The following is a 113,955-nucleotide window of genomic DNA, read 5'->3' on the forward strand; positions in this document are numbered from 1 at the left end:
CCCCCCCCCCGCCGGCCTGACGACCTCCCCCCTTCCCGATCCCCCCCTGAAGGCCAAACTCCCCCCTCCCCCTCGCGATCCCTTCACCCGGATCCCGCCCATTCCCAATCCTGTTGACAACGGCCCGTCAATTCGGGGACGTCCTCCGTCCGCCTTCGATCGCACCGCCCCCGATCGCCCCCGACTGCTCGTTGGCAATCCGACCGACCTCCAGGATCGAGAGCTACACCCTCAGCCGGGAAGCCGGATCGTTGACTTGATGGCAACGGGCGAGCGATGTTTACTAGAAGGTTGCGAACGTTGTTCGTGGACGCGGAGTCGGAGTCCCCGGACGATACCGACCATGAAGTCCGAGGAATGGGCGACTTTGATCCAAGAGGCCAGCGCCCAGGTGCCGATTGTTGTCAAAGCGCTGACGTACCGACGGTCCTGGGATTCCGCATGTCGCCCGGTGCAACTCAGTTGCGATGATGGGCACGATTATGTCGTGAAGGGGTCCCAGGTCGGTCGATCGGCCTTCAACGATCAGGTGGTCGGTCGAATTGCCCGGGCTCTCGGTGCCCCTGTCGCCGACGTCGGCCTGGTGGAGGTCGTACCGGAGCTGATCCAGATCAATCGCGACATGATGCACATGGCACCGGGGCTGGCCCACGGGAGCAAGTTCATCCCCGACTGTACCGAATGCCTCTGGTTCCAGTACGTCGACTTGCCGGAGAACCGCTCGCGGTTCGCGTTGCTCTCGGTCCTGTACGGGTGGATGGTCAGCGCGGAGAAGCAGTTCTTCTACGCGACGAATCCCCCAAACGTGGTGTACTCGTTCGATCATGACGCGTTCTTCCCAGGAGGACCCGCTTGGTCGGCCGAAAGCCTCGCCTCGGCCTTGGCCTCGTATCCCGACGTGGACGACGTGATCGTGACTCAGTGCGGGTTGAGGCGTAAGGAGCTCTGTGGCGCGGTGGGCTTCTTGCAGCGGATCACGCCCCAGATCATCGCGTCCGCCATTGGAGCGGTGCCAACAGGCTGGGGATCGGTAAGCGATGACGAGCGGGTCTCCCTGGCACAGTACCTCTGGGAGCGCTGTCAGACCATGCGGTCTTGACGGCGACACGATCATGGCCGCCTTCTACACCGTCATCCAGTTCGTCCCCGACCCGGTCGCGGACGAGCGCGTCAACGCCGGCGTCATCGTCTTCGACGGCGAGAGGGTCCGCGCACGCTTCATCGAGAACTGGGGGCGGTTGCAGCGCTTCGGCAACAAGGACGTCGGCTTCCTGAGGAACTTCGCCCGTGAGTTCCTCGACCGTTGCCAGGACAGCGTTCCTGAGGGTCGCGTCACCGAGCAGACCATCCGGGACATGGCCTCGACGTGGAGTAGCTTGATTCAACTGACGCCCCCTCGGGGATCGCTGCTCGACCTCGATGCCCTGCTCAGGGACGCAGAGGATCGATTCCTGGCGAACGACCGGCGCACGGGGACGCGGCCCTTCACGAAGCACCACATGAAGAAGTTCGCCATTGAGGCCGCGCGACTGGCGTTCGTCCAGAGAGGCGGTCCCGAGGCGCGGCGCCTCGTTAGGCGTGATTTCGCGATCACCGGGGAGGTCGAGGAGCACCCCTTCTCTCTCGCCATCGCCAACGGCAGGCCCTTCGTCGCTGCTGAGGTCTTTTCCTTCGTCGGTGCCGACGTCAAGAGCCAGGAGAAGGACGTGAGGGCAACCGCCTGGGCTTTCGACGACGTCCGCAAGCGCCACCGAGACATGGCGCTCGCCGCCCTGGTCCTACGCGGCGAGGAGCCGACTCCTGCATTCGAGGACGCCCAGAAGGTCTTTGGCAGTCTGGACGTTGAGGTTGTCTTGAAGGATTCCGTCGATGAGTGGGCGGACAGGGTCGCCGGCCGCGTTCTCAAAGAGGTCTGATACGGGCAGTCGCCTTCTCACTTCGAGAACATCCCCATCTGGTCGGCCGGGGGCGATGACTTCTTCTATCGAGGGGCCCTCTTGCCCCGCCCTCCGGCGGCGGCACCGCCCATGCGCTCCTGCTCAGCGCGCCAGCGGTTGAGTTCGAGCAGGCGGGCGAGAACTTCGTCGCGGACGTCGTCGGGCCAGCGGGAGCGCCAGGGCTTCCTGCGGCGCCGGCGGCCGGTCGGTTCCTCGTCCTCCTCGGAGTCGAGCAGGAGCTCGTAGGCGGCCGACGCGGCGAGGTCGTGCCAGCCGATGGCTTCGAGGACGGCTGTGTCCATTTTGGAATGCAGCTCGCGGAGCTTGAGGACCTCGGGCGAGTGTTCCTCGGGGCCGTGGAATCGGTTGTAGGGCCTGGTCATGCCCTGTTCTTGTGGATCATCAACTCGGCACGGAAGTCGTCGTCTGTCTGGCCGTCGGCTTCGAGCGTCGGGCTCGTCTCGCCGTGTGACGGGAAGGGGAAGGTCTCGAAGCAGTCGGAGGGGGGGTAACGCATTTCGTCCTTCATCCACGTCGCAAAGAAGCGTGACGTGCGCCCGAGCAAGACTCCCTGTTCTCTGTTCTCGTGCACCTGACCAACATATTCTTTTGTTCAATTATGAGAGATTGCCGTCGCGGTCAGCGGACTGCGACACTCCCCGAAACGAGGACGTCGCCTGGGGGGGCGTGCCGGATCGGGCCGTCGAGGTCGGCAGACCGACCGGGCCGAGGGCCTGATGGAGAAGGTCGAGCACTGCTTCGAGGCCGGCGTCGGCCTCGTCTGGGTCGTCGACCCGAGGAGGCGGATCGGGCTCGTCTTCGAGGGGTTCGACCGCCCGGCCGCCGACCCGTCCTGTTCTCGACAGCGCGCCCGCCCCTGCTCGGGGCGATTATAATGTGCGGGCCCGATCGCCGGGGCCGGGGGGACCGGGGCCGGGCGATCGGCGAGACCGACCGATCCCCGAGTCCGGAGCCCGCCATGATCCCCGCGCCGCTGGTGTTGCCCCTGACGCTCGCGATCCTCTCCCCGGCCGACGACGGCCCCGATCCCGCCCTCGGCGACACCCTGCGCATCAACCAGCTCCAGGTCATCGGCACCCACAATTCGTACCACCTCGCCCCCCTGCCGGCCGTCAGGGCGCTGATCGACGCCGCCAGCCCGGGGAGGGCCGAGGGGCTCGACTACTCCCACCCGCCTCTGGCCGAGCAGTTCGGCCGGTTGCGGATCCGGCAAATCGAGCTCGACGTCTTCGCCGACCCCGACGGCGGCCTCTTCGCCAGGCCGATGGCCAGGCACTCCCTCATCGCCCTCGGCAAGGATCCCGGCCCCGACCCGAACGCGGGAGGAGTGCTCGACGCCCCCGGCCCGAAGGTGCTGCACGTCCCGGACATCGACTACCGCACCACCGCCCCCACCCTGGCCGACGCCCTCCGCCAGGTCCGGGACTGGTCCGAGGCCCACCCCGATCACGTCCCCATCCTCATCCTCGTCGAGCTGAAGGACGGCCCCATCCCCGGCCTCACCCCGCCGAGGCCGATCGACGACGACGCGATCGAGGCCGTCGAGCAGGTCATCCGCTCCGCCTTCGATTCTGATCACCTGATCACCCCCGACTCCGTCCGGGGCGACGCCGAAACGCTCCGAGACGCGATCCGATCCCGAGGCTGGCCCCTCCTGGCCGACTCCCGGGGCAAGATCCTGCTGGCCCTGGACAACACCGACGCGATCCGAAACCGCTACCTCGACGGCCACCCCTCCCTCTCCGGCCGCCTCATGCTCGCCGACGCCGGCTCGGCCGACCACCCGGCCGCCTCCTGGTTCAAACGGAACGACCCGATCGGGCAGTTCGACGAGATCCGGGAGCTCGTCCGTCTCGGCTTCCTCGTCCGCACCCGGGCCGACGCCGACACCCGGCAGGCCCGGTCGGGGGACACCTCCCGTCGGGATCGGGCCCTCGCCAGCGGCGCCCAGTATGTCAGCACCGACTACCCCGAGCCCGACCCCCGCTTCAGCGACTACCGAGTCGCCCTCCCCGGTGGGGCCGAGGCCCGCGTCAACCCCGTCTCCGGCCCGGTCGCCGTCGGCGACGACCGCCCCCGATGACCGCCCGAGCCGCCCCCCCCCCCCCCCCCCCCCCCCGAGAACTCGCCATGCCCCCCGCCTCCCGGACCGAGTCGACCGTCCCCCTGCGGATCGCCGTGCTCGGCAACGGCACCAAGCCGGAGGTCGTCGCCGAGGCCAGCCGGCTCGCGACGGCGATCGGAAGGCGGCCTGGCCTGGTGCTCACCGGCGTCGACCTCGGCGACGACTCCGACCTCACCTCCCTAGAGGCCGACGTCGCCCTCGTGCTCGGCGGCGACGGCACCGTCCTGCACACCGCCCGGCGCATGGGAGACTGCCCCATCCCCGTGCTCGGGGTCAACCTCGGCCGCCTCGGCTTCCTGGCCGACCTCGCCCCCGCCGATTTCCTCGGCCGCCTGGACGACCTCTGCACCCGCCGCTTCACAATCGACAACCTCATGACGCTCGATTGCACCATCCGGAGCCCCGACGGCCGGTCGACCACCTACCGAGGGCTCAACGACGTGGTGCTCCGGGCGGCTCCGCCGTTCCACCTGATCGAGCTGGGGCTTCGGATCGACGGCGAGAGCGTGATCAATTACCGGGGGGATGGCCTGATCCTGGCCACTCCGGTCGGCTCGACCGGCCACAGCCTCTCGGCCGGCGGCCCGATCCTGCCGCCGGACGCCCAGATGTTCGTCGTCACCCCGATCTGCGCTCACACGCTGACCCAGCGTCCCTTGATCGACGCGGCGCACAAGTGGTACGAGGTCATCCCCCGCCAGTCCGAGCGGCAGGCCATCACGGCCGTCGTCGACGGCCAGATCCAGCAGCCGATCACCCCCGGCGACCGCGTGGCCGTCCGCCGCGGCGAGTCTCCGTTTCCCATGGTCCGCCTGCCCGGCCACTCCTTCTACCGGACCCTCCGCAACAAGCTCGGCTGGGGGGCCGACCCGGCGCTGGACCGCCGCTCCGGCGCCGGCCCGGGGTGAGGAGGGCGGGCCATGCCGGAAAACGCCCAACGCCAGGGGACGGGATTTGCGTACCGGTTGATGGCCAGCGGGGCCGAGGCCGAACGGCCCGACGCCCCGACGACCGCCCGGAGGCCCGGTGCCCGGCACCGCCCGGGGGCCCCGGCGGTCTCCCCGCGTCCGACCCGGACGCGACTGGACCTGCCCAGGAGTCGCACCACGATGTCTGACCTGCTCAAGCGCCTCGGCCTGCTGACCAGCCTCGCCGCCTGCCTCGCCCTCGCCGGCGTCGGCTGCGGCGGCGAGCCCGACGACATCAACGACGGTACCGGCGAGAGCCTCGAGCTCCCCGAGTCCTCCCCCGACGCGCTCCCCCCGACCGACCTGGAGCCCGAGGGCGGCATGATGATGGAAGGCCCCGAGGCCACCGAGCCGGCCCCCGAGCCCGAGCCCGCCCCGGTCGAGCCCGCCCCCGAGCCCGAGCCCGCCCCCGAGCCCGAGCCCGCCCCCGAGGAGCCCGCCCCCGAGGAGCCCGCCCCGGTCGAGCCCGAGCCCGCCGAGCCCGGCACCGAGCAGCAGCCCTGACCCTTCAGGACGGCTCCCGACCAGGTCCAAGCCCCCGCGCCCTCGAACCCGGCCCATCGGCCCGGTTCGGGGATCCGGGGGCTCGGATCCGACACCCTCCCCCCCGGCCGACCGCCGGGGGCCCGTCACAACCAATCCAGGCCCCGAGCCCCGAACCCCGAGCCCCGAGCCCCGAGCCCCGAGCCCCGAGCCGAATGGTCCACTCCGAGTCGTTCACGATCCCGACCCGAGGCCGGGGGACGGTCGAGCTCACCGACCGGGTCCAGCAGGCCGTCGCCTCGTCCGGCGTCGGCGTCGGCCTGTGCTCGGTGTTCGTCCACCACACAAGCGCCTCGCTGATCATCTGCGAGAACGCCGATCCGAGCGTCCGCTCCGACCTGGAGCGCTACTTCGCCCGCCTCGTCCCCGACGGCGACCCCCTCTTCCGGCACACGCTCGAAGGCCCCGACGACATGCCGGCCCACGTCCGATCGATTCTCACCCAGGCGTCGCTCTCGGTCCCCGTCTCCGGCGGCCGCTGCGACCTCGGCACCTGGCAGGGCCTCTTCCTCTGGGAGCACCGCGCCGACGGTCACCGCCGACGCATCACCGTCACCGTCGTCGGCGACGCCCCCTGAGCCGTCCTCCCCAACGCAAGGCACCCGGGGCGGCGAGCCGACCCGGATGCCTTGCGGATCCCGGCGCGGCGCCTTGAATCAACATCAAGGCGCATCCTCATCGATCAAGAGCCTTGTGCGCCGACGGGATCCGCCTTCGCCTCGGCGGCCTCGCAGCAGTCGCCGCACCCATCACCACAGCAGTCGCCGCACCCGTCACCACAGCAGTCGCCGCACCCATTACCAAAGCAGCCGCCGCACCCATCACCACAGCAGTCGCCGCACCCGTCACCACAGCAGTCGCCGCACCCATTACCACAGCAGCCGCCGCACCCGTCACCACAGCAGTCGCCGCACCCGTCACCACAGCAGTCGCCGCACCCGTCACCACAGCAGGTGGCGCACTCGTCACCGCAGCAGGTGGCACACTCGGCGCCGCGGCAAGCGCCGTTACCGATTGCCTTCGACGACGACGCCTTCACCGTCGAGCAGGAGGCACAGGCCGAGGCGACGGTGGTCGAGACGGCAATGGTCGGCGAGGCGCTGCCGGAGGCGACCCGGAGGACGACCACCTTCGCCTCCGAGCAGCAGGCCGGAGCGGCCGGGGCCGCGGCGACCTTGACTCCCGAGGAGCAGGGCGACTCGGCCGCGATTGTCGGGGCCGCCGTCGCCTCGGCGCCCCCCTCGGCGGCCGGGGCCGCGTCGGCGGCGCCGCACACCCCGGCCGAGGGGGCCGAGACGGTCTCGACCCGGGCCTCGGCGGCGCAGCACGCCTTCTCGACAGCCTCGGCCGTCTTCTCCTCCGAGCGGCAGGCGGCCCCGCCGCCCGGGTCCGAGGGGGCAGCGAAGGCGAGGGCACAGGCGCACAGCCAGGCGGCTGGCGCAACGGCGAACATCAGGCGATTCATCGCTCGATCCTCCGAACAGAACACTGGATCTCAGGGACACGCGATTCCGGTCACGGCGGGCATCGCGCGGTCGTCAACCGCGGACGGGGAGCGGGCCGACCCGGCGGCCCGGCGGGCACGAGGCCCGGACTCAAGCCGGCGCCGGCTTGAGTCCGGGTACGCCCCGCGAGCGGTCCGTCGGCGAGGGCTCACCGCAACCCCGTCGATCCGATCGTCAGCCGTCCTCGAGCTTCGGGATCCCTCGTCGTGAGGACGCGGACGGCGATCGGAAGCCCGGGGATCCGGGCCGACCTGTCAGGCGACAGCCGGGGGGATCGCCGCTAATTCCGGAGTCGCACGGTCTGGAGATACAGCGGGAGCTTCGAAGGGGCCGGCCGATCGCGGCCGGCAAGGACCAGCAAGGCGGCTCGGACCGACGGGGAACGGCCCAGCCCGATCAGTTCGGCAACGCGGGCCTTGGCCTTGGCCCGGGTCTCCCCGAGCCGGAGCGAGCGATCGGCGACCGCCTGCGACTCCCCGGGGGCGCAACAGCAGGACACGATCCTCGATCGGCAGGAGGAGTGCGGCCCCATGCCGTCCGGTGTCGGCTCCTTAGGCCGATCCGAGAGGACCGGCCGAGGAGACTCGTCCTGGCAGCAGCGACGAGGGGATCGCGGGGAACTCGCAGAGGATCCGGCGAGGCCGCTGGAGGACTCCGCCTCCCGCATCGCGCAGCCTTCGGCGCCAGGGCCGACAGGGGCGCACATCCCGAGCAGCACGCCCAGGACGACCCCCACCCGGCATCGGCGTCGCTTCGCCATCACACTGAGTCCGGAAATGCCTGATGCCTCCGGCGTCCGCTTCCATCAGGATCATAGATGAGCCCGGATCGGGCGTCAATCACGATCGGCCCCGGAGGCGGACGACTTCATCCCGGTCTTACGACGGAGGAGCGCCGGAGGTTCGCGAAGATCGATCGGGAGGGGAAATTGGGTCGGGAGCGGGAGGCCGGACGCTCGCCTCCGATGGGGAGAGGGCAGGACGGCCGGGGTGGATCCGCCCCAGGAACGCATCGAGGATCGCGTCGACCTCCTCGTCCCCGGCGATCAGGCTGCGGAGCGCCTGGGAGAGGGCCCGCTCCCGGTCCGGCCACAAGGGATCGGCCGGCCGGAGGACGGCCGAGGCGAGGGCGATCGAGGAGGCGCGGCGGAGCCCGTCGGGCAGCCCGTCGAAGGCGTCTTGCCGCACGGGGATCCAGTGAAGCCAGCCGGCCAGCTCCCGCTGCGTGCGGGCCTCGACCAGCAGGGAGGCGAGCCGGCGGGCCAGCTCGGGGTTCGGGGCCTCGACGGGAATCGCCAGCACGTCTCCCCCGAGCACGTGGAACCGCTGCCAGCCCGGGTAGACGGCCGGCAGGCGCCTCCGATCGCCGGGCTCCCGGGCCCAGGGGCGATCGCCCGAGGTCCAGTTGCAGGCGAGGTCCACCTCCTCGCAGTCGAGCAGGTCGCGGACCCGGTCGAACCCGGCGTCGATCGACTCGGGGTGCAGCAGCGGCTTCAGCGATCGGAGGGCGTGGAACGGCCCGGCGAGCGCGGCCCGGTTCCAGGCCCTCGGGTCGGTGCCGATCACCTCGCAGAGCGTGGTGGCCGCCGGCTTCCCCGCTCCGGCCTGCAGAACAACGCGGGGGGCCCGGTACTCCAGGCGGAGCCGGCGCGCGACCTCGACCAGCTCCTCCAGGTCGGCCGGCGGACTGCGGCGCAGCGCTCCCCGGAACGGCCGGTCGTCGAAGTAGCCCAGCCGCACGCCGACCCGAAGCGGAGCGAACCGGGCCGGGCCGCCGCCGGGGGCGGTCAAGCGGTGGAGGGGGGGGAGCAGGGTCGGCGGGGGGGCCCACTCGGGCCCGAGATCCTGCACCAGCCCGGCGGCGTCCATCGCGCCGACAAGGTCGTTGTCGCAGGCGATCAGGTCCCACTGCACCCGGCCTCGCCCGACCATCCGAGAAAGCCGCTCGAACTGCTGCCCCGAGTCGATCGGCCGCAGGACAATGCGCGCCCCCAGCCTCGGCTCCAGCGACCGGATCAGGTCGTTGAAGGCGATCAGCTCGTCGTCGGCCAGGTCGACGGCCAGCACCACCCGATCGCTCGGCCCCCGGCGGTCGAGCAGCAACTGGAGGCAGACCAGGAACAGCAGGCCCGCCAGCGCCGGCCAGAGCACGTCGCCGACACGGTGGCCAATCTCCCGGACGCGATCCGGCCCCAGGCGCACGAACAGCATCAGCCCCGAGGCCATCGCCAGCGCCAGCACCAGCGCCGCGGCCGACCAGCCCGACACCCCGCGCGCCGCCGCCACGCTCGTCGCCACCAGGAAGAACGCCGCCGACGCCGTCGGCCAGCCGAACCGGCCAACATAACGCCGGGCCGCGTCCGGGTCGACCCGCCGCCAGACCAGCACCAGCAGGCTGACCACCCCCGTCCCGATCAACCCCGAGGCGACGTCGAACATCATCGATGAGAAAACGTCAAACATGCCTTTGATTCTCGGGGATCTCTCCCTCCGGGTCAAGTTCCGGCCGCCCCGGCGCGGCGGGCGATCGTCTCGCCGTGGCCGGCAAGGCGGGCGGACGGGCGGTCGTCGATCGGCTCCAGGCCGCAGTGACCCATCAGGCGATGCAGACCCGATTTTAAGAAGAGATGCAGATGCCTGGCCTCCCGCCACATCGCGTCCCGGGCCCCCAGCGCCCGGGCCCAGGCCCCCTCCCGGTTCGGGGTCGACACCCAGACGAGGCCGCCGGGCTCCAGCAGCCGGGAGACGACGAGCAGGCCAAGCCTCGGATCGGGCAGGTGCTCGAGCAGGCCTCCCAGCAGCACCACGTCGAAGCGGCGGGCGCCGAAGGGAAACGAGAGCAGGTCGCCGAGAAGAAACTCGGCGCCGAAGGAGCGGATGCTCGGCTCGAAGGCCGGGTTGACCTCCAGCGCCGAGACCTCGAAGCCCAGTTCCACCGCGGCGCCGGCCATCACTCCGGGGCCGGCCCCCGCGTCGAGCAGCCGGGGACCAGGGCGATGCTCCCGAAGCCGGAGAACGACCTCCGAGGCGAGCCGAAGCGTCTCGAAGCCCCACGAGGCCAAAAGCGGCGGCGGCGGCTCGGCCAGGGCGGCGGCGATCGCCCCGGCCGAGGGCCTCGGGTCGGCCATCGCGTGCCCGCAGCCCAGGCAGCGGACCCAGCGGCGCACCGGGTCAATCGCCAGCGGCGCGGCCTCGCTCGCCAGGCAGTTGACCACGCGCATCGGCTCTCGGTCGCGCCCGCCGCACACCGGGCAGACAGCGGCGGGCTCGACGCCGTAAAAGCGGGCGGTCACGGCCAGGCGGTGCGGCGCCCCGGCGGGGGCGATCCGGGAGGCCAGGCACGGGTCGGCGACCACAGCCAGCCGGTGCAGCCGCATCGCCTCCTCGAAGTCCCCAAGGGCGTCGGCGATCGTCCCCAGGCGATAGGCCATCAACCCGGGGAGATATCCCTCGTCGAGCAATCGCCGATAGGTCGCCTCCGCCTCGGCGATGGCCCCCGAGGCCAGCGCCCGGTCGGCTCCCGCCAGCGCTTCGACGGCGCCGGGAGGATCCGGCACGATCGGAGCCGGGCCCGACTCGGCGGCCATGCGCGCCCTCCCCCTCCCGGATCGGCTCGGACTGAATCGGCCCGGATCGGCTGAAGGCCGGCGAGCCCTGGGACGTCTGCTGGGACGATAGCAGGGAATCGGCGCAAGGGCCACCGTGGAAGCCCGGCCCGGGCCACCCGCGGGCGGATGCTTGTGCCGAACCGAAGGATCGGCGTAGGCTGGAACTTCCGGCCCGATTCGGCGATCGGGCTGCCCTTGACCCACCGTCGGGAGGCCGCACGATGAAGGCGATCGTCCTGCGCGAGATCGGCTCGCTCGATCACTTCCGCCTGGAGGACGTGCCGGATCCGGACGCCGGACCGGGTGAAGTCGTGGTGAGACTGAGGGCCGCGGCGCTGAACCATCGGGATCTCTGGATTTCCAGGAACAAGTACCCCGGCGTGCGGCTGCCCGCCATCCTCGGCTCCGACGGCGCCGGCCAGGTGGCGGCGCTGGGCGAGGGGGTCGAGGGGCTGAGGGTGGGCCAGGACGTGGTCATCAACCCGTCGCTCGACTGGGGGCCGGACGAACGCGCCCAGGGGGAGCGCTTCCGCATCCTCGGCATGCCCGACCAGGGGACGTTCGCCGAGCTGATCGCCGTGCCGGCGGCCAACGTCCTGCCCAAGCCGGTCGGCATGAACTTCGAGGAGGCCGCCGCCCTGCCGCTGGCCGGTCTGACGGCCTACCGCGCCGTCGTCACCAAGGCGAGGATCCAGCCAGGCGAGGTCGTGCTCGTCACTGGCATCGGCGCCGGCACGGCGACGCTCGCCCTGCAACTGGCCCGGGCGCTGGGGGCCCGCGTCTTCGTCACCTCGGGAGACGATTCCAAGCTCCAGCGCGCCCGGGCCCTCGGCGCCGAGGGGGGCGTGAACTACAAGGACCCCGACTGGCCGAAGACGCTCCGAGACCTGGCCGGCCCGCCCGACGCGGTGATCGACAGCGCCGGCGGCGAGAGCTTCGCCCGGGCCGTCGACCTGCTCCGGCCCGGCGGCCGGCTCGTCACCTTCGGCGCCACCACCGGCCCGGTGCCGTCGTTCGACCTGTTTAAGCTCTTCTGGAAGCAGTTGCAACTGCTCGGCACCACGATGGGCACCTCGGCGGAGTTCGCCGCGCTGCTGGAACTGGTCGAAGACCGCGGCATCCGCCCCGTCGTCGACCGCACCTTCCCGATGGCCGAGGTCGTCTCGGCCCTGCGGCGGATGGAAGAGGCCGGCCAGTTCGGCAAGATCGTCCTGAAGATCGACTGACCCCCCTCCGCCCGAGGCTCCCGGTCGATCGCAGCCCCCACCCCCATGACGGACGCCCCTCTGCCCCGCCCGACGCCGAATCGCCCCGACGTCTCGAACGCGACCGCTCGGCCAAGAGCGCGGTCGCACACCGTTGACCGTTGATGCCCGCCGAGACGGCGACGGCTGGGCCTACGCTCCAGCCCTCCCGCCGCCGTCGGCGATCACGCCTCGGCCCCGGTCGCCCGCTTCATCTTCCGGAGCCCCTCTCGGGCGACGGCCAGCGGGTCTCGACTCCAGTAGTCTCGGTTGAACAGCTCGAGCGAGAAGGTGCCGTCGAAGCCGATGGCATCGAGGATCGTCATCAGCTCTCCCAGGGGGGCGACCCCATCGCCGGGGAAGACGCGATCGGCGTCGGTGATCGTCTCGCGAGGGGGGTCGGCCGGGTAGTCGTTGAGGTGGAAGACCTGGATGGAGGCGCCGTTGAGGTGGCGGAGGCCGGCCAGGCGGTTGCCTCCCTTATACAGGTGGTAGACGTCGGGCAGGATGCAGGCGTCGGCCCGGCCGCTCTCGACGGCGACATACGCCACCTCTCCCAGCCGATTGAACGTCTGGGAGAAGCCCCAGACCTCCAGTTGCGGGGTGACGCCAAACTCGGCGCCGAGTTCCAGCAGCCGGGCGTAGCGCTCGGCCAGCGTGGCCAGGTCGCCGTACTTGCGGTCGGTCAGGCCGACGGGAGGAGCGGCCAGGCGGGTGCCTCCCAGCTCGGCAAGCATGCTCATAGTCCGCTTCGCCTCCTCCAGCCCGGCGGCGCGCTCGTCGTCGTCATCGACGGCCCAGCGGGCGAAGCCGATGGCGCTGGGCACGGCCAGGCCGGCGTCCCGGATCCGGGAGGCGAGGTCGCGGAGCGAACCGCCCTGCTCGACATAGCGGTCGATGTCCCGGATCCAGGGCTCGATCGCGTCGTACCCGGCCTCGGCCGCGATCCGGATCTGATCGACCACACCGACCTGGGAGTCCGCTCCCCGAATCGTGCTCGTGTTCAGGCAGTACCTCGGGGGAGACGGCGGCCTCGCCGGCCGGACCGGCCGGGCCGCCGCCGGGGACGGCGCGAGGGCCGAGCCGGCCAGCACGGCCGAGGCCCCTCGGATCAGGTCGCGTCGGGAGACGGCCCGGGGCGCCTTCGGCCCCGCCTCGTCACGTCCAATCATCGGGATTGGCCCTTTCTGCGCAGCAACCGAAGGAAGTCGCCGGGGGCCGCCGACGGCGTGCCCGCCGGAGCCCCCCGGAATCGAGAAGCGATCGACCCCGAGGCGATCGGCCCGATCGGGCCTCCCCGGCCGACGCTCTTGCCGGCCGGCCGCTCAGGAGAACGTCCCTCCCGGCTCGGTGACGAGCACCTCGGTCGAGAGGCCCAGGTCCTTCACGTGCGACCGGAACCGCTCCGGAGTGCCGGTCAGCGGCGGGAAGGTGCCGTAGTGGCACGGGATCGCCGCCTTCACGCCCAGCAGGCGGCAGGCGACCGCGGCGGCCTTCGGGTCCATCGTGAAGCGGTCGCCGATGGGGAGAATCGCGGCGTCCGGCTCGTACAGCTCTCGGATCAGCGCCATGTCGCCGAACAAGGAGGTGTCGCCGGCGAGATACAGCGTGAAGCCGGTTGAGAAGGTCACCACATAGCCGGCCGGCTCGCCGAGGGAGACGATCGAGCCGTCGGACTCGGTCCACGACGAGGAGTGCCTCGCGTCGGTCATCGTCAGCGAGACGGCCGGCGAGTTCAGGTGAACCGTTCCTCCTTTGTTCATGCCCATGAGCTTGTCGCCGTCGATCCCCTTGATGCCCAGCCAGCTCGTCAGGTCGTAAATGCCGACGATCGGCCCCGAACACCTCGACGCCGCCGAGAAAACGTCGGCCAGGTGATCGGCGTGGCCGTGGGTGATGGCGATCGCGTCGCAGCTCACATCGTGGAACGACTTCGGGCACTTCGGGTTGTTCGCCAGGAACGGGTCGACCAGCAGCGTCGGCCCCTCGGGGGAAGCGATCAGGAACGTCGAGTGGCCCAGCCAGGTGATGCGGACGCCCTTGAAGTCCATCGGTCGATGCTCCTCACGCTCAACAGCCCGGCGCCGGCGGCCGATCGGGCCCCGCCGGCCCTCCCCGGCCAGTGTCCCGCACCGCCGGCCGACCGTCTACCCCGAGGCCCCGCCATCTTCCCCCGATCGCCACCGGCCGAAGGACAATCGGGAGCCGACCCGCGTTTTTCCCGCCAGCAGATAGACGCCATGTTAAAGTCAGGTTATCCATACTTTGGCGGCAGCTCTCCGACCAATCCCCAGCCAACGGAACCTTGCGTCCATGAACGAGACGAGCCTCTTCCAGGTGGCCCGGTCGCGACGGCGACGGCCAGGCGCCCGATCCGCTTCCCGGGCCCGGCCGGCGGTTCTGGCGCTGGAGCCGAGACACGTGCTGGCGATCTTCGTCCCCTCGGCCTCCGACGGCCCGCTGCACGAGGCGCCGGTGATCCGCAGTGTCGACGGCGTGCTCCGCGCCGACGTGACGATCCTCCGCGCCGGCGAGCCGGGCTCGGGGCAGCCGGTCCTCTCGGGAGGCATGCCGATCTATTCCAAGCCGGTCCCGCCCGACTACGCCCCCCCCGCGGCGCTGAACTTCGCGGCCGGCTACCAGTTCACCACCGCCGACGGCACCGTGCTGCCCGCCCAGTTCCCCGGCCCGACCCTGCGGATGGAGCCTGGAGACACGCTCGACCTGACCCTGCGCAACGACCTCGACGGCGCCTCCGACGACCCGCCGCCCTACCCCGTCGCCTACACGACCAACTACCACACGCACGGCTTCCTCGTCAGCCCGCTCGGCAACGGTGACAACGTCTACCGCGCCATGCTGCCCGACGGCACCTTCCAGACCCGGATCGAGCTGCCCGAGACCCAGCAGCACGGCATCAACTGGTACCACACCCACCAGCACGGCTCGACCGCCGACCAGGTCTACGGCGGCCTCGCCGGCCTGATCCAGGTGGGCGACCCGCTCGACCCCTTCCCCCAGTACCGGGGCCAGTTCGACGAGCGCCTCTTCGCCCTCACCCTGGGCAACGTCACCGTCGACCCCGCCACCGGCGACCGCACCCCCGACGATGTCAATTACATCAACAACGGCTCGCCCCCCTACCCCCAAAACTGGCAGAAGCGGGTCAACGGCCAGTTCAACCCGACCTTCACCCTCCGCCCCGGAGAGACGGAGGTCTGGACCTTCGCCTCGATCGGCCGCACCGGCTTCTACAACCTCGGCGTCGTCGACGCCAACGGCGAAAACCCCTGGCAGGGGACGGTCATCGCCCACGACGGCAACAGCCGAGACCTCGTCCCCCGCGCCGTGACCCTCTCGCCTCCGGAGCCGTACCTCGTCGAGGGCCTCACCTTCGTGGCCCCCGGCGCCCGGCTGACGATGGCCGTGACGGCCCCGACCGAACCGGGCACGTACTACATCGTCGACAACATGGCGCCGAACATCCAGCCGCTCGACCAGTTCTTCGCCCTGGCGACGATCGTGGTCGCGGGAGAACCGGTCGACGAGCCGCCGCCGGTCTTCGAGCCGGTCGGCACAATCCCGGAGGTCTACTCGGCCGAGCCGGACCAGCGCCGCGAGTTCGTCTTTCACTCCGGAGGCGGCAACTTCACCATCAACGGCTTCGCCTTCCCCGACTCGCCGATCGTCACCATCCAGGCCGGCCAGGTCGAGGAGTGGACCCTCAAGAACACCTCCAACGTCGACCACCCGTTCCACATCCACCAGAACGACTTCGCCGTCATCTCCATCAACGGCCAGCCGGTCGACACCGCGACCGACTCCGAGGGGACCTACCCCTACGTCTCGCTGCGAGACACGATCACCATCCCCGCCCAGGGGGAGGTGGTCATCCGCTGGCGGGTGCAGCCGCATTTTGGCAAGTATGTCTTTCACTGCCATATCCTGACGCATGAAGACGCCGGCATGATGATGGGCGTGCTCGCCGTCTTCGGCCCGGCGCAGCGCCGGATCGCCATTGGGGCCGGGCTTGGCCAAGGGGGAGGCGTGCTCGTGCAGGACGGCGACGGCAACCCCATCGGCCGAGTCGATCCCCTGCCGCCATCGTGGCGGGGGGGCGTGGCGACGGCCGTGGGCGACCTGAACGGCGACCTCGTCGACGACATCGTGGCCGCTCCCGCTCGCCGGGGGTCGGCCGGCTTCGTCACCCTCTACGACGGGACGACCCTGGAGCGGATCGGACGCTTCCGGCCCTTCCCCGAGAGCCCCCTGGCCGGCGTGAGCCTGGCCGTCGGCGACATCGACCACGACGGCCTCCCCGAGATCATCGCCGGCCGCGTCGCGCCGGGCCGCAGCCTGGTCCGCATCTTCCGACCCGACGGCTCTCTCGTCCGCGAGCTGGCCGGCGTCCTGCCCGGCTTCTTCCCCGACGGCGTGACCGTGGCCAGCACCGACTACAACGGCGACAACTACGACGACCTCGCCGTCGGCGCCGGCCGGTTCCGGGAGCCGCTGGTGGTCGGGCTCGACGGCTTCACGATCGGCGTGGCGCACGGCATGCCGCCGCAGGAGCTCTTCTCCTTCACCGCCCCCGGCGGTCGCTGGGCCGGCGTGCAGGTCTCCGGCGGCTACCTCGACCCGACCACCCGCCCCGGCCTGCTCTCGAACCTGATCACCACGCCGCTGGTCGGCCCCCAGGCCGGCGTCGTCTCGGTCTGGAACGTCGAGCCGAGCCTGACCATGGTCCACGGCTCGCCGAACGCGCACTCGGTGGTGCCCCTCGGCGGGCACGACCCGTCGGAGGTTTCCCCTCCCGAGCTGCTCACGCAGTTCGCCCCCCTGCGGCGCCGGATCCTCGGCGGCCTGCTGCTCCAGTTCAACCGCCTCGGCCAGGACGGCAGCGCCGTCGTCGTCTCCTGGCGAGACGCCCACCGGCCCGTCTACACGACGATCGACGACGAGGGCACTCCCGTGCCCATCTCCCCGTCCTGACCTGACGGCGGCCTCGGCCCCTCCCCTCCCGAGCGTGCCTCGGGCCGGGGAGGAGGCCGGTCAGCAGTCCCCGGCCCAGCGCTCCATCCGCTCCCGGATCCGGCGCTGCTCTTCCGTCTCCGGGGGCTCCGGCCTCGGGGATGAGGAGGACGAGGACGACGACGAACGGCCCGGACGACGCCGGGGCTCGTCGGCCAGGTCGTAGGCGCCGGCGCGCTCGACGAAGGTCGGCATCTTGCAGTCCGGGCAGGTCATCGTCGAGCCCAGCAGGGCTTCGTCAACCTTCAGGCTGGCGCCGCACTCAGCGCATTCAATGTCAATGATCGCCATGATGCGTCCCCCGGGAGTCGGGCGCCCGGGGCCGTCCCCCGCCTCTCGGAGGACCGTCAACGAGCGGGGCCGCGACCGACCCTCAGCGACGATGGTCGGCCGCCGCCCTGGAGTCAAGCATTTCGGGAGATCGCGTCCCCACTCAAAGGATCGCCCCGACTGGCGGTCAGCGTCGGGCTCGGCGCCGCCGAGGGACCGACGCCGGTGCTCCTTGGGCCAATCCGCCAGATCGCCGGCGGCGTGACTCCACCGCCCCGACACCGTTGCGATCCGGCAACATCGCGGTCGCGGGTGGACGATCCTGGCGGCCCGAGCGGCAAGATCCCGCGGCCCGAGCCCCCGCCTCCGACCGCCGGGAGCCAGGCCGTCGCCCCCCCTTCGAGGCCCGAGGCCATGCGATCGATCGCCGTGCTCCTCGGTCTGCTTTCGCTCTCCGGCCTCGCCTTCGCGTGGCCGGCGCTGGCCGGCTCGGCCGCTCCCGACCCGTTCCTCGCCAGCCGGGGGGCGCTCTGGGGGCTGATCGCCTCGGCGATGTTCGCCATCGGCTGGCGGCTGCCCCGGGACGAGCTGGCCCAGGTCTCCCGACGCTGGCCGACGGTCCTCGGCGGCACGGCGGTGCAGTACGCGGCGATGCCGACGCTCGGCTACCTGGCCGCCCGGCTCGCCGGCCTGGGGCCCGACGCCACCGTCGGCCTGATCCTGGTCGGCTGCGTGCCGGGGGCGATGGCGTCGAACGTGCTCACGCTGATGGCCCGGGGGAACGTCAGCTACTCGGTCAGCCTGACCACGGCGGCCACCGTGGCCTCTCCGCTGGTCGTGCCGCTGGCGCTGAGGCTGGCCCTGGGGGGCGTCTCGGTCCACTTCCCGGCGGTCGAGTCGATGCGGCAACTGGCCCTCTTCGTCGTGCTGCCGGTCGGGCTCGGGCACCTGCTGAGCCGTTCCCTGCCGTCGTGGGACCGCGCCGCCGGGCCGATCGCCTCGGCGGCGGCGAACCTGGTGATCCTCTGGGTGATCGCCGTGGTCGTGGCCGCCAACCGAGACCGCCTGGCTCGGCTCGACCCCCGGCTGCTCGCCGCCTTGCTCGCGGTCAACGCCGGCGGCTACCTCGCCGGGAGCCTCGGCGGCCTCGCCCTGCGGCTCGACACCGCGATGCGACGGGCGCTGACCCTGGAAGTCGGCATGCAGAACGCCGGCCTGGGGACCACCATCGCCCTCTCCCTCTTCCCCGACCGCCCCGCCGTGGCCATCCCCTGCGCCCTGTACACCTTCGGCTGCATGCTCACCGGCACCGCCCTCGCCTGCTGGTGGGGCCGACCCGATTCCGGACCGCCGACCCCTCCCCCTCCGTGAGAGCCCCCTCGCCGCGCTCCCCCTCGCCGAATTCCTCCAACGTCCAGGTGTTCTCTCCGCCCCGGCCCGGTATGATCGCCGCGGGCCGGATCGGGATGCCGGCCCGCCTCATCCCATCCCCCAAGATCCCATCGCCCGACAGTCGTCGACACCAAAAGGAGACGCGCATGATCGTCCCGCTGATCGCCCCCGGGCTGCTCGCCCTGCTGATTTCCCCCTCCCCCTCCCCGGCCGCCCCCCAGGACGAGCGGGCCGCATACCTCGGCACCTACTCCTACATCAAGGGCATGCGCGGCGGCCAGCAGGTGCCCGAGGAAGACCTCAAGGGCCGGAAGGTCGAGCTCGAAGACGGCGAACTCTCGCTGATCGGCCCCGACGGCACCGAGGAGTTCGAGATCAAGGTCACCCTCGACAGCGAGCCGGACGACCAGGGCGTCGTCAAGTTCACCATGGAGATCACCGAGTCCTCCCTGTTCGCCGAGGCCGTCGGCGCCAAGGCCAAGGGCCTGGGCAAGTACGAGGACGGCACCATCACCCTCATCTACGACTTCGCCGAGAACGCCTCCCACCCCGACGACTTCGAGCCCGAAGGCCCCACCCAGCACCTCTTCGTCATCAAGAAGGTCCCCGACAGCGACACGAATGATGACGACGACAATGACGACGACGACCCGCGGTCCTGACGGCCGGACCCCGAACACCCGGAAGCCGGCGGTGCCGTCGACCGCACCGCCGGCTCCTCCCTCGCCCCCGAGGTCGGCCGCCCTCTCCTCCCCCTGCCCGCTCGATCGGATCCCGGAGTTCCCCGATCACCGGCCGCTGGCCCGAGCGAGCGATCCGGCCGCTCCCCCTCCAGGAGGCCCCCCGAGCGGCTCCACCTCCCGGGCCTCCGGGACCTCCGATCGCGACCGCCGATCCCCCCTGGTTCGTCCCTGCCAAACCGAGTCACCGTCCCCCGCCCCGCCCCCGATGATCCTGGTTGAGGACCGGCGCCGTTTCTCTCCCCAGCTTCGGGATCAGTGACTCCATGACGCCACCCTTCACCGCACGCTCCCAATCACGATCCCCGTCTTCCGACCCCGGAGATGCTCCGCCGCCGCGCAACTCGGCCGCGCACCGAAACGAACCCATTTTTCCAGCAAAAGCTCTTGTTGCGCAAGAGCTTACGCGAATCGCTCTTCGCGCACCGAGCGGCGCACCGAGCGGCGCACCGGCCGGTCATCGTCCCGACGCGGCCGGGTCGGCGAGGATCGGCAGGACCCGGGTCTGGAGCCCTCCGGTGACGTGGACCTGCCCCCCGGCGTCGACGAAGACGTCGACCTCGGAGCGGATGCCGAACTCGGACAGGTAGATGCCCGGCTCGATCGAGAAGCAGGTGCGGGGGAGGACCAGCCTCGTCTCGTGGGTTTCCAGGTTGTCCATGTGGGCGCCGTTGCCGTGCACCTCCTCGCCGATGCTATGCCCGGTCCGATGGATGAAGGCGTGGCCGTAGCCGGCCTCCTCGATCACCTGGCGGCAGGCGTCGTCGACCTCGAAGCCCCGCAGCGGGGAGCCCGAGGCGAACGCCTCCCGGACCCGGGCGATGGCGGCGTCCCGGGCTCGGGCGACGACGCGGAAGACCGACTCGAACCGATCCGGGACCTCGGTGCCGACGAAGCCCACCCGGGTCAGGTCGCTGTAGACGGCCCCGGGGCGGTCCATCTTGGCCCAGAGGTCGATGAGCACGAAGTCGCCGGCCCGGATCTCGGCGTCCGCTCCGGCCTTGGGCTCGTAGTGGGGGTCGCCGCTGTGCGGGCCGACGCCGACGATCGGAGGCGAGGAGGTGGTCAGGCCGTTCCGGGAGAAGTGGTCGAGGATGACCGCCTGCACCTCCGTCTCCCGGATCGAGCCGCCGCCGCTGGTGCGCTCGGCGATCAGGCCGAAGGCGATGGTGAAGGCCTCGGTCGTGTGCTCGGTGGCCTCCTGGTGCATCGCCCACTGCTCGTCGGTCCACGAGGCCTCGAACCGCTGGATCAGGTCCCCCGACGACTCGACCTCGACCCCCAGCGACCGGACGAACTCCACCACGCCGGCGTCGACCCGGGCGATGTACGGGTTGGCCAGGTTCGGGGCGTATTCCATCGCCACCCGCTTCGCCCCGCCGATCAGGGCGCGCACCCCCTCCTCCAGCTCCTGCCAGCGCAGGTAGACCGTCTTCTCCCCGGGCAGGTGGTCCAGCGCCCCCGGCTCGATCTTGTGCACGAGCTTCCTCGGCGGCCCCTCGCTCGGAATCGCGTAGAAGAACCTCCGAGACGTCACCGGCTTCCCCGCCAGGTCCAGCACCCGACGGGCCGGCAGGTTGCTGCCCCGGAAGTCGTAGAGAAGCCAGCCGTCGAGCCCGGTCTGGCGGAGGGCGTCCTGGATGGCGGGCAGATCGAACATGGCGGGCTCCTTCGGAATGCGAGTGGCCGAGGGCGGAGGACCGAGGGGGATCATCTCCGAGCGACGGGAGGCGGGGGGCGGGTCGCCCCCATTGGGAGCGGCCCCCGACGCGGGGGGCGACCCGAGCCTCGCCTCACCCGGCCCGGAATGATCCGCGATTCGTGGCTTCCGGTTCCGGGATCACGGTCGGCGATCAATCCGGAGCGCTCACGCCCCGATTCCCGGAGGCACCCGCTCCATCCAGTGCGTGGCCGACTGATACGCCGCGCCGACCCGAAGCAGCAGCGGCTCCTCCCAGGGGCGGCCGACCAGTTGCAGGCCGATCGGCAAGCCGGCCGCCGAGAACCCGCAGGGGACCGACAGCGCCGGCTGGCCGGAGAGGTTGAATGGCATCGTCTGGTCGAGATAGACGTACACCAGCGGCACCGGAGTTCCGTCCACCGCCAGTTCTCGGAGGCCGATCGGCGTGGCCGTCAGCGGGCTGGTCGGCGTGGCGAGCACGTCGAACGACCGCCAGAGGTCGCGGTACTGGGCCATCACGACGCGACGGGCGCGCTGGCCGTCGAGGTACTGGTCGCCGTTGAGGAACAGGCCGGAGAGGATCAGGTGGCGGATGTCGTCGCTCATGCCGTTGTCGAGGTCGCGGGCGGCGTCCTCGTGGGCGGAGGCGGCCTCGGCGAAGATGATCGCCCGGTGGGCGGCCCGAGCGAGATCGACCTTCGGAAAGTCGACCGGCACGACGGCCGCTCCCAGCCCGCGCAGGACCTCGATCGCGTCCCGGACCGACTCGGCCACCTCCGGCTCGGCCAGGTCGAAGAAGTGCCCCCCCGGCACGCCGACGCGGACGCCGGCCAGGTTCGTCCCCTCGGGCACGAGCGGCTCGGGCAGTTCCGGGGAGAGGGCGGTGGCGCGGTCCTTCGGGTCGGGCCCGGCCATGACGGAGAGCATCAGCGCGGCGTCCTCGACCGACCGCGCCATCGGCCCGACGGTGTCCATCGACCAGCTCAGCGGGATGCCGCCGTGCCGGCTGACCCGGCCGTACGTCACCTTCAGGCCGACCACGCCGCACAGCGCCGCCGGCTGCCGGATCGATCCCCCCGTGTCGCCGCCGACGGCCGCCAGCGCCATGCCCGTCGCCAGGGCGATGGCCCCTCCCCCCGTGCTGCCGCCGGGAATGCGGCCGGCGAGCCAGGGATTGACCGCGTCGCCGAAGTGCGGATTCTCGTTGGTGAACCCGTAGGCATACTCGTGCATCGACGCCTTGCCCACCAGCACGCAGCCCGCCCGGCGCAGGCGGGCGACGGCCTCGGCGTCGCTCTCGGGCACGAAGTCGATCATCGCCATCGAGCCGTTGGTCGTCCGGACCCCCTTGGTCCAGAAGCCGTCCTTGACCGCCAGCGGCACCCCGGCCAGCGGCAGCGACCGGCCTCGGGAAACCGCCCGGTCGACCGCCTCGGCGTCCCGGATCGCCTGCTCGCCGACAATGGTGATGAAGGCGTTGAGCCGGCCGTCGAGCGCCTCGATCCGCTTCAGCGCCGCGTGGGCCACGTCGACGGCCTTCAGCTCCCCGGCGTTCACCCGGCGGGCGACCTCCCGGGCGGTGGTCTGAGTCAGCTCGATCATCGCGGCCAGCCCTCCGGATCCAGGGCGAAGGCGGTTTCCGGCTCGACCCCGGACAGGTCGGCCTCGGCCATCGGCTCCAGCTCGGCGACCAGCCCGTTGACCCCCTGCCGGAGGGCCTCGAGCCGCTCGTCATCGAGCCCCAGCTTCAGGACCTCCCGCGCGAGCAGGCGGAACGCCTCGGGGCCGAAGGTCTCGGGGATCTCCTGCGGCTCGGGCATGATCGCTGCCTCCGATTCGACGCGACGCGCCGCCTCCCCGCGACGCCCGGCCGATTGTGCCCCGACGCCGCCCCCCGGCACAATAGGCCGGTCGACCCGACCCGACACCTCCGGACCCGGATCCCCGAGCCATGACCGACGCGCCCACCCCCTCGACCGCCCCCGCCCGCATCGGCATCGTCACCGTCTCCGACCGCGCCAGCCGGGGCGAGTACGAGGACCGAGGCGGCCCGGCCATCCACCAGTACTTCTCCGAGGTCCTCACGAGCCCCTGGGACGCCGTCCCTCGGCTCGTCCCCGACGATCGCGACCGGATCGCCGCCGCCCTGATCGAGCTGGCCGACGCCGAGGGCTGCTGCCTGATCGTCACCACCGGAGGCACCGGCCCCGCCCCCCGGGACGTGACCCCCGAGGCCACGCTCGACGTCGCCGAGAAGCCCATGCCCGGCTTCGGCGAGCTGATGCGCGCCGTCTCCTTGCGGAAGGTCCCCACCGCCATCCTCTCCCGACAGTCCGCCGTCATCCGAGGCCGGTCGCTCATCATCAACCTGCCGGGTCAGCCCCGGGCGATCGCCGAGTGCCTGGACGCCGTGATGCCCGCCGTCCCCTACTGCGTCGACCTCATCGGCGGCCCCCGCCTGGAGACGGACCCCGACCGCATCGCCGCCTTCCGGCCCAGGAAATGAGCGATTGGTCAAACCGCGGGCGACGTCAGCTCGCCCAGCACGACCCGGAGGTCGGCCTCGGTCGGGGCGTCGGTCAGCTCGACGAGGCCGAGGCGACGCGGCAGGACGAACCGGATGCGGCCGCCGCGGTTCTTCTTGTCGAGGGTCATGGCGTCGAGCAGGGCGTCGGGGTCGAGGCCGGGGGCGGAGGTGGGCAGGCCGAGCAGGCGGAGGAGGTTCGAGAGGCGGTCGGCCAGGCTGTCGTCGATCCAGCCGAGGCGCTCGGCCAGGCGGGCCTCGGCGACCATGCCGGCGGAGACGGCCTCGCCGTGCTGGAAGGGGCCGCCGTAGCCGGCCACGGCCTCGATGGCGTGGCCGATCGTGTGGCCGAAGTTGAGCACGGCGCGGAGGCCGGTCTGCTCACGCTCGTCCTGCGAGACGACCTCGGCCTTCAACTCGCAGCAGCGGGCGACCACGCGACGGACCACTCCCGGTTCGAGGGCGAGCATGGCGTCGGCGGTGCGCTCGACCTCGTCGAAGAAGGAGGCGTCGAGGATCACGCCGTACTTGACCACCTCGGCCATGCCGCAGCGCAGCTCTCGGGGAGGCAGGCTCTCGAGCGAGTCGGTGTCGATCCAGACGCCGACCGGCTGGTGGAAGGCGCCGACAATGTTCTTGGCCGCCGGGCGGTTCACGGCGACCTTGCCGCCGACGGAGCTATCCACCTGGGCCAGCAGGGTCGTCGGCGCCATCAGCAAGGGGACGCCCCGGGCGTAGGTCGCGGCGACGAAGCCGGCCAGGTCCCCCACCACGCCGCCCCCGACGGCGACGACGGCCGCATGGCGGTCGGCCTTCATCGCGATCAGCCGGTCGAGCAGCACGGCGGCCTGGTCGAGCGACTTGCTCCCCTCTCCCGGAGGGACGGCGGCCACCTCGGCGGCGATCCCCTGCCCGGCCAGGGCCTCGGCATGTCGGGAGGCGAGGGCGGCGACGTTGGCATCAGTCACCACCAGGGCGACCCGGCAACCCCGGCCGGCCCGGGAGGCGTCCAGGCTCGACCGGGCGAAGGGGCCGAAGCCGATCGGATCGCCGGAGACGATGCGGATGGCGTAGGACCGATCTCCCAGCGGCACCGGGACGGTGAGCCCGGGGCTGGTCGCCTGGTCGTCCTGGTCCGGCGGTCGGTCGGTCACGGCTCGGCCTCGATCCCCCTCGGCGGCGGTGAAACCGTCCCCCGGCCGCCCGGCCGCCGACCGGGCGACTGTAGCGGCCGACCCTCGGCCCGGTCAAGCGGGGCGAGGCCCGGCCCGGGTCCGATCGGCCATCGGAGCATCACTCCGGGTGCCCCCGGGCCGGCGCCTTCCCATCCGGATCCTCCGATCGACCAAGAGGGCCGGCGATCGGCAGGGGGATCGCTCCCCGACCGGAGGGGATCGGCCCGGGAGGCGCTGGGCTTGCGGCGGCCGATCGCGGGTCGGGGCCCCCAGGCCCGGACGCATCGGGCGTCGTTGCGGGCCGCCGGGCCGAACTGCTACACTGAACCTGCACGATTGCCGATGGCGACAGCGGCGGCTGACGGCCGAATTCCGCCCGGTTTCCCCCGCGAGTGGACCGCCATGTCCGATCCCTTCTCCTGGTCAATCAACCTGGGCCGGTGGGCGGGCGTGCCGATCCGCCTGCACTTCCTGCTGGTGGTCTTCGCGGCGGTGAAGCTGCTGGGGGCGACTCTCTTCGACGCCGACAGCTCGGTCGACCCGCTCGAGACGGCGTCGTGGCTCGGCCTGCTCGGCCTGGCGCTGGCGGCCCACGAGGTGGGGCACGCCGCGGCGGCTCGACGGCTCGGCCTGGATTCGGAGGAGGTCCGGCTCTGGCCCCTGGGCAACTTCGCCGGCCCGGCCCCGGTGTCCGTCGCCCGGGCTCGGGAGGCGATGACCGTCGCCCTGGCCGGCCCGCTGACGAGCCTGGCGATCGCGGCGCTCTTGTTCGGCGGCCTGCTGTTCGTCGACGCCCACCTGGTGCTCAACCCCTTCGGCCACGGCGGCACCGGCAGCGGCGCCCCGATGATCGACGGCGAGCCGGCCGTCGCGTTCTCCGCCATCTGGTGGATCGGCTGGTTCGGCTACCTCAACTGGGTCCTCTTCCTGGCCAACCTGATCCCGGCCCTGCCGCTGGACGGCGGCCGGGCGCTCCGCGCCTACCTCGCCGGCCCGTCGCTCACCTCGACCAAGGACGGCCTGATCGCCCCCTGGATGGCCCGCTCCTTCGCCGTGCTGCTGGCGATCACCGGGGTCATCCGCATCCTGTTCTTCAGCCCCAGCGCCGGCGGCTTCGAGCTGCTCTCGCTGGCCATCCTCATCGAGGTGATGGTCCGCCACGAAACCCGGATGCTCGAAGACGGCGGCTACTACGAGGACAACCTCTTCGGCTACGACTTCTCCGAAGGGTACACCAGCCTCGAAGGGTCCGGGCCGAAGGTCCGCCCCTACCGCGAGAACGCCCTGGCCCGCTGGCGACGCCGGCGCTCCGAGGCCCGCCGCCAGCGCCAGTCGGCCAAGGAGGCCGCCGAGGAACGCCGGATGGACGAGATCCTCGCCAAGATCCACGCCTCCGGCCGAGACTCCCTCTCCCCCGAGGAACAGCGCTTCCTCACCCGGGTCAGCACCAAGTACCGCAAGCGGACGAAAACCCGGGGCTGACCGACACCGTCCAACCGACAACAAATCACGATCAATAATTAGCGGACAATTGTTGATGGCAGCGCTGGGCGAGGACCCGCTGGTGCTCGACGCCGCGATGGGCACCCGGCTGATCGCCCGGGGGTTGGATCCGGCCTCGGACGACCCCTGCCTCTGGTGCCTCGACCGGCCCGAGGAGGTCGCCCGGGTCCACCGGCTCGACGCCCTGGCCGGGGCCGACGCCCTGACGACGAACACCTTCGGCGCCAACCGCTCCTGGCTCTCCCGCTTCGGCCGATCCGACGACGCGGCGGCCATCAACCGGGAGGCCGCCGCGATCGCCCGAGCGGCCGCCGGGCCGGACCGCCTGGTCCTCGGCTGTATCGGGCCGACGGCCGGGTCGCCGGAGGCCGAGCGTGACCAGGCCCGAGCCCTGGCGGCCGGCGGCGTCGACGCCCTGATCCTGGAGACCAACGCGACCTCCTCCCCGATCGGCCCGAGGCTGTCTCTGCTGTTCGCCGAGACGGGCCTGCCGCTGATCGTGACCTTCGCCCTGGTGGCCGACGACGCCCCCTTGCCTCCCCTCGGGGACGGCCTCGACGGGGTGCCGGTGCGGGCGATCGGCTGGAACTGCGTCCCGCCGTCGAGGGCGGTCGGGCTGCCCGGTCGGATCCGGGAGCCGGTCGGCCTGCCGCTGGTGCTGCAACCGTCGGGGCCCTGGGTCGGGGCCGGGCCGGAGATCGAGCCGGCTCCGGAGACGATCGGCCGGCTGCTCGCCCGGGGGGTCCGCCTCTTCGGCGGCTGCTGCGGCACGACCGATCGGGAGGTCGCCGCCCTTCGAGGGGCCCTCGGGCCCCGCCCTCCCCTCCGGCCTCCGGAGTGAGGCCCGGCCGGGCCGGGCACGGGGAGCGGGCATCGCCTGCTCGATCGCTTCCCCGAGGCCCGACCGCTTGGCGAGGGCCCTTCCCTCTGCCCCGAGCCTGGACTCCGCCTCCCCCCCTCGGGACAATGGACCCGTCCCGCGGCGGCCGTCCTCTCGTCCCGCCGCGCCCAAGGGGTCCGTCCGCCCGATCTCCCGCGAGCCGCCCCACCCGCCCGTCCGGGGGGTCGCGATGCCGATCGAGCCAGCCCAGGAGCCGACGATGTCGCATCCGAGCCGAGGATCACACCGCATCGTGACCGCCGCCGCCGCGGCGCTGGCGGCGTTCGGGATGCTGTCTCCGACCGTCCCGACCGCCCGAGCCCAGGTGGGGCCGGAGGAGTCCGCCGCCAGGGTCATCGTGGCTGACGGCCTGGAGGCCACCCTCTGGGCCGCCGAGCCGATGGTCGTCAACCCGACCACCATCGACATCGACTCCCGAGGGCGCGTCTGGGTGACCGAGGGGCTCAACTACCGCCCCACCCGCAACCCGAAGTTCGACCGGATCGACGGCGCCGATGCCATCAAGATCCTCGAAGATACCGACGGCGACGGCACCGCCGACACGGTCACCGTCTTCGCCGACTCGATCTTCCCCGTCCCGATGGGGATCGCCGTCGAGGAGCGGTACGACGAGGACGGGCGCTACGCCGGCTGCCGAGTTTATGTCGGCAACAGCCCAAACCTGCTCGTGCTGGAGGACACCGACGGCGACGACCGGGCCGACGCCCGATACCCGCTGCTGACCGGCTTCGGCGGCATCGACAGCGACCACGGCGTGCACGGCATGGTGCTCGGCCTCGACGGCAAGCTCTACTTCACCCACGGCGACGGCTGCTGCTCCGTCCAGCCCGACGGCGGTACCATCGTCCAGAACTTCGACGTGACCGACGCCTCCGGCCGCCGCGTCTCCACCGACCAGCTCGCCACCACCCTCCGCGTCAACCGAGACGGGACGCAGTTCGAGGTCATCGCCGACCGCCAGCGGAACAACTACGAGACGAGTCTGAACTCATTCGGGAACATATTCACCTCGGATAATGACGACGACGGCAACCGAGGCTCTCGCGTGATCTGGGTGATGGACGGCGGCTCCTACGGCTACCGCACTCCCGGCAGCCCCCGGCACTGGGGAGAGGACGTGCCCGGCAACGTGCCCAAGCTCGTCGGCACGGGCAACGGCAGCCCGTGCGGGATCATGGTGTATGAGGGATCGCTGCTGCCCGAAGGGTACTTCGGCGGCGTCTTCGAGGCCGACGCCGGCACCCGGCAGATCAACTTCTTCCCGATCACCCGCCACGGCGCCGCCTTCCGCACCGAGTACAAGGTGCTCATGTCGTCGGACGATCCCTGGTTCCGCCCCGTGGATATGGCCTCGGCTCCCGACGGCTCCCTCTTCGTCGCCGACTGGTACGACGCTGGCGTCGGCGGCCACGCCTTCAGCGACCAGACCACCGGCCGCATCTACCGGGTCGCCCCGAGGAGGGCGGAGGTCGGGCGGCCGGCGCCCGACTTCGGGACGATCGGCGGGCTGATCGAGGCGCTCAAGTCGCCGGTCGTCGCCACCCAGGACGCCGCCAGACGAGGACTGATCGCCCGGGGAGAGGCCGCCGTCGAGGCCCTGAACGCCCTGGACCGGGAGGGAGAGCCGATCCACCGGGCCCGAGCCCTCTGGGTACGGCACGCGATCCAGGGGGACGAGCCGGCGATCGCCGCCCTCTCGGACGCCGACCCTCGGCTCCGGGAGCAGGCCGTCCGCATCCTCGGCCGGGATGTCAGCCGGGAGGGGACCATCGAATTCCAGGGCGATGCCCGGCCGCGGCCCCCCTCGGCGCTGGGGCACCTGGACGCCCTGCTCTCCCGGGCGATCGACCCGGATCCCGGCGTCCGTCGCGAGCTGATCCTGGCACTCCGAGACCTCCCGACCGATCAGGTCGGCGACGCGCTGAGGGAACTGGCCTCCTCGTGGGACGGCCGAGACCGCTGGTACCTGGAGGCGCTGGGCCTGGCCCTCCGCGACCGGGAGCCGGACTACCTGGCTCAGCTCTTCGACGGCACCCTCTACGGCGACCTCGACCTGGACGCCGCCGGGGGCACCGCCGCCGCGGCGCTGCCGCCGTACTTCCCGGTCGACCGCAACGAGGCGTTTCTCGCGACCGGCGAGGAGCTGCCGCCGGCCAACGCGCTGAGCAAGACGCTCGGCCTGATGTGGGAGCTCCACGGGCCGGAGGTGCTGCCGCTGCTCTCCCGCATCCTGCCCCGGCTCGCCACTTCCGACCTCCGGCAGGCGGCCGACGACGTGCTGGCCCAGGTGTCCGACCCCGCCGGGGCCGTCGCCCTGGCCGACCTGCTGTTCGCGGTCGACGACCCGGTGCGGGAGCGTCAGGTGCTCGCCACGCTCGCGAGGAGACTGGCCGGCGACTGGCGGGAGGCGGCCGATGATCCCCGCGTCCGACAGTCGATCGCCGCCGCGATCGACTACCCCGGAACCCGGGCCGAGGGGATCGCCGCGGCCGCCGCGACCGGCGACCGCTCGCATGCGGACAAAATCATGTCCTTCGTCAAGGACACGACCGCTCCTCTCCCCGTCCGCATCGCCGCCGTCGAGGCGCTCGGGAGCATCCGGCCCCCCGATGCGAGGGAGATGCTCGAGGCCCTCATCGGCCATGCCCGGCAGTCCGGCGGCTCCGACCCGGTCGCCGAGGCCGCGCTGCGGACCTTGCCGGAGCTGGGACTCGACCGCGACGAGCTGGTCGCCATCGTCGCCGACGACGGTTATCCGCTCGGCCTGCGCCGCGAGGCGCTGCGGGCCGCCTCGATGCGGGTGGAGTCGGCCCGCCTGCTGCTGGATCGCGCCGGGGAGGGGGCCCTGCCCGACGACCTGAAGGCCGAGGCGACGACGATGCTCAACGCCCACCCCGACCGAGACATCCGCCGGAGGGCCGCCGAGGTGTTGCCGCTGGCCGGCATCGGAGGCGACCGGCCGCTGCCTTCGTTCGAGGAGCTGCTCTCCCGCCGAGGCGATCCGGAGCGCGGCCGCATCGCCTTCTCCTCCGCCGGCGAGTCGCAGTGCGCCGACTGCCACCGCGTCCAGGGCCGGGGGCAGTGGGTCGGCCCCGACCTGTCGACGATCGGCACCAAGTACGGCCGAGACGGGCTTCTGACCTCGATCCTCAGCCCCAGCGCCGCCATCGGCTACAACTATCGGAGCTATGTGCTCGCGCTGGCCGACGGCCGAGTCGTCACCGGCCTGCCGGTGGAGGAGTCGGCCGACCGCCTGGTGCTGAAGACGGCCGAGGGGCAGCGGATCGCGGTCGACCCGGCCGAGATCGACGAGAAGCGGGTCAGCGACGTCTCGCTGATGCCCGAGGGGCTGGCGCAGCAGATGACCGACGAGCAGCTCGTCGACCTGCTCGCGTTCCTGGAAACCTTGCGCAAGCCCGTCAGCATCGTCGGCGAGTTCCAGGCGGTCGGCCCGCTGGCCGAGGTTGAGGGGGAACCCGCCGTCGACCCGAGCGGCCCGATCGACACCTCGATCGACGTCCGCGGCGCCGACGGCCGATCGCAGCCCTGGCGGCGCCTGAGGGCCGACGCCGAGGGTCGAGTCGACCTCTCCGCCCTGGTCGGCGACGACCCGAAGCAGGCCGTCTACCTGCACGCCCCGATCGTCTCCCCGGCCGACCTGCCGGCCACGCTGGTCATCGACTCCCCCGCCGCCGGGCTCCTCGCCTGGCTCGACGGCCGACCGCTGGAGCTGACCGATCCTTCCGGCGACGACCCGACCCGGTCAGTCGAGGTCGATCTCTCCCGAGGGGCTCATGACCTGATCCTCCGCCTTCCCTGCGGCGCCGATTCCGGCCTCGTCGCCACCTTCGTGGCCGATGCCCCGCTGGAGTTCCGCGCCCCCGAGGGCCGGAAGGTCTCGAGCCGCTGACTCGGGCCTCCCGAGAGGAGAGGCCCGGCTCGAACGGGGAGAACCCCGGGGCTCGGCCGCCTCCGATCGGAGGCGATCGATCCCGGTCCCCCCGGAGGGACGGGGAGGTGGCGATCGCCCCTCGGCCTCCCCCCGAGGGGGTCCTCCCCGCTCCGACCAAACCGGCGTCACGCGTCGGCCGGGCGCAGGTCGAGGACCCAGTCCTCATCGCTCGGGGCCTCGAACGAAACCGGGCCCTTCCCGACCGGACCGGCCTCCCGGAAGGCTCCGGAGCGGGGGTCGAACCAGCGGGCGGCCATCGGACGGTCGAACTTCGAGGAGTCCAGCGAGATCGTCCCCCCTCGGGGCGAATAGAACACGGCCCAGGAGCCATCGGGAGTGCTCGCGGCGGCGACGAACCGGGAGGGGTCGTCCGAGCCGGGCTGGCTCCGCAGCAGGGATGGATCGGGCCGCAGCGAGGGCCAGGGGCCGGACTCGAAGAAGTCGCGCAGGACGGTCATGCTGCGGACGCCGGGCGTGTCGAGCCCCTCGGTCCAGGGGGCGACGGTGCCGATGCCCTCGTGCCCCTCGGCCAGGCCGGGGCGGTCGTTCCAGACCCAGATGGCGTTGTGGCCGAAGGTCACTCCGGCCGGGGGAGAGACGAGCAGCGACCAGTACGACGCCCGGCGCACCTCGAAGGCGCCGAACACCGTGTCGCTGTGGTACGACGGGTGCGTCTCATAGTTTGGCTCCATATTGATGATCGGCAGCTCGGGCTGCTCGGTCCATGGTCGGGCCGGCGGCCCTTGGACAAGCCAGCGGAGGTGATCCGCGTTGTCGCCGTGGCCGGACTGGTAGCCGATCAGGTCGTACCACGGCTCCGATGCGTAGACGTCCCCCACCCACGCCTGCCCCGACGGATGAAGCGAGGCGAGGCGGCCCCGGTCGTTGCCGCCGTCGTCGCCGAAGACGCCTCGGCCGATGGCCTTCCAGCGCTCGACTTCGTCCGGTCTGAGATAGTGCCCGTCGCCGCCGAGCAGCCAGACGACCTGATACGCGCCGTAGCGGGCGACCTCGTAGCGGGCCAACCGCACCGCGTCGGCGATCGGTAGGGCGCGGCCGGGGTCGGATTCGGTCAGGGCCCAGAGCAGGATCGGCGCGGCGACCATCCCGTGATCGTTGATGGCGGCGATCATCGGGTCGCGTTTCTGATAGAAGCTCGGATGGATTCGGATGCGTTGCTCGCCCTCGAAGGCGAGGTCGTCGAGCACCGCTCGGCCGCCCCGCCACTGGGTCGTCACGAACTGGATGACAGTGAAGCGCTGGTCGGCCCGGGTGCGGAGGTAGCGGTCCCAGTGCTCGGGATGGGCGCGGAGGACGCCGTTCCAGGCGGTGTCGCCGAGCCAGAAGAAGGGGGAGCCATCGGCGAAGGCGATCGACCGGCGGTCGTCGGCCAGCCGGAGCGGGCCGCGGCGGAGCAGCTCGTTGTCCCCCTCGTCAGGGAGGCACTCGAAGGCCCCGGTCTTGCCCTCGAGGCCGACGTCGCCGACCGAGGAGGCCGACCGCCACGACCAGGAACCGGCCTCGTCGGGGCTGAAGCGGACGCGCCAGGTCCGGCCGCCGTCCCAGAAGGCATCGACGGTTGTTCGCTTTCCCGAGGGGGAGGCGAAGGTGACGGTGGCATCGACGTCCCAGAATGGGTTGTCGTAGTCGCGATCGGCTTCCAGGGCCTCCTCGAAGACGCCGAACCGAGGCACCGGGTCGGCGGCGGGGGAGGTTGCGGGGAGCAGCGCGAGGGCGGCGATCGCCGGGGAGAGGAGGGTGCGCATCGGGGCCTCCGGTCGGTCGGGTTCGGGTCGGGCCGGGGGATCGCCTCTGGAGCTTCTCCCGGCCCGGCTCGGAGGCTACGCCGGCCGCCTCCTCCCCGCAAGCCCCGGCCGGAAGCCGACGGGAGGGAGGGCGGGAGGGCGGGGGGGCGGCTGACGGCGCCGGCGATCCCGGGGTACACTGGCCCGCTCTGCTTCCCGGACGACTCCCGAGAGTGCGAGGACACCATGGTCCCGAATCGCTTCCGCACGACGGCCGCCCTCCTGCTGGCGGCGGCCGTCGCCGTGCCGGCCTCCGCCGACGAGCCGGTGCGGATCCGAGTCCTGAGCTACAACATCCACCACGGGCGAGGGACCGACGACGTCGTCGACCTGGATCGGATCGCCCGGGTGATCAACGACGAGAGGCCCGACGTGATCGCCTTGCAGGAGGTCGACCGCGGGGTCGAACGGAGCGGCCGGATCGACGAGCCGGCCGAGCTGGCCCGGCTGACCGGGACCCGGGCCGTCTTCGAGCGGAACATCTCCTATCAGGGAGGAGACTACGGCAACGCCCTGCTGACCCGCCTGCCGATCGAGGCCAGCCGGAACGTTCCCCTGCCCAGCTCCTACGAGGGGGAGCAGCGGGGCTGCCTGGTCGTCGATCTGGAAGCGCCGGGGGGACAGGGCTCGATCCGGGTCCTCGCCACGCACCTGGACTACCGGCCGCCGGACGAGGAACGCCTGGCCTCGGCGGCCCGGATCGCCGAGATCGCGGCCGAGCACCCGGATCGGCCGACGATCCTGATGGGGGACCTGAACGCCCGGCCCGACAGCGCCGTGCTCCTTCGGTTCGACGAGGACTGGACCCGGGCCAACGCCGAGCCGATGCCCACGTTCCCGGCCGTCGAGCCGACCCGACAGATCGACTACATCCTCGTCCGCCCCGAGGCCCGGTGGCGGGTGGTCGAGATCCGGGTCCTCGAGGAGGAGGTCGCCTCCGACCACCGTCCGATCTTCGCCGAGCTGGAGCTGATCGTCGGGGAGGGCTGACCGATCGCCGAGCGCGGCAGCGGGACGGCCGAAGGGAGGCCAGCCCGCTTGCCGGGCGAACCGCGGGCCTCCGGAGTTGCGCCCGGGCCTGCCTCCGAATGCGACGGCACGCCGGATGCCTTCTCCGGGTCTGTCGTTCGAAATCCTCTCCGGCAGTCGTGGGGCGGCCAGGCGGAACGTTTCGCCGCAAGCTGTTTCAGTTTAACGGGATAATCGGATGCGATCCGCGTCGGGCGGCCGCATCCGGGCACCGAGCCGCCCGCGACCGGCCTCCACTCCTGCCTCTTTCGGCGACAGGAATGCTCATGAATCGCGCAAAACCTCTCCCCTTCGTGATCCTGGTGGCCCTGGCGGCCGTTGCGTTGTTCGTCAAGGGCGGCGCGTCCGAGGTGGCGCCCGTCGGCGCCGCGGATACGGGAGACACGGCCTGGATGCTCACCTCGGCGGCCCTGGTGCTGCTGATGACGCCGGGGCTATCGTTCTTCTACGGCGGCATGGTCGGGTTCAAGAATGTCGTGTCGACGATGCTGCAGAGCGTCATCGCCCTGGGGGTGATCAGCCTGCTGTGGGTGGCGGTCGGCTTCAGCCTGGCCTTCGGCGACAGCATCGGCGGGGTGATCGGCAACCCGTTGACGTTCGCCATGTTCGACGGCGTGGGCGGGGCGACGAGCGAGGCGCTCTCGCCGACGATCCCGCTGCTGCTGTTCGCGCTGTTCCAGTTGAAGTTCGCGATCATCACGCCGGCGCTGATCACCGGCTCGTTTGCTGAGCGGGTGCGGTTCTCCAGCTACCTGCTGTTCATGGTGCTCTTCAGCCTGGTGATCTACTCGCCGCTGGCGCACATGACCTGGCACCCGGACGGCCTGCTGCGGAACTGGGGCGTGCTGGACTTCGCCGGCGGCACGGTGGTGCACATGTCGGCCGGCTTCGCGGCGCTGGCCGGGGCGATGATCCTGGGCCGCCGGCACAGCCACAAGGCGAAGGAGGAGCACGTGCCGGCGAACATCCCGTATGTGCTGCTGGGCACGGGGATGCTCTGGTTCGGCTGGTTCGGCTTCAACGCCGGCTCGGCCCTGGGGGCCAACGAGCTGGCGGCCACCGCGTTCGCGACCACGAACACGGCCTCGGCGGCGGCGATGCTCGGCTGGATCTTCTGGGACTGGATGCTGGGGAAGAAGCCCTCGGCGCTGGGGGCCTGCATCGGCGCCGTGGTCGGCCTCGTGGCGATCACGCCGGCGGCGGGCTTCGTCACGGTCCGAGAGAGCATCGTCATCGGCCTGGTGGCCAGCGTGGTCAGCAACCTGGCCGTGCACATGAAGACGAGGTCGACGCTGGACGACACGCTCGACGTCTTCCCGTGCCACGGCGTCGGCGGCATCGTGGGGATGATCCTCACCGGCGTCTTCGCCGACGGGGGCCTGGCCGAGGGGGAGTTCACCCTGTTCGGCTATCACATGCTGGCCCTGGTGATCGTCTCGGCGTTCGCGTTCCTCGGATCGCTGATCCTGTACAAGATCGTCGACCTGATCATCCCGATCCGGGTCACGGAGGAGCAGGAGCTGATCGGCCTCGACCTCAGCCAGCACGGCGAGACCGCGCTGGGAGGCTTCCCGATGGCCCATCCCTCGGCCAACGGCAATGGCAGCGGCAACGGCCATTCCGGGATGACCAAGGCGCCGTCGCCGGAGGTGGCGGGCTCTCGGTAAGGCGGCCGGGACGCCCGGCACCGATCGCGGAAGGCCAAGGACGAAGGCCGGAGGGTCGAGGACCGATCGCGTCGGTCCCTCGGCCTTCCGGCCGTGTTTGGTCCCCGGCCGTCGCGGGGCCTGATCGATCGGCGGCCGGCCGCCTGCCGGCCCCCGATCCGACGACCCTCATCCGGCTTCAGCCATCCGCCGTCGTCGGCTCCCGGAGGCTCCCGGAGGCGAGCTCGCCGAGGCGGGGAAGGTGCGGGCCCCGGGAGGCCCGGCCGGCCCGGATGGTGGCGATGAGGTCGAAGTAGCGGTCGAGGTGGGCGGCCTCGGACCACTCCTGGATCCGTCGGGAGTAGCCGGCGTGCGAAAGCTCGTCGCGCAGCTCGTCGTCGTGAACGAGGCGGCGGATGGACCAGAGCAGCTCGGCGTCGGAGCGATAGGCGAGGCCCCCTCCGCTGAGGGCGGCGTTCTCGAACAGGGCTCCCCCCTCGGCGTCGACGATCACCGGGGTGCGGACGGCGAAGGCCTCCAGCACGACGTAGCCGAACGTCTCCGGAAAGAGCGAGGGGACGACCACCGCCCGGGCGCCGTGGAAGAGGCGGGCCAGCTCCTCCCGGCCGAGCAGCCCCTCGAACCGGACGTTGGGCAGGCCGGCGGCGAGGGCGCGGAGGCGGCCCTCGAAGGGCCCGGTGCCGGCGATCCGCAGGTCCACCTCGGGGAGGTATTTCATCAGGGGGATCAGCCGCTGGAACCCCTTCATGCGGACCAGCCGGCCGGCCGCGGCCACGTAGGGGCGAGCCGACTCGGGCGGGTCCTCGTCCTCAATGCCGCCGGACCAGTCGTCGGGGAGGAAGTAGGGGAGATGGACCAGCGGCGCGCCGATGCCGCGCCGGCGGTGCTCCTCCAGCGCGTGGCGGCTGGGAAAGACGAGGGCGTCGAGCTGCCGGAGCGAGCGGTCGATCAGCCCCGTCGACCGCCACACCTGCGGCGGCCGGCGGCCGACGAGGCAGCATTTCACGCACTCGGGCGTCTCACAGCGGCGGCGGTCGTACTTCCAGAGCAGGTGCATCGGGCAGATGAGCCAGTGCTCGTGCGCCGTCATGAGACGGATCGCATGGGCTCCCAGCTCCAGCACGGCCGGCCCGCCGACGAGCGAGATATTGTGGAAGTGGACGACATCGGTCCTCAGGTCGTCGATCAGCCCCCGCAGCGCCTCGGCCTTGAAGTAGGGCCGGCCGGTGGCCTGGGTGGCGATCGGCGAGAGGATGCCGAACCGGCTCCGAAGCGGGTGGACCGTCACCCCCGGCGGCGGCTCGAACGGCCGGAGCGGGTGCCGGCCTCGGACCGACTCGAAGGCATCCACGCAATGGGCGACGTGGACCTCATGCCCCCTCCGGGCGAGCGCCCCGGAGAGGCGCTCGACGTAGGCGGCGTCGCCGCCGAAGCTGTGGGCGCCGAAGAAGGTGGTGACCATGCAGATCCTCATCGGCGACCTCCCTGCCACCATCCTTCCCGGCCTTCCCCGGGCCCTCCTGGCCCGGGTCGAACCCCCTCTCTACCACGGATCGGCCGAGCGCTCCAGCCCGAGTTGGGGGGGCGCCCTCCGAGGGGGATGGGCTGGACCTTCCGGGTGAGCCGGTTCGAGGACTGGCTGGAGGAATGCGTGGCGGGTGGCAACAGCGCGACAGGCGACCGAGGACGTCGGGATCACACCCGGCGGGGGGAGACGACCTCGGCGGCCGGGAGATCGTCGGCGGGGATGGCGTAGTTGGCGAAGCGGATGGAGTAGTCGCGCTCGAACCACGCTCGGATGGCGGGGAGGCGGCCGGGGTCGAACTCGGGGGAGACGGTGAAGGTGCGGCCGGCGGGCTCGGAGACGACAAGGCCGTCGTCGACGACCAGCTCGCCGGCCTTGAGGACCCATCGGGGACGCTCGAACATGGCGCGGCGGTCGGGATTGGGGGAGTAGATGGCGATGTCGGCGTCGGCGCCGGGGCCGAGGTGCCCCTTGCGGGCGTCGAGCCCGAGCATCCGGGCGGGGGCGGCCCGGGTGAGGATGGCGATCTCGAAGAGGGAGTATTCGCGGTCCAGCTCGTGGATCACGGAGCGGTCTCGGAGCCCCTTCGGCATGGTCGCCAGGGCCTCGGCGCGGAAGGCGCGGTCCATCAGGAGAGAGATCATCTCCGGATAGCGGTAGAAGGCGCCGCCGTTGGGGTGGTCGCTGGTGAGGGCGAGGCGCCAGGGGTCGTCCATCAGGAGGTACCACTCCAGGGCGATCGCCCACTGCACGGCGGCGATCAGGTTCTTCTGGGGCAGGTACTCGATGGGGATGACGCCGCAACTGCTCTCCTGCTCGATGTCGGCGTTGTACCAGGGGGCGCCGAGCTGTCGATGCAACCGGTCGCCGGCGCGGGGGTCGCCGGTGAGGATCATGGCGGGGCCGGGGCTGACGTGGCCGACGTCGAGGGTCAGCTCGGGGTGGCGTCGGACGTAGTCCAGCAGCTTGGGGACGGCGGAGGAGAAGCTGCGGGGGTCGGCGGGGTCGCCGTCGTAGCTGTGGAACTGGATGTGAGCGAAGTGGCCTCGGCGGCCGTCGAGGGCCTGCATCGTGGCCAGGGTCGTCCGCCAGTTGCCGGGGATGCCGAGGTTGTTGCAGTGGATGTGGACCGGGTGGGGAAGGCCCAGGTGGTCGGCGGCGGCGGCCAGGCCGACGACGACCTGCCGGGGAGAGGCGCCGAAGCCGGTCACGTCCTCGTCCAGCTCTCGGACGGCCTTGCGGCTGACCTGCTTGTAGTCCTCCACGTCGCCGGGATTGACGACCTTGAGGGCGAAGCCCTTGGCGGCGTCGAGGGCCCAGGCGGCGTAGGCGTCCAGCGCCTCTTGGTCTCCCCGGGCGGCGCAGTCGAGCACGCGATGGGCGTTGCCCAGAAGAACATAGAAGCCGTTGTCGAGGATCGGTGTGTCCCGCAGCTCGTCGTGAGCGGCTCGGGCGTGCAGAGGGGGGATCGCGGCGTCCATCGCCGTGGTGTAGCCGATGCCGGCGAACAGGTGGCCGGTGGCCGAGGTGGTGGGCACCCGGCCGACAAGGCCGGACCGGGTGGCGGCCGACCGAGGGATGCCCGGCGTCTCCCGGTAGGAGGCCGGGCTCATCAAGCGGCCGGCGTTGACCTTCGGCCCGGCGACGTGGCAATGCATGTCGATGCCGCCGGGCATCACGGCATAGCCCCGGGCGTCGATCGTCTTGCCAGAGAAGGTCGACGGGTCGTCGGGAGGGGGGACGAGCCGGCCGTCGGCGACCCAGAGGTCCATCGTCTGGCCATCGATGTCGTGGATCGGGTCGTAGACGGTGCCGCCGAGGATGCGGAGGGTGGGGGCGGGCATGGCGATCGGTCGTCCTCCGGGCCGGGGCGGGAGTCGGTCAGGGGAGCTCGGGCGGTGGAACCGGGCCGGGCCGGGGGAGGGCACGTCGGGCCCCCGTCATCGGCCCCGATCGGCCCGATCGGCGAGCGGAACGGCGGCCGGAGGTCGTCCTGCCTGGCGGCTTCCGGAATCGAATCGACGAGGATGCCGTGCTCGACGTCCCGGACGGGGTGGAGCCCCTCCTCGATGCCGTTGTACCAGAGGACCCGCCCGCCGATAAGCCCCACGGCCCAGGGGCTCGCCGTCGTCGTTCCCCCGGGGATCGGATCGGATCAGATCGGATCAGATCGGACCAGACTGGATCGGGGAGAGCCGGTCGCCGAGGGAGGCGGCCGCCCCGTCCTGGCCGGGGAGTCCCGAATCGGGGACGGCCCCCCGAGCGATTGAGCGATCGAGCGATCGGCCGGACGGTGGGACGGCGACGGGAGCCCGCGCTACGATCGGCTGCCGGAGAACCAGGAGCCCTTGACCAGCGCCCGGTCGGGGCGGTCGGGGGCCTCCAGGTTCTGGGCGAGCAGCTCGCTGTTGAGGTCGGCGACGTCGGGGTGGACCGACTGCTGGTTGATCGCCGCGTTCCAGAGGACGTAGCGGGGCTGGCCGCGCTGGTCGAGGTGGGCGATGACCATGCTGCGGTTGGCATGATGCCAGACGGCGACGATCGGGCGGGATCCCGAGCCGCCGCCGGCCATCGAGGGGACGAGCAGCTCGATCTGCTTGTTCGGCATCCCCTGGATCGCCACCGTGCCGGCCTTGTTCCCCCGAACCGAGGCCACGACGACCAGGCGGTACGGCCCGACCGGGACGACCCGGTGCCCCTGCGTGCCCGAGCGGTCCCGGAGCGCGGCGATCGCCTCGCGGCGAAGCTCGCGAAGCTCGCCCAGGGTGAAGCACTCGGGGTCGGGGGCGAGCAGCGGGACGAACTCCCGGGAGGATTCGCCCTCGGCCGTGATGGCGCGGAGCGACTCCCGGCTGATGGTCAGGTTGCCGCTGACGGGCTCGGCGGAGGCGGGGGCGTCGTCCTCCAGGGCGGCCTCGAGGTACTCGGGCTCGGCCTGGAAGTGCTCCATCGACTCGTCCAGCTCGTCGACGTCTCGGGTCGGCACCGAGCGGACGATCTGGCGGTCCAGGTGCACGCCCGGTGGCGGCGAAAACAGCACGCGGCCGGCGGCGTCCCAGAAGCCCTCGGCTCGGGAGCGGAGGCGGCGTTGCCAGAGCGCTCGCTCGATCAGCGGGTGGACGACCTCGGGCCAGAGGTCGACGCTGACGGGGTCGTCGGCGGCGCGGAGGGTGGCGTAGCGGAGCACGGAGCGCCGGAACTCGGGGCGGGCGCGCCAGATTTCGGCCAGGCGGTTCCAGCGGGAGACGAGATCGTCGTCGACGGCGACGCGGTCGGGGGCGATCTTCCTCAGGTCGGCGAGCACCTGGGGCATCAGGCCGGGGTTGAGCAGGCCCCGGGCGTCGGTCATGTACTCCTTGGCTCGGGAGGAGGCCTCGTGGAGCTGGTTGCGGACCTTGCGGAACCGCTTGCGTTTGGCGGGTTCGTCTCGGCTGCGCAGGTACTTGATGACGACGATCGGGCTGAGGCGGGGGCGGATGTCGGGGCGGGCGTCGAGCATCCGGGCGGCGCGGTCGATCTCGGCCTCGCCGGGCTCGCCGAGCATCAGCCAGGCCATCGCCAGGATCAGCCGGGCGCGGTCGGCGTTGAGGGGGTCGAGCGGCCGTCGGAGGAAGATCCCCCGGCGCCGGGAGCCGCCGAGCAGGTAGGCGAGGTAGTGGCCGCTGAGGTAGCGTTCCTCGGGGGAGAGGGCGATGGGAACGCGCTCGACCTCGGCGATCATCGCCTCGGCGTCGGCCTTGCTGCCGATGGGGGCCGGAGCGGCGACGCGGGCGGGGGACGCGGCCGGGGCGTCGCGGAGGGCCGGGACGCTGGAACAGGCCGGGGCCGTCACGGCGACCGTCTCGGCCATCACCTCTCCGGCCGATCGGCCGCTGGCCCGCCAGCCGTCGCCCTCGAGCAGGGCGCGGAGTTCCCGGGCGACCTCGGCCCCGGAGGAGGGGCGGGCGTCGGGAGACTTGGCCATCAGCCGGAGGATCAGGCCCTCCAGCTCGGCCGAGAGCTCGGGATTGCGCGAGCGGGGGGGCACCGGAGCGGTCTTGACCTGCTGGGCCATGATCGCCATCGGAGAGCCCTGGAACGGGGTCTCGCCGACGGTGGCCTCGTAGAGCAGGACGCCGAGGGAGTACAGGTCGGACCTCGGGTCGAGCCGTTTTCCCCGGGCCTGCTCGGGGCTCATGTAGAGCGGGGTGCCGCGGGCGACGCCCGTCTCCTGGCCCTGCTCCATCACCACCGAGAGGCCGAAGTCCGAGAGCTTCGGCCGGTCGTCGGGGGTGAGCAGGACGTTGCCGGGCTTGATGTCGCGGTGGATGATCCCCTGGTGGTGGGCGTAGTCGAGCGCCTCGGCCACCCCGGCGAGCACGGCCAGGCGCTCGGGGATCGCCAGCGACTTCCAGCGGCGGTAGTAGCTCGGCCCCTGGACCTCCTCCATGATGAAGTAGAACAGGCCGTCTTCTTCGTCGAAGTCGTAGAGGCGGACGATCAGGTCGTGCTGCAGCCGGGCGAGGATCCGGGCTTCCAGGCGGAGCCGCTCGCCGACCTCCTCGCCGCCGAGCTCCCGGAGCATCTTGATGGCGACGCTGCGCTGCAGCGTCTGATCGATCGCGCGATAGACCGCACCCATCCCGCCGCGCCCCAGCTCGCGCTCGACGAGGAACCGCCGCTTGAGCGTCGTGCCGATCACCTTGGGCACACTCCCGGAGGCGCGAGCCGATCGTCCCGGGGCGGGCCGACCCCGACCGATGTCGCCATCCGACCCCTCATCATAGGGGGTCCCGGGGTGTTGGACAACGCGTCGCCCCCCCCTTGGGGCCGGCCGCTTCCCCTCATCCGGGAGCCCCGCCCGATCTCGGGGCGCGCGCAGCCAGGGCCGGCCCCCCGACCGGGGTCGATCCCCCCCGCTGCGAGCGGATCGGGGTCGCGCGCACGGCGGGCGGCGTCGCCGACGACAGGGGTATCCGGCCGTCGCGATTGCATCAGCGGCTCAACGATACCAATGCATGATGGACGATCCGTCTCTCCTCGGCCTACACTGGAGTGTCCCGCCTGGCCGCCGGCCGGTTCGCACGACCGCCGGGGCCGACACGCGCGGGGCCGATCGTCCGGCCTCCACTTCCTCTAAAGAACCGGGCACGAAGCCGAGTCGAGCCGGGTCGCCCGTCTCGGATCGTGCGGCTCTCCGGCGGCACCGGCCGCTCCGCGGTCGCCCTCCCCATGCCCGATGAGCCTCCAGGACCACCCCGCGCCTGCCGAGGGCGAGCCCGCAGGCGGCCGATCCCGCCCTCCTCTTCACCCTCGTGGAGCGCCTTGAGCATCAGCACCCCCGAGTCCCGACTCGGGTTCACGCTGATCGCGCTGCTCGTGGTGATCGCGATCATCGGCGTGCTGATAGCCAGCCGGCCCAGCCGATCGCTCAGACGGGTCAGCCGACCGATCTCCGCTTCGACCCGCTCCCGATGGGCCCGGACCAACCTCCGGGGCGAGAAGGCCGGAACCGCCAGGCAGGCGCGGATCTCCGCCAGCCGGAAGCCCAGCTCCCGCAGCGAGGTGATCTGCTGGAGCCGCTCGACCTCCCGGCTGGACTAGAGCCGGTGGCCCGATCCGCTGCGCAGACTCGGCACGAGCCGGCCGATCTCGTGGTAGTGGTGCAAGGTCCTCACGGTCAGGCCCGTTCCGCGGGCCAGCTCGCCGACCTTCCAGGGCGGATCGCCGATCATGCCGATGCTCCCGTCGCCGGCGGTCGCCGGGACCGTCGGAAGGGTACGACCTCACGCCGCGTGAGGATCAAGGCCCGGCTCTCTTTTTTCTGGCCGCCTCCCGCCGAGCTGCCTCCCGGAAAGGCCCGGATCGTTGTCCGTCGCGGCCGATCGGGTCAGAATGGGGCCGACGACCCGAGCCTTCCCCCAGGGGACCCCTCGCCATGCGAGCCTTCGCGACGACGATTCCGGCCCTGCTCTCGCTCCTCCTGCCGACGACGGCCACGACGGCCACGACCGCATGCCCCGAGTCGGGTCGAGGCTGGCGGTGATGTAATGCCTCTCACGCGTTGCCGTGCGGTCGGGCCGCCGCGTCTGGCAGTCGACCCGGGCCAGGCCCCGCAGCCCAGCGAAGCTCAACACCTCGCGCACCGCCTCGGCCGTCACCGCATCGCACCAGAGCCGCCGCGTGGTCGCAGGCCGAGAATGGCCAGGGTCAGCAGGAAGGCGAAGGGGTGGCGAACGCCGCGGCGATACCGCGGGTCGGCTCGGTGTTAGTAGGCAACCCGCAGCGAGTCACCCGGTGTCGTGATTATCGGGGGCAGCCCTCGGACGGAAACAGGTCGGGATCGAGATCCTGCGAGACCGCCGCGGGCATCTCGCGGAACTCCTCGATCTTACCCGGTGAAACCGAGGTTCTTGGGCGTCTCTGAGTGTCGGGCGTTCGCGGGCATGGTGTTCGCCCCCTCCGGGCGCTGGCGTCAGGATGTCCAGTGGGACCGCAGGGGCAAAATCAAACGATTTAATGTCGATCATTAAAAGATCGGGAGCGCCATCTGCATTTTCAGACCGACAAGCCCCCCGGGGGGTTCGCGATCATTTCCGTCAACACATACACGTTCGTCGTTGGATTCCTGCCCGGCTCACCATCGGCCTCCGCAAGCTCATCGAGTTTCCTCGCTCGGGCAACGGCGCTTGCATATCCGTCGCGGTAGACATCGAAGTCTACACTTTTGTCATAGTTCGCGACGAGCCTCTTCATCATCGCCTGGGCCTTACGTCGATGGATGGACCCCGGTGCGTCCCTGAGGTGGAGCATCAGCCAAAGTTCGAAGCATGGGTTCGACAACGCGACATCGATCCCATTGCGTTCGGCCGTCTGGAGGGCCTCCTTCAGGTGGGGGTGATCGTCGACGTCGAACACGCACCAGACGAGGTCGTATTTCAGGTAGGGATCGTTCTCCCTCCTCGCGTCCTCTGACGCCTTGGCCTTTCTCCGTTTCGCCTCTTGAACGACGGTCAGGGGTACGCCCGATCCGGGGATGACGTCAACCTGCACGATCGCGGCGCGATGCACGCTGGCGAATTGCTTGAAGTACTGGGGCTCGGTCTTCGCTCCCTCACAGACAATGAGGATCTTTCGTTTCGGGGAACGAGTCGGAGGGCGCCGGCCGGGCCTTCGGCGGCGATCGGGGCCGAAGCTCATTGCGGCTCACTCCGCGCCGAGGCGAAAATTGCCCAGGTATGGGATGGCCCCGAAACGCCCCTGGACATAGCCACGTTCGACGTTTTCGTCCTTCCGCGGCTTGAAGTCGGAAAGTGGATAGAGAACCGTTGAGCCGTGCTCATCCTTCTCCGTGAGCCAGACCTGATCTCGCCTCAGGACCGGCTCGCCGGAAAGCGTCCCGAGCAGATTGGTATCGTGCGTCGAAAAGATGAGCTGGGCGCCGTGGGAGTTGATGTCTGGGTCATTGAATTGCCGCACGATATGCATGGCGAGGTTGGGGTGCATGCTGGCCTCCAACTCGTCGACGACCAGGAGCCTCCCCCGCTCAATCGCCCTCAAGATCGGCAGCGCGAGCCGGAACAGGGTCTGCGTCCCGCGAGACTCTTCCTCGAGCGGTAGCCATGCCTCGTCCTCTTCGCTCCGATGCTTCAACTCGAAACGCCAAGGGAGCCTCGTACCCTGGTCTTGCCTGACGACCCGGACGTCGACGATGCCGACGTCGGCGTTTCTGAGGAGGGACTTGAATCGCTGCGCAAGGGGGCCGGGCGTCCCCTCGTCGGAGAAGAGGGTCGGCTGAGTCGCCTCTTCCAGCATGGTGGCGATGGTGTACTGCGACGAACCTGGTCCTACGAACATCGATCCGGTAGGCCTGCGGGGACGCAAGCCGAACGTCTCGATCGAGCTAAACCACGAATAGATCGGGGAAAGCTGCGTGTGTTTGAGCTGGGCGGCCGCCGAAAGGTACAACGCGTTGGGTCGCGTGACCTCCTCGATGACCTTATTCTCCCCCTTCAGGTTGTCTCCGAACGAGAAGGAGTCTCCCTCCCGCCTGAACCAGATCTGCTTCTTGCCATTCGGCCAGGCGAAGAGCCATTCACCCAGGAAGACCCGGTCATTGAAGCGGAAGCCGTAGCGGAAGCGGGTGCCGTTCAGGACGATCTCGATCTCGAAGGACGTCGGCTCTTCCCGCTTCTTCCCCCACGCGAATGGGTCCTGGGGGATGCCCTCGTCGGGTGACCAGTGCCGGAGCGAGAGGAGCACGGCATCCCGCATCGACGCCAAGGCGAAGAGCACGTTACTCTTGCCGCTCGCGTTCGCGCCGTAGAGGGCAGCGACCGGCAGGAGTTTCCTCTGATACCCGGCGACCTCCCTCGCCCTTGGATCTTCCTTGGAACCCGATCGGCCTACCTCCATGGTGAGGATTTGCTCATCGCGGATCGAGCGATAGTTCTCGACTCGGAATTCGATGAGCATGGCGAGGACCTCCGCCGATTCTTAAGCCGCCCGGAGCCAAAAGCGCGGAAAAACCGCGCAAACGGCCCGCAAATCCGCTTTTCCTCCCGATTTTACCGGCCGATAGGGGGCTTTGCCACATGGCGGCCCCTGCAACGAGGTCGATTCGGCCCCGGACGGGCCGAACGGCATGAGACGGGTGTCGATGGGAATGGCAAGCCTGGGCCGGCGGCCTCCAGGACGACCGCAACGTTCAGAAGTCTGGGCCTCTCATGAGGCTGATCGCCCGGCCGACATCCCGAGCACAGGGCGTCAGCCACCCCTCGCATCGACCCGGCGACCGCGGCAGACGCGCTGCTCCGCAGCACGGTCAGGGCCGCCGGCCGCAGGGTCGTGCAGCCGGCCGCCAGCCCGGAACCTCGACCGGTGTGCCGGTCCTCGTCCCACGATCGGTCCTTTCACAGAGTGAAGCCCGTTCTCGACCTCCCAATGCCTCCGCTCCAGCTTCAGCAGCCGCGCCGGCATGACCCGCGTCGGGTCGGGGCTGGCGGCGAAGGGACACGTCTCGCGCATCACCATGCCGTCAGGCGGCCGCGTCTGGCAGTCGACCCGGGCCAGGTTCCGCAGCCCAGCGAAGCTCAATGCCTCGCGCACCGCCTCGGCGGTCACCGCATCGCACCAGAGCCGCCGCGTGGTCGCAGGCCGAGAATGGCCAGGGTCAGCAGGAAGGCGAAGGGGTGGCGAACGCCGCGGGTCGGTCCGGTGTTGGAAGGCAACTCGCAGCGAGTCCGCCGGTGTCGTGATTATCGGGGGCAGCCCTCGGACGGGAACAGGACGCCCTTCCGAAGACTCAAGAGAGAATCAGCCAAGGAGGACCTTGCAATCGCCCTGCCGGAGAGGCCCGGATCGTTGTCCGTCGCGGCCGATCGGGTCAGAATGGGGCCGACGACCCGAGCCTTCCCCCAGGGGACCCCTCGCCATGCGAGCCTTCGCGACGACGATTCCGGCCCTGCTCTCGCTCCTCCTGCCGACGACGGCCACGACGGCGGACCAGATCGTCGCGCTGGGCGATCATACCTTCTCGCTGCCCGACGGCTTCTCGGTCGAGGTCGCCGCCGGGCCGCCGCTGGTCGAGCGGCCGATCACCGCGGCCTTTGACGAGCGGGGCCGGCTCTACGTCGCCGAGTCGTCGGGCTCGAACGATCCGGTCAACGTGCAACTCGAGGAGAAGCCGCACCGCATCCTCCGCCTGGAAGACACCGACGGCGACGGGACGTTCGACCGCCGCACGGTGTTCGCCGACCGGATGATGTTCCCCGAGGGGACGATGTGGCTCGACGGCTCCCTGTACGTCTCGGCCCCCCCTCAGATCTGGAGGCTGACCGACACCGACGACGACGGCGAGGCCGACGATCGAGCGGTCTGGCTCGACGCCGGGACCCTCACCGGCTGCGCCAACGACCTGCACGGCCCCTACGCCGGCCCGGACGGCTGGATCTACTGGTGCAAGGGGGCCTTCGCCGAGCAGACCTACGAGCGCCCCGACGGCAAGCCGTTCGTGACCCGGGCCTCGCACATCTTCCGGTGGCGTCCCGACCGCTCGGGGCCGATCGAGCCGGTGATGACCGGAGGCATGGACAACCCCGTCGACGTCGTGTTCACCCCCGGCGGCGAGCGCATCTTCACCACCACCTTTTTTCAGTACCCCGCCGGCGGCTTCCGGGACGGGTTGATCCACGCCCTGTACGGCGGCGTCTACGGCAAGGTCCACGACGTCATCGAGGGCCATCCCCGCACCCGGCCCGGCGTGCTTCCCGTGCTCACCCACCTGGGCCCCGCCGCCCCCGCCGGGCTGGAGCGGCTGAAGGGCACCGGACTGGGAGACGACTTCAAGGACAACATCCTCGCCTGCCAGTTCAACCTCCGCGCCGTCAGCCGACATGTCCTGACGCCCGAGGGGGGCTCCTTCACCACGATCGACAGCGACCTGATCTCCTCCGACAACACCGACTTCCACCCCACCGACGTTCTCGAGGACGCCGATGGGTCCATCCTCGTCGTCGACACCGGCGGCTGGTACAAGCTCTGCTGCCCGACCTCGCAGCTCTGGAAGCCCGACGTGCTGGGGGCGATCTACCGGATCCGTCGCGTCGGCTCCCCGAAGGTCGAGGACCCGCGCGGCCTGTCCCTGGCCTGGGAGGACGCCTCCGCCGACCAGCTCGCCGAGCGGCTGGGCGACCCCCGCCCCGCCGTCCGGGATCGGGCCGTCGCCTCCCTCGGGCGGCTGGGGGCCGAGGCGGTCCCGGCCCTCGAATCCGTCGTCCGCTCCTCGGCCGACGCCGAGGCCCGCCGCAACGCCGTCTGGGCGAGCAGCCGGATCGACGACCCGGACGCCCGGGCGATCTCCCGGATCGCCTTGCAGGACGAGGACGAGACGGTGGTTCAGGCCGCCCTGCACGTCGTCAGCGTCCGCCGAGACCACGGGGCGATCGACCGCGTGCTCAACCTGCTGCACACCGGCTCCCCCCACAACCGCCGAGCCGCCGCCGAGGCCGCCGGCCGCCTGGGCGATCCGACGGCCGTTCCCGTTCTGCTCCAGGCCTCGGCCGACGTGCCCGAACCGCCGCACTGGACCATCCTGCACTCGATCACCTATGCGTTGATCGAACTGGCCGAGCCCGACGCCACCCGATTCGGCCTCTCGGCGCCGCACGACACCGTCCGCCGCGTCGCGCTGATCGCCCTCGACCAGATGCCCGGCGGCCTCCTCTCCAGCGACGACGTCGCCCCGCTGCTCTCCGCCGAGGATCCCGATCTCCGGGAGGCCGCCGCCTGGATCGCCGGCCGGCACCCGGAATGGGGAGGCGACCTGGCCGAGCACTTCAACCGCCAGCTCCTTCGGGCTGGCGAGATGCCCGAGGATCACCGGGCCGCGCTGGCCGACCAGCTGGCCCGCCTCGGCTCGTCGGCCGAGATCCAGACGGTGGTGACGGCCGCGCTGACCGACGAGGGCCGGTCCGAGGCCTCCCGGCTCGTCGCCCTTGGGGCGATCGCCCGAGCCAATCTCGACCCGTCGCCGAGCGGCTGGGTCGAAGCGGTCGCCAGCGTGCTTGACGCCCATCCCGAGGCGATCGCGCCGGCCATCGCGGCCTGCCGGTCGCTTCGGGTCGCTCCCGATCGCGCCGGGGCGTTGCGTGCCCCTCTGCTCCGGATCGCCCGGGACGAGCAGGCCGGGGTCGCCACCCGGCTCGACGCCCTGGCCGCCCTCCCTGGAGGTCTTGGCAAGCCGGACGAGGATCTGTTCACCTTCCTGCTTGACCTACTCGACCCCGACGCCCCCGCCGCCGAGCAGACCCGGGCCGCCGACCTGATCGCCTCGGCCGCCCTGACCGATGCCCAGCGGCTCGAGCTGGCCGACGCCATCGCCTCGGCCGGGCCGCTATCGGTCCCCCGGTTGCTCGTCGCCTTCGAGAAGCAGGAGAGCGAGGCGCTGGGGCTCCGCCTCGTCGCCGCTCTGGAGGCCTCGCCGAGCCGGTCCGTGCTCCGGCCCGGCGACCTCCGCACGCTGCTGGACCGCTTCGGCCCGGCCGTCGCCGAGCGGGCCGCGACGCTGCTGGCCGCCATCGACGCCGACGCCGAGCGGAAGCGAGCGAAGATCGAGGGGCTGCTCCCCCTCGTCGACCGGGCTGACATCCGCCGCGGCCAGGCCGTCTTCAACAGCGAGAAGGCCGCCTGCCGTACCTGCCACGCGATGGGCTACGTCGGCGGCCGGATCGGGCCGGATCTCACCCGGATCGGCCGGATCCGCACCGAGCGCGACCTGCTGGAGGCGATCGCCTACCCCAGCGCCAGCTTCGTCCGCAGCTTCGAGCCCGTGGTGGTCGCCACGCTCGACGGCCGCGTCCTCTCCGGCCTGATCGTCGACGAGGGGCCCGACCACGTCACCCTCCAGCTCAACGCCGAGGAGGCCGTCCGAGTCCCCCGAGCCGACATCGAGGAGCTCCAGCCCGGGACCACCTCGATCATGCCCGCCGGCCTCGACCAGCAGCTCACTGCCCAGGAGCTGGCCGACCTCGTCAAGTTCCTCAAGGCCAGCCAGTGATCGGGCCGCCCGCTCGCCCCCGACCGGGCGATCCCGGCCGCCCGGCCGCGGCAGAGGGTTCCTCGGGGGGGCGTCCGGTGGTTCAATGGGGCCAGCCGGGCCGCCCGGGGCGATCGAGCGAGGAATCGCCCCGGCCGCCGGCCCCCTCCCGACCGACTGTCCCACCGACCCCGAACCCCGGTGATCGCCATGTCGACGCCCGGCCCGCGCTCGCGGCACCGCCGCTCGTTCCTGCTCTCGATGCTTGGCACCGCCGGAGGCGCGGCCGGTTTGGGGGCGTTCGCCGCTCAGGATCCCTACAATCGGCCCCGCGACGAGGCCGATGAGAACGACTCCCGGGGCGTCGTCCGAGGCCGCCAGCTGGCCGAGTCCTTCGCGGGCTCGGGAGAGCGGATCCGGATCACCCGGCTGGAGACGATCCTCGTCAAGCCCCGCTGGCTGTTCCTGAAGGTCCACACCGATGCCGGGATCGTCGGCCTGGGTGAGCCGATCGTCGAGGGCCGGGCCGAAACCTGCATCGCCGCCGTCAAGGAGCTGGAAGGCTACCTCATCGGCAAGGACCCCCGCCCCGTCGCCCACCACTGGCAGGCGATGTACCGCCACGCCTTCTACCGAGGCGGCCCGGTGCTCACCAGCGCCATCAGCGGCATCGACCAGGCCCTCTGGGACATCAAGGGAAAGGCCCTTGGCGTCCCGGTCTACGAGCTGCTCGGCGGCCCGACGCGGTCCCGCATCCGGGTCTACGCCCACGCCGGCTCTCCCGAGGCGATCCAGAGGAGCAAGGCGCAGGGCTTCACCGCCTTCAAGACCGGGCCGAGGAAGGACCGCCCGGCCCGGATCGTCGAGAACCCGGCCTTCGTCCGCAAGGTGGCGGATGGCTTCGCCACCCTCCGCGAGGCGGCGGGGGACGACGCCGACATCGGCATCGACTTCCATGGCGCCATCTCCCCGCAAACGGCCAAGCTGCTCATCAAGGCGCTCGAGCCCTATCAGCCGATGTTCATTGAGGAACCTGTCGCCTGCCAGAACGTCGACGTGATGGCCGAGATCGCCCGGGGCACCCACCTTCCCATCGCCACCGGCGAGCGCATCTTCACCAAGTGGGGCTTCCGGGAGATCCTGGAGAAGGGGGCCGCCAGCATCCTCCAGCCGGATCTGTGCCACGCCGGAGGCATCACCGAGACGAGGCTGATCGCCGGCATGGCCGAGTCGTACTACGCGGCCATCGCCCCCCACAACCCGCTCGGGCCGATTTCGCTGGCCGCCGGCCTGCAACTGGCGGCGTCGATCCCCAACTTCCTCTGCCAGGAGCAGGTCAGCCTGGGAGACGGCTACCTGAAGGAGCCGTTCCGGGTCGTCGACGGCTACATCGACCTGCCGAGGGGCCCCGGCCTCGGCATCGAGCTGGACGAGGACGCCATGGCGGACAAGATCGGCCACGAGTGGACCAACCCCGAATCCTACGACGTCTTCGACGGCTCCGTCGTCGACTGGTGAGCAAGGCCCTGTGATGTCCGGATCCACCGAGCGTTTCGTCAGCGGAGACTGGGGCACCTCCCGGCTCCGCCTCCGCCTGGTCGACGCCGATTCGCTGGACTCGATCGCCGAGGTCGAGTCCGACGACGGCATCGGCCCCACCTTCCGCCGCTGGCAGGAGGCCGGCGAGCCGGCCGAGCGCGAGGGCTTCTACCTCCGCGCGATCGCCCCGGCCGTCGACCGCCTGCGGGCCGCCTCGGGGGCCGACCTGTCCGGCCTGACGCTCGTGCTCTCCGGCATGGCCTCCTCCTCGATCGGCCTCCGAGAGCTCCCCTACGCGACGGCTCCGTTGCCGATGTCGGCCCGGTCGCTGCCCGTCTCCCGGATCGAGTCGGCCGCGCTGCCCTGCCCCGTGCGGCTCGTCTCCGGCGTCCGCACCGACTCCGACGTGATGCGGGGAGAGGAGACGATCCTGCTCGGCCTCGTCGCCGGGGGCCTGGCCGACGGCCTGGTGATCCTGCCCGGCACGCACTCGAAGCACGCGGTCATCCGCGGCGGGATCCTGGAAACCTTCCACACCTACCTGACCGGCGAGCTGTTCGCGATCATCCGAGAGCACAGCGTCCTGCGGCCGTCGCTCTCCCCGACCCCAACGCCGGGAGACGCCTTCGTTCGGGGAGTCCGGGACGCCTCCGGGGCGAACCTCCTCGGCGAGCTGTTCGCCCTCCGCGCCCGGTCGGTCCTGCAGGGCGTCTCCCCGGAGGAGAACGCCGATCGCCTGAGCGGCCTGCTCATCGGCACCGAGCTGGGGGGGCTCTCGGTCCCGGGGGCGGCCGAGCTGCCGATCGTCGTCGCGGCCCCCGAGCCGATCGGCTCGTTCTACCGATCGGCGCTGGAGACGCTGGGCCTGGGACCTCGCTGCCGAACACTCCCGCCCGAGGAGGCCTCCCGGGCCGTCGTCCGGGCCCACCGGGCGATCCTCGAGGCCGGGCCGGGGGGCTGATTCCCCCGCCTTCGGGAACAAACTCGAAGAAACGCGGATTGGCCGGCCGCTCCCGAGGCATTACGGGAGGACAGCGCGACAGGGGGGCCTTGACCCGTGCCGACGATCCGAGGGGGCATCGCCTCCCGGGAACTCCGCCTGCTCTTCGCGGCGGGGACGCTCGGGGGGGAGACCGACGGCGAGCTGCTGGCTCGATTCGAGTCCAACCGGGACGGCCTCGGCGAGTTGGCCTTTGGCGCCCTCGTCGACCGCCACGGGCCGATGGTGCTGCGCGTCTGCCGAGGTCTGCTGCCGGATCCGAACGACGCGGAGGACGCCTTCCAGGCGACCTTCCTCGTGCTCTCCCGCAAGGCCGGCGCGCTCCGGGAGCGTGACTCGATCGCCCCCTGGCTGCTTGGCGTCGCCCGTCGGGTCGCCTCCCGGGCCCGGGTCGACGCCGCCCGTCGCCGTCGCCACGAGCAAGGAGCGGCCGCCCTCCGCCCTTGCTGGGCGAATGACCGAGAGCCGGAGGGGTTCGATCCGGCCGTGATCGAGGAGGTGGACCGCCTCCCCGAGCGGTTCCGGGAGCCGATCGTGCTCTGCCACCTCGAGGGGCTGACCCACGAGCAGGCGGCGCAGCGGCTCGGCTGGCCCGTGGGCACGGTGCGCAGCCGCCTCTCCCGGGGCCGAGACCGCCTCCGCTGCCGGCTGGCCGGCCGGGGGCTCTCCCCCCTGCCCGCTCTCGGGGCCTCGGCGCTGCCGAGGGCCTCGGCGGGGAGGGCCGTCCGGCTCGCGCTGGCCGAATCGACCACGCAGTCCGCGGCCCGGGCCGCGGCCGGAGGGCTGGCGGCGGCCGGGGCGTCCCCGGCGGCCCTGGCCCTCGCGGGAACCGCTCTGAGGAGCATGATCATGCACGCGACCCTCAAGATCGCCGCCGCCGGCCTGGCCCTCGGCCTGACGGCGACCGCCGCCCTTGGCGTCACCGCTCCCCGGCTCGACGCCGGGTCCCCGACGCCCTCGAACGCCTCTGCCTCCGCGTCGGCCTCGCCCTCTCCCGCTCCCCGGCCGTCGCCGAAGCCCCAGACCGAGGCGGAGCGGATCGCCGAGGCCTTCCTCACCGCCGGCTCCGAGATGTTCGACGCGAAGGACGCCGCCGGCCTGGCCGCCTCCTATACCGAGGACGGCGAGATCCACCTCATCAGCGACGCAAACCCCGGCGTGAAGGAGGACGTCAAGCGCGGCCGGGCCGCCGTCGCGTCGTTCTACCGCGACCTGTTCGACGGCCAGGGCCCGATCGACTCCAAGAACACCGTCGAGTTCGCCCGCCTGATCTCCCCCGAGGTGCTCGTCGTCCACGGCCGATTCCGCCCGAACACGGGTCAGAAGGAACTGCCGTTCGTCCAGATGCGGGTCAAGCAGGGGGACCGCTGGCTGCTGAAGACCCTCTGGCTGTTCCTGAACCCGGACGCCTGACGCGCCGTCGCGGGGCCCCTCCGATGGGTCGGGCCCCGCGCCGTCGAGCAATCGAGGGAGTTTCGATCATGGGCGCGGTCATCGCTCGGCTCCTCCTCCTGGCCAGTCCCGTCCTCCCCCCGTCGGGAGCGTTCCAGGAGGCCCCCCCGGCTCCCCTCCCCTGGATCGCGGTGAGCCCCGACGGCTCCCACTTCGTCGCCGACGGGACCGGCGAGCTCGTGCCGATCTGGGGGTTCAACTACGACCACGACGACACCGGCCGCCTGCTGGAAGACTACTGGGCCGACGAGTGGCCGACGGTCGTCGAGGACTTCCAGGAGATGAAGGCCCTGGGGGCGAACGTCGTCCGGATCCACCTCCAGACGGCCAGGTTCCTGGACGCCCCCGACCGGCCGAACGCGGACAACCTCCGCCGGCTCGCCGACCTCGTCCGGCTGGCCGAACAGACCGGCCTGTATCTCGACCTCACCGGCCTGGGCTGCTACCACAAACAGGACGTGCCCGACTGGTACGACGCCCTGCCCGAAGCCGACCGCTGGGACGTGCAGGCCCGCTTCTGGAGGGCCGTCGCCAAGGTGGGCAAGGACAGCCCCGCCGTCTTCTGCTACGACCTGATGAACGAGCCCGTCCTCGATGGCGGCCAGGGGGACGGCTGGCTCGTCGGCGAGCCGCTGGGAGGCAAGTACTTCGTCCAGCGCATCACCCGAGACAAGGCCGGCCGATCGGGGGAGGAGGTAGCCGCCTCCTGGGTCCGCCGGCTGACCGACGCCATCCGGGAGGTCGACGACCGCCACCTGATCACCGTCGGCGTCATCCCCTGGGCCCACACCTTCCCGGGCGCGAAGCCCCTCTTCCACGGTCCCGAGGCGGGCGGCCCGCTCGACTTCGTCAGCGTCCACTTCTACCCGAAGAAGGACGACATCGACGGCTCGCTGGCCGCGCTGCGGGTCTACGAGGTCGGCAAGCCGCTGGTCGTCGAGGAGATCTTCCCGCTCCACGCCGGCCTGGAGCAGACCCTCGACTTCATGGACGGCGGCCAGGACATCGTCGACGGCTGGATCAGCTTCTACTGGGGCAAGACGATCGAGGAATGCAACGAGGCCGGCGACCTGAAGGGGGCGATCGTCGCCTCCTGGCTGGAGGCGTTCCGCTCCCGATCCCCCTTCGCACAAGCCCCTGCCGATCGGTGATGATCGGCCCGCATCGCCCTCCGATCAGGGCCGGATGACGGTGCCGTCGTCCAGCCGGAGGTTCCCCCAGTGCATGTCGAAGGGCGGGTCGTCCTCGACGGGGAAGCGGGCGGCCAGCTCCTCGTCGAGGTCGACGCCGATGCCGGGGCGGTCGATCGGCTGGTAGCAGCCGTCGACCAGCTCGGGGGCGCCGGGGAAGACGTCCCGCTCGGCCTGGGAGAACCGCCTCCCCTCCTGGATGCCGAAGTTCGGCACGGCGAGGTCCAGGTGGATGTTCGCCGCGTGGCCGACCGGAGACAGGTCGCCGGGACCGTGCCAGGCGGTCTTCACGCCGAAGAACTCGCAGAGCGAGGCGATCTTCCTCGCCGGCGTCAGGCCGCCGACCATCGAGATGTGGATCCGGATGAAGTCGATCAGCCGGCCGGAGATCAGCGGCAGGTACTCGCGAGGGTTCGTGAACAGTTCTCCCATCGCCAGGGGGACGGCGGTCTGGGAGCGCAGGTGGGCGAAGTAATCGCCGTCCTCGGGGCTAAACGGGTCTTCGATGAAGAACGGCCGATACGGCTCGACCTCCTTGACCAGCCGGATCGCCTGCACCGGAGGGATGCGCTCGTGGACGTCGTGCAGCAGCTCGATCTCGTCGCCGATCCGGTCCCTCAGGTGCTCGAACAGCCGGGGGACCTGGCGGGCGTAGGCAACGGGGTCGAAGGGATAGGTGCGGCGGTTCTCGGGCGCCGACTCGTCGACCGAGTTCCGGCGGACGCCGTAGGTCGTGCCGCCCCCCCGGCCGCCGTACTGGACGCGGACGTGCCGCTGCCCCTGCTCCATCAGGGCCCGGACCCCCTCCTCGACCTCCTCGGCCGACTCGCCGCCGGTCGATCGATACGTCGGCACCTTTTCTCGGCATTTGCCGCCGAACAGGCGGTAGACCGGCAGCCCGGCCACCTTGCCGAGGATGTCCCACAGCGCCATGTCCACGCCGCTGATCGCGTTGTTCAGCACCGGCCCGTGCCGCCAGTATGAACTGAGCAGCGACGACTGCCACGTGTCGTCGATCTCCAGCGGGCTCTTGCCCACGAGGAACGGCTTGAGGAACTGGTCGACCGCCGCCGCCACCAGCCGGGCCCGCTGCGTGAACGTGGCGCAGCCCAGGCCATACAGCCCGTCCTGGTTCGTCTCCACCTTCACCACCACCAGCCGGATCCGAGACGGTGCGGTGAGAATGGCCCGAACGTCCCGGATCGTCAGGCCGGCCAGCTCCTCCGCCCCCGGAGCCGACGCCCTCCCGCCCTCGTCGTCCGCCCTGGCCGGGCGGCTCGAGGCCAGGAGGCCCGCGCCGGCGACCAGGGACCCGAGCACGTCTCTTCGATTCATGGGGGATGCTCCGGGGAGAGGGAGTCGGGGGTCGGAAGTCCGCCGGCGCCGGCCTCCGGGGAAAAGGGCGCCGGGAGGGGAAAGAGCCAGCGGAGGCGGGAGAAGGGCGATCGATCGGCCATCCGGCCTCAGGCGATCAGGTCGGTCACCACCCTCCCGAAGACGTCGGTCAGGCGGAAGTCGCGCCCCTGGAAGCGGAAGGTGAGCTTCGTGTGGTCGAAGCCGAGCAGGTGGAGGATCGTCGCGTGCAGGTCGTGCACGTGCACGGGGTTCTCGGCGACGCCGAAGCCGAGGTCGTCGGTGGCGCCGTAGGTGAGGCCCGGCTTGATGCCCCCTCCGGCGAGCCACATGGTGAAGGCGTTCGGGTGGTGGTCTCGGCCGTCGTTGCCGCCCTGGACCATCGGCGTGCGGCCGAACTCTCCTCCCCAGATGACCAGCGTCTCGTCAAGCAGGCCGCGCTGCTTCAGGTCGGTGATCAGGGCGGCGCAGGCCCGGTCGGTGTTCTGGCAGTTCTTCTTCAGGTCGTTGACGAGGTTGCCGTGCTGGTCCCACGCCTCGTGGAAGAGCTGCACGAAGCGGACGCCGCGCTCGACTAGCCGGCGGGCGAGCAGCGCGTTGTTGGCGAACGACGGCTTGCCCGGCTCGGCGCCGTAGAGGTCCAGGACGTGCCGCGGCTCGGAGGCCAGGTCCATCAGCTCCGGGGCGCTGGACTGCATCCGATAGGCCATCTCGAACGAGTTGATGCGCGTGGCGATCTCCGGGTCGCCCGTTTCGTCGAGCCGCATGCGGTTGAGCGCCGAGATCGCGTCGAGCGAGTCGCGCTGCAGGACGTCGTCCACCCCTTCGGGATTCGAGAGGTAGAGCACCGGCTCTCCCCCGGTGCGGAATTGCACCCCCTGGTACACGGTGGGCAGGAACCCGCTGCCCCAGTTCGCGTTGCCGCCGCTGGGCCCCTTCGAGCCGGAGCTGAAGACCACGTAGCCGGGCAGATCCCGAGACTCGGTCCCCAGTCCGTAGCAGGTCCACGCCCCCAGGCTCGGGCGGCCGAACTGCTGCGAGCCGGTGCTCATCAGGATCTGGCCCGGCGCGTGGTTGAACGCATCGGTGACCATCGACCGGACGATGCACAGTTCGTCGGCGACGCTCGCCGTGTGGGGCAGCAGCTCCGACAGCTCGGCGCCGCTCTGGCCGTGCCTTGCGAACCGGAACTTCGGCCCGAGCAGTCTTGAGTTCGGATTGATGAAGGCCGCGCGGTAGCCCTCCAGCAGTTGCGGGGGCGGCAGCGTGCCGTCCAGTTCGGCGAGCTTCGGCTTGTTGTCGAACAGCTCCAGGTGGCTGGGAGCTCCGGCCATGAACAGGAAGATAACGTTCTTCGCCTTCGGCTCGAAGTGGGGCCGCTTCGGGGCGAGGGGGTCCGCCGCCGGGGCCGGGGCCGGGGCCGGATCCGGAGCCGGGGCGGCATAACCTCCCTCGGCCAGCAACTGGCCCAGCGCCACGGCGCCGAGGCCAACGCCGCACTCCTGGAGAAACCAGCGCCGGCTCACCTGAGCGGGATCGGCGTGTCGGAAGCGATGGTCCTGGCAGTTCACGGGGCGTGCCTCCGGGGTTCGGGCTCGATCGACCTTGTCCGGTCGTCGGCGCGAATACCGTTATTCCTTCGTGATCGTCTCGTCCAGGTTCAGCAGCACCCGGGCGACCGCCGTCCAACCGGCCAGCTCCACCGGAGAGCAGCCCTCGGGCGGGGGGACCTCCGCGATCAGCCCGGCCGGGTCGAGCTCTCCCGAGGCGAACCGCCCGCGCTGCCGGTCGAGCAGCCCGAGCAGCACCTCGGCCTCCTTCCCGGTCGGCTCCCGGGAGACGCACAGGCGGAAGGCCCGCCGCAGGCGGTCGGCGTCCGAATCGCCCGCCTCGGCCAGCACCCGGCGCGCCAGCGCCCGGGCCGACTCCATGAACAGGGGTTCATTCAGGGTGATCAGCGCCTGCAATGGCGTGTTCGACCGGGACCGGCGCACGCAAGACTGCTCCCCGGGAGGAGCGTCGAAGGCGTCCAGCGCCGGGTACGGCACCGACCGGAACCGGAAGGTGTAGAGGGCGCGCCGGTAGCGGTCGGGCCCGGTATCGGTCTTCCAGACCTTTGGGCCGTAGCTGGCCGGCGGCTGGAACAGGAACTCCGGCGCCGGCGGATAGACGCTCGGCCCGCCCACCTCGGGATCAAGCAGGCCGCTGGCGGCCAGGGCGATGTCCCGGACGATCTCCGCGTCGACCCGGTGCCTCGGCCCCCTCGCCAGCAGTCGGTTCTCCGGATCCCGCGCATAGAGTTCGGGAGCGGCCGACGACGCTTGCCGGTACGTTGCGCTCGAGACGATCAGCCGGTGCAGCCGCTTCAGGCTCCAGCCCCGGTCCATGAACTCCACGGCGAGCCAGTCGAGCAGCTCCGGGTGGCTCGGGGCCTCGGCCTGGGAGCCCAGGTCCTCCGGCGTGCTCACCAGCCCGACGCCGAAGTACGACTGCCAGACCCGGTTGACGATCGACCGTGCCGTGGTCGGCGATCGGCGGTCGACCAGCCATCGGGCGAACGTCAGGCGGTCGGGAGTTCCCTCCGACTCGGGCAGCGGGTGCAGCACCTCGGGCACGCCAGGCGACACGGGCTCGGCCGGCTTGAGGAAGTCCCCCCGCTCCAGGAGGCGGGTCACCCGGGGGGTTTCCCGGGCGGCGAGCACCAACTGCGTCGTCCCCTCCGGGTGCTTGGCCCAGAGGGCCTCGATCCGATCATTCGCCTCGGCCCACTCGGGTACGGTCGTCCTCCAGTACGAGAAGACGGCGTCGAGCTGCTCCGGAGATCGTTCCTCAAGGGGGATCGCCAGGATCTCGCGGACGACGGCCGGCAGCGGGTCGGCCTCGGCGTCGGCCGCCTCGGTGACGGAGAACCGGAACCGGCCGAGGTTGTTGTTCTGATTGTCGTCGCTGTTCCAGCCGCCGTGGTTCTGCACGAGCTTGAAGGTCACCTCGGCCCCAGAGGGGAACGACACCGGCTCCTCCAGGACGAAGACCGCCTTACGCGGCACATTGCTGCGGCCAGGGCCGATGTCGGTCGTCCAGGCGGTCAGGTCGTCGCCGTCGATCGCATAGCCGATCGGCCCCGTCACGCGATCCCTGCCGCTCCGGTCGTCGTAGATGGCCCCCAGCGGGGCCTTGGGGGGGTTCACGTCGGCCGAGGCGCGGGCGATCTTCAGCTCGGCCCCCTTGCTGGGGTCGTCCAGCGGCGCCGCGACCACCTTGAACTCGGTCAGGCCGAACAGCCCCTCGATCGACCGCCCGGGCCCTCCCTTCGGCAGGCTCGGGTCGTTGAGCACCTCGAGCCGGACGGCGGCGATCGTCGTCGGCCCCTCGAGCCGGGCGGTGAACGCGGTCGTGTGCTTCGTCGGGGCGTAACCGGCGGCCAGGATCGACCCGTCGTCCAGCAGGTCATGCTTCTGCCCACCGCTGGAGTCCAGCTCGGGCCGGACGACCGTCCAGGCCGGCTGGTCGTCACGCACCGATTCCTCCCAGGCGGCCATCTGATCGGCCCAGTCGGGGGTCCGGTCCTTCAGGTCATCCTCGATCGCCCTGATCTCGCGGAAGATCTCCTCCCGGCGCTCCTGCTCCTCGGGCAGGTAAACCGCCACGTTCGCCTCGTGCGCGTTATTCAGGAAGGCGAACATGCGATAATATTCGGTCTGCGAGATCGGATCATACTTGTGGGTATGACACTGGGCGCACTGAATCGTCAGCCCGAGCACCGCCTTACCGATGGCGTCCATGCGGTCGAACATCGCCTCCATGCGGAACTGCTCGGGATCGACGCCACCCTCCTCGTTGATCATCGAGTTCCGCAGGAACCCGGTGGCGACGATCTGGTCCTGCCCCGCGTCGGGCAGCAGGTCGCCGGCGATCTGCTCGATGATGAACCGATCGTAGGGTAGATCCGCGTTCAGCGCGTGGATGACCCAGTCGCGATACGCCCAGACGAACCGAGCCTTGTCCTTCTCGTAGCCGTCGCTGTCGGCGTACCGGGCGGCGTCGAGCCAGATCCGGCCCCAGCGCTCGCCGTAGTGCGGCGAGCTGAGCAGGCGGTCGACCAGGTGCTCATACGCCTCGGGAGACTCGTCGGCGAGGAAGGCGTCCACCTCCTCCGGCGTCGGCGGCAGGCCGATCAGGTCGAGCGACAGCCGGCGGATCAGCGTCGTGCGGTCCGCCTCGGGAGCGGGAGTCATTCCCTCCCGATCGAGTCGGGCGAGGACGAAGTCGTCGATCGGGTTCCGGCACCAGTTCGGCGCCGAGACCTCCGGCAACTCCGGCCGCTCGGGGGGGACGAAGCCCCAGTGCCGCTCGACCGGCGCCCCCTGCTCGATCCAGGCGGTGAGCGTGGCGATCTGTTCCGGCGACAGCTCCTTACCCGAATCGGGAGGAGGCATGCGGTCGAGGTCGTCCTCCGAAGTGATCCGCCAGTACAGCTCGCTCTCCTCGGGCGATCCCGGCACCACGGCGACCCCTCCCGACGGCGACGGCTCGAAGAGCCCCGCCGGCAGGTCCAACCGAAGGCCGGCCTTGCGGTTGGCCTCGTCGGGCCCGTGACAGGTAAAACAGGCGTCGGAGAGGATCGGCCGGACGTCCCGGCCGAAGTCGATCGCCCCCTCATCATCGGCCTCGACCGGCGCGGTCGCAGCCGCGGTCGCGATCGCGACTACGGTCGCGACCACCCACGGGCCGAGGAGCCCCGGACGCTGAGATCGGGACCGGCTCGTCATCAGTGTCTCCTCGCGGACGGCAGGGATTCGCTTCGGTCGGGAGCGGGGGGCCGACCTCGTCCCGGGCGGGGGGAAGCTGGCAGGTGAGTCGGGTCGGTCGGGTTGGCCTGGCACGCCGGATCCGCCCAGGGAAGCGCGGCGGATCCCCTCGGTCCCAGGGTAATGGACCGCCCGGCGGCGCTCAACCCTCGGCAAGCGCCCCCCCCGGCCCCAGCTCGGCGACCTCGCATCGCGTTTGCTCTGGCGCATCGATTCGACGAGGATCCGGAGAGCCAGCCGGCCCGGAACGGCCCGGGGCCGCCCCCGGTCTCCCCGCCCGGCCGGCGAATCGCATCGAATCCCCCCGGCGCCGGGCAAAGGCCCGAGGTCGGGAGAAGGGGCGGCCGGCCCCCGGAGGGGCGACCTCGAAGACGGAGACGATCCCATGTCCAGATCAAGCATCGGACCCCCGAGGCCAAGCCTGGCTGGCCTCCTCGGATGGTTCATCGTCCTGGGACCGATCTTCGCTTGCGTCCCGACCGGAGAACCCGGGGGGAGTCTCCCCGCTGCCGGGCTCCCCGACGGGGACGAGGACGACTTCGCTCGGCAGCGTCGGGCGATGGTCGATCTCCAGCTCCTCGCCCGAGACATCGACGACCCCCGCGTCCTCGAGGCGATGGCCCGAGTCCCTCGCCACGAGTTCGTGCCGGAGGAATACCGGCGGCTCTCCTACGCCGACCGGCCGCTGCCGATCGGCTCGGGCCAGACGATCTCGCAGCCGTACATCGTGGCGCTGATGACTCAGCTCGCCCGACCGGAGGCGGGGGACCGCGCCCTCGACATCGGCACGGGATCGGGCTACCAGGCCGCCGTCCTCTCCGAGCTGGTGGCGGAGGTCGACGGCATCGAGATCGTCGAGGAACTGGCCGACTCGGCCCGAGAGCGGCTCGATCGCCTCGGTTTCGACAACGTGACGGTCCGACTCGGCGACGGCTACCGAGGCTGGCCCGAGCACGCCCCCTTCGACCTGATCATCCTGGCCGCCTCTCCCCCCGAGATCCCGCCCCCGTTGCTGGAGCAGCTCGCCCCGGGGGGACGCCTCGTGGCCCCGGTGGGGGACGCCTCCGGCCAGCAGCTCGTCGTGGCCGAGAAGGCCGATGATGGCACGATCAGCCAGTGGACAGTCCTCCCCGTCTCCTTCGTTCCGATGACCGGCGAGGCCCGGGGCGAGCTCTCCCCCGGCCCCTGACCGGCCCTCGACGGGCCAGTTGCCCACCGAACACCCTCGGGCAGGCTCCTGCCCAGCTCCAACCGATTCGGCCGGGCCGGGCCGGGCCGGGCCGATCCCCCCCGGCCCTCCGCCAATCCGCTCTCCGCTCGCCCTCCTCCGCCGCCGGCCGGGCCCCCCGTCCGAAAGGACCGCCCCCCGACCAGGAATCCGGCATCAGTTTAATAGTAGTATTTAACATTGATTTTTCTTGGCATTCCGGATCCATTACGTCAGAATGCTTGTGGGATCATCCCCATCAACCCAATGATGGTCCCGAACCAAGTCCCTTGCCAGTCGTGCGATCCCAGGGCCGACGCCGTTCGTGACGCCGGCTCCGTCGCGCGGTGGCCCGCTGCCCGCCGATCACGGCGCGGACAATCCGACAGCCAAGTCCACTCGTCCACCGTTCCTTCTTCCCCGGAGCCATCGCGCATGAGCATTCGCCACCGCAAGGTAGACGGCTTCACGCTAATCGAATTGCTGGTTGTCATTGCCATCATCGGTGTTCTGATCGCCCTGCTGCTGCCCGCGGTGCAATCGGCCCGGGAGGCCGCCCGGCGCGCCCAGTGTACCAACAACCTCAAGCAGATCGGCCTGGCCCTGCACAACTACGAGGGCGCCACCGGCTCGTTCCCCTGGGGAGACGGGCCCGACCAGTGGAACCAGTGGTCGTCGCTGGCGCTGATGACGCCGTACATGGAGCAGTACAGCATCTTCAGTGCCTTGAACTTCTCCTACGGCCTCCAGAACCCGGCCACCAACGCGAACACGACGGCCCAGCGGGCAACGCTCAGCTTCCTGCAATGCCCCTCGGACGAGGACCGGCTCACCGCCCCCGACGGCCACAACAACTACGCGGCCAACGCCGGTAACGCCCCAGCCGCCTTCTACGACTGGGACAACACCAACGCCTTCAACGGACTCTTCGGCTGGAACGGCCGGCCGCCGGACGGCCTCGCCCCGTTCACGACCCCCAGAAGGCCGCAGGAGGCCAAGACCAAGCCCGTCGTCAATCTGTCCGACATCCGAGACGGCACCAGCAACACCGCCGCCTTCAGCGAGCGCGTCAAGGGCATCGGCTGGTTCGCCAACCCCACCGTCCCCGACCTGACCCGCCCTTCGGCCACCCCGGTCCAGATCGCCAAGCCGGCCAACGCGAACGACCTGAACACCCCGCAAGCCTTCTACCAGGCCTGCCGGCAGGTGAGCCCGTACTCGCCGGATGCGGTCTTCAGCCCCAACTTCTACGCCTTCGGCTCATACTGGCACAACGGCGGCTTCGGCCACTCGCGTTACAACCACATCATGACGCCGAACCAGCACAGTTGCAATTACAACACCTCACGCTGGGGAGGAGACTCCGGAGGCGCCTACACCGCCTCCAGCCGGCACCCCGGCGGCGTGAACGTCTGCTTCGCCGACGGCTCGGTGAAGTTCATCAAGGAGTCCATCTCTCCCCAGGTCTGGTGGGCGCTCGGCAGCCGAGCCGGCGGCGAGGTCATTTCCTCCGACCAGTACTGAGCAAACGCCGACCACCAACCACCAACCCTCAACCGCCGCCCGTCGGCGTTGGGGCCCGACAACTCGGCGGCCGGCACCGATCCCCGGGCCAGCCGCCGAGCCGGCCGCCGTCGGGGGGGCCTCAGCCCCCCGACAGATCCTGTTCAAGCGGCAGGTCGAAATTCAGGGTATTCTCGCCGCGCTGGAGCTCGTGCATGGAGGCCCCGTTGATGATCTCAGGATACTTGCCGATCTCCCCTCCCGAAAAGCTGACTCGGTTCTGGCCGATCAGCGTCGAGATGGTGTAGGTGCCGTCGTCGTTGATCTGCGTCGACCGCGCCTGGGCGTCCCTGCGTTCCACGTTCGACGGGTCGAAGGTGATGGTGCTGCCGGCGGCCGGCTTGCCGTCGATCGTCACCCTCCCCGAAACCATCACCTCCTCCATCGCCGAGTCGACGTCCGGCCGGCCCCCGCCGCACCCGGCTCCTGCCGAGAGCAGGGCCGCCGCGGCCATCGCCCCGAGGCGTCTCCGGTTGATCGCCATGATCGCGTGCTCCTGACTTTTTAGAGTGAACATCCCATCAGACTTCATGAATTGGGATGTGTCTTCTAGTGTGTCAGAACCAGCGCGGCGATGCAACCGGCGCGCAGGCCAGGCGCCGGGGGGGAGGGGGGATCGGGGCTGGCCCGACGGTCGTTCAGCGTTCCGAGGCCGGTTCGACGGCCTCCCGGAACTCGACGATCCGATCGGCGGCGAGGCCCGCATGCCGCTCGACGGCTCCGGAGGGCCATCGGATCTCCAGTTCGTCCACTTGTTCGGCCGCTCCCAGGCCGAAGTGGAGCCGGGGGTCCGAGGCCGACAGGTAGCTCGTCCCGGCCGAGAGCACCCGGGTCATCGACCGCCCGCCGGCCCGACACGTCACCCGAGCCCCGACCGGCGTCGGCCCGCTCGACGAGCCGACCAGCCGCACGCCGAGCCAGTGGCCGGCGCCGGGGGAGACGTTGCGGAGCAGGCTCGCCGGTGCGTCCCGGTGGACGACGACCAGGTCGACCCGGCCGTCGTTGTCCAGGTCGCCACCGGCCGCCCCCCGACCGACGACCGGCCGACGGAAGTACGGGCCGACTTCCCCGGGGGAGGCCGTCTCGAACCGGCCCCTCCCGAGGCCCGAATACCAGCGCGGGGGCTGGGCCATCGGCTGGCCGATCCCAGGCTGGTCGTCCACATGCCCGTTGGCGACGAACAGGTCGAGCGCCCCGTCGTTCTCGCCGTCCAGCGCCACCGCCCCGAACCCGGTGACCGCCAGGCTCGGCCCTTCCAGGCCCGATCCGCTGGTCGCGTCGAAGAACAACCCGTTACCGAGGTTCCGCAGCAGCGTGTCCGGCTCGTTGCGGAAGTTCGTGTGGTAGAGGTCGATCCGGCCGTCGCCGTCCAGGTCGTCGGCGATCACTCCCATGCTGGCCGTCGCCCGGCCGTCGCCGTCGAAGGCGGCGCCGGCGGCCACGCCCTGCTCCTCGAACCGCAGACCGCCCCGGTTCAGGAACAGAAAGTCGGCCTCGGCGTCGTTGGCAATGAACAGGTCGAGCGTCCCGTCCTCGTCCGCGTCCACGATCGCCAGGCCCAGCCCCCGGCCCGGCCGGTCGAGCCCGGCCTCTCGGGAGACGTCGGTGAAGGTGCCGTCTCCGTTGTTGCGGAAGAGCAGGTCCTCCTGCGCCGGGAACCGGCCGGGGGGGCAGTGGATCGGCTCGCCGGAGGGGTCCGAGCACGGCGGGGCGGTCGCCGGGTCGGCCTCCACATAGGTTACGACCACAAGATCCAGGTCGCCGTCGCCGTCGAGGTCCGCGAAGCCGCTCGCCGTGCTCCAGCGATCGGAGGCCACCCCGGCCGACCCGGTGACGTCGGCGAACGTCCCATCCCCGTTGTTCCGGTAGAGCACCGTCGCGCCGAACCCGGTGACGAACAGGTCGTCGTCGCCGTCGCCGTCGTAGTCGCCGACGGCGCAGCCCATGCCGTAGCCCCGTCCCCCGACGCCGGCCCGATCGGTCACGTCCTCGAACGTGCCGTCCCCCCGGTTGCGGAACAGCCGGTTCGGGGCCGGCGGGTCGTCCGGGTCGACCGGCAGGGGGCAGCCGTTGACGAAATAGACGTCGAGCCAGCCGTCGCCGTCCGAGTCGATCAGGCCGACGCCGCCTCCCATCGTGTCGGCGATGAACAGGTCGCCGGCCTCCCCCGGGTCGTAGCGGAAGACCAGCCCCCGGGAGGCCGCCTCGTCCTCGAACCGGGCCCGGACCGGGCCCGAGGGCGATCGTTCCGCGACACCGGCCGTCGCGACGCCCCCCGACGGCGTCCCGGCCGCGTTCCGGAGCCTCGGGGGGGCGACCGGCTCGAACGCCGCCTCCGCCAGCCGGGCAATTCCCTGCTGGGAGGCGCGGTCGAGCGGGTCGAGCCGGGCGGCCTGCTCGAACCACCGACGCGCCAAGGCCGGCATCCCCGACTCCTCGCAGAGCCTCCCCAGAACCAGGCACTCCCCGGCGCCGTCCAGGCCCGAGAGGGCGCCGTTGATGGCGGCCTTGAGCCGATCGGTCCGGTCCCGGATCCCTTCGGCCCGCTCCAGGATCGGCCCGGCCTCATCGGCTCGGCCGGCCTCGGCCAGCGCCCGGCCGAGCCGGTAATGGGCCTGGAGGTGGCCCGGGTCGGCGGCCACGGCCTGCCGCCAGTGATCGATCGCCTCGTCCTCCCGGCCGAGGGCCCGGCTCGCCTGGCCGAGGAGCAGCCACCAGCGCGCCCGGTCGGCGGGGAGGGCGGGCATCGGGCCCAGCGCCTCCTCGACCCGATCCGCCCTCCCGGTCGCGGCGTAGCAGGCCGCCAGCGCCAGGCGGACGTCCGGGTCGTTCTCGATCGCGAGCCGGGCGAACTCCAGGTCGGCCACGGCCTCGGCCGGCGTTCCCAGCTCGAATCGGATCAGCCCGCGGGCCCGACGCAGCCAGGGGTCGTCCGGCGACCGCTCCAGGAACGGCCGGAGCCGGTCGAGGAGCTGTTCCCCCTCGCCGCCGAGGTCCCGGAACTGCTCGGCCTGCCGGCCCTCCAGCGCCAGGCCGGTCAGCGTGACGAGGTGCCTCGGGTCGCCGGTCAGCCGGTCCAGCTCCCGGAGCAGCCGGCACGCCTCCTCGGCCCTCCGCTGGACGAACATCAGCGAGAGCAGCCGCACCCTCGGCTCGATCGCCCCCGGCTCCCGGCCGATCGCCTCCCGGTAGGCCCGCTCCGCCTCGGCCCCGTCGTGCCGATTGGCCGCCAGCTCGCCGAGCAGGAACTGTGCCCGGGCCCACGCCGGGCTCGATTCCCCCACCCGGGCCAGCTCCTCCCGGGCCTCCTCCTCCCGGTCGAGGGCTCCGAGCACGGCCCCCCACTGGAGCCGAGCCCGGTCGTCGTCCGGATGCCGGACGAGCCACCGGGAGAGCCCCGCCTCGGCCTCCTCCCACCGGCGATCCTCCAGCGCCCGCTCGATCCTCCGCCACCGCTGCTCGTCCGACGGCGACGCCACCCAGGCCACCAGCCCGGCCAGCCCGGCCGCCGCCGCCAGCCCGATCCCCAGCCATCGGCCGCGACGGTCCCCGGTCTGACGGTCCCCTCCCATCGCCTCCCCCCGCCCGGCCGGGCTCTCGCCCCCTGGGCCTTCTCGGGGCCTCCCTCCCCGCCGAGATCGGCCGCCCCCCTCGCCCCGGCGACCCTTCCGGTCTAACCGGAGAGATGCATCTGTTCAAGTCGGCCGCTCAAGTCGGCGGCGGGCGATCGGGCCCGATGGGGAGGCAGCTGCCCCCCGGGCCGATCTCACCGCACCAGCGCCGGCCGCTCCTCGCGAGACAGGTTGAAGACCCCGCTGCCCAGCGACTGCAACACCCGACGGCCCCCGGGCAGGACCTCGGGGCGGAACAGCGGGAACGAGGCGGGGCCGGTGACGCGGATGTCGGCGATCTGGCCGCCGGCCTCGCGGAAGGCGTCGCTCAGCAGCGGGATGCGCAGGCCGTCTCGGCCGTAGACGAGGCGCAGTCGAAGGTCGAGCTGGCCGCGGAGGTCCATCGTGCCGCCTCCCCGGAGGCTGATGGCGTCGCCGGAGAGTCGGATCGGGTCGAGGTAGGCCAGGCCGTTCTCGATCCGGACGGACACCTCGGCGCTGTCGAACGCGGTGGCGTCCCCTGGCGCGGCGATGTCCAGCGTGTTGAGCACCTTGACGAACCGCAGGGCCACCGGCAGGTCCCCCAGGTCCCCCTCCCGGATTCTCAGGTCGCCGGAGCCGGTGATCGACCTCGGGTCGGGTCCGGCCCCCCGGAACGTGATCATCCCCGAGAGCAACCCCCGGAAGCTCTGCTTGCCGGGGAGCGAGGCGGTGAATCGGGCCAGCTCGGCGTCCTGCACGGCCAGCGTGGCGGCGTAGTCCGGCTCCTCGTCCAGGCCGATCCGCACCTGGCCGGTCAGCCGGCCCCCCAGCAGGTTCCCCTCGATCGCCGGCAGGGCCGCCGACTCGCCGTCGACCACCAGGGGAGAGCGCAGCCGGGTGATCTGCTGGCCGGCGATCGTCAGGCTGTCCAGGTCCACCAGCCCCTCCAGGGCCAGCCGTCGGCCGTCGAACCGGCCCGAGACGCCGGCGAGCCGGCCGTGGATCGCCTCCAGCACCACCCCGGCGCGGATGGTCTGGCCGTCGAGCACCACCAGGCCGTTCTCCCACTCCACGAACGCCGGGTCCCCGAGACGGCCCGACCAGCCCAGCCGCAGGTCTCCCCGCATCGAGGGGATCGCCGGGCTCTCGTCCAGCCGGCGGGCGAACTCGGCCATCACCGAGGGCATCAGCTTCCTCAGCTCGCTGTCGAGCCGGAATCGCGCCACGCGCAGATCGGTCACCGAGAGGCCGAAGCGGCCGTCCGGCTCCAACTCGACCAGGCCCGAGCGGAAGCGCACCGGCGAGCCCCGGAAGTGGAAGGCCACGCCGTCCATCGTCACCAGGCCGTCGTCGTAGACGAACGTTCCGTCGATCCCCTCCATCGCCGGCAACTCCAGCGGCGGCGGGGGAGGCCCGCCGGGATCGATCGGCGCGGGGGTGAATTTCAGTCGGATCGACGTGCCGGGATCGGGGCGGATCGCCATTCTCGTGTGGTTGACGTTGTCCACCACCCGGATCGACGAGTCGAGCGACGCCTTGCCTGTCGGGTTGAGCAGCCGCCAGGTCTCCTGCCACTCCGGCGGCAGGGCGCGGCGGAGCTGCTCGTCGAACGGCAGATCCTCGGCGCTGAGGGACAGCTCCGCGTCGAAGGCGTTCGGCCCCGACTGGCGCACCCAGCCCTCCGGGCACTCGATTCGAGCCAGGCCGTTGTAGCCGACCAGGTCGTGGAACTCCCAGCGCTCGGGGGTGATCACCAGCCTGCCCTTCACGTTGGTGATCGGGTACGGCAGCCCCTCCCAGGTGAAGGCGAAGCCGCCGGCCTCGGCCGGCTCCCCCAGGTCGAGCGTGGCGGTCAGCGCCACCGACTCCGGGGAGCCGGGGGCGTCCGGCGGCCGGCGCTCGAACCGGGCATGGGCGACCCGCACCGTCCCCTTCGGCTGGAATTGGCGGAGCACCTGGCGGACATCCGGCGCCAGTGCCCCGAGCAGCGTCTCGTCGATCGGCAGCGCGCCCATCTCGAAGTCGAGCGCGACGACGCAGTCCTCCCCCGGCTCGTCGATCGTCCCCCAGCACCGGGCGGGGCGGTTGCCGATGACCGTCGCCAGTCCCGGCGGCGGGATCGTGACCCGGTCCCCCTCCCAGACGACCTGGCCGGAGAGATGCTCCAGCGGGTACGGAAAGGCGGCGCAGGTGATCGATACATCCTGCAAGTCCAGCGTCAGCCCGATCCCCACCTCGCCCCGCGGCCGTCGCCGGGCGATTCTCGCATAGACGTGGGTCCTGCCCCCCGGCGACAGCTCCGTCCAGAGCCCCTCCACGTCTGGGGGGGTCTTGGCCCGAAGCCGGTCGTCCAGCTCCAGGTCGGTGACCTCGACCAGCAGATCCATCGGCCCGCTGACGGGATCCGTCGCGTCGACCGAGCCGGCGGCGCGCACCGTCGTCCGGCCGTTGATCCCCCGGGCGTGCTCCACCTCCAGGGCTCCGGCCCGCAACGTCGCCAGCAGCTCGACCTCGCTGAGCGGGAACGGCAGCTCCGGGCAGGACCAGGTGCCGGACCGCACGAGCAGGTCGACCTCGTGGTCGAGCAGCGGCCCCGCCGGGGCGCTGGGGTCGACCACCAGCCGGCGGACCCGGACGTCCAGCTCCCCGTCCGAGAGCGCCAGCTTCTGGTACGCCGGCCGCCACGGCTCGGGCATGCGCGCGGCGAGGGCGTCCCCCAGCTCCAGGCGGACCAGCTCGCCGCCGGAGAGGGTCACGCGGCCGGTCCGGGTATCGAACGTGCCGGCCAAGTCGAGCCGCTCGAAGCCGTCTCCCCGGGCGCTCCCCTCCAGCCGGTAGACCACCTCGGAGATCGGCTCCAGCTTCATCGCCACGTCCCGGAGCACCGCGACCACTCCCTCTGCCCGAGCGAACAGCAGCGTGCCGCTGCGGACCAGGATCGTCGGCAGCGCGTCCGGGGGGGGCAGCGGCCAGGGGTCGGCCAGCATTCCCTGCAGGTTCCAGCTCCCGTCGGGGCGGAGGCCCAGGCGCAGGGTCGGCTGCGCCACGACCACCTCCTTCGGCCGGAACTGCTTCCGCAACAGCGCCGCCACGTCGAACTGGAGCCGGACATAGCCCACCTCGACCGTCGGCCCCGACAGGCCCTCGATCCTCTGGTAGATCCGCACCTGCTCCAGCGCCGCCGAGCCGCCGATCGGCCGCAGCGTCACCCGCCCCACCTGCACCACCGAGCCAGGCAGCAGCCGCACCGCCTCGCGCTCGACCAGCCTCGCCAGCTCCGAGCCGTCCGTCGCGTGGCCGACCGCGTACCAGCCCCCTCCCACCAGCACCGACACCGGCAGAACGACCGCCCAGGCCACCATCTTCCTCGTGTCCCGGCCGAACCGCCCCCCCACCAGGCGCACCAGCCCCGCCGCCGCCAGCCCCAGCGCCGGCACCATCCCCGGCAGGCGATACCGGATCGAGCTGACGAACACCGCATGGAGGACGCAGAAGGAAACGAGCGTCCCCAGCAGCAGCACCAACGCCCTCGGGTCCCTCCTTCGGTCCCAGACGCCGACCGCCAGCAGCAGGAAGACCGGGATCGTCGCCAGGCCGCTGAGGATCTCCACCCCCGGGGCCGACAGCTCGTCGGCATTCGGCCACGGGCTCCAGAATCGCGCGACCTTGATCGCCGCCAGCCTCAGCGCCCGACCGGGGTGCTCCCTCGCGAACGCGACCGCCCTCCTCCTCAGCTCCCGGTCCTGCTCGACCTCCCCCAGCGCCGAAATTGCCGGGTCCTCCAGGAACGCCATGTCACTGGCGCCGGTGGCCTCCGGGCTCAACCCGTCGTACAGGCTGGCGCCGACCCAGAGCGCCGTCGGCACGAACCGGCCGATCACCCGCTCGTTCCGGATCCACCACGGCGCCATCGCCCCGGCTACGGCCACCGCCACCAGCGCCGCCAGGCCGATGGCCCTGCCGCTGCGCTCCGACAGCACCCACGCCAGCAGGATCACCGGCACGACCGCCGCCCAAGACGGCCGCACCAGAATCGCCCCGCCGATCGCCAGGCCCGAGAGCACCGCCACCACCGCCGAGGCAATCCCCCGAGGCCCGGCCGGGGGCGTCGGCTCGCCGTCGTCCCCCGGCCGCCTCCTCCAGAGCACCGCCAGGCCCCAGAGCGCCGCCAGCATCAGCGGCACGAACAGCGCCTCGGACAGCAGCAGGGCCGACAGCCCCACCGTATACGGCTCGACCGCCGCCAGCGCCGCCGCCACCGTGGCCACCGACCTCGCCCGGCGCCGATCCGCCTCGCCCCCCCCCCTCCAGAGGGAGACGACCAGCCCGTAGACCAGGCCCACCGACACCGCTCCCAGCCCCGCCTGCACCGCCCGGGCCCCCAGCGGCGCGTGCTCGCCGAAGATCGCCTGGCAGGCCGCGAGGAAGGCCGGATAGCCCGGCGTCCGCAGTGCGAAGTGCGGCTGGCCCCACTGCTCCACGACGTAGGGAGCGCCGGTGCGGATCGCCTCGCCGAGCGCCCAGTAGATCGTCGTGTCGCCGAAGACGCCCAGCAGCCCCTTCTGCTGCGTGTAGAGCTGCACGGCCGCCGCCGCCAGCAGGCGGAAGCCCAGGCCGACGAGGAGGATCAACGGCAGGGTCGCGTGCCGGGTCCAGCGCGATCGTCGCGTCGAGTCGGGCATGGCACACGTGGGCCACCCCGTCGTCGGGGGCGGCCGATCCGTTGCGGGGAGGAGCGTTTCGGGTCCGATCGCCCCGGTGCCGGCCGCAAGGGTGGCCGGGCATCCTAGCCCCACCCCCCTCCCCGGTCAACCGCAACAGAGCCGCCCCGGCCCCCCGTCGTCAGGCCGCTGCCCCTCCCCCCGAGATCGGGGAACGACCGGAGGGCGAGGAGGCCGACGACGACGCTCAGTCGACCCCCAGCGCGTGCGCCTTCAATTCCTCGATCGAGACGAATTCCAGCGTCGATATGTGAGTTGCCTCCAGCACCACCGGAGGGGCGACCCCGGCCTCCATCGCCTCCTTCCAGCGCTCGACGCACAGGCACCAGCGGTCCCCCGGCTTCAGGCCGGGGAAGCCGAACTGGGGCATCGGGGTGACCAGGTCGTTCCCCCGGCGTCGGGAGAAGTCGAGAAACTCCCGCGTGACCTCGGCGCAGACCAGGTGCAGGCCGATGTCGTCGGCGCCGGTGTGGCAGCACCCGTCCCGGAAGAACCCGGTCATCGGGTCGATGCCGCAAGCCTCCAGGTTACCGCCGAGCACGTTCTTGGCCATCGGCCGATCCCCCCGTCCGTCCCCGGGCCGCCCCGCTCCCGGGCCCCGTCGCACCCCGACGGGCCGGCTCCCCGCGGGAGACGCCCTCCCCTATGGTAGTCGCCGGCCAGGAGCCCCGGAAGCGGGCCGAGGGGGATCCTCCCTTCCGAGAGCGACAACCCACCCGCCCGGCTCGAGGCCAATCCCGGGCCGAGCCCGTCGCTCGGCATCGCCGAGGCCGCTATCCTCGACCGACTCGGAGCTGACCCCCGGCCCGGATCGCGGAGAACCCTCGCCATGGCCGACCGGATCGAAGACCTGATCGCCCGAGCCGCCGAGGCGGTGGCCGGGGCCGGGGCCCTGCTCGTCGGCGCCGGGGCCGGCATGGGGGTCGACTCCGGCCTGCCCGACTTCCGGGGCCGCGAAGGCTTCTGGCGCGCCTACCCGGCCGCCAGGAGGCTCGGACTGGACTTCGCCGAGCTGGCCAACCCCCGCTGGTTCCGCACCGACCCCGCCCTCGCCTGGGGCTTCTACGGCCACCGCCTGAACCTCTACCGGGAGACGGCGCCGCACTCCGGGTTCGCCGTTTTGCGGCGGTGGCTGGATCGCATCCCCGCCGGTGGATTCGTCTACACGTCGAACGTCGACGGCCAGTTCCAGCGGGCCGGCTTCCCGTCGTCCCGCATCCTGGAGTGCCACGGGGCCATCGCCCGGCTCCAGTGCCTGACCGGCTGCGGCGCCGGGCTGTTCGAGGCCGATCCCCGGCCCCTGGCGGTCGACCCCCAGACGCTGCGGGCCGCCCCCCCGCTGCCCTCCTGCCCCTCGTGCGGCGGCCTGGCCCGGCCGAACATCCTGATGTTCGGCGACCTCGGCTGGGATCCGTCGGAGACCGACGCCCAGCAGCGGCGGTTCGACGCCTGGCTCCGCCCGCTCGGCGGCGTCCCGCTGGTCGTCGTCGAGTGCGGAGCCGGCACCGCCATCCCCACCGTCCGCCGGATGTGCGCGCACGTCGCCCGGGCGTGCGGGGGAACGCTCATTCGCATCAACACCCGCGAGCCAGACGTGCCCCCCGGCCAGATCGGCCTGGCGATGGGGGCCCGGGAGGCCCTGGAGGCGATCGACCGCCGGCTCGGGCCGGGGGCCTGAGCCGGGCCGGCCGGTCACTTGCCGAGCTTGTACCACTTGCTGGCGTGGTCCCGACCGCTGTCGAGCTCCTCGACGACGGCCTTGAACGCCGACGAGAGATGCACGTCGCGCCGGAGTGCCTCCAGCTCCCCCGGCGCCAGCCGGGCCGACGACGGCCCCGTCCCCTGGTCCACCCGGCCTCCGCCGGAAGTGACCTCCATCCAGATCACCGTCTGCTCGTGGGCGGCGGCGTTCTTCTTGATCTTGCCCCCCTCCGAGCGGTTGCCGTTGAGCCGCAAGCGATTGGGCCCCTCATACGACACGGCGACGATGTATGTCGTCTTCTTCGCGAACCCGAACCATCCCACGGCGGATCGCCCCCGAATTGGATCGTCGACGTTCGACACGACACTCCACCAGCCCGGCCCGGCCCGGCCAGCCCGCATCGTACCGCTGGGAGCGATCCGCCGGCAACGAACCGGAGGCGAGCCGGGCGCGAACTTCGTCCTTCGCCGGTGGGCGATCGTCACGGCCCCGGCCCCTCGGGGTCGGCCAGCAGGGCGAGGATCCGGCGCGTCTGGTCGGTGCGGCGGACCCGGTCGGCGATGCGGTGCCCGACGACCCAGATCAGGCCCCGGCGGTCTCGAACGACGGGCACCAGCCCCCGGTCGGCCGGCGGGACGCGACGCCCCCGGAGGAAGTCGGCCACCGGCATCGACTTTCCCCCCATGCCCAGCGGCGCGAAGCGGTCCCCTGGCAGGGCCGGCCCGATCAGCAGATGCGGGCCCGAGCCGTCGTCGAACGGATCGACGGCGTCCCGGTCGATCCGCTCGTCGCTCGGCAGCTCGGGGGGCGGGTCGAGCGCCGAGGTGATCGTCAGGCCCCCCCAGCGCACCTTCCCCGGGATCGGCAGCGACGCCGGGGGCGGGGGAAGCGGCGCCGGCACCCCGGCGGCGGGCACCAGCCGGGCCTGATCGGCCGAGAGCACCAGGTCGATCCCCGCTCCGATCGCGTGCCGGCCGCGGTCGGACCGCACCAGGGCGGCGATCCGACGCCAGCGAGCCGACGACATCCCCCCTTCCGGCCAGCCCAGCCGACGCCAAGCCAGGCGGACCACCTCGGCCCTCGCGCCGGGGGGCAGGGCGGCCAGGCGGTCGCGGCGGAAGGCGATCGTGCCGGGCTCGGCGTCCTCCCGCACCCGCCGGGCCAGTTCGACGACCCGCTCGTCGGCCAGCGCGACCGTCTCCCGTTCCGACCGGGCCAGGCTCACCAGCGCCTCGGCGACCTTCGGGTTCAGCCCGGCCAGGACCGGGAGGATCTCGTGCCGGATGCGGGCCCGGGTCCGCGAGCGGTCGTCGTTGCTGGGGTCCTCTCGCCAGGGCTGGCCGAGGGCGTCGAGGAAGGCGCGGGCCTCCTCCCGCGAGGCGTCGAGCATCGGCCGGATCAGCTCCAGGCCCTCGGCCAGCCGGCGACGCCGAGGGATGCCGGCCAGTCCCCGGGGGCCGGTGCCCCGGACGATCCGGTGCAGGACCGTCTCGGCCTGGTCGTCCCGGGTGTGGCCGACGGCCACGGCGCCGGCCCCTCGCCGGCCGGCGACCGCGACGAGCCAACCGTATCGGGCACGCCGGGCGTCGGCCTCGAAGTGGCCGGGCCGCTCGGGATGCCAGCGGCCGAGGTCGATCGGCAGCCCGAGCGCCTCGGCCAGCTCGGCCACAAACCGCTCGTCGCGGTCGGCCTGCTCCCCCCGGACCCCGTGGTTCAGGTGGGCGACCGACAGCGCGATCCCCAGTCCCGGCGCGACGGCGTGCATCGCCCGAAGCAGGGCCACGCTGTCCCCTCCCCCCGAGACGGCGACGACGATCGAGGGGGCGCCCCCCCGACGCCGCCATCGGCGGAGGGACCGTCGGACGCGATCGGGGAGAATCGAGGCGGGCTCGGCCGTCATGATGGGCCCCTCGGTTCGGGAAGAGGGTGTCCGGGCCGCTCGGGCGGCGATCGCCGGTCGATTATACTGGGGGCATGAACCCCGAACTGCTCGCCCTGCTCCGATGCCCGACCTGCCGGGGTCGGCTCGAACCCGCCCCCGAGGGGGATTCCGCCCTGCGCTGCACCGGCGGCTGCGCCTCGTTCCCGATCGCCGGAGGCGTCCCCCGCCTGGCGGGAGAGGCCTACGTCGCCAGCTTCGGCCGGCAGTGGAACCGCTTCGACGTGGCCCGGGACCAGGAGGACGAGGCCGTCTTCCTGGCCAAGACGGGCGTCCACCCCCGCGACCTCGCCGGCCAGCTCGTCCTCGACGCCGGCTGCGGAGGAGGCCGGTACGCCCGGCTGCTCGGCCGGTTCGGGGCGAAGGTGATCGGCGTGGATCTGTCCGACGCCGTCGACAAGGCCGCCGCGCTGACCGCCCGGTTCCCCGATGTCGCCATCGTCCAGGCCGACCTACTCGACCTGCCGATCGCCGAGGGGGCCTTCGACCTCGTCTTCTCCATCGGAGTGCTCCACCACAGCCCCGACCCTCGCCTCGCCTTCGCCGAGATCGCCCGCCGCGTGCGGCCCGGCGGCCGGCTGGCGGTGTGGCTCTATCGCCGCAACACCCCTCCTCAGGAGTGGCTCAACACCGCCCTCCGAGCCGCCACGACGCGGATGCCCCCCCGCCTCCTGGAGTCGATCAGCGTCGGCCTCGGCGTGCTCGGCGGCGTTCCGGTGGTGAACACGACGCTCAACAAGGTGTTCAACTTCTCGAACCATCCCGACTGGACCCTCCGCGTCTGCGACAACTTCGACTGGTATGCTCCCCGCTACCAGTCGCACCACACCCTGCCGGAGCTGCGCCGCTGGTTCGAGGAGGAGGGGTTCGAGGACCTCGTCGACCTCCGCCCCTTGAAGGCGGGGCGGCTGTATGATCGGGCCTACGACCTGGATCTCATCATCGGAAGCGGCGTGAACGTGGCGGGGACGCGGCGTCGGGAGCAACCAGCTCCGGCCGAGCCTGCTCTGACCACACGATGATTCGGAACTGGAAGAATGGTCCGCAGGGTGCGATTTGCTCCCGGGAGTCTTCCCTCCCGAGCATCGGGAAGACCGGGCCGGACACGGACCGAACCCCATCGTCTCCGACCGTTCCCCCTGGGCAAGCCGAGGGGCATCGGATCGAGCCGAGGGGATCGTTTGGTCTGGAGCCGCGATCCGGTCACTCGGTCTCCGTCCCGGGTCGGTAGCCGGTCAGGGTGGTTTCGATCCGGTAGAGGGAGACGCCGGCGGTGATGTAGAGCGTGGAGTCGTCGGGGCCGGCGAACTCGACGTTGGTGGGGTTCTCGGGGACGGCGATGAAGTCGACCGGGGTGCCGTCCGGCTGGTAGACGTAAACGCCGCCGAGCGGGCCGGCGCCGGCGGTGGCGACGACCAGGCCGTCGGTGGTGATCGTCATGCCGTCGATGCCTCGGCCGGTGCCGAAGTCCTTGATGACCCTCGGATTGGAGACGGCGCCGGTGGCGGGGTCGAGGTCCAGCCGGAGCAGGACCTTGCGCTCGGGGCCGTTGTCGGAGACGTACAGGGTGGTGCCGTCGGGGCTGACGACCAGGCCGTTGGGCTTCTTCGCGGTCGTCTCCAGCCGGGTGACGGTGCCGTCGGGGTCGATCCGGTAGACGGACTCGGTGTCGAGCTCCCGGAGCTCGTCGCCGACGTAGCGGGGGTCGGAGACATAAACGCGCCCCTGGCGGTCGAGGGCGACGTCGTTCGGGCTGTTGAAACGCTTCCCCTGGAAGGAATCGGCCAGGGTGCGAACCGTGCCGTCGGCCTCGGTGATCGACACCCGGCGGTTGCCGCCGGTGTTGGCTCCCTCGGCGGCGATGAGAAGGCCGTCGGGGGTGACGATCAGGCCGTTGGAGCGCCCGCTGGGGGAGCGGAAGACGGTCACGGCCCCCGTCTCGGGGTCGAACCGCAGGATGCGGTTGCCGATGTCCGAGAACAGGATGGCGCCGTCGGGAGCCCGAACGGCCCCCTCGGTGAACTCCCCCTCGGACCAGAGCACCTCCAGGGTCTCCCCCGGCTTCACCACGCCGGACGAGGGCGGGACGGGGGGGATCAGCAGGGCGGAAAGGGCGAGGGAGAGCATGAGGAGGGCTCCGGGATGACGGAAGGCGGATGACGGAAGGCGGAAGGCCCGAATCGCCGCGGCACGACGCCGGAAGACCGGGGGGAGCGGGCCGGGGTCGGGAACGCTCGAGGGGGCCCGGGGCGGCGTCGGCGAGGCACCACCGGGCCGAGACCGATCACGCTACGGAGCGGGACTGGGCCGGTCAAGCATCGGGGGGAGCACCGCAGGGACGATCGGTTCCTGGAGTTGGGGCGGCGCTCCCCCCTCGCTTCGGAAGCCCCGGCCGGGCTGGCGGAACTCCGTGTCCTCTGATCTCTCGTGTATCCTGATTGGTTTCTCTTGTGTTCTCTGTTTGGTTTGTTGTGCCCGAGCCCCGAGGCTTTTCGTCCCGGTCGGAACCGTCAACCTCCAGGTCAGCGGCAGACGGCCATCCCCGAACTGGCTTCGTTCCGCGCCGAGACGGTGCGTCGTCGTCTCTCGAGTCACACGGGCCAAAACGCGAGAGCCGGCCTCGTCGGGAACGCCGGCCCGCATCAGTCCTTCCGACGGGTCAGCGTGAAGTCGTGGGTGCCGGCGGGCTGGCCGTCCCTGTAGGCGGTCCAGGAGCTGGTGATGTGGTCGGCGTCGTGGAGGAGGAAGCGGCCCTCGTGCATGTGCATGTCGGTGGCGGGATCGAGGTTGGAGCCGCCGTCGAAGGAGAAGACGAGGGTGTCGGGGGAGGAGGCCTCCCGGTCGAGGAGCAGGCGGGGCTGGTTGCCGATGGCGCAGTAGTGGGTGGCGCGGAGGTCGTCGCCGTCGAGGTGGTAGACCGAGATCATCTCGTGGGGAGTGCCGGGGCCGTAGGTCTCGACCAGGGCGCTGCCGGAGGCGATGAGCTGGTAGGTGATGACAAAGGCCTCCTCCCCCTCGCGCTGCTCCCAGGTGCCGACGAGGGTCTTCATCCGCTCGAACGCGGCGGGGCCGTCGAGCCCCTCGGCCGGCGTCGCCCCGGCGGCAGGCCCTTCCGCGCGGGCGGGGGCCAGGGCGATCCACAACGCGGCGGGGGCCAGGATCAGCAGGAGGCGGTGCGACATGATCGGGACTCCGGAATCGGCCGAAGGGCCGGGGGAAGGGAAGGGTGGCTCAAATCCGGGATGATGCCTCCCGGATCCGGGGGCCGGCAGGCCGCGCTCGAGACGGCCAACCGATTCAGAACACATGTATACCATCGGCCGGCGGTGAGGGAAACTGAAATCGGGGAGGATCGGGAGGAGGATTCTCCAGACGGAGAGCGAGGGGGGGGCAGCGCGAGCGGAGAGGGGAAGGCGGGCGGGGGGACGTCTTGGAAGGACGACGAGCCGGCCGCCGGACGGGGGTCCGGCGGCCGGCTCGGGGGGAAGCGAGGCCGATCCGGGGGGGACCGGATCGGCCCGGGGGGTCGAGGAGGGGGTCAGGGAATGAAGATGGGGCCGATGGGCGGCAGGTTGGGGATCAGCTCGATGTCGTTGCGGACGCCGGTCCCTCCCCGGATGGCCGAGGAGATGATGCGGACGTTCTGCCGGGCGCCGATGAAGACGTGGGCGACGGGGTAGCCGGCGACGAAGGAGTCTCGGGCTCGGCCGAGGCCCAGCAGGTAGAGGGTGCCGAGGTTGTTCAGGACCAGGCCCCGGGCGTCGTTGGCGAGGAAGGCCTGGGTGTCGCCCTGGATGTCGAAGACGGCCGATCCGCGGAGCTGCGGGCGGAACGACTCGGAGAGGCCGGCCAGGCGGTTGGGGTAGTTGAGCGAAACGGTGGCCCCGCCCTGGAGCGTGTTGCGGTTGACCAGGTTGACGACGTTCTTGCCGTCCACGACCCCGACGACCCGGGCGACGAGCTGATCGACGCTGCCCAGGGCCTCGTCGCTGCCGGGAGGGGGGGCCGGCGGCAGGCCGGGGGCGCCGACCCGGGCCAGCTCGGTGAGCCGGGCCTGGGTGGTGTTGATCTCCATGCCGCCGAGGATCTCGGTGTCCGGCTGGTACTGGTCGAAGAAGCCCCGGCCGAGGACGACCAGCGGGTCGAAGCCGGGGTTGCCGGTGGCGCCGCCGAGGAAATCGAAGTCTCGGGTGGGGACGAAGGGGGCCGTCGTCGGGACGGCGGCCCCGGTTATCAGGCTGGCGGCGACGTTGATCCCCTGGGCCACGCCGGGGCCGGTGGCGGAGGCGTCGACCAGAATGGTGCGGTAGTCGGTGGTGCCGATGCCGTCGACCGAGTCGATGCTGGCGAGGGTGTCGGTGGTGAAGGCGCCGACGAAGCTGCCGTCGACGGCGTCGTAGGCCCGGACGAGGTTGGCCTGGCCGACGAGCACGACCAGCCGGCTGTTGCCGGCGTCGGCCAGGGCCACGCCGGCGGAGTCGGCGATGCTGGGGACATCGATCGACTGCAGGACGGCGCCGCTCTTGACGTCAAAGCGGAGGAGCTGGCCGGCGACGGGATCGTAGCCGTAGATCTGGGGGTCGACGACCGTCTGGGGGTCGATCGGGTCGGCGAGGATGCGGTTGACCTCGACGCGGATGCCCGGCGGCGGGCCGGTGTCCTCGGTGCCGGTGACGGTGAAGACGGGGAAGAAGTTCCCGTCGGTGAGCACCAGCGAGATGCCGCCCTGCTGGTCCTCCTGGAGGGTCAGGTCGCGGCCGGTCTGGGCGGCCCGGGCGGCGGCGACCTCGGGCAGCTCGCGGAGGAAGACCTGGGTGTTGCGGCCGACGTTGTTGAGCTTCAGCTTGCGGACGCCGCCGATGAGGTTGATCGTGCCGCCGTCGATCAGGTTGAAGGCCCGCAGCCCGGCCAGGCCGACCTGGTTGGCGCCGCTGCCGGCCTGGGCGTCGAGCGGGACGTCGGCATCCTTGACGAACGCCAGGGGAGCGTAGCCGGTGGCGTGGGAGAGGATCTGGGTGCTCGGGCCGGTGTCGTCGTAGACCAGCTCCAGCGCCCCGTCGTCCCGGACCCGGGTGCCGGCCAGGGTCCCCGGGCCGACGAGGTTGACCGCCACCCGCACGCCTCGGGGGCCGACGTACCGGAAGTTCTTCACCGGAGGCGGGGTCGGGGAGGCGGCCTGGGGGGCCTCCATCATGTGGATGCCGCTCTGGGCCTCGACCCCGGCCTGCTCGGCGGCGACCGGCGGCAGGGCCGGGTCGGTCGCGTCGACGGCCGAGCCGGCCACGAGGGCGAGGTCGCCGGCGAGCAGGCGGCGGCCCTCCATCGGCTCCAGGCCCGGCCGGGCCTTTCTGGTCCTGCTGGCGCCCCGTGCCATGTTCCGCACCCTCCTGAATGGTTCGCTCCCGATCGGCGCAGGGGCGCGACCGGGCCGGACGATCCGCGTTGCCGTTCTCATCGGCACGACCGGCCGGCCGACATCACTCCGAAGCGCGGGCCGGGGCGTCGAGGACGGATCGGATCCGGTCGGCCAGGGCGGGCATCTGCCCCGGACTCGGGATGTGGCCCTCGCCGGGGAGCGGCTCGGCGGCCACCAGGCCGGGCAGCAGCCGTCGGGCGCCGCCGAGCAGGGCTCGGGCGTCGAAGAAGACGTCGCGCTCGCCGCAGCAGACGAAGGCGGGGGCGTCGAGGCGGTCGAACCTCCCCGGGCGGAAGGGGCGCAGACAGGCCAGCGTCGGATCCGGGATGACGTGGCGGAAGGCCAGCCCGAGCAGCCGGGCGATGTCCGGATCCGGCTCCAGCCCGGGGCCGTAGAGAGGGCGGACGGCGGCCCTCAGGCTGCGGTCGGTCCCGACCGCCGCGTGGCGGAGCATCGCCCCCGCCATCACGAGCTGACCCCGGAACCGAAGCCAGGAGAGCCCGGCGCCGCCAATGATCGCCAGCCGACCCACCCGATCCGGCCGCTCGGCGGCCAGCTTGAGCATCATCCAGCCGCCGAAGGAGAAGCCAACAAGATCGACCGGCCCGGTTAGGCCGAGGCCGTCGAGCACCCCGGCCAGCCAGTCGGCATAGAAGGGGCCCCGCCGCCGGGGACGGACCTCGGCGCTGAGGCCCGGGTCGCCGATCGTGTCGATCGCCAGCACCCGGCGCGTCTCCGACAGCGGAGCGATCAGGCCGGCCATCGCGGCGGCGTTCAGGTCCAGCCCGTGGAGCACGACGACCGGAGGCGCGTCGGCCGGGCCCGCCTCGAGGGCGTGCGTCGGGCCGAACGCCGAGTCGACCATCCGGGACCGAACAGGCACAGGGAAGCGGGCAAGGCGGTCGTCGTACCAGTCCCGGACGGCCCGGCGGCCGGCGTCGGTCCAGTAGATGGAGGCTCGGGGCATGGCGGCGGGGCATCGGCCGAGGGGGAAGCGGCGGGGCGTCGGCCGGCAACCGGAGGCCGGCCGGGCCGGAGATCGATCGATCCCGGGTCGAGGATCCCGGGCGGGGCCCTCCTCCGTCAAGGGGCCCGCCCGGGGGGGACCGGCCCGATCCCCCTCCCGCCAATGGTCTCGGCAGGCCGGTCGGGGGATCCCCTCCCGGACGATTCCCGATCCTGCGGGGCCGGGGCGGGAGGCGGCGTCGGCGTCGGCAGCGCCAGCGCGGCGGCCAGGCCAAGACCGAAGGCAACTGGTACGATCACGTTGCTCCTCATGGTCGCCTCTCGCGGTAAGGTGCGCTGGCGAGGCGGAGGGGAGCGGGGAGTCCGATCGGGCCGCCCCACCCCGCCTCGCCCCGCGAGCGGGCAAGATCGATGCCGACCGAGGGCTTCGGACGCTCGGCCCCTGACGGCGGGGGCGAGGCGGCGTAGAATGCGGCCTATGGAACGCGAATCGGAGCGATTCAAGCCCGGCGCGAGCATGAATGACCCAGGTCCGGGCCTCCCGGTCGGGCCGCTCTCCCGGTGGGCCCGCCTGCGGCTGCTGGAGGAGGCGAGGGGAGCGATGGCGGCCGCGGTCGCCGGCGGCGGGGTGGTCGAGGTGCCGGGGCCAACCGGCAAGCCGGAGCTGGACCGGCCTCGGGCGGCGTTCGTGACGCTCCGGCGGCGGGACTCCGGGGCCTTGCGCGGCTGCCGGGGGGAGGCGGTGGCCCGGAGGCCCCTGGTGGCCTCGGTCGCGGCCGGGGCGATCGGCGCCGCGACCGACGACCCGAGGTTCCGGCCCGTCTCGACCGACGAGCTGCGGCTGCTCCGGGTCGAGATCAGCGTCCTGACCCCCCCTCGGCCGATCTCCCCGGATCGGATCGAGCTGGGAAGGCATGGCCTGATGATCGTCCGGGGACGGACCCGGGGCCTGCTGCTGCCGCAGGTGCCCGGTCACCACGGGTTCGACCGGCTCGCCTTCCTGGAGGCCATCTGCCGCAAGGCGGGCCTGCCTCCCGGCTCCTGGCGGAACGATCCCGAGGTGATGCTCTTGGCGTTCGAGGCGGAGGTCTGGGGCGAGGAAAACGCCGACAACTCCGGATAAGGCCAGGAGGCCGGACCGGTCCTCCCCGCCCCGGACGGCGCGGCGCGCGGCGAGTCCGGCGCGCCGGCGCGATCCGCGCTTGACGATCGCGGACCGGCGGCGGAGGATGATGCGTGAAGTCGAGCGACCGAGCGGCGGGGGCGGAGGCCCTCGACCTCGACCGAAGGAGTCCGTTTCCATGAGATTGCGATCGAAACACACCCTGGCGCTGGCCGGGCTGGTCGTCGCCGCAACGGCGACGGCGGCCGTGCTACCAGGCCAGGGGCTCGATTCCGGGCCGAAGCTCGGAACGGTCGTGGATGCCTTCGACGTCTACGACGTCACCGGCCCGAACCAGGGCCGAGAGCTCTGTTATCGCTGAGCGTACGGCGCGAGCCCGGTCGTCTGCATTTTCACGCGGACGACGAGCGGGCCCTTGACCGGTCTGGTCAAGGCCGTCGACGAGCAGATCGAGAAGAATCCGGACCTGAAGGCCTTCGTTGTCCGCCTGACGGACACCGACAGCGAGGCCGAGGTCGTCAAGGCGCTGCGCGGCCTGGCGACCGAGTGCGGCATTGAAAACGTGCCGCTGACCCTGCTGGAGAATCCGGCAGGCCCGCCGTCCTACCAGATCGCCGAGGACGCGGAAGTCACCGTCCTAATGTGGCGCTACACCGAGCTGGAAGCCAAGCACGCGTTCGCCGCTGGCGAGCTCGGCGAGGATGACATCGCTCGCATTCTCGCCGACCTGCCGAAGATCCTGGGCGACTGACGCCGCCGCGTGATCGATGCCGGGCCCCTCGACGTCGGGGGGCCCGGCCGCTCGTTCCTCGATGATCCCCTGTCACCCCGGGCCCGCCCTCTCCCGCCGTCGGGCGCTCGACTTCACCCGGGAAACAAACGCCCCTCGCGAGCCAGACCGGCCCGCGGGGGCGTTCGTTTGCGCGGAGGGGAACCGGGCCCGAGGGCGGGCCGGCGCCTCCTGGACAAGGCCGGGGCGGCCGAGGCCCCGGAAGTCGGCGACAGCGGCGGCCTCGTTGGCGACGCGGAGGTGCGCCTGGTCCTCGACCGGGGTGTTCTCGTCTCGGGAGTGCGCTGGACCTCCAGCAGGCAAGGCCGCGGCAAGACGCGCACCGGGCTCCGGACACCGACGCGGTCCTCGGAGAGCGAGCGCCGCAGGTCGTCGATGCCGGCGACCGGGAGGCCGTCGACGGCGACGATCAGATCCTGCTCGACCAGGCCGGCGGGGCCGGGCGGCGCGTCGCCCCCGGCGACGAGGAAGGCGATCCCCGAGGAGAACGGTCCGCTCAGTCCCAGCCCTCGGGCAAGGCCGGGGGCGACCGGCCTCCCGGCCGTCCGATCGGTCAACGCAACGGCATGCCAAAGACGCGATTGAGGTTCAGTCCGCCCCCATAGCCGGGGACGATCCCGTAGGTCGGGCTGGAGAGGCCAGAGGCGCCGGCGCCGAAGGAGTTGAGGGGATAGGTGGTGTAGCTCTGCTGGATGATCGTGCCGGGCGCGCCGAAGCCGCCGGAATACCCGGAGCTGTACCAGGTGGTGGGGGGGGCCCCGGCGACGACGCCGCCCAGGGGAGTGATGGCGGTGTAGCCGGTGGTCGTGTAGCCGGCGTAGGGCGAGGCGACGGCGGCCGGGGCCGGCGTGCCCACGAAAACCCGGGGCCCGCCGAAACCGTAGCCGTAGTTGAAGGCGCCGACGCTCGCGCCGGCGTACCCGCGGTTGAAGCCGTAGCCGTAGTTCCAGGCCGAGTTGCCGACCCTCGCCTGGAACTGGGCCGAGGCCGTGGGGACAACAGCCAGCAGGAGGGCGCCGGCGGCCGCCAGCGGGGCGATGCGTGTCATCGATCGTTCCTCCCGGTCGGTGAGGGTGCGGGGCGTCTTTCCCGATTGTAGGCGATGCGCGTCCGGGAGGGGGGCCTTGGGGCCTTCCGGCGTGGCGAGGGATCCACATCGGTGGGGGGAATTCGACTGGAGTCGCAGGAGGGAAGAGAACCAGAGGGAAGAGAACCAGAGGGAAGAGAACCAGAGGGAAGAGAACCAGAGGGAAGAGAACCAGAGGGAAGAGAACCAGAGGGAAGAGAACCAGAGGGAAGAGAACCAGAGGGAGGAGAAGCGGAGGGAAGCCCGGAACCGAGAGGGCCGCGGCGATCCGCGCCAGGGGGACGACCGGAACACTGGCCGCTCCCCGCCGCATTGGTGCCGGGGCGACTCCGTGGCAACCCACACAATAGGCACAACCGGAACGCGGCGAGGTTGGGGCGTCCTTGGGCCTGGGGGCGGGGGAGGGCGCGTTCCGAAGAATCGGGGGAAGAGAAGGCCGGGCCCGCCGGCATCGGGCGATGCGCCGCAGGATGCGGACGCGGACGCGAGGCGGGCCGAGCGAGGCCGATCGATCGTCGGTCAGGAGGTGCGACGATGTCCGACCGCCCCGGGCGGGGGCCGAAGCGGGCCGCCGCGGCCCTCGCGGCGCTGGTGCTGCTGCTACCGATCGTCGGCGGGACCGGCTGCGGGTCGATCCGAGTGACCGACACGCCGAGGACCGCCACCGAGCAACTGCTGCTCTCCCAGTCGTGGGACAACGCCGTCGGCGCCATCGACTTCTCCCCGCTGGTCGGCCCTCCGGTCTACCTCGACACCTCAAACCTCTCGGGGGTGGACAAGGGCTGGATGGTCTACCGGATCCGGGAGTCGATGGCCCGCCAGGGAGTCAGGCTGGTCGACGACCCGAAGGAGGCCATCTGCGTTGTCGAGGCGGGAGCCGCCGTGTACGCCACCGACTCGGCCTCCTGCCTGCTGGGCATGCCGAGCAACGGCGTCGTCGGCGCCGTGGCCGGGGCTCGAGGGCTGGTGATCCCCGAGGTGGCGCTGGCGAAGAAGTCCGAGCAGTACGGCGTCAGCCGGCTGGCGATGTTCGCCCGCGACCTGCCCAGCGGCCAGATCGTCTGGGAGTCGGGCACGATCGAGGCCGACTCCTTCCTGAAGAACTCCAGCGTGCTGGGCATCCCCATGCGATCGGGCACGATCGAGCACCCGGCCGACCGGCGCCGGAGGCGTGTCCTGAGGGGGTTGCTTCACCGGCTCCAGCCGGTCCCGACCCACGGTCATCCCCCTCAGTGAGCCGGGTTGTCCGGCCCAGGAGCCGAGTCTGATCCGGCCGGAGCGGCTCGCCCGACCAGCCGTCGGGCCGCGTCGATCAGGATCGTGCCGGTCCGCTCGCCGAGTGAGACTCGGCTGATGTAGTCGTAGCGGGGGAAGCTCCGGAAGTCGACCTCGGCGAGGATGTAGCCGAAGGCGTCGTTGGTGAGGCCGAAGAGGAGGTTGTGGGTGCCGGTCATCTTGCGCTTGAGATAGAAGCCGAGGTTCGGCAGCGCCTCGCCGGGGATGGTGAGGATCTGGGCGTTTCCGAGGGTAACGAGGTTGATCCGGGCGTTCACCGAGCGGTCGTCGTTGCGGGGGTAGTCCAGGGGGGAATGCTGGACGACGGCCCAGAGGTCATCGGAGTCGACCGGGAAGCGGACGACCTCCGAGTCGCAGGCCAGCGTCGGGTCGTCCTGAACCGGGGCGTCGGCCAGCAGTCGGGCGGCCTCGTCGGCCATCAGGTGGCCGATGCGGAGGCACTCGTCCCAGGAGGAGATTCCCTCCCAGTCGCCTCGGAGGGGGTCTCGGGGGCGGTCGAGGTCGCGGTTGTCGGCCGTGACCATGCCCCCCTGGGCGCCGTTCATGAACAGGGCGAGGCCGCCGGCCTGGGATTCGATGCGGTCGCAGAGCGGGCCGACGAGGTCGGGGCTGAGGATCCCCTGGTCGTTGCCGAGCACCTCGGGGTGGACGGCGTAGTTGACGATGGTGGCGATCGCCTCGCCGCCGGGAGACTCGGCTCGGATGACGCTCATGCGGCGGTCGTACAGGTCGGGGGCGTAGGAGTTGAAGGCGATCTTGCCCCTCGCCTCGCCGGTGGCGATGCGGAGGAGGGCGGGCTGGAGGCGGTCGATGGCCTCGTTGAGGGCCTCGGCGGCGAGGACGCAGACCGAGTCGAGGTAGGAGAGGTCGGCCGTGTGGCCTCCCCGGCCGTCGGGAAAGGCGTAGCAGTCCGGGGCGCTGTGGGTGTGGGTGGCCCCGATGAGGATGTTCTCGGGCCGAATGCGGCCAACCCGGGCCCGGACCCGATCCCCGAGCACGGAAGGAAAGCCGAGCAGGTCGAGCGAGACGACGGCGACGGCCTCCTCCCCCTTCTGGAAGACGACGGCTCGGGCGGTCAGCTCCCCCTTCTTCTCGGTCGCCGGCCGAGGGGCGCCCATCCCCCCGGAGACGGGGAGCAGCGGGTCGGGGGTGATGATCCGCATCGCGGCGCCGACCTCGAGGCCGGGGGAGTCCTGGGCGCGGCCCGGGAAGGCCCCGAGCGCAAGGCAGGCGATCGTGGCGGTCAGGGCTCGGATCATGACGGCCTCCTCTGGGGACCTCGCCTCGGCCTCGACCCGATCGGACCGGCGATCGTCCGTCCTCGGCGGGGGTCGCCCCGATGCCGCGATCCTACCGACCGTCGCCCGCCCGTCCAATGGCCCGCCGCCGGGAGGCCCGAGGCCGAATCGCTCGGCCGGCTGACGATCGGATCTCGGGGACGGCCGGGATCGACACCCCTGCCCCGCCTTCTCCCGTCGAAACCTCTTCCAGAGGAATCCGGGAGAACCCCGGCCGGCCGAAGTGAGCTAGGCTCCCGAGGGGGAGGAGTCGGCCCCGGGAAGGGGAGGCGCCTTGCGGGGAAACGGCGGGCAGGCTCGGGGAGCGCGACGATGGGAAGAACCGCGGACCCGATCCGACCGCGGGCCCGGTTCGTGGCATCGGCGACGCTGGTGCTGTTCGCGATCGTCCAGCTCTCGCAGTTCGCCGGGGTCTGGCAGCACGTCGGGGTGGGCGGGCTGTTCCTCGGCGGCGACTTTGTGGTGTATTACCAGGCGGGAACGCTGCTCGATCGCGTCGGGGGGGAGAGGCTCTACGACCTCGACGAACAGCGTCGGATGAGGGCGGAGCTGTTCCCGACGCTGTCGGAGGAGACGGCGGATTACTACCTGTATGCGCCGTGGATGGCGGTGGCCGTGCGGCCGCTCTCGTGGCTGCCGTACAAGACGGCCTTCGGGATCTGGCTGGGACTGAACGCGGCGCTGATGGTGCTGGCGGTCGGTCTGGCGTGGGGGAAGAGGTCCGAGCGGGCGGGGATCGACCGGACGACGGCGACCCTCGTGGCGTTGTCGTGGTATCCGTGCCTGCTGATCCTGCTCTCCGGGGGGCAATCGGCGCTGCCGGTGCTGGCGATCTCCCTGGCGGCGGCCTGCGACCGGGGCCGTCGGCCGGTGCTGGCGGGGGCGGCGCTGGCGCTGATGTCGTACAAGCCGACGCTGGCGGGGCCCGTGCTCCTGATGCTGCTGATCGCGGGCCGGTGGCGGTCGCTGCTCGGGTTCGCGGCGGGGGCGGCCGGGCTGGGGGCGATCGGCTGGGAGGGAGCGGGGCCGGCGGGGCTGGGAGGGTTCCTCGAGGCGGCGGCGACGATGGCCCGGCTGCGAGCGACCCGGCCGGAGCTATTCTCGCAGGCCAGCTACATCGACCTGCGCTCGGCGATCGGCGCGCTGCTCGGGTTCGGACCGGCCTCGACCTGGCTGGCGGCGGCGTTGCTGCTAGCGGGGCTGGCCTGGCTGGCGCCGGGGTGGTGGCGGGCCGGCCGGCGTTGGCAGGAGCGGGGGGAATCGGCCTGGGCGCAGGCCTCGGCCTGGCTGCCGATGCTGGCGCCGCACCTGGGGGCCTATGATGCGACGGTCGTGATCCCGGGCGTGGTGCTCGCGCTGCGGGAGCTGGACCGCTCGGGGAGATCGGCGAGGGGGATCGCCTGGCCGGTCGGGGTCGCGTACCTGGCGGGGACCGTCTCGCAGCCGATGGCGAGGGCGGCCGGGATCCCGGCGCTGACGATCGCCCTTGCGTGGCTGGCGGCGGGAGTCTCCCGGGCTACCGCGGCGGACGCCGGGACGCGATCGGCCGCCAGGACCGCCGCCGATCGTCTCGGCCGTCTTCCAAAATCGGTCTTTCCCTTCCCTCCCTCCGAGCCTTCCGGGCCGAATCCGGAGGAAGGATCCGGCCCGGCGGCGAGTGAATCGGATCACCAGATCTTGACCCGTTCCTCCGGAGGCAGGTAGAGGGCGTCCCCCTCCTTGACGCCAAAGGCCTCGTGGAACTCGGGCATGTTGCGGAGCACGCCGTTGCAGCGGAACTCGGCGGGGGAGTGGGGGTCGGTGGCGAGTCGTCGGGAGAGCTCGGCGTCGCGGTACTTGGTGCGCCAGACCTGGGCCCAGCCCATGAAGAAGCGCTGGTCGCCGGTCAGGCCGTCGATCACCGGGGGCTCCTCGCCGCCAAGCGACAGCCGGTAGGCGCGGTGGGCGATCGTCAGGCCGCCGAGGTCGCCGATGTTCTCGCCGATCGTCAGCGCGCCGTTGACGTGCTGGTCGGGAAGCTGCGCGGGGGAGAAGCCGTTGTACTGCTCGATGAGCTTCTCGGCCCGGGCCTCGAACTCCTCGCGGTCGGCGTCGGTCCACCAGTTGTTCATATTGCCGGCGCCGTCATATTTCGAGCCCTGGTCGTCGAAGCCGTGGCCGATCTCGTGGCCGATCACGGCGCCGATGGCGCCGTAGTTGACGGCGTCGTCGGCCTCCATGTTGAAGAACGGCGGCCGGAGGATGGCGGCGGGGAAGACGATCTCGTTCATGCCCGGGTTGTAGTAGGCGTTAACCGTCTGCGGGGTCATGAACCACTCGCCGCGGTCGACCGGCGAGCCGAGCTTCGCCAGGTTGCGGTCGACCTCGAAGGCGGTGGCGCGCTGCATGTTGCCCACCAGGTCGTCGGGCCGGATCTCCAGGGCGGAGTAATCCCGCCACGAGTCGGGGTAGCCGATCTTGGGGTTGAAGGTGGCGAGCTTCTCCAGGGCCTTCCGCTTGGTTTCCTCTCCCATCCAGTCGAGCCCGGAGATGCCCTGGCGGTAGGCTTCGATGAGGTTGGCGACCAGTTCCCGCATCCGGGCCTTGGCCTCGGGGGGGAAGTGCTCCTCGACGTAGAGCTTGCCGACGGCCTCGCCAAGGGCGACCTCGACGGCCTGCACGCCTCGCTTCCAGCGGGGGCGGTTCTCCTCGGCCCCGGTGAGGACGGTGCCGTAGAACGAGAAGTCCTCGGCGACGAACGGCGCGCTCAGGTAGGGGGCGAAGCGGCTCAGGACGTTCCAGGAGAGCCAGGTCTTCCAGCGGTCGAGCGGGATCTCGTCGAGGAGCCCGGCCATCGCCTCGAAGTAGCTCGGCTGGGCGACGATGACCTCGGTCACGCCCCCGGCGCCGTAGGAGTCGAAGAAGCGGGGCCAGTCGAAGCCGGGGGAAAGCTCGGCGAGGGCGTCCAGGTCCTTCTTGTTGTAGGTCAGGGTGGCGTCTCGGCTGCGGACGCGGTCCCAGTGGTGCCGCGAGAGGGTCGTCTCCAGCTCCATGACCTGCTCAGCCTTGGCCCTCGGCTCGGCGATGCCGGCCAGCTCGAACATGCGGGCGATGTGGTCGACGTAGGCGTCGCGGACCTTGGCGAACGTCTCGTCGCGGTAGTACGACTCGTCGGGCAGGCCGAGGCCGCCCTGGAACAGGTTGAGGGCGTAGCGGTCGGACTGCTTGGCGTCGGTGTCGACGTAGCCGCCGAAGAGGCCGTCCACGCCCAGTCGGCCCAGCTCGCCGAGGGCGCGGATGAAGTCGTCCTTCGAGCCAATCGCGTCGACCATCGCCAGTTCATCTCGGATCGGGTCGAGGCCGAGCGCCTCGATGCGCTGCTCGTCCATGAAGCTGGCGAAGAGGTCGCCGACCTTCTGGGCCTCGGAGCCCGGCTCGGCGTCGGCCGAGGCGGCGCGTTCGATGATGGCGCGGAGGTGGGCTTCGGCCTCGTCGCGCAGGGTGTAGAACGAGCCGTCGACGGCGCGGTCGGCGGGGATCTCGGCCGTGTCCAGCCACGAGCCGTTGACGTGGCGGAAGAGGTCATCCTGCGGGCGGACGGACGGGTCGGCGTGGGACAGGTCGATGCCCGACCGGAGCGAGTCCGAGGTTGTCTCGGGGTCGGCCGGGGGCTCGGCGCGGAGGCCGAGGGCCGGGAATGCCAGCAAGGACGCGGCCAGCGCGCCTCGGATCAAAAACGACATGAGTGCGGTGCTCCTTCGACGATGCATCGCGGCCCGGCCCCGGACGGTCGGCCCCCCGGGACGACCCGTCCCGGCGACGTGGGCCCCTGGGCCGGGTCGCGCCCCTTCCTACGAGGGAACCATTCCATCGGATCGCCGGCCGCGATTCCAGACCGATCGGCGAACGGCCGGTCCCGGCGAGCGAGGGGCAGGAGGGTCGGGCGTCTGGACACGGCGGCCCGGCGGGCTCGTCGAGTCGCCGCGCCGGCCCTCCTGGAGGGGAGGGTCGGGCCCCCCTCCCCGGCGGCACCGTCCCTGGGCGCCGGTTTGTCCTACCGCCCCCGGCCTCCTGGAGGGGACGCGCGGGGAGGTCCGCAGCCGGCCCCCCTCCCGACGGGCCGTCAAGGGGAGGGCGGCAGGGTGCGGGCGAGGCGGAAGCCGTAGCCGTTGGAGGTGGAGTTGGGGCGGTCCCAGGTGCGGGCGGCGGAACGGAGGTCGGGAGCGGCGACGCTGAAGGAGCCGCCCCGGAGGACCCGGGGCTCGTCGTCGACCACGGGGGAGGGCTCCAGGCGGTCGGGCACCACGTCGCCGTCGGCCAGGGGAGGAGACTCGCGGTAGGGGTCCTGGCACCACTCGAAGGCGTTGCCGAGCATGTCGAAGAGGCCCAGGTCGTTGGGCTTCAGCGAGGCGACCGGGTGCATGACGCGGTCGGCGTTGGCGATCGACCAGGCATACTCGCCGAGGCGGCGCTCGGAGCCGCCGAAGGGGCGGCTGGTGAGGGAGCCGGCCCGGCAGGCGTACTCCCACTCGGCCTCGGTGGGCAGGCGGTAGCCGGTGCGCTCGAGCAGGTCGTCGGGCAGGGACATGCCGGGGCCGATCGGCTCGGGGTAGCACCACTGGTCCTGGGGGATCCCCGCCAGCTCGCTGGCCCAGTTGCAGAAGCGGGCGGCCTCGTACCAGGTGACGGCGCCGGTGGGGCAGTCGCTGGTGGGGATCTCCCGTCGCATCGAGGGGTCGCGGTGCGAGGGGATGTCGGGGTGGTTGCGGACGAAGGAGGCGAACTCGGCGGCGGTCACTTCACGGTCGGCGATGGCGAAGCCGCGGTCGATGCGGCGGGGGTGGGCGACCTCGTCGGGGGAGCGTTCGGGGTCGGAGCGGGGGGTGGAGCCCATGAGGAAGGAGGCGGGGCCCCGGACGACGACGAAGGTCATGTTGCCGTGCAGGCTGACGTACCAGTCCCGGTCGGCGACGGGATCCGTGGTGGCGACCTCTCGCATGAGGGCGTCCAGAGCGCCGCCGAGGCCCCAGCGGCGGCGGAGCAGCCAGTCGATGGCCGCATGCAGGCCGGGGTCGGGATCGTCTCGGAACCACTGCAAGAGGGTCGAGGCGACCGCCTCGCGCCGGCGCTCGACCAGGGCGTTTTCCGGGTACTCCCCCAGGGCGAGGACCAGGGCCCGGCGGGCCGAGGGGTCGGGCTCGGCCAGCAGCCGGTCGGCGACCTCGGTGGGGTCGACGTCGAAGGGAGCCAGCTGGTGGATCAGCTTGGTCCGCAGCGCCGGGTCCTCGGCCGAGCGCAGCAACGGCCAGGCGTGCTCGGCGGCCCCCATGCGGGCGAGCATCGCGGCGACGCGACCCTGACGCTCGGCTCGGGCGTCGTCGAACCGGGAGGGGAGCCCGAGCATCGGCACCAGCGCCTCGACCATCCGCCGACGGTCCTGGGGCTCGGGGATCTGCTGCAGGATCCGGGAGGCGTGCAGGGGGTCGGCCTCGGGGACCAGGGCGGCGAAGTCCTCGTCGCGATTGGGGTTGGGCTCCCGCAGGGCCGACTCCATCAGCAGCGCGAAGGCCAGGCCGCGGGCCTCGGGCTCGGAGCGGTCGGCGTAGATGCGCCGCAGCGGCTCGGCGAGCCGGTCGGCGATCGGCTCGAAGACCTCGGCCCGGGTGCTGATCCAGATCGGGTCGTCGTGGGTCAGGGCGTCGGCGATGGCGTCGAAGTAGTCGGGCCAGCCGGACCAGTTGGGGTTCAGGCCGGCCATCATGCCGCAGGCGCGCAGCGAGGCGGCGTCGAGCGGCTGGCCGGGGGGCGGCAGCATGCGGGCGATCCACTCGGCGGCCTGGTGGGCGTGGCCGTGGGTGACGAGGGCCTGGCGGATCACCAGGACGTCCTCCGGGGTCGCCTGGGGCTCGACGACGAACCGGGTGAGGAACTCGGCCCGGCTCGGCTCGTCGGGCAGCAGGGCCAACGCGCCCCGGAGGCGCAGCTCGGGGTCGGGCTGGGGCGGGTCGGCCATCGCCCGGAGGCGGCCCCGGACCAGGGCTCGGTCGGCGCCGAGGTCGATCAGCAGATCGGGAACGGCGCGGATCTCGGCCGACTCCAGCGCCTCGACCCAGCCGTGGGCGGCCTGGAGCCGCACGGTGAAGTACGCCTCGACGAAGAGGAACAGGGCACCGACGGCCACCAGCACCGCCGCCACCAGCGCCTGATGCCGGAGCACCCAGCGCCGGGCGGCCCGGCTCCTCGGCTCTCGCCAGGCGCGGACGGGCTCGTCGGCCAGCCAGCGCTCGAGGTCCTCGGCCAGGGCTCGGGCCGAGCCGTAGCGGTCCTCGGGGCGCCGGGCCATGGCCTTGAGGCAGACGGCCTCCAGGGCGCGGTCGACCCAGGGCTGGGCGCACCGCGGAGGGGGGAACTCGCCGCGCTCGACGCGGGCCATCAGGCCGGCCAGGTCGTCGCCGGAGAACGGGGGGCGGCCGGCGAGCAGGTGGTAGAGGGTCGCCCCCAGGCTGTAGACGTCGCTGGCCGCGCCGACCTCGTCGAGCCGGCCGGCGGCCTGCTCGGGGGCCATGTAGGCGGGGGTGCCCAGCCGCTGCCCCATGACGGTCTCCTCGACGCTGTTGCCGGAGCAGGGGGCAAGCGTCTCCTCGCCGGCGGAAATCGAGGCGTCGATCCCCTCACCACGGCCGATCGCCTTGGCCAGCCCCCAGTCGACCAGCAGCGTCTCGCCGAAGGGGCCGAGCATGATGTTGCTCGGCTTGATGTCGCGGTGGATCACCCCCCGGCTGTGCGCGTAGGCCAGGGCGTTGCAAACGTCCTGCAAGCGGCGGAGCAGTTGGCGGAGGGCCAGCTCCCGGGGGCCGGTCTTGCGGGCGGAGACCTCGACGGCGTGGAAGCGGTCGATGGCGTCCTGGTAGCTTTCCCCCCGGATCAGGCGCATGGCGTAGTACGGCCGGCCGTCGGGGTGGGTGCCCAGGCCGTAGACGGGCACGATGCCGGGATGCTCCAGCCCCCCGGTGACCTCGGCCTCCAGCACGAACCGGGCGCGGCCCTGGCGGTCGTCGGCGAACTGGTCGCGGATCTGCTTGAGGGCGACCTCGCGGTTGAGCTCGCGGTCCCGGGCGATCCAGACCTCCCCCAGCCCCCCCCGGGCGTGGAACCGGATCGGCCGGAACCGCTCCGCAAGACCCGGCCCCGCCCCCACGGCGGGCAGCGCGACGGCGACGGTGGCGAAGGGATCGTCCCCCCCCTCGCCGCCGCGGCAGTCGGGCCGGGGAGAGAGCCCGGCGGGCGAGGCTCCCGCCGTCCCCTGGCCAATCGCCCGGGCGAACGCCGGGTCGGCGATCGTCTCCCCAAGCGCCGGCCCCGCCGGGAGGGAACGCGACCGGCCCCCCTTGCCGTTCCCGTTGCGACGAGCCGCCCCGGCCGGCGGGAGCGGCAACGTCCCCCCCCGCTCCCCCAGCCGAGCGACCACCTCTCGCACCAGCGCCGCGTCCTCCGGACCCAGCCCTCCCCGGCCGGTCAGCTGTTCCTCGACCGATGGGCCCTCCTCCCTCGACCGAGCGCCGATGGCCGCCAGCACGGCCTCACGGTCGACCAACCCCAGTTGGAGGGCAACCACGCCGAAGAGCAGATCCCCATCTTCCCGGCCCGCCATGAGCGACGCTCCGGTCCTCCGGCCCCAGCCGGGAGCCGCCCGGCCTGAACTGGCCTGATTCGTCCAGGTCCTCTCACGAGTCCGGCATCCGGGAGCGAAGTCTCGCCCCCGGGCCGGCGCAGCGCAACTGCAAAGGACTCTACGGCGCGATCGGCCCCGGGGTGATCCGGGGGACGCCGCTCGCCTCGTCCCGGGCCTCCGCCGGGCCGGCTGGGGCTCGGGGGCCCAGGACGAACCGACGCGCCGATGGACGATCCCATCGGCCCGGCCCGGGGGTCGGAGGCTGGTCGGCCTCGAAGACCGGGGGCGGCGGCGGTAGACTGGGAGGTCCACCTCTCGTTGCCGATCGCCAACCCGGGCCGCCTCCCACAACGGAGCGTCCGCGATGAACAGCGACCGCCTCCCCCGCTCGATCCCGATCGTCATCGCCCTGGTCCTGGCCCTGGTCCCGGCCCCGGCCGCGCCGGCGTCGCCGGCCGGAGTCGGGCCGACACCCGGCCCCGGCGGCGACCCCGACGGCTCCCGCAACCTCGCCGAGGGCAGCCCCCTTCCCCGAGGAGACGGCCTGGCCGCCGCCTTCCCGGCCGATCGAGGCATCGCCGAGCACCCGGACGTGATCTTCGCCGACGACTTCGAGGGGGAGGCCCATTACTCCTTGAAGTGGGACGACATGCGCAACGACGCCGGCGCCGTACTGGCGCTGGTCGACGAGTCGGCCAGCGACCCCCGCGTCGGCTCGAAGTCCTTGAAGGTCACGGCGAAGCTCGGGGAGAACACCGGCGGCGGCCTGACAACTTGGTTCGAGCCCGGGGAGGAGGTCTTCGTCCGCTTCCTCGTCAAGTTCGACCCAGAGTGCGACTACGTGCACCACTTCGTCACCCTGCGCGCCAACCGGGGGCTGACCGGCCGAGACCGCTGGAGCGGCTTCGGCAGCGCCGGCGTCCGCCCCGAGGGGCACGAGCGCTTCTCCACCGCCATCGAGCCCTGGGGAGATTGGGGGAAGCTCCCCCCTCCCGGCCGGTGGAACTTCTACAGCTACTGGCACGAGATGGAGAAGTCGCCCGACGGCAAGTACTGGGGCAACGCCTTCCGCCCCGCCGAGCAGCCGGACATCCCCCGGGGGAAGTGGATCTGCGTCGAGTTCCTGCTCAAGCACAACACCCCGGGGGAGGCCGACGGCGAGCAGGCCTTCTGGATCGACGGCGAGCTGCTCGGCCACTGGACCGGCATCAACTGGCGGAACGACCCCCGGTTGCGGGCCAACGCGCTGACGCTGGAGAGCTACGTCACCGACCGCTGGACGAAAAACCCGGTGAACATCGTCCTGTTCGACAACGTGGTGATCTCCCGCTCCTACATCGGCCCTCCGGCGCGGCCCTGACCAGGGTCGGTCCGGCTCCGGGAGGCGCGATCGCGTTCCTTCCGGATGGCGACGAGCAGCTCATCGAGCTTGCCGAGGAATCGGGAGCGGTCGGCCTTGGCGAACGGCGGAGGGCCGCCGCCGTACTGGCCGGCCTGGCGGAGCTGGTCGAGCAGGGCTCGGGTGGCCAGCGCCTCTCCGATCGAGTCGTCGGCGAACGGGATCCCCTTCGGCCCCAGGGCCCGGGCGCCGGCCTTCAGCGAGCGGTCGGCCAGGGGGATGTCGGCCGTGACGACGAGGTCGCCGGGACCAACCTGGCCGGCGATCCAGTCGTCGGCCGCCTCGAAGCCCCCCCGAACGACGACCAGCTCGATCGCCTCGTCGGCCGGCACCCGCAGGGGAGCGTTGGCCACCACAAACACCTTCTCCCCGTGCCGTCGGGCGACCCGGTAGACTTCCTCCTTGACCGGGCAGGCATCGGCGTCGACGTAAATGGCCATGGGCTCAGGCTCTCGGCTCCGGGGGTGGGATTCCGTCTCGTCGGAAGCGGCCCGCCATTCGGAGGCCGTCAGCCGACGGCCCCCGGATCGGCCGACGGCCTCCTCCCCCATGATCCCAGAGTGACCGCCAGCACGAACAGGCCGGTCGCCGACGCCACCCGGATTCCCCACCGGAACGACCGAGGGCGGTATTCCAGCACCAGCCGGCCGGCCGCCCCGGCGGGCAGGCGGACGGCCGGGAGGATCAGGTCGAGGCGATCGACGGGCACCGGCCTCCCCTCGAAGGTCGCCCGGTAGCCGGGATACCAGGGCCGGGCGAAGGCGACGACCACCGCCAGACCCGGCTCCTCGGCCCGGACGTCGACGACCACCCGGCAGCGCGACGCTCGCCGGGTCGTCACGCTCGCCCTGGCGAACGGCCTCCCGGCCGGGGATCCCTGATGCCCCTCCGCCAGCAGGACGGGCAGCTCGGGGTCGGCCTCGGGGTCCCGGAGGAACGCGAGGCCCTCCTCTCGACTCCCCGAGACCCTCGCCCGGCGGACGGCCCGAACCCGGGGAAGCGCCCCGCCGACCCTCCGGAAGACGGCCCCGTCGGGGAGCGTCCGGGCCCGACGCCAGCCCTGGCCCGGGAGCGTCCCGGCAAGCCCGAGGTAGCGGTTGGAGACGATCAGGGCATCGACCCCCATGCGGTCCAGCAGGGCGCCGGGCCGGGCGTCCTTGGCGAACAGGCGGAGGACCGTCGGCGGCGGGCCGAGGTCCAGGGGGCCTTCAATGTGCCCGAAGTAGCCGAAGTCGAACAGCTCGGCCAGCGCTCGAGGGAGCATCGGGCTGTAGCCGTTGACCTGCTCCACCCCCGAGTACATCGCCGAGTTCCCCGGCAGCAGCGAGGTCCCCCGGCCGAGGTCGTCCCAGGGGGCGAAGGCCCGGAACGGGTCCCGGCCCGGATAGACGTCGCTGTAGGCATAGATCCCGAAAGAGCGGGCGTCGCGATCGGCCGGCGCGGCGGCGTCGGCCGGGGAGGGCCGCCAGCAGGGGTATTCGACGAAGGGATCGACCCCGACGTAGGAAACCAGGCCGGAGCCGACGACAAACAGCGCCGGCATCCCCGAGGACCGGACCGCGGCCGACCCCCGCCACCCCTCGACCGCCGCCCAGAACAGGGCCATCCCCGTCAGGGCCAGCCCGACGCGGTCGACGAAGCCGGAGGGGTCGGTCCCCGGCTCCTGGAGCATCCAGCCCGCCAGCACCAGCGACACCGCCCAGAGCCCCAGGTTCGAGGGAGGAGGCCCCCCCTGCCCTCCCCCTTCCGCCAAGGAGGCCTGGGCCCGCCAGCCGGCCAGCACCCGGGCCGAGGCGATCCCCAGAACCAGGAACGCGAAGGGAAGCCAGCGAAAGCTCCAGCGGAAGTTCCCCACGCCGGGCAGCATCGCCAGCGCCATCAGCAGCCCGAGAAAGGCCAGCTCCCAGCCCGCCTCGCGAACGAGGCGGCCGGGGCGCCTCCCCAGCGCGGCCAGCAGGACGACCAGCGGCGCCAGCGCCCCGGCCAGCTCCAGGCTCGCGTGCGGCTTCCTGCCCCGGAAGATGGTCCAGTCCGCCACATGGGGCGGGAACAGCAGGCCGGGAAGGCTCTCCAGGGGAACCGACCAGTTGTCCCCGAGGCTCCAGGGAGCGGTCCCCCCCCGGATCGTCGCCGAGGAGTACTCGACCAGCATCAACCAGGCCGGCGCCGACAGGCCCAGGCCCGCCGCCCACGCCGCCGCCAGCGGCCAGGAGGAGGCGATCGACCGCCGCCGCCAGACCTCCCGGGCCGAGAGCCAGGCCGTCAGCACAGCCGCCATCAACACCGAGAACGGCCAGCCGGAGGCGACAATCAGCGCCAGGAACAGGCCCGCCGGCACGAACCGAGCCCGCCCCCGGCCCGGGTCGATCGCCCCCAACGCCGCCCACCAGAACCAGGGAAGCCAGGCGAGGCTCGCCAGGGCGGGGAACCAGGCGCGGGCCCCCCAGAGCATGACCGAGCCGTTGAACGCGGCCACCAGCGCGGCGAACGTCGCCAGGTCGTCGGGCAGGCCGAGGCGGGCCCCCAGGCGGGCGGTCCCCGCGGCGAGCAGCGCCAGGTGGGCGATCACCAGCGCCGCCGCGACCTGAGGCAGCGACAGCCCCAAGCCAAAGAGCAGCAGGTGGCCGGCGGTCAGCACCGGGGAGAACACCGCCGGCTGGTACTCGCCGGCCAGGGCGCCCCCCTGCCAGGAGGAGGGGCTCAACAGCGGAAGCTCCCCCGCGCTCCAGGCCCGGGCCACGTCCCGATAGACGGCCAGCTGGTAGGTCTGAAAGTCGTCGTGCCAGAACCAGTCCGGATCGATCCCGAGCAGTACCAGGCCGGAGGCCGCCACGACCAGGGCGGCCACCGCCCCGGTCGCCCCCCTCCGGGTCCGGGCCCCGCCCCGATCCCCCCTCCTCCCGGTGGTCGTCGCCATCGCGGCCATCCCTTCCCCTCAATCGCCTCCCAATCCCTGGCCGGCCGCCGAGCATGGCGGCAAGACGCCCGTTGACGCTCTTACCTTAGCTCGTCCCGGGAGGAGCGTCCGGCAACGGGGTCGGCGGATCGACCGCTCGGGCGTAGAATTCCCCGGCCCTTCCCCCGATCCTGGGTCAGGTACGGCCCGGCCGACCCGCTCCGATGGCGGGGGAGGCGACCGGGCCCCATCCGAGGCGGCCCCGGGGCCGGGCGATCGACCGCGATGCGGTCGCGGTCTCGGTCGCAACGGCCGGCGGGGGACGAATCGGGAGGCAGTCTCATGGCCGACAAGATCAAACTGAACAAGCCGTGGTTGGTCGCCGTCTGGCCCGGCATGGGGCACGTGGCCATCAGCGCCGGCTACTACCTGATGGCCAAGCTGGGCATGCACCTCATGGCCGAGTTCCAGGCCGAGGAACTGTTCGATGTCGAATACGTCGAGGTCAAGCGCGGCCTCATCCGCACCGGCCGCCTCCCCCGCAGCCGGTTCTTCGCCTGGATCGACCCCAAGGGACATCACGACCTGGTCGTCTTCATCGGCGAGGCCCAGCCCCCCCGAGGCAAGCTCGCCTTCTGCCGACGGCTGATCGAATTCGCCAAGGACCTGGGCGTGGAACGCGTTTTCACCTTCGCCTCGATGGCGACCCAGATGCACCCCTCGCACAACTCCCGAGTCTTCGGCGCCGCCACCGACGAGGCCACGCTCGACGAGCTGAAGCAACTGGAGCTGACCCCCCTGGACGACGGGCAGATCAGCGGGCTCAACGGCGTCCTGCTCGGCGTCGCCGCCGAGGCCGGCCTGCCGGGCGCCTGCCTGCTGGGGGAGATGCCCCACATCTTCGCCCAGCTCCCCTTCCCCAAAGCGGCCCTGGCCGTGTTGGAGGTCTTCTCGACAATCGCCGCCATCCCCATCGACCTCGACGAACTCGCCGAGCAGGCCGCCGACGTCGAGCGGAAGCTCGGCCAGCTCCTCTCCCAGGTCGAGCACGCGATCGAGTCCCATCAGGAGGCCGGCGAGGAGGAACCCCCCTTCCCCACCGAGCCCGACGACGAGGGCGAGGGCGAAACCCTGAGCCTCTCCCCCGACGACCAGCGTCTCCTCGACCGCCTCTTCGACGAGGCCGCCCGAGACCGCGCCAAAGCCTACGAGCTCAAACGCGAACTCGACCGCCTCGGCGTCTACAACGAGTACGAGGACCGCTTCCTCGACCTGTTCAAGAAGCCCGAGTGACCCAACGCCGGATCACCCGGCTGACTCCCCGGCCGGCGTCGGCCTGGCCGACGCCGGACGAGGACTCGGTCGTCCGCAAGCTCCGGGATCACCCCGTCTGGAGTCCCTCCCCAACCAATGAGCCACTTCCGACGGATCCTCGGCGCGGCCGCGGCCCTGATCGGAGCCTCGGGGGCGATCTTCAGCGGGGTGGCGGCCGTCGAGGCGTGGCGCCTGGCCGATCGGCTCGAGCGGGAGGTGCCCGAGGCCGTGGGCGACATGGAACGGGTCGTCTCGTCGGTGCAGGACCAGGCAGACGCGACGCTCGCTCTGATCGACGCGGCCCGCGACCGGGTCCGGTTCGTGAGCGAGACGGTCGAGGAGCTGGCCTCGGCCGCCGACCGGCGCCCAGAGGAGACCTCACTGCTCGAAACGCTCGACCCGGACATCGCTCGCCGACTGGAGGCGGCCGAGGCCTTCATCCTCGCCCTGCAAGAAAGCCTCCGAGGCCTGCACCGGGCCCTGGTGATGCTCGACGCCTTGCCAATCCTCCCGCGCCGGATCGCCCCCGCCGTCGGAACCCCCGGCGACCGGCCGCTGATCACCGTCGCCGCCAGCCTGGCCGAGGCGGCCGACCTGCTCGACGAGGCCACCCGCACCCTCGACCGCCTCCGATCCGGCCAGGCCCTCTCCCCCCGCCAGCTCGACCAGTTCCGCGACCTGCTCGGCGAGGTCGACCGCACGCTCGGAGACACCCGGAACCAGATCGGCTCCTTCTTCGACCGCCTCGACCAGGCCGGCTCCCGCCTCGCCGACCTCCGATCGGCCGCCCCTCGCTGGATCCGACGAGGGGCGACGGCCGCCACCTTCCTCCTGATCTGCTTCGGCGCCTCGCAGCTCAACCTGCTGGCCCACGGCTGGGCCCTGATGACCCGCCCGGCACTCCGCGCCGCTGGCACGAGGACGCCGGCGCCGGTATCGTCGATCGACGCCGGCCCGGCCCCCCGACCGCCCGGGGGGCCAACAACCACCCCACCGGCCTCGGATGAGGACGACCGATGAGCACCACCCTCTCCCTCCTGCTCGCCTCCCTGCTCGCCTCCCCCTCGATGACCCCGGCCCAAGCCGACGACCCCGGCGCCGACGCCCCGCCGAAGAAGGTCGTCTTCGTCGCCGGGCCGCAGAGCCACGGCTACGGCGCCCACGAGCACCGCGCCGGCTGCCTGCTGCTGGCCGAGGCCCTGGAGCGGGGCATGCCCGGTTTCGAGGCCGAGGTCGTCTCCGGCGGCTGGCCCGAGGACGAATCGGTCTTCGAGGGAGCCGACGCCGTGGTCATCTACAGCGACGGCGCCGACGGCCACCCGGCGATCCCGCACCGCGAGAAACTCAGCGCGATGATGAACGACGGCGTCGGCCTGGTTTGCCTGCACTTCGCCGTCGAGGTCCCCGCCGGCCAGCCGGGGAACGACTTCCTCAACTGGCTCGGCGGCTACTTCGAGCTGGGCTGGTCAGTGAACCCGCACTGGACCGCCGAATTCGCCACCCTGCCCGAACACCCCATCACCCGGGGGGTGACGCCGTTCGCCATCAACGACGAATGGTATTACCACATGCGCTTCCGCCCCGACATGGCGGGGGTGACGCCGATCCTGACCGCTCTGCCCCCCGAGTCCACCCTCTCCCGCCCCGACGGCGACCGCAGCGGCAACCCCGCCGTCCGCGCCGCCGTCTCCCGGGGCGAGCCGCAGCACGTCTCCTGGGCCTTCGAGCGCCCCGACGGCGGCCGGGGCTTCGGCTTCACCGGCGGCCACGTCCACTGGAACTGGGGAGACGACAACTTCCGCACGGTCGTCCTGAACGCCATCGTCTGGGCCTCCGGCGCCGACGTCCCCCCGAACGGCGTCCCCAGCCCAACACCGACCCAGGCACAACTCGAAGCAAACCAGGACGAGCCCAAGCCGGGGGCGTAAGTTCTCCCTAGCCGACACTCCCGACGGCTCCGCGGCACCGCCGGGAGTCGATCGTCAGCATCAGCGCTTTTTGAGCGTCATTCCCATGCCTGCGCCGTCCATCAGCAGGAAGCTCGTATCGAGATCCGGGCTGCTGGTGATCGCCTCCAGGTAGGCCGGGTTGGGGGCCGGCCTCCTCATGTTGTGGGCGAGGATCAGGCCCCCGGGACGGACGAGGGGGAGTAGCTCTCGGAGGTAGGCGTCGTAGCCCTGCTTCTCGGCGTCAATGAAGAGGAGGTCGATCGGCTGGTCGTCGAGCTTGGGGGCCTCGACGTGGGCGTCCCCCTCGTGGATGACGATCAGGTCCTCGACGCCGGCTCGGCGGAAGTTCTCCCGGGCGACGGCGAGGCGGTCGGGGTCGATGTCGAAGGTGTGCAGCACGCCTCCGGTCTTGCGCAGGGCGAGCGAGAACCAGAGGGCGGACTCCCCGGTCGAGGTGCCGAGCTCCACCACGCGCTGGGCGCCGATCGCCTCGGTGAGCTGGCGGAGGAGGCGGCCGTCGGCGTCGGAGACGTTCGCAAAGCGCTCGCCCTGGCGGGCTTGCTGGATGGCGTCGAGGATGCGGGCCTCGCCGTCGTCCTTGGGCAGGGTGACGGCGGCCGGGGTGGTGGTGTCGGACACCGGGTTGGGTCCTCCTCGGCCTCGGGGGCGGGGTTCCTGGGCGGTCGCGATCAAGGCGAGGGCGGCCAGCCCGATCAGGCTCGCGATCGGGACGAGGGGCCGGGGGCGTCGCGTCGGCATGGCGGAGATCCTCCGGTCTTCGGTCGCCTCGGCCGTCGCCGGGACGGCCGAGAATGCCTCGGAGGATCAGGATACGCCGATCGGCCGGCGTTCGCCACCCGGCTCATCGCCGGTCGCGCAGGGCCTCCTCGATCACCTCGGCCACGCGGTTGCCCAGCAGCTTGGAGCCCTCGCCGCTGAAGTGGACATTCCCGGGGCGGATGGCGACGGACTCGAACTTCGGGGCGATGAAGGCGTGCAGGTCGTTGACCTCCACGCCGAGCCGATCCGCGACCCGGAGGGCGGCGGCGTTGTAGGCCCGCTCGTCGCCGGCCTTGCGCTGGGGCTCGCCGTGGGGCACGGGAGTGGTCGTGGCGAAGATGACCGTGGCGCCGGTCTCCTTCAGCCGGGAGAGGATGCGAGCGAGGTTTTCCTGGTACTCGTCGAGCGGCACCTGGCGATGGCCCGACTCGGGGGAGGTGTTCTTCCCCTGGTCGTCGACGAACTTCAGGTCGTGCAGGCCGAAGTTGGCGTGGATGACGTCCCAGTCGCCGTCGCCGAGCCAGGCGTCGAGCCGCTCCAGGCCTCGGGTGGTGGGGCCGCAGTTCTCGGCCGGGCGGTGGACGTTGGCCACGCCGTCGAGAGCCTCTCGAACGTCGATCGTGTAGCCGATCGAGATGGAGTCGCCCAGCAGCAGGACGCGGGGCAAGGCCGGGTCGTCCTCGATCGGAGCGAAGGCCGGGTTCTGGGCCAGGGCGGCCGGAGAGAGGGCGGCGAGCAGCAGGGCGGCGAGTCGGAGACGCATGGCGGAGGCTCCCGGGACGGTGCGGCTCCCGCCCGGCCGGGCCGGGGCAGGCCGAGCCGGTGGGCCGCCTCCCGGTCCCCCGGCCGATCGGGTCGAGTCGGATCGGATCGGGTCGGGTCGGGTCGGGTCGGGGGCGATTCTAACGGCAGGCCGGCCCCGGATTCGAGGGGCCGGGCCGCTCACTCGTAGTCGTCGGCCGAAATGCTCTCGCCGCCGGATCGGGTCATCAGGGCGATCAGCACGTCCATCTTGATCCCCTCGCGGAGGGAGCTGACGCTGCCGTCGGCCTTGGCGAAGTTCACCAGGCCAGGGTGCATGCTCTCCCAGTAGGGGATCCGGCGGCCGGAGACGGTGTTCGCCTTGTTGAACCGGCGCTGGGCGGTGGTCCGCACGCAGCAATTCGTGGCGTCGGGCCAGGTGCCGATGAGGCTCTCGCCGATGAGCATCGTGTTCGAGGTACCGTCGCTGATGCCCGAGATGTTGATTCGGGAGTTGCGGAAGGTGATGCCGTTGTCGTAGTGGAAGCAGTCTGGGTCGTTCACGTCGGTGCAGCCGGCGAGCTGGCCGGCGGCCATGTTGCCGCGGTAGTCCGACGGGCCGACCCGAAGCGTGGTCGTCTGGTTGTCCGACCCGATCTGCTGCACGTCGACCGGCTCGGCCTTGCGGTGCGACGGGCAGACGAAGACGGAGTTGGTCCGCCGGATCGCCGTGCGGTTGTCCATCGCGTAGGGAGACAGGTCGAAGTTGATCTCGTCGTAGAGGTTGCCGGCCTCCAGCTTCAGGAACAGCCCGGTCAGGCCGTTCCACATGTAGGGGCTGGCCGCCTGGAGGACGCAGTTGGGGTCGTTCTCCTCGTTGCAGTACCAGCCGGAGAAGAAGCTGCCGAAGGAGTCGTGGTACTCCTGCGCGGCCAGCCCGAGCTGCTTCAGGTTGTTCTTGCACTGGGTCCGGTTGGCCGCCTCTCGGGCCGACTGGACCGCCGGCATGATCAGCGCCACGAGCACGCCGATGATCGCGATGACCACCAGCAGCTCGATCAGCGTGAAGCCAGGGCGCGATCGGGGCGGGATCACGGGCGTTCGCATGAGAAGGACTCTCGGGAAAGACGGGGAGGTCCGGACCGGTCGAGCCGACCGCTGCCGTGCTGAAGTCTATGCGATTCCCAGACCATGATCAATGCAATCACGATCACGCCACCTACCGACCGCCAACCGGGGCCGGTCCCGGATCCGACGGCGCGGCCGCCCGTCCCTTCTTCGACGATACGACGGCGCCGGGCCGGGGCCAACCGTTCCCCGGCCCGGCTCGGCCCGGTCACTCCGGTAGGCGGCCGGTCTCGACCTCCGGCAGCGGTCCGGTGCAGGCCTCCAGGAACGCGACCAGGTCGCGCTTCTCCTGCGGGGTCAGGTCGATCTTGGTGATCTTCTCGCTGAGGTTCCGGTTCGGGACACCCCCCTTGGCGTAATGTTCGACGACCTCCTCGAGGGTCCGCTGGCTGCCGTCGTGCATGTAGGGGGCGGTCTGGGCGACGTTCCGGATCGTCGGCGTCTTGAAGGCGCCCCAGTCCTTCGGGTCGCCGGTCACGGCGAAGCGGCCGACGTCGGGGGAGTCGCCCTCCAGGCCCACGCCGAGGTTGTGGTACAGCTCATCCGTCAGGTTCGGGCCGACGTGGCAGGCCGAGCAGTTGACCCGCTGGCTGAAGAACAGCTCCCGGCCGCGCCGGGCCGACTCGGACATCGGGTTCTCCTCGGCTCCCGTCTTGGCCGCGAGGTACTGGGCGTACAGCTCCGGCTCGAACTCCTTGAGGTCCTCCAGCTCGGTGGGGTCGAGCCGCTCGAACTTGGCCAGCTCCTCGGCGAAGTCGAAGGGGGAGGGGCCGGTGACGATGGCGCGCTCGAACGTGGCGATCGCCCGGGCGATGGTGTCGATCGTCACCCCCTCTGCCGGGAAGATCGCGGCGAACTGCACCGCGTAGCCGGGGATCTCGCGGATCGTCGTCACGGCGGCCTCGTGGGTGTTGCCCATCTCGATCGGGTTGGCGATCGGCCCCTTGGCCTGCTCCTCGAGCGAGGGGGCCCGGCCGTCCCAGAACTGGGCGGCCGAGAGGATGCGGTTGTACGCGGTCGGCGCGTTGCGCGTCCCCTCCTGGTTCAGGATCCCCACGCCGAACCTCGTGTTCGAGGCATAGCCGAGATCGGGGGCGTGGCACGAGGCGCAGCTGATCGTCCCGTCGGCCGACAGCCTCGGGTCGAAGTAAAGCTGCCGGCCCAGCTCGATCTTGGCCCTCGTCATCGGGTTCTCCTCCAGGCCGACGATCTGCGCCGCCCCGGCCGACAGGCCCAGCGGCAGCGCAACTTCCAGCGGCTCGTGGTTGGCCTCGTCGGCCAGCCAGGCCGTGATCTGCTCGATCGTCAGCGGACCCTCGCCGGGGATGCCGGCGGTGAGGCTCGGGTCGCCGAGCGTCACCGCCTCCTGAGAGCGGCCCGGCTCGGCGATGGCCAGCACCAGCGCCAGCAGGACGCCGAAGGAAATCGGGGTTCTCATCGCGAATTCTCCATCCTTCTGGGACTCGCCGGCCCGGGCGGGAGGGTCGCATCACGGGGGTGTCCCCGGGGAGCCGGCGAGCGGGGGGGGTGACGGGGCGGGACATCCGGGCGGGATCGGCTCGATCGCATTGGGTCGGGGCCTCCTCGCCCCCGGGCCAATGCGACGGCCGCCCCGCCCCGGCCAGACTCCCCACCTTCGGGGAGCCCGACCAAACCCGAGCGGCCTCGTCGTCGGGCGCCGCATCGATCACCTTCGATTTTACGAGTCCGAGCGAACCCCGCCACCGCCGAGGATCCCCCGATTCCTCCCGATCGGCCTCCCCCGAACCGGACCGAACCAGAGCCCCCCCAGCCGGGCCGGGGGCGTCCCGGAGATCCGAGAGGAGGCCCGATCGGAATCCGATCTGATCGAATCTGATCTGATCTGATCTGATCTCATCAAATTTAATCTGATCTGATCAAATTTGATCTAATCTCATCAAATCCAATCCGATCTGATCTGATCTCATCAAATCAGATCAATTGCCGAATCGGCCTGGCCGTGCTGGGCAGGATCGGGATTGGCCGGCCGGCCAGATCGGCGACGAAGCCGTGCGGGTCGATGCCGAGGGTGTGATAGACAGTCGCCAGCACGTCCTGGTAATGGATCGGCGTCGAGACGGCCGCGCCGGCCACCTTGTCCGTGGAGCCGATCACCTGGCCGACGTTCAGCCCTCCGCCGGCGATCAGCGCGTTGCCGACCTTCGCCCAGTGGTCCCGACCGGCGTCCTTGTTGACCTTCGGCGTCCGGCCGAATTCCCCCCAGACGACCACGGTCACATCTCGGTCCAGCCCTCGGGCGTAGATGTCCTCGACCAGCGCCGAGATCCCCTGGTCGAACAGCGGCAGGTGCGCGCGCAGGTGGCCGAAGTTGTTGCCGTGCGTGTCCCAGAAGCCGTAGGCCACCGTCACCACCCGAGCGCCGGCCTCGACCAGCCTTCTGGCAACCAGCAACTGATCATTCCACATCGGGGCGCCGTCGCCCAGGTGCGTCGAGGAGCCGATGCCGTACCGCTCCCGGACCCTCGGGTCCTCCTTCGAGGCATCCAGCGCCTTGGCCACGGTGTCCGACGTGAGCACGTCGAAGGCCCGCCGGTAGAACGCGTCCAGACCGTCGACCGGCTGGCCGTCCATGCGGCTCCTCCAGTCGTCGAAGCGGTCGAGCAGCGCCTTGCGGCGGTCGAATCGAGCCGGCTCGACCGTCTTCTGCGTCATCAGCTCTTGGTCGCCGTCTCCCAGACGGGCCCCGGCGAAGCTCAGGCCGAGATGGCCGGGCCCCCCGCTGTTGTACGGCCGGTGCCGCATGGTCGGGAACAGGTCGCAGAACGGCGGCACGACCTCGTTGACGCCCCCCTGCAGCTTGGTCACGATCGACCCGAAGTGCGGCTTCCCCTCCCGCTGCGCCTGGCTCATCGGGTAGCCGGTCAGGTTCTGCCAGCTCGAGTGCTCGTCCCTCAGGCCGACGATCGACCGGATCACCGCCATCTTGTCCGCGCAGGACGCCAGCTTCGGCAGCAGCTCTCCGAACCGCACCCCCGGTACGACCGTATCGATCGGGCGGAACTCGCCCCGGATCTCCTCCGGCGCCTCCGGCTTCAGGTCAAACGTGTCCTGGTGGGAAATCCCCCCGGACAGGTAGACCATGATCACCGCCTTGTGCGACCTCCCCACCCCGCTCGCCTGCTCCGCCCTGAGCAACTGCGGCAGGCTCAACCCCCCCATCGCCAGGCCGCCGATCTTCAAAAACGACCGCCTCGTCTGCCCGTCACAATACCGATACGCCGGGCCGCCAAGCTTCATCATGGCCGATCGCCTCCCCTCCGGGACCGGTTCGCGTCCGACGCCCCGGCCCAATCGGGAGGGGCAACTCCATGTTGGAAGATTATCAAACAGAGCGGCGAGGAGGAAGGCCGAAGCCCCCTCCCGATCGAACCGGATCGCAGGCCAGGCCGATGATTCCGTTGCTTCCAGGAGCCTCGGGAGGCCGGCCCGAGCGGGCCCCCGATCCTCGGCGAACAGGCGAACCGGCGGGGGGGTCGGTCGATCGCTCGGGCCTGGGGCGGCCCGGCTCATCGCGACCCGAAGTAGAACCCGATTAGCGCGGCGGCCAGGTGCTCCGGGCCGTGCTCCCCCAGGCGGGGGACCGTCGCGGACAGCCCCTCCGGCAAAAACGGCGAGGCGTCGTCCCAGGCCAGGACCACCAGGACCGCCGCCGCCAGCAAGGCCGCCGTCGCCTTGGCGTCCTCCAGGGCCCGGAACCATCGCGGCCGGCCCCCGGCCGAGAACCGAGAGGCAACCGCCTTGACCAGCGCCCCGAGCAGGAACCCAGCGACGAGCAGCAGCGTGACCGCCCCCGGGTTCTCCTCGATCGGCAGCAGCCTGCCCCGCCGGAACAGCAGGACCGCCACCGCCACAAACCCCAGCACCAGCAGCAGCCGCACCGTCCCCCTGGGCAGGTACAGCGGCGGCGGGACGGCGACGCCCGACTCCCCCGATCCCGGGGCGCCGGGACCTCGGGACCGCCCCCGGACGGCGAAGTAGTGGCCGAGGATGATGAACATCAGGTCGCGAAGATAGGCCGGGACCTCCCGCTCCGGGTGCAGGGCCAGCGTGCCGCAGACCGTCGCGGCCACCAGCAGCGCCAGCAGCGCCCGGACGCTCCCCGGCGGCAGGCCGAAGGCAGACAGCCTCCGCCAATCGGCCGGCGACGGCATGGGGGTCGGCGACGGGGCCGGGTCGGGGGTCGAGGCCATGCGGGGCTCCCCGGGTCGGGACGAGGCCGGCCGGGCCGGGGCGTTGCGTCGCAGGGCCCCCGCCCGCCATTCTATCGTAAGCCGGCCCGCCGAGGGCCGCCACCTCGGCCTCCGCCCGGCCCGGCCGATCGGCCAGGCCCGACCCGATCCGATCCGACCCGACCTTTCCGGGGGACCTCCATGCGCCCGAACCGATCCGACGCCCTCACCCTGGCCCTGAGCCTCGTCCTGCTGCCGGCCCCCGCCGCCCTCGCCCGGGGGGACGACGCCCCCGGGGCGATCCCCCTGTTCGACGGCCAGACCCTCGCCAACTGGACCCCGACCGACTTCTACAAGGCCGGCGAGGTCGTCGTCGAGGACGGCGCGATCCTCCTGAAGAAGAGCGAGGCCTCCGGCGGCATGACCGGCATCACCACCTCCCGGGAGGACCTGCCCCGGATCGACTACGAGCTCTCCTACCGGGCCAAGCGGACCGAGGGCCGAGACTTCTTCGCCGCCGCCACCTTCCCCGTGGGGGAGACCTACCTGACGTTCGTCAACGGAGGCTGGGGAGGCTCCGTCACCGGCCTCTCCAGCATCGATGGCGCCGACGCCTCGGAGAACCTCACCGGCACCTACCACAAGTTCGAGAACGACACCTGGTACTCCTTCCGCATCCGGGTCACCGATGCCGCCATCCGCTGCTGGGTCGACGACGAGGAACTCGTCTCGTTCGACCCGACCGGCCACCACCTCGGCACCCGGCTGGAAACCCGCGTCAGCCAGCCGCTCGGCTTCGCCACCTGGCAATCCGGAGGCGCCCTGAAGGACATCGTCCTCCGCCCCCTCTCGCCCGAGGAGGTGGCCTCCGAGGCCGAGGCCGCCGACACCCCCTGAGCCGATCGCCGTCGCGACCGGCCCCGAGATGGTAGACTTTGACGGCGATGCCGAACCTGCCGAGGCCGGTCGCCCGGGCCGCCGGGATCGAGCGGAGCCCCGGCCTCGATCCAGCGATCCGACCGACCTCCCCCCTCGCGGAGCCCCCGCCGTCATGAGCTTCCGACACAAGCTGATCCTCCTGGTCGTCGGCATCGTGGCCGTGCTGCTGACGCCGTACTTCCTCTGGCATGAACAGATGGATGCTTATTTCGCCTCGCCCGAGTACCGGCAGTGGCTGCGGTCGATCAAGCCGGTGGCCTGGCTCATCGGCCTCGGCCTGATCGTGGGGGACCTCGTGCTGCCGATCCCGACTCCTCCGGTGATGGCAGCCCTGGGGACGATCTACGGCACGATGGCCGGCGGCCTGATCGCCTCGGTCGGCTCGGTGCTGGCGGGCCTGACGGCGTATGGCGTCGCCCGGCTCTTTGGCGAGCGAGGAGCGAGAAGGCTGGCCAGCGAGGCGGAGCTCGCCGAGTTCCGCCGCGTCTTCGACCGCTGGGGGGCGGCCGGCATCATCGGCTCTCGGGCGCTGCCGATCCTGCCCGAGGTGCTCACGCTGCTGGCCGGCCTGGCGGGCATGCACTTCGGCCGGTTTCTGGCCGCCTTGGTGCTCGGTTCTGTGCCCGTCGGCCTGTTCATGGCCTGGGCCGGCTCCTGGGCGGGCAGCTCGTCGACCTTACTGGTCGTGCTGACCCTGATCCCGGCCGGGCTCTGGGTCGGCTACCTTCTCGTCTTCGGCCGGCGGCGGAAACCATCGGTTTGTGAGCCGGAGGTTGTCGCCTCGACGACGGCTCGGTGAAGCAGGATGTCGGATCCGCAGTCGCGCCGCTTATTTTTATCATCGGCTCCATTTTGTCCTTGACCCCCCCCTTTTTTATTGTTATAGCTCCTCTTATTGACAAGAGTAGAGGTCAGTTCCTGATCCACCAAATGCCGGAGTGGAGAGACCCGGATGGCGCGAGACCGAAGCGTGCCGAGAGCCCGGCGATGGCGATTGTTTGTCCTGCTCCCGCTCGTCGGTGCTCTCTCGAGTTGCGGCAAGGAGGAGCCCTCGTGGCCTCGGATCGCGACCGAACCGGAGGAGTTCGAGGTCCGGATTGAAACGCCGGGCGACGGCAGCGTCATCCCCATCGGGGTGCCGTTCGAGGTCACAGTTGAGGTGGGCAACCTCTCAAACGCTGGGATGCCCACGACCGTGGGCGTTCAGATAAGGATGGGTTCTGTTACGTACGATTCGGCCGGACTCGCGCCCGAGGCCGATCGTCCGCCCTCGTCAGACGCCCGCTCTCGCTTCTCCGGCTCGCTCCGCTTGCCGGAGACGGCCCCCGAAGGCACCTATTCCATCCACGCCGTGGTGATTGCGACCCACCTGGCACAACCCCAGGTTGGCGATCAGCCGCCTGTCCTGGAGTCTCAGGAATTCAAGGCCCCGGCGATCAAGGTCACGGCGAAGAAAATGACCGAATAAGAACCCAGCCGGATGAGCCGAAGAGGAGACCTCCGCATGACGAGGGTGAGCCTCCGGAAGAGGGGGTTGACGCTCATCGAGGTGTTGGTCGTTGTTTCGGTGATCGCCATCCTCATCGGAATTGCGATCCCCGCCGTCTCGGCAGCCCGCTCGGCGATGCGTCGCGCCGACTGTGCGAACAACTTGCGTCAGATCGGGCTCGCCTTGCATGCCTACGAGGCGGCATCGGGGGCGTTCCCCACGGCGACGAGCGGCCCCCCCAGCTCTCGATCGTTCCTGGTGGCGGTGCTCCCCCATCTGGAACACTCATCCCTCTACAACGCGATCAATTTCCAGGTCCGTCTGGCCAGTGTCTGGGAGCCGAACCGCACGGCGATGACGACGACGCTTGATGTCTTGCTGTGTCCATCCGACGGGGCCGACCTCGCCGGCTGGCCCTCCGCGACAAACTACGCGGGGAATCAGGGGAGCGGGGTCCAGAAATACGGCTTCAACGGCGTCTTTCGAGGACTCGAGGCCGTTCGGATCCGCGACATTACCGATGGGACGAGCCAGACAGCGGCGGTTTCGGAATGGGTGATCGGGCCCCAATCTCCCGCGATCCGCGACCCGCTCCGCTCGGTCTTCCGGACTCCAACCTCGCTCATCGAGCCGGATCAACTCGATCTCTTCGCGGCAGCCTGCCAGGCGGTGGATCCGATCGAGGCACCGGTCACGGTCCATCCGAAGGGGGCCAACTGGTTCTTCGGCGAGTTCGGCTCTTGTCTCTACAACCACGTGCTCACACCGGGCGAGAAGAGCTGCCTGAACCAGACCGCCTATCAGGAGGGGGCCTGGACCTCGGGGAGTTTGCATCGGGCCGGTGTGAACCTCCTCTTCGCGGACGGGCGCGTCCTCTTCGAGCGAAGCAACGTCGACCCGATGGTCTGGCGAGCCTTGGCGAGCCGGAATGGGGGTGAGGTCGTCAACGTGCCTTGAGGTGACTGCCCACCCGCTCCGGCATCGGCGCCGCCTCATCGGTCCGGATGGCCCTTGAGCCCCGGTTCGCCCCGATCCGGTTCCGGACGATCCCGGGCTCCGGCCCCCTGGCCATCGCCGGGGGGTCGCGTCTGGTCCCAGGCGCTGAGCACCACGGAGTCTCCCCCGTCGATCTCGAACGGCTCGTCGTCCAGCACAACCCCGCCCCGGGTCATGACGAGCCGGTGCGCCCCCATCGACAGCTCGACGACCAGGGGGGCGAAGCGCCTCCCCTCGATCTCGAAGGTCACGCCCCCGACCGCCACAGTGACATCGGGCTCGACCACGTGGACGACCGCCGTCCCCGTCGTCGGGCCGACCTCGACGAGCAAGAACCCCAGGAACCCGCTCCCGAGCAGACCCCCCCCCAGCCAGCCCGCCACGTTCCCCTTCCAGAAGGTCAGCCTGCCGAGTAACCGGATGAGATTCAAGCCCATTGTCCATCCTCCCACTCACATAGCAATCAAGTAATTATATAAACACGAGCACTCGAGCAACCTCGGCCCTCGAAATCAAGGACAGACGTCCGACCGTCCCACCGACACCCGCCGGTGACATCGCCAGCGGCGGGGGAAACGGAGGACACGGTGCCCGTCGACGGGTCGCCCGCCGACCGATCGCCTCTCGAGCTCGCGCAACCGATCATCGGTTGCGTGATGCAAGCCGTCCTCCCGATGACTTCCTTGGGCCGGCCCACACGGGCCCACCTCCGCCCATCGGAGGGGACGATCCCCCAGAACCGGGGACGGATCGATCGCCA

The 113,955-nt window shown here is 71.5% G+C and carries 86 protein-coding genes and 2 pseudogenes; 41 read left to right on the forward strand and 47 right to left on the reverse strand.

Going from position 1 to position 113,955, the window contains the following annotated elements:
• Window positions 1-343: 343 nt before the first annotated feature.
• Window positions 344-1,099: a HipA family kinase gene (locus TsocGM_RS05680; protein WP_315850367.1), complete on the forward strand. Its 756-nt coding sequence runs from the start codon at window positions 344-346 to the stop codon at window positions 1,097-1,099.
• Between the two features lie 13 nt (window positions 1,100-1,112).
• Window positions 1,113-1,916, forward strand: a complete 804-nt coding sequence (locus TsocGM_RS05685) for a DUF3037 domain-containing protein (RefSeq protein ID WP_158633390.1) — start codon at window positions 1,113-1,115, stop codon at window positions 1,914-1,916.
• Window positions 1,917-1,981: 65 nt separating this feature from the next.
• Here the strand turns inward: TsocGM_RS05685 and TsocGM_RS05690 are convergent, their stop codons facing one another.
• Together TsocGM_RS05690 and TsocGM_RS25830 are read right to left on the reverse strand one after the other, a co-directional pair.
• A complete protein-coding gene (locus tag TsocGM_RS05690; protein ID WP_126724338.1) occupies window positions 1,982-2,320 on the reverse strand; it encodes a hypothetical protein in 339 nt (112 codons plus the stop codon).
• Window positions 2,317-2,454 carry a hypothetical protein gene (locus tag TsocGM_RS25830; RefSeq protein ID WP_158633391.1) on the reverse strand — a complete coding sequence of 46 codons (138 nt, stop codon included), beginning with the start codon at window positions 2,452-2,454 and terminating at the stop codon, window positions 2,317-2,319. The genes TsocGM_RS05690 and TsocGM_RS25830 overlap by 4 nt, the downstream gene beginning before the upstream one ends.
• A 220-nt stretch (window positions 2,455-2,674) precedes the next feature.
• On the opposite strand from TsocGM_RS25830, the gene TsocGM_RS25835 reads away from it, so the two are divergent.
• The 5 genes from TsocGM_RS25835 to TsocGM_RS05710 all read left to right on the forward strand — a co-directional run bounded on the left by TsocGM_RS25835 (window position 2,675) and on the right by TsocGM_RS05710 (window position 6,172).
• The gene (locus tag TsocGM_RS25835; protein WP_158633392.1) at window positions 2,675-2,833 is read left to right on the forward strand and encodes a hypothetical protein; all 159 of its coding nucleotides are present in this window, start codon (window positions 2,675-2,677) and stop codon (window positions 2,831-2,833) included.
• 83 nt (window positions 2,834-2,916) lie between these two features.
• Window positions 2,917-4,041, forward strand: a complete 1,125-nt coding sequence (locus tag TsocGM_RS05695) for a phosphatidylinositol-specific phospholipase C1-like protein (RefSeq protein WP_126724339.1) — start codon at window positions 2,917-2,919, stop codon at window positions 4,039-4,041.
• A complete protein-coding gene (locus TsocGM_RS05700; RefSeq protein WP_233578397.1) occupies window positions 4,038-4,991 on the forward strand; it encodes an NAD(+)/NADH kinase in 954 nt (317 codons plus the stop codon). Before TsocGM_RS05695 ends, TsocGM_RS05700 begins: the two co-directional genes overlap by 4 nt.
• A gap of 201 nt (window positions 4,992-5,192) precedes the next feature.
• Window positions 5,193-5,555 carry a hypothetical protein gene (locus TsocGM_RS25840; RefSeq protein ID WP_158633393.1) on the forward strand — a complete coding sequence of 121 codons (363 nt, stop codon included), beginning with the start codon at window positions 5,193-5,195 and terminating at the stop codon, window positions 5,553-5,555.
• A gap of 194 nt (window positions 5,556-5,749) precedes the next feature.
• Window positions 5,750-6,172: a secondary thiamine-phosphate synthase enzyme YjbQ gene (locus TsocGM_RS05710; protein WP_126724340.1), complete on the forward strand. Its 423-nt coding sequence runs from the start codon at window positions 5,750-5,752 to the stop codon at window positions 6,170-6,172.
• Window positions 6,173-6,276: 104 nt separating this feature from the next.
• On the opposite strand, the gene TsocGM_RS05715 is transcribed toward TsocGM_RS05710, so the two are convergent.
• From TsocGM_RS05715 to TsocGM_RS05735, 4 genes are all read right to left on the reverse strand, one after another.
• Complete coding sequence (locus TsocGM_RS05715; protein ID WP_126724341.1) at window positions 6,277-7,059, reverse strand: hypothetical protein; 783 nt, start codon at window positions 7,057-7,059, stop codon at window positions 6,277-6,279.
• 320 nt (window positions 7,060-7,379) lie between these two features.
• Window positions 7,380-7,598: a hypothetical protein gene (locus TsocGM_RS05720; RefSeq protein WP_126724342.1), complete on the reverse strand. Its 219-nt coding sequence runs from the start codon at window positions 7,596-7,598 to the stop codon at window positions 7,380-7,382.
• Window positions 7,599-7,977: 379 nt separating this feature from the next.
• A complete protein-coding gene (locus TsocGM_RS05725; protein ID WP_158633394.1) occupies window positions 7,978-9,561 on the reverse strand; it encodes an extracellular solute-binding protein in 1,584 nt (527 codons plus the stop codon).
• 32 nt (window positions 9,562-9,593) lie between these two features.
• The gene (locus TsocGM_RS05735; protein ID WP_126724344.1) at window positions 9,594-10,685 is read right to left on the reverse strand and encodes a class I SAM-dependent methyltransferase; all 1,092 of its coding nucleotides are present in this window, start codon (window positions 10,683-10,685) and stop codon (window positions 9,594-9,596) included.
• Window positions 10,686-10,927: 242 nt separating this feature from the next.
• On the opposite strand from TsocGM_RS05735, the gene TsocGM_RS05740 reads away from it, so the two are divergent.
• Window positions 10,928-11,932 carry a zinc-binding dehydrogenase gene (locus tag TsocGM_RS05740; RefSeq protein WP_126724345.1) on the forward strand — a complete coding sequence of 335 codons (1,005 nt, stop codon included), beginning with the start codon at window positions 10,928-10,930 and terminating at the stop codon, window positions 11,930-11,932.
• Between the two features lie 203 nt (window positions 11,933-12,135).
• Here the strand turns inward: TsocGM_RS05740 and TsocGM_RS05745 are convergent, their stop codons facing one another.
• Together TsocGM_RS05745 and TsocGM_RS05750 are read right to left on the reverse strand one after the other, a co-directional pair.
• A complete protein-coding gene (locus tag TsocGM_RS05745; protein WP_126724346.1) occupies window positions 12,136-13,122 on the reverse strand; it encodes a sugar phosphate isomerase/epimerase family protein in 987 nt (328 codons plus the stop codon).
• 153 nt (window positions 13,123-13,275) lie between these two features.
• Window positions 13,276-14,001, reverse strand: coding sequence for a metal-dependent hydrolase (locus tag TsocGM_RS05750; RefSeq protein ID WP_126724347.1), 726 nt, complete (start codon window positions 13,999-14,001; stop codon window positions 13,276-13,278).
• A gap of 262 nt (window positions 14,002-14,263) precedes the next feature.
• On the opposite strand from TsocGM_RS05750, the gene TsocGM_RS05755 reads away from it, so the two are divergent.
• Entirely contained in the window at window positions 14,264-16,942 is a 2,679-nt protein-coding gene (locus TsocGM_RS05755; RefSeq protein ID WP_126724348.1) for a multicopper oxidase domain-containing protein, read from the forward strand.
• A gap of 60 nt (window positions 16,943-17,002) precedes the next feature.
• Here the strand turns inward: TsocGM_RS05755 and TsocGM_RS05760 are convergent, their stop codons facing one another.
• Entirely contained in the window at window positions 17,003-17,272 is a 270-nt protein-coding gene (locus tag TsocGM_RS05760; protein ID WP_126724349.1) for a hypothetical protein, read from the reverse strand.
• Between the two features lie 393 nt (window positions 17,273-17,665).
• Between TsocGM_RS05760 and TsocGM_RS05765 the strand changes: the two genes are divergently transcribed.
• Complete coding sequence (locus TsocGM_RS05765) at window positions 17,666-18,622, forward strand: bile acid:sodium symporter family protein (RefSeq protein ID WP_126724350.1); 957 nt, start codon at window positions 17,666-17,668, stop codon at window positions 18,620-18,622.
• A 167-nt stretch (window positions 18,623-18,789) separates the two neighbouring features.
• The gene (locus TsocGM_RS05770; RefSeq protein ID WP_126724351.1) at window positions 18,790-19,305 is read left to right on the forward strand and encodes a hypothetical protein; all 516 of its coding nucleotides are present in this window, start codon (window positions 18,790-18,792) and stop codon (window positions 19,303-19,305) included.
• A gap of 535 nt (window positions 19,306-19,840) precedes the next feature.
• On the opposite strand, the gene TsocGM_RS05775 is transcribed toward TsocGM_RS05770, so the two are convergent.
• The 3 genes from TsocGM_RS05775 to TsocGM_RS05785 all read right to left on the reverse strand — a co-directional run bounded on the left by TsocGM_RS05775 (window position 19,841) and on the right by TsocGM_RS05785 (window position 22,884).
• Entirely contained in the window at window positions 19,841-21,043 is a 1,203-nt protein-coding gene (locus TsocGM_RS05775) for a M24 family metallopeptidase (RefSeq protein ID WP_126724352.1), read from the reverse strand.
• 207 nt (window positions 21,044-21,250) lie between these two features.
• Complete coding sequence (locus TsocGM_RS05780; RefSeq protein WP_126724353.1) at window positions 21,251-22,666, reverse strand: amidase; 1,416 nt, start codon at window positions 22,664-22,666, stop codon at window positions 21,251-21,253.
• A complete protein-coding gene (locus TsocGM_RS05785) occupies window positions 22,663-22,884 on the reverse strand; it encodes a hypothetical protein (protein ID WP_126724354.1) in 222 nt (73 codons plus the stop codon). The genes TsocGM_RS05780 and TsocGM_RS05785 overlap by 4 nt, the downstream gene beginning before the upstream one ends.
• 131 nt (window positions 22,885-23,015) lie before the next feature.
• Between TsocGM_RS05785 and mog the strand changes: the two genes are divergently transcribed.
• Complete coding sequence (gene mog / locus TsocGM_RS05790; RefSeq protein WP_126724355.1) at window positions 23,016-23,570, forward strand: molybdopterin adenylyltransferase; 555 nt, start codon at window positions 23,016-23,018, stop codon at window positions 23,568-23,570.
• Between the two features lie 8 nt (window positions 23,571-23,578).
• Here the strand turns inward: mog and aroB are convergent, their stop codons facing one another.
• Window positions 23,579-24,742, reverse strand: a complete 1,164-nt coding sequence (gene aroB, locus TsocGM_RS05795; RefSeq protein ID WP_126724356.1) for a 3-dehydroquinate synthase — start codon at window positions 24,740-24,742, stop codon at window positions 23,579-23,581.
• A 423-nt stretch (window positions 24,743-25,165) separates the two neighbouring features.
• Here aroB and TsocGM_RS05800 point away from each other — a divergent pair, with 423 nt between their 5' ends.
• The 3 genes from TsocGM_RS05800 to TsocGM_RS05810 all read left to right on the forward strand — a co-directional run bounded on the left by TsocGM_RS05800 (window position 25,166) and on the right by TsocGM_RS05810 (window position 31,077).
• Window positions 25,166-26,245: a site-2 protease family protein gene (locus tag TsocGM_RS05800; protein ID WP_126724357.1), complete on the forward strand. Its 1,080-nt coding sequence runs from the start codon at window positions 25,166-25,168 to the stop codon at window positions 26,243-26,245.
• A gap of 55 nt (window positions 26,246-26,300) precedes the next feature.
• Window positions 26,301-27,107: a homocysteine S-methyltransferase family protein gene (locus TsocGM_RS05805; RefSeq protein ID WP_126724358.1), complete on the forward strand. Its 807-nt coding sequence runs from the start codon at window positions 26,301-26,303 to the stop codon at window positions 27,105-27,107.
• A gap of 259 nt (window positions 27,108-27,366) precedes the next feature.
• Window positions 27,367-31,077, forward strand: coding sequence for a PVC-type heme-binding CxxCH protein (locus tag TsocGM_RS05810; RefSeq protein WP_233578408.1), 3,711 nt, complete (start codon window positions 27,367-27,369; stop codon window positions 31,075-31,077).
• Window positions 31,078-31,244: 167 nt separating this feature from the next.
• On the opposite strand, the gene TsocGM_RS05815 is transcribed toward TsocGM_RS05810, so the two are convergent.
• Window positions 31,245-32,885 (reverse strand): apiosidase-like domain-containing protein, encoded by a 1,641-nt coding sequence (locus tag TsocGM_RS05815; protein ID WP_126724359.1) that lies wholly within the window; start codon window positions 32,883-32,885, stop codon window positions 31,245-31,247.
• Window positions 32,886-33,110: 225 nt separating this feature from the next.
• Here TsocGM_RS05815 and TsocGM_RS05820 point away from each other — a divergent pair, with 225 nt between their 5' ends.
• On the forward strand, window positions 33,111-33,914 hold the full coding sequence (locus tag TsocGM_RS05820; RefSeq protein ID WP_126724360.1) for an endonuclease/exonuclease/phosphatase family protein: 804 nt from the start codon (window positions 33,111-33,113) through the stop codon (window positions 33,912-33,914).
• Between the two features lie 305 nt (window positions 33,915-34,219).
• Window positions 34,220-35,620 (forward strand): ammonium transporter, encoded by a 1,401-nt coding sequence (locus TsocGM_RS05825; protein ID WP_126724361.1) that lies wholly within the window; start codon window positions 34,220-34,222, stop codon window positions 35,618-35,620.
• A 178-nt stretch (window positions 35,621-35,798) separates the two neighbouring features.
• On the opposite strand, the gene TsocGM_RS05830 is transcribed toward TsocGM_RS05825, so the two are convergent.
• The 3 genes from TsocGM_RS05830 to TsocGM_RS05840 form a co-directional block, all read right to left on the reverse strand.
• Window positions 35,799-37,094, reverse strand: coding sequence for a glycosyltransferase family 4 protein (locus TsocGM_RS05830; protein ID WP_126724362.1), 1,296 nt, complete (start codon window positions 37,092-37,094; stop codon window positions 35,799-35,801).
• Window positions 37,095-37,315: 221 nt separating this feature from the next.
• Window positions 37,316-38,989, reverse strand: a complete 1,674-nt coding sequence (locus tag TsocGM_RS05835) for a formylmethanofuran dehydrogenase subunit A (RefSeq protein WP_126724363.1) — start codon at window positions 38,987-38,989, stop codon at window positions 37,316-37,318.
• A 473-nt stretch (window positions 38,990-39,462) separates the two neighbouring features.
• Window positions 39,463-41,826 carry a serine/threonine-protein kinase gene (locus TsocGM_RS05840; protein WP_126724364.1) on the reverse strand — a complete coding sequence of 788 codons (2,364 nt, stop codon included), beginning with the start codon at window positions 41,824-41,826 and terminating at the stop codon, window positions 39,463-39,465.
• A 530-nt stretch (window positions 41,827-42,356) separates the two neighbouring features.
• On the opposite strand from TsocGM_RS05840, the pseudogene TsocGM_RS27870 reads away from it, so the two are divergent.
• Window positions 42,357-42,533, forward strand: a pseudogene (locus TsocGM_RS27870) (prepilin-type N-terminal cleavage/methylation domain-containing protein); the annotation flags it as partial.
• A 65-nt stretch (window positions 42,534-42,598) separates the two neighbouring features.
• Here TsocGM_RS27870 and TsocGM_RS27875 read toward each other — a convergent pair.
• A pseudogene (locus TsocGM_RS27875) lies at window positions 42,599-42,694 on the reverse strand (MerR family transcriptional regulator); the annotation flags it as partial.
• A 30-nt stretch (window positions 42,695-42,724) separates the two neighbouring features.
• Complete coding sequence (locus tag TsocGM_RS05850) at window positions 42,725-42,859, reverse strand: MerR family DNA-binding transcriptional regulator (RefSeq protein WP_126724366.1); 135 nt, start codon at window positions 42,857-42,859, stop codon at window positions 42,725-42,727.
• Between the two features lie 160 nt (window positions 42,860-43,019).
• Here TsocGM_RS05850 and TsocGM_RS25845 point away from each other — a divergent pair, with 160 nt between their 5' ends.
• Window positions 43,020-43,175 (forward strand): hypothetical protein, encoded by a 156-nt coding sequence (locus TsocGM_RS25845; protein WP_158633396.1) that lies wholly within the window; start codon window positions 43,020-43,022, stop codon window positions 43,173-43,175.
• A gap of 507 nt (window positions 43,176-43,682) precedes the next feature.
• On the opposite strand, the gene TsocGM_RS05855 is transcribed toward TsocGM_RS25845, so the two are convergent.
• Together TsocGM_RS05855 and TsocGM_RS05860 are read right to left on the reverse strand one after the other, a co-directional pair.
• The gene (locus tag TsocGM_RS05855) at window positions 43,683-44,324 is read right to left on the reverse strand and encodes an RloB family protein (protein ID WP_126724367.1); all 642 of its coding nucleotides are present in this window, start codon (window positions 44,322-44,324) and stop codon (window positions 43,683-43,685) included.
• 6 nt (window positions 44,325-44,330) lie between these two features.
• The gene (locus TsocGM_RS05860; protein ID WP_126724368.1) at window positions 44,331-45,599 is read right to left on the reverse strand and encodes an AAA family ATPase; all 1,269 of its coding nucleotides are present in this window, start codon (window positions 45,597-45,599) and stop codon (window positions 44,331-44,333) included.
• A 958-nt stretch (window positions 45,600-46,557) separates the two neighbouring features.
• Here TsocGM_RS05860 and TsocGM_RS05865 point away from each other — a divergent pair.
• The 5 genes from TsocGM_RS05865 (at window position 46,558) to TsocGM_RS05885 (ending at window position 54,801) form a co-directional block, all read left to right on the forward strand.
• The gene (locus TsocGM_RS05865; protein ID WP_158633397.1) at window positions 46,558-49,680 is read left to right on the forward strand and encodes a PVC-type heme-binding CxxCH protein; all 3,123 of its coding nucleotides are present in this window, start codon (window positions 46,558-46,560) and stop codon (window positions 49,678-49,680) included.
• A 189-nt stretch (window positions 49,681-49,869) separates the two neighbouring features.
• Window positions 49,870-51,177 carry a galactonate dehydratase gene (gene dgoD / locus TsocGM_RS05870; RefSeq protein ID WP_199756706.1) on the forward strand — a complete coding sequence of 436 codons (1,308 nt, stop codon included), beginning with the start codon at window positions 49,870-49,872 and terminating at the stop codon, window positions 51,175-51,177.
• 13 nt (window positions 51,178-51,190) lie between these two features.
• Complete coding sequence (locus TsocGM_RS05875) at window positions 51,191-52,159, forward strand: 2-dehydro-3-deoxygalactonokinase (RefSeq protein ID WP_126724370.1); 969 nt, start codon at window positions 51,191-51,193, stop codon at window positions 52,157-52,159.
• 96 nt (window positions 52,160-52,255) lie between these two features.
• Entirely contained in the window at window positions 52,256-53,611 is a 1,356-nt protein-coding gene (locus TsocGM_RS05880) for a sigma-70 family RNA polymerase sigma factor (RefSeq protein WP_126724371.1), read from the forward strand.
• A gap of 68 nt (window positions 53,612-53,679) precedes the next feature.
• Window positions 53,680-54,801, forward strand: a complete 1,122-nt coding sequence (locus TsocGM_RS05885; RefSeq protein ID WP_126724372.1) for a cellulase family glycosylhydrolase — start codon at window positions 53,680-53,682, stop codon at window positions 54,799-54,801.
• 24 nt (window positions 54,802-54,825) lie between these two features.
• On the opposite strand, the gene TsocGM_RS05890 is transcribed toward TsocGM_RS05885, so the two are convergent.
• From TsocGM_RS05890 to TsocGM_RS05900, 3 genes are all read right to left on the reverse strand, one after another.
• A complete protein-coding gene (locus TsocGM_RS05890) occupies window positions 54,826-56,175 on the reverse strand; it encodes an enolase C-terminal domain-like protein (RefSeq protein WP_126724373.1) in 1,350 nt (449 codons plus the stop codon).
• 128 nt (window positions 56,176-56,303) lie between these two features.
• Window positions 56,304-57,764 (reverse strand): DUF1501 domain-containing protein, encoded by a 1,461-nt coding sequence (locus tag TsocGM_RS05895; RefSeq protein WP_126724374.1) that lies wholly within the window; start codon window positions 57,762-57,764, stop codon window positions 56,304-56,306.
• A 60-nt stretch (window positions 57,765-57,824) separates the two neighbouring features.
• Complete coding sequence (locus TsocGM_RS05900; RefSeq protein ID WP_126724375.1) at window positions 57,825-60,962, reverse strand: PSD1 and planctomycete cytochrome C domain-containing protein; 3,138 nt, start codon at window positions 60,960-60,962, stop codon at window positions 57,825-57,827.
• Between the two features lie 424 nt (window positions 60,963-61,386).
• Between TsocGM_RS05900 and TsocGM_RS05905 the strand changes: the two genes are divergently transcribed.
• Window positions 61,387-62,190 carry a protein-L-isoaspartate(D-aspartate) O-methyltransferase gene (locus tag TsocGM_RS05905; RefSeq protein ID WP_126724376.1) on the forward strand — a complete coding sequence of 268 codons (804 nt, stop codon included), beginning with the start codon at window positions 61,387-61,389 and terminating at the stop codon, window positions 62,188-62,190.
• A 453-nt stretch (window positions 62,191-62,643) separates the two neighbouring features.
• Window positions 62,644-63,732 (forward strand): DUF1559 domain-containing protein, encoded by a 1,089-nt coding sequence (locus TsocGM_RS05910; RefSeq protein ID WP_126724377.1) that lies wholly within the window; start codon window positions 62,644-62,646, stop codon window positions 63,730-63,732.
• Window positions 63,733-63,853: 121 nt separating this feature from the next.
• Here TsocGM_RS05910 and TsocGM_RS05915 read toward each other — a convergent pair whose 3' ends face one another.
• From TsocGM_RS05915 to TsocGM_RS05930, 4 genes are all read right to left on the reverse strand, one after another.
• Complete coding sequence (locus TsocGM_RS05915; RefSeq protein ID WP_126724378.1) at window positions 63,854-64,303, reverse strand: carboxypeptidase-like regulatory domain-containing protein; 450 nt, start codon at window positions 64,301-64,303, stop codon at window positions 63,854-63,856.
• 106 nt (window positions 64,304-64,409) lie between these two features.
• A complete protein-coding gene (locus TsocGM_RS05920; protein ID WP_126724379.1) occupies window positions 64,410-67,343 on the reverse strand; it encodes an FG-GAP-like repeat-containing protein in 2,934 nt (977 codons plus the stop codon).
• A 194-nt stretch (window positions 67,344-67,537) separates the two neighbouring features.
• On the reverse strand, window positions 67,538-72,046 hold the full coding sequence (locus TsocGM_RS27535) for an AsmA-like C-terminal region-containing protein (protein WP_126724380.1): 4,509 nt from the start codon (window positions 72,044-72,046) through the stop codon (window positions 67,538-67,540).
• A 226-nt stretch (window positions 72,047-72,272) separates the two neighbouring features.
• A complete protein-coding gene (locus TsocGM_RS05930) occupies window positions 72,273-72,638 on the reverse strand; it encodes a DUF2237 family protein (RefSeq protein WP_126724381.1) in 366 nt (121 codons plus the stop codon).
• 276 nt (window positions 72,639-72,914) lie between these two features.
• Here TsocGM_RS05930 and TsocGM_RS05935 point away from each other — a divergent pair, with 276 nt between their 5' ends.
• Window positions 72,915-73,763: an SIR2 family NAD-dependent protein deacylase gene (locus tag TsocGM_RS05935; RefSeq protein ID WP_126724382.1), complete on the forward strand. Its 849-nt coding sequence runs from the start codon at window positions 72,915-72,917 to the stop codon at window positions 73,761-73,763.
• 14 nt (window positions 73,764-73,777) lie between these two features.
• Here the strand turns inward: TsocGM_RS05935 and TsocGM_RS05940 are convergent, their stop codons facing one another.
• Window positions 73,778-74,110, reverse strand: a complete 333-nt coding sequence (locus tag TsocGM_RS05940; RefSeq protein WP_126724383.1) for a hypothetical protein — start codon at window positions 74,108-74,110, stop codon at window positions 73,778-73,780.
• A 158-nt stretch (window positions 74,111-74,268) separates the two neighbouring features.
• Entirely contained in the window at window positions 74,269-75,687 is a 1,419-nt protein-coding gene (gene tilS, locus TsocGM_RS05945) for a tRNA lysidine(34) synthetase TilS (RefSeq protein ID WP_126724384.1), read from the reverse strand.
• Between the two features lie 74 nt (window positions 75,688-75,761).
• On the opposite strand from tilS, the gene TsocGM_RS05950 reads away from it, so the two are divergent.
• Entirely contained in the window at window positions 75,762-76,748 is a 987-nt protein-coding gene (locus TsocGM_RS05950) for a methyltransferase domain-containing protein (RefSeq protein ID WP_126724385.1), read from the forward strand.
• A gap of 181 nt (window positions 76,749-76,929) precedes the next feature.
• On the opposite strand, the gene TsocGM_RS05955 is transcribed toward TsocGM_RS05950, so the two are convergent.
• The 4 genes from TsocGM_RS05955 to TsocGM_RS05970 all read right to left on the reverse strand — a co-directional run bounded on the left by TsocGM_RS05955 (window position 76,930) and on the right by TsocGM_RS05970 (window position 82,109).
• A complete protein-coding gene (locus TsocGM_RS05955; RefSeq protein ID WP_126724386.1) occupies window positions 76,930-77,853 on the reverse strand; it encodes an SMP-30/gluconolactonase/LRE family protein in 924 nt (307 codons plus the stop codon).
• A gap of 515 nt (window positions 77,854-78,368) precedes the next feature.
• A complete protein-coding gene (locus TsocGM_RS05960) occupies window positions 78,369-78,908 on the reverse strand; it encodes a hypothetical protein (protein WP_126724387.1) in 540 nt (179 codons plus the stop codon).
• Window positions 78,909-79,264: 356 nt separating this feature from the next.
• A complete protein-coding gene (locus TsocGM_RS05965) occupies window positions 79,265-81,100 on the reverse strand; it encodes a hypothetical protein (RefSeq protein WP_126724388.1) in 1,836 nt (611 codons plus the stop codon).
• Between the two features lie 103 nt (window positions 81,101-81,203).
• Window positions 81,204-82,109 (reverse strand): alpha/beta fold hydrolase, encoded by a 906-nt coding sequence (locus TsocGM_RS05970; RefSeq protein WP_126724389.1) that lies wholly within the window; start codon window positions 82,107-82,109, stop codon window positions 81,204-81,206.
• A gap of 477 nt (window positions 82,110-82,586) precedes the next feature.
• Between TsocGM_RS05970 and amrA the strand changes: the two genes are divergently transcribed.
• The 3 genes from amrA (at window position 82,587) to TsocGM_RS05985 (ending at window position 83,982) form a co-directional block, all read left to right on the forward strand.
• Window positions 82,587-83,231 carry an AmmeMemoRadiSam system protein A gene (gene amrA / locus TsocGM_RS25850; protein WP_233578414.1) on the forward strand — a complete coding sequence of 215 codons (645 nt, stop codon included), beginning with the start codon at window positions 82,587-82,589 and terminating at the stop codon, window positions 83,229-83,231.
• 178 nt (window positions 83,232-83,409) lie between these two features.
• A complete protein-coding gene (locus tag TsocGM_RS05980) occupies window positions 83,410-83,592 on the forward strand; it encodes a hypothetical protein (protein ID WP_126724391.1) in 183 nt (60 codons plus the stop codon).
• Window positions 83,593-83,646: 54 nt separating this feature from the next.
• The gene (locus TsocGM_RS05985; protein ID WP_126724392.1) at window positions 83,647-83,982 is read left to right on the forward strand and encodes a hypothetical protein; all 336 of its coding nucleotides are present in this window, start codon (window positions 83,647-83,649) and stop codon (window positions 83,980-83,982) included.
• A 592-nt stretch (window positions 83,983-84,574) separates the two neighbouring features.
• Here the strand turns inward: TsocGM_RS05985 and TsocGM_RS05990 are convergent.
• Window positions 84,575-85,069: a hypothetical protein gene (locus TsocGM_RS05990; RefSeq protein WP_126724393.1), complete on the reverse strand. Its 495-nt coding sequence runs from the start codon at window positions 85,067-85,069 to the stop codon at window positions 84,575-84,577.
• A gap of 573 nt (window positions 85,070-85,642) precedes the next feature.
• On the opposite strand from TsocGM_RS05990, the gene TsocGM_RS25855 reads away from it, so the two are divergent.
• On the forward strand, window positions 85,643-86,344 hold the full coding sequence (locus tag TsocGM_RS25855) for a DUF6655 family protein (protein ID WP_158633399.1): 702 nt from the start codon (window positions 85,643-85,645) through the stop codon (window positions 86,342-86,344).
• Here TsocGM_RS25855 and TsocGM_RS06000 read toward each other — a convergent pair.
• On the reverse strand, window positions 86,338-87,663 hold the full coding sequence (locus TsocGM_RS06000) for a hypothetical protein (RefSeq protein ID WP_233578416.1): 1,326 nt from the start codon (window positions 87,661-87,663) through the stop codon (window positions 86,338-86,340). The two genes, TsocGM_RS25855 and TsocGM_RS06000, sit on opposite strands and share 7 nt — an antisense overlap.
• Window positions 87,664-88,014: 351 nt before the next feature.
• Here TsocGM_RS06000 and TsocGM_RS06005 point away from each other — a divergent pair, with 351 nt between their 5' ends.
• Complete coding sequence (locus TsocGM_RS06005; RefSeq protein ID WP_126724394.1) at window positions 88,015-89,406, forward strand: glycosyltransferase family 87 protein; 1,392 nt, start codon at window positions 88,015-88,017, stop codon at window positions 89,404-89,406.
• Here TsocGM_RS06005 and TsocGM_RS06010 read toward each other — a convergent pair.
• Both TsocGM_RS06010 and TsocGM_RS06015 read right to left on the reverse strand, forming a co-directional pair.
• Window positions 89,370-91,424, reverse strand: a complete 2,055-nt coding sequence (locus TsocGM_RS06010) for a M13 family metallopeptidase (protein ID WP_126724395.1) — start codon at window positions 91,422-91,424, stop codon at window positions 89,370-89,372. The genes TsocGM_RS06005 and TsocGM_RS06010 overlap by 37 nt on opposite strands.
• 380 nt (window positions 91,425-91,804) lie before the next feature.
• Window positions 91,805-95,332, reverse strand: a complete 3,528-nt coding sequence (locus TsocGM_RS06015) for a bifunctional serine/threonine-protein kinase/formylglycine-generating enzyme family protein (RefSeq protein ID WP_126724396.1) — start codon at window positions 95,330-95,332, stop codon at window positions 91,805-91,807.
• Window positions 95,333-95,717: 385 nt separating this feature from the next.
• Between TsocGM_RS06015 and TsocGM_RS06020 the strand changes: the two genes are divergently transcribed.
• Window positions 95,718-96,713 (forward strand): hypothetical protein, encoded by a 996-nt coding sequence (locus tag TsocGM_RS06020; RefSeq protein ID WP_126724397.1) that lies wholly within the window; start codon window positions 95,718-95,720, stop codon window positions 96,711-96,713.
• On the opposite strand, the gene TsocGM_RS06025 is transcribed toward TsocGM_RS06020, so the two are convergent.
• Both TsocGM_RS06025 and TsocGM_RS06030 read right to left on the reverse strand, forming a co-directional pair.
• Window positions 96,686-97,192, reverse strand: a complete 507-nt coding sequence (locus TsocGM_RS06025; RefSeq protein ID WP_126724398.1) for a YaiI/YqxD family protein — start codon at window positions 97,190-97,192, stop codon at window positions 96,686-96,688. The genes TsocGM_RS06020 and TsocGM_RS06025 overlap by 28 nt on opposite strands.
• A 68-nt stretch (window positions 97,193-97,260) precedes the next feature.
• Complete coding sequence (locus tag TsocGM_RS06030; RefSeq protein ID WP_126724399.1) at window positions 97,261-99,669, reverse strand: hypothetical protein; 2,409 nt, start codon at window positions 99,667-99,669, stop codon at window positions 97,261-97,263.
• 321 nt (window positions 99,670-99,990) lie between these two features.
• Between TsocGM_RS06030 and TsocGM_RS06035 the strand changes: the two genes are divergently transcribed.
• The 3 genes from TsocGM_RS06035 to TsocGM_RS06045 all read left to right on the forward strand — a co-directional run bounded on the left by TsocGM_RS06035 (window position 99,991) and on the right by TsocGM_RS06045 (window position 102,890).
• On the forward strand, window positions 99,991-100,941 hold the full coding sequence (locus tag TsocGM_RS06035) for a PAC2 family protein (protein ID WP_158633400.1): 951 nt from the start codon (window positions 99,991-99,993) through the stop codon (window positions 100,939-100,941).
• Window positions 100,942-101,058: 117 nt separating this feature from the next.
• On the forward strand, window positions 101,059-101,982 hold the full coding sequence (locus tag TsocGM_RS06040) for a hypothetical protein (protein WP_126724401.1): 924 nt from the start codon (window positions 101,059-101,061) through the stop codon (window positions 101,980-101,982).
• Complete coding sequence (locus TsocGM_RS06045; protein ID WP_126724402.1) at window positions 101,979-102,890, forward strand: ThuA domain-containing protein; 912 nt, start codon at window positions 101,979-101,981, stop codon at window positions 102,888-102,890. The genes TsocGM_RS06040 and TsocGM_RS06045 overlap by 4 nt, the downstream gene beginning before the upstream one ends.
• A gap of 60 nt (window positions 102,891-102,950) precedes the next feature.
• Here TsocGM_RS06045 and TsocGM_RS06050 read toward each other — a convergent pair whose 3' ends face one another.
• The 6 genes from TsocGM_RS06050 to TsocGM_RS06075 form a co-directional block, all read right to left on the reverse strand.
• Window positions 102,951-103,670: an O-methyltransferase gene (locus TsocGM_RS06050; protein WP_126724403.1), complete on the reverse strand. Its 720-nt coding sequence runs from the start codon at window positions 103,668-103,670 to the stop codon at window positions 102,951-102,953.
• Window positions 103,671-103,773: 103 nt separating this feature from the next.
• Window positions 103,774-104,454 carry an SGNH/GDSL hydrolase family protein gene (locus TsocGM_RS06055; RefSeq protein WP_126724404.1) on the reverse strand — a complete coding sequence of 227 codons (681 nt, stop codon included), beginning with the start codon at window positions 104,452-104,454 and terminating at the stop codon, window positions 103,774-103,776.
• 179 nt (window positions 104,455-104,633) lie between these two features.
• A complete protein-coding gene (locus TsocGM_RS06060; RefSeq protein ID WP_126724405.1) occupies window positions 104,634-105,539 on the reverse strand; it encodes a DUF1559 domain-containing protein in 906 nt (301 codons plus the stop codon).
• Window positions 105,540-105,768: 229 nt separating this feature from the next.
• Complete coding sequence (locus TsocGM_RS06065; protein ID WP_126724406.1) at window positions 105,769-106,998, reverse strand: cytochrome-c peroxidase; 1,230 nt, start codon at window positions 106,996-106,998, stop codon at window positions 105,769-105,771.
• Window positions 106,999-107,513: 515 nt separating this feature from the next.
• Complete coding sequence (locus TsocGM_RS06070; protein ID WP_126724407.1) at window positions 107,514-108,842, reverse strand: DUF1501 domain-containing protein; 1,329 nt, start codon at window positions 108,840-108,842, stop codon at window positions 107,514-107,516.
• 266 nt (window positions 108,843-109,108) lie between these two features.
• On the reverse strand, window positions 109,109-109,792 hold the full coding sequence (locus tag TsocGM_RS06075) for a hypothetical protein (protein ID WP_233578424.1): 684 nt from the start codon (window positions 109,790-109,792) through the stop codon (window positions 109,109-109,111).
• A 180-nt stretch (window positions 109,793-109,972) separates the two neighbouring features.
• On the opposite strand from TsocGM_RS06075, the gene TsocGM_RS06080 reads away from it, so the two are divergent.
• The 4 genes from TsocGM_RS06080 to TsocGM_RS06095 all read left to right on the forward strand — a co-directional run bounded on the left by TsocGM_RS06080 (window position 109,973) and on the right by TsocGM_RS06095 (window position 113,156).
• Window positions 109,973-110,668 (forward strand): 3-keto-disaccharide hydrolase, encoded by a 696-nt coding sequence (locus TsocGM_RS06080; RefSeq protein ID WP_126724408.1) that lies wholly within the window; start codon window positions 109,973-109,975, stop codon window positions 110,666-110,668.
• A gap of 154 nt (window positions 110,669-110,822) precedes the next feature.
• The gene (locus TsocGM_RS06085) at window positions 110,823-111,509 is read left to right on the forward strand and encodes a TVP38/TMEM64 family protein (protein WP_158633401.1); all 687 of its coding nucleotides are present in this window, start codon (window positions 110,823-110,825) and stop codon (window positions 111,507-111,509) included.
• A 153-nt stretch (window positions 111,510-111,662) separates the two neighbouring features.
• The gene (locus TsocGM_RS06090) at window positions 111,663-112,178 is read left to right on the forward strand and encodes a hypothetical protein (RefSeq protein ID WP_158633402.1); all 516 of its coding nucleotides are present in this window, start codon (window positions 111,663-111,665) and stop codon (window positions 112,176-112,178) included.
• Window positions 112,179-112,214: 36 nt separating this feature from the next.
• Entirely contained in the window at window positions 112,215-113,156 is a 942-nt protein-coding gene (locus TsocGM_RS06095) for a DUF1559 family PulG-like putative transporter (protein ID WP_158633403.1), read from the forward strand.
• A 35-nt stretch (window positions 113,157-113,191) separates the two neighbouring features.
• Here TsocGM_RS06095 and TsocGM_RS06100 read toward each other — a convergent pair whose 3' ends face one another.
• Window positions 113,192-113,632, reverse strand: coding sequence for a hypothetical protein (locus TsocGM_RS06100; protein WP_126724411.1), 441 nt, complete (start codon window positions 113,630-113,632; stop codon window positions 113,192-113,194).
• Between the last annotated feature and the right edge of the window lie 323 nt (window positions 113,633-113,955).

It is taken from the genome of Tautonia sociabilis, assembly GCF_003977685.1.
GTDB lineage: Bacteria > Planctomycetota > Planctomycetia > Isosphaerales > Isosphaeraceae > Tautonia > Tautonia sociabilis.

What these genes read in the sequence shown, in the direction of transcription:
- TsocGM_RS05680 (WP_315850367.1), top strand. Translation starts at nt 344, where the DNA reads ATGAAGTCCGAGGAATGGGCGACTTTGATCCAAGAGGCCAGCGCCCAG.
- TsocGM_RS05685 (WP_158633390.1), top strand. Translation starts at nt 1,113, where the DNA reads ATGGCCGCCTTCTACACCGTCATCCAGTTCGTCCCCGACCCGGTCGCG.
- TsocGM_RS05690 (WP_126724338.1), bottom strand. Translation starts at nt 2,320, where the DNA reads ATGACCAGGCCCTACAACCGATTCCACGGCCCCGAGGAACACTCGCCC.
- TsocGM_RS25830 (WP_158633391.1), bottom strand. Translation starts at nt 2,454, where the DNA reads ATGCGTTACCCCCCCTCCGACTGCTTCGAGACCTTCCCCTTCCCGTCA.
- TsocGM_RS25835 (WP_158633392.1), top strand. Translation starts at nt 2,675, where the DNA reads ATGGAGAAGGTCGAGCACTGCTTCGAGGCCGGCGTCGGCCTCGTCTGG.
- TsocGM_RS05695 (WP_126724339.1), top strand. Translation starts at nt 2,917, where the DNA reads ATGATCCCCGCGCCGCTGGTGTTGCCCCTGACGCTCGCGATCCTCTCC.
- TsocGM_RS05700 (WP_233578397.1), top strand. Translation starts at nt 4,038, where the DNA reads ATGACCGCCCGAGCCGCCCCCCCCCCCCCCCCCCCCCCCCGAGAACTC.
- TsocGM_RS25840 (WP_158633393.1), top strand. Translation starts at nt 5,193, where the DNA reads ATGTCTGACCTGCTCAAGCGCCTCGGCCTGCTGACCAGCCTCGCCGCC.
- TsocGM_RS05710 (WP_126724340.1), top strand. Translation starts at nt 5,750, where the DNA reads ATGGTCCACTCCGAGTCGTTCACGATCCCGACCCGAGGCCGGGGGACG.
- TsocGM_RS05715 (WP_126724341.1), bottom strand. Translation starts at nt 7,059, where the DNA reads ATGAATCGCCTGATGTTCGCCGTTGCGCCAGCCGCCTGGCTGTGCGCC.
- TsocGM_RS05725 (WP_158633394.1), bottom strand. Translation starts at nt 9,561, where the DNA reads ATGTTTGACGTTTTCTCATCGATGATGTTCGACGTCGCCTCGGGGTTG.
- TsocGM_RS05735 (WP_126724344.1), bottom strand. Translation starts at nt 10,685, where the DNA reads ATGGCCGCCGAGTCGGGCCCGGCTCCGATCGTGCCGGATCCTCCCGGC.
- TsocGM_RS05740 (WP_126724345.1), top strand. Translation starts at nt 10,928, where the DNA reads ATGAAGGCGATCGTCCTGCGCGAGATCGGCTCGCTCGATCACTTCCGC.
- TsocGM_RS05745 (WP_126724346.1), bottom strand. Translation starts at nt 13,122, where the DNA reads ATGATTGGACGTGACGAGGCGGGGCCGAAGGCGCCCCGGGCCGTCTCC.
- TsocGM_RS05750 (WP_126724347.1), bottom strand. Translation starts at nt 14,001, where the DNA reads ATGGACTTCAAGGGCGTCCGCATCACCTGGCTGGGCCACTCGACGTTC.
- TsocGM_RS05755 (WP_126724348.1), top strand. Translation starts at nt 14,264, where the DNA reads ATGAACGAGACGAGCCTCTTCCAGGTGGCCCGGTCGCGACGGCGACGG.
- TsocGM_RS05760 (WP_126724349.1), bottom strand. Translation starts at nt 17,272, where the DNA reads ATGGCGATCATTGACATTGAATGCGCTGAGTGCGGCGCCAGCCTGAAG.
- TsocGM_RS05765 (WP_126724350.1), top strand. Translation starts at nt 17,666, where the DNA reads ATGCGATCGATCGCCGTGCTCCTCGGTCTGCTTTCGCTCTCCGGCCTC.
- TsocGM_RS05770 (WP_126724351.1), top strand. Translation starts at nt 18,790, where the DNA reads ATGATCGTCCCGCTGATCGCCCCCGGGCTGCTCGCCCTGCTGATTTCC.
- TsocGM_RS05775 (WP_126724352.1), bottom strand. Translation starts at nt 21,043, where the DNA reads ATGTTCGATCTGCCCGCCATCCAGGACGCCCTCCGCCAGACCGGGCTC.
- TsocGM_RS05780 (WP_126724353.1), bottom strand. Translation starts at nt 22,666, where the DNA reads ATGATCGAGCTGACTCAGACCACCGCCCGGGAGGTCGCCCGCCGGGTG.
- TsocGM_RS05785 (WP_126724354.1), bottom strand. Translation starts at nt 22,884, where the DNA reads ATGCCCGAGCCGCAGGAGATCCCCGAGACCTTCGGCCCCGAGGCGTTC.
- mog (WP_126724355.1), top strand. Translation starts at nt 23,016, where the DNA reads ATGACCGACGCGCCCACCCCCTCGACCGCCCCCGCCCGCATCGGCATC.
- TsocGM_RS05800 (WP_126724357.1), top strand. Translation starts at nt 25,166, where the DNA reads ATGTCCGATCCCTTCTCCTGGTCAATCAACCTGGGCCGGTGGGCGGGC.
- TsocGM_RS05805 (WP_126724358.1), top strand. Translation starts at nt 26,301, where the DNA reads ATGGCAGCGCTGGGCGAGGACCCGCTGGTGCTCGACGCCGCGATGGGC.
- TsocGM_RS05810 (WP_233578408.1), top strand. Translation starts at nt 27,367, where the DNA reads ATGTCGCATCCGAGCCGAGGATCACACCGCATCGTGACCGCCGCCGCC.
- TsocGM_RS05815 (WP_126724359.1), bottom strand. Translation starts at nt 32,885, where the DNA reads ATGCGCACCCTCCTCTCCCCGGCGATCGCCGCCCTCGCGCTGCTCCCC.
- TsocGM_RS05820 (WP_126724360.1), top strand. Translation starts at nt 33,111, where the DNA reads ATGGTCCCGAATCGCTTCCGCACGACGGCCGCCCTCCTGCTGGCGGCG.
- TsocGM_RS05825 (WP_126724361.1), top strand. Translation starts at nt 34,220, where the DNA reads ATGAATCGCGCAAAACCTCTCCCCTTCGTGATCCTGGTGGCCCTGGCG.
- TsocGM_RS05830 (WP_126724362.1), bottom strand. Translation starts at nt 37,094, where the DNA reads ATGAGGATCTGCATGGTCACCACCTTCTTCGGCGCCCACAGCTTCGGC.
- TsocGM_RS05835 (WP_126724363.1), bottom strand. Translation starts at nt 38,989, where the DNA reads ATGCCCGCCCCCACCCTCCGCATCCTCGGCGGCACCGTCTACGACCCG.
- TsocGM_RS05850 (WP_126724366.1), bottom strand. Translation starts at nt 42,859, where the DNA reads ATGATCGGCGATCCGCCCTGGAAGGTCGGCGAGCTGGCCCGCGGAACG.
- TsocGM_RS25845 (WP_158633396.1), top strand. Translation starts at nt 43,020, where the DNA reads ATGGGGCCGACGACCCGAGCCTTCCCCCAGGGGACCCCTCGCCATGCG.
- TsocGM_RS05855 (WP_126724367.1), bottom strand. Translation starts at nt 44,324, where the DNA reads ATGAGCTTCGGCCCCGATCGCCGCCGAAGGCCCGGCCGGCGCCCTCCG.
- TsocGM_RS05860 (WP_126724368.1), bottom strand. Translation starts at nt 45,599, where the DNA reads ATGCTCATCGAATTCCGAGTCGAGAACTATCGCTCGATCCGCGATGAG.
- TsocGM_RS05865 (WP_158633397.1), top strand. Translation starts at nt 46,558, where the DNA reads ATGCGAGCCTTCGCGACGACGATTCCGGCCCTGCTCTCGCTCCTCCTG.
- dgoD (WP_199756706.1), top strand. Translation starts at nt 49,870, where the DNA reads ATGTCGACGCCCGGCCCGCGCTCGCGGCACCGCCGCTCGTTCCTGCTC.
- TsocGM_RS05875 (WP_126724370.1), top strand. Translation starts at nt 51,191, where the DNA reads ATGTCCGGATCCACCGAGCGTTTCGTCAGCGGAGACTGGGGCACCTCC.
- TsocGM_RS05885 (WP_126724372.1), top strand. Translation starts at nt 53,680, where the DNA reads ATGGGCGCGGTCATCGCTCGGCTCCTCCTCCTGGCCAGTCCCGTCCTC.
- TsocGM_RS05890 (WP_126724373.1), bottom strand. Translation starts at nt 56,175, where the DNA reads ATGAATCGAAGAGACGTGCTCGGGTCCCTGGTCGCCGGCGCGGGCCTC.
- TsocGM_RS05900 (WP_126724375.1), bottom strand. Translation starts at nt 60,962, where the DNA reads ATGACGAGCCGGTCCCGATCTCAGCGTCCGGGGCTCCTCGGCCCGTGG.
- TsocGM_RS05905 (WP_126724376.1), top strand. Translation starts at nt 61,387, where the DNA reads ATGTCCAGATCAAGCATCGGACCCCCGAGGCCAAGCCTGGCTGGCCTC.
- TsocGM_RS05910 (WP_126724377.1), top strand. Translation starts at nt 62,644, where the DNA reads ATGAGCATTCGCCACCGCAAGGTAGACGGCTTCACGCTAATCGAATTG.
- TsocGM_RS05915 (WP_126724378.1), bottom strand. Translation starts at nt 64,303, where the DNA reads ATGAAGTCTGATGGGATGTTCACTCTAAAAAGTCAGGAGCACGCGATC.
- TsocGM_RS05920 (WP_126724379.1), bottom strand. Translation starts at nt 67,343, where the DNA reads ATGGGAGGGGACCGTCAGACCGGGGACCGTCGCGGCCGATGGCTGGGG.
- TsocGM_RS27535 (WP_126724380.1), bottom strand. Translation starts at nt 72,046, where the DNA reads ATGCCCGACTCGACGCGACGATCGCGCTGGACCCGGCACGCGACCCTG.
- TsocGM_RS05930 (WP_126724381.1), bottom strand. Translation starts at nt 72,638, where the DNA reads ATGGCCAAGAACGTGCTCGGCGGTAACCTGGAGGCTTGCGGCATCGAC.
- TsocGM_RS05935 (WP_126724382.1), top strand. Translation starts at nt 72,915, where the DNA reads ATGGCCGACCGGATCGAAGACCTGATCGCCCGAGCCGCCGAGGCGGTG.
- tilS (WP_126724384.1), bottom strand. Translation starts at nt 75,687, where the DNA reads ATGACGGCCGAGCCCGCCTCGATTCTCCCCGATCGCGTCCGACGGTCC.
- TsocGM_RS05950 (WP_126724385.1), top strand. Translation starts at nt 75,762, where the DNA reads ATGAACCCCGAACTGCTCGCCCTGCTCCGATGCCCGACCTGCCGGGGT.
- TsocGM_RS05955 (WP_126724386.1), bottom strand. Translation starts at nt 77,853, where the DNA reads ATGCTCTCCCTCGCCCTTTCCGCCCTGCTGATCCCCCCCGTCCCGCCC.
- TsocGM_RS05960 (WP_126724387.1), bottom strand. Translation starts at nt 78,908, where the DNA reads ATGTCGCACCGCCTCCTGCTGATCCTGGCCCCCGCCGCGTTGTGGATC.
- TsocGM_RS05965 (WP_126724388.1), bottom strand. Translation starts at nt 81,100, where the DNA reads ATGGCACGGGGCGCCAGCAGGACCAGAAAGGCCCGGCCGGGCCTGGAG.
- TsocGM_RS05970 (WP_126724389.1), bottom strand. Translation starts at nt 82,109, where the DNA reads ATGCCCCGAGCCTCCATCTACTGGACCGACGCCGGCCGCCGGGCCGTC.
- amrA (WP_233578414.1), top strand. Translation starts at nt 82,587, where the DNA reads ATGGAACGCGAATCGGAGCGATTCAAGCCCGGCGCGAGCATGAATGAC.
- TsocGM_RS05980 (WP_126724391.1), top strand. Translation starts at nt 83,410, where the DNA reads ATGAGATTGCGATCGAAACACACCCTGGCGCTGGCCGGGCTGGTCGTC.
- TsocGM_RS05990 (WP_126724393.1), bottom strand. Translation starts at nt 85,069, where the DNA reads ATGACACGCATCGCCCCGCTGGCGGCCGCCGGCGCCCTCCTGCTGGCT.
- TsocGM_RS25855 (WP_158633399.1), top strand. Translation starts at nt 85,643, where the DNA reads ATGTCCGACCGCCCCGGGCGGGGGCCGAAGCGGGCCGCCGCGGCCCTC.
- TsocGM_RS06000 (WP_233578416.1), bottom strand. Translation starts at nt 87,663, where the DNA reads ATGATCCGAGCCCTGACCGCCACGATCGCCTGCCTTGCGCTCGGGGCC.
- TsocGM_RS06005 (WP_126724394.1), top strand. Translation starts at nt 88,015, where the DNA reads ATGGGAAGAACCGCGGACCCGATCCGACCGCGGGCCCGGTTCGTGGCA.
- TsocGM_RS06010 (WP_126724395.1), bottom strand. Translation starts at nt 91,424, where the DNA reads ATGTCGTTTTTGATCCGAGGCGCGCTGGCCGCGTCCTTGCTGGCATTC.
- TsocGM_RS06015 (WP_126724396.1), bottom strand. Translation starts at nt 95,332, where the DNA reads ATGGCGGGCCGGGAAGATGGGGATCTGCTCTTCGGCGTGGTTGCCCTC.
- TsocGM_RS06020 (WP_126724397.1), top strand. Translation starts at nt 95,718, where the DNA reads ATGAACAGCGACCGCCTCCCCCGCTCGATCCCGATCGTCATCGCCCTG.
- TsocGM_RS06025 (WP_126724398.1), bottom strand. Translation starts at nt 97,192, where the DNA reads ATGGCCATTTACGTCGACGCCGATGCCTGCCCGGTCAAGGAGGAAGTC.
- TsocGM_RS06030 (WP_126724399.1), bottom strand. Translation starts at nt 99,669, where the DNA reads ATGGCGACGACCACCGGGAGGAGGGGGGATCGGGGCGGGGCCCGGACC.
- TsocGM_RS06035 (WP_158633400.1), top strand. Translation starts at nt 99,991, where the DNA reads ATGGCCGACAAGATCAAACTGAACAAGCCGTGGTTGGTCGCCGTCTGG.
- TsocGM_RS06040 (WP_126724401.1), top strand. Translation starts at nt 101,059, where the DNA reads ATGAGCCACTTCCGACGGATCCTCGGCGCGGCCGCGGCCCTGATCGGA.
- TsocGM_RS06045 (WP_126724402.1), top strand. Translation starts at nt 101,979, where the DNA reads ATGAGCACCACCCTCTCCCTCCTGCTCGCCTCCCTGCTCGCCTCCCCC.
- TsocGM_RS06050 (WP_126724403.1), bottom strand. Translation starts at nt 103,670, where the DNA reads ATGCCGACGCGACGCCCCCGGCCCCTCGTCCCGATCGCGAGCCTGATC.
- TsocGM_RS06055 (WP_126724404.1), bottom strand. Translation starts at nt 104,454, where the DNA reads ATGCGTCTCCGACTCGCCGCCCTGCTGCTCGCCGCCCTCTCTCCGGCC.
- TsocGM_RS06060 (WP_126724405.1), bottom strand. Translation starts at nt 105,539, where the DNA reads ATGCGAACGCCCGTGATCCCGCCCCGATCGCGCCCTGGCTTCACGCTG.
- TsocGM_RS06065 (WP_126724406.1), bottom strand. Translation starts at nt 106,998, where the DNA reads ATGAGAACCCCGATTTCCTTCGGCGTCCTGCTGGCGCTGGTGCTGGCC.
- TsocGM_RS06070 (WP_126724407.1), bottom strand. Translation starts at nt 108,842, where the DNA reads ATGATGAAGCTTGGCGGCCCGGCGTATCGGTATTGTGACGGGCAGACG.
- TsocGM_RS06075 (WP_233578424.1), bottom strand. Translation starts at nt 109,792, where the DNA reads ATGGCCTCGACCCCCGACCCGGCCCCGTCGCCGACCCCCATGCCGTCG.
- TsocGM_RS06080 (WP_126724408.1), top strand. Translation starts at nt 109,973, where the DNA reads ATGCGCCCGAACCGATCCGACGCCCTCACCCTGGCCCTGAGCCTCGTC.
- TsocGM_RS06085 (WP_158633401.1), top strand. Translation starts at nt 110,823, where the DNA reads ATGAGCTTCCGACACAAGCTGATCCTCCTGGTCGTCGGCATCGTGGCC.
- TsocGM_RS06090 (WP_158633402.1), top strand. Translation starts at nt 111,663, where the DNA reads ATGGCGCGAGACCGAAGCGTGCCGAGAGCCCGGCGATGGCGATTGTTT.
- TsocGM_RS06095 (WP_158633403.1), top strand. Translation starts at nt 112,215, where the DNA reads ATGACGAGGGTGAGCCTCCGGAAGAGGGGGTTGACGCTCATCGAGGTG.
- TsocGM_RS06100 (WP_126724411.1), bottom strand. Translation starts at nt 113,632, where the DNA reads ATGGGCTTGAATCTCATCCGGTTACTCGGCAGGCTGACCTTCTGGAAG.